We start from the raw sequence: 113,176 nt of genomic DNA, 5'->3' as shown, positions 1-113,176 counted from the left end.
CGCGTTCGCCCTCTGGCGCCGCCCGCTGCGCCTGGCCCGGCGGCTGGAGGAGCTGAGTTTCTTCTGGGTCGTGCCCGTCGCGCTAACCGGCCTCCTCGTCGTGGTCAGCCAGGTGGCGTCCACTCTCGTCTGGGTGACGACGGAGGAGACGCTGGAACTGGCGGCCTATCTCAACCTCCTGTTCTTCGCGATGGCGCTGCTGCGAAGGCCCGATCGCTTCGAGGCGCCCGGCGGGCCTTGAGGCCGGCGGAGGCGTCAGGCCTTCTTCACCCAGCGCCGGTCCTCGGACTGCTGCCAGTAGGTGACGTCGTGGCCGGCGGCCTTCTCCACCTTCCAGCGCCCGCGCGCGCTTTCCAGCTGCGCGGCGTCGTGGCCGTCGAAGAGGTAGACGCCGCGCAGATAGGGCTCCAGCGACTGGGGCACCGCGCCGTCCACCATGAAGCGCACCTGCGGGGCATTCTCAGCCTGCGCGGGATCGACGGTGAGGAGGATCGGCTGCAGCGCGCAGGAGCCTTCCGCGTCGCTCCCATGCGGCAGGAAGGCGTCGTCGCGGAAGGTCCAGAGATGATGGTCGAGTGCGTCGCGGCGCTCCTCGCTCGCGGCCTGGACGACGACGCGCCAGCCGCGGGCGAGGCATTTCTCCAGGAGGTCGGGCAGCGTGTCCTCCAGCCGGCTCTCCGTCATGTGGTAGAACAGGACCTCGGCCACGTCCGCCCCTCCCGGCTCAGCCCGCTTCGTAGCCGTCGGCGACGAGCTGGTCGAGGAGGCGCACGCCGAAGCCCGAGCCCCAGGACTGGTTGTACTCGTTGGCGGGCGATCCCATCGCCGTGCCCGCGACGTCGAGATGGGCCCAGGGCTTGTCGTTGACGAAGCGCTGCAGGAACTGCGCCGCCGTGACGGAGCCCGCCGCGCGCCCGCCGCCGATATTCTTGATGTCGGCGAACTTGCCCTCGATCTGCTTGTCGTATTCGGGCCCGAGCGGCATGCGCCACAGCTTCTCGCCCGAGGCCTTGCCGGCCGCGAGCAGCCTGTCGGCCAGCGTGTCGTCGTTGGAGAAGAGGCCGGCGTGATGGTGGCCGAGCGCCACGATGATCGCGCCGGTGAGCGTGGCGAGATCGATCATGAACTTCGGCTGGAAGCGCTCCTGGCAGTACCAGAGCGCGTCGGCGAGGACGAGCCGGCCTTCGGCGTCGGTGTTGAGCACCTCGATTGTCGTGCCGGACATGGCGGTGACGATGTCGCCGGGGCGCTGCGCGTTGCCGTCAACGGAGTTCTCGACGAGGCCGACGATGCCGACCGCGTTGACCCTGGCCTTGCGGCCGGCGAGCGCGCGCATCAGACCGACGACGGCGGCCGCGCCCCCCATGTCGCCCTTCATCTCGTCCATCGAGCCGGCGGGCTTGATGGAGATGCCGCCCGTGTCGAAGACGACGCCCTTGCCGACGAAGGCGAGCGGCGCCTCGCCCTCGGGCCCGCCGTTCCAGCGCATGATGGCCATGCGCGCCGGGCGGGGCGAGCCCTGCGCGACGCCCAGGAGCGCGGCCATCTTCAGCTCGCCCATCTTGGCCTCGTCGAGGATCTCGATCTCGAGACCATGCGCGGAGAGTTCGGCGATGCGGTCCGCGAACTCGACGGGGCCGAGCACGTTGGCCGGCTCGTTGACGAGATCGCGCGCCAGGATCGTGCCGGAGACGATCGCCTCCTCCCGGGCGAAGGCGGCGCGCGCTGCGGCCGCGTCCCCGACGGCGATGGCGACGGTAAGCGCTGCCTTCGGCTCCTCCTCCTCGCCGGCCTTCTTCTTCTTGGACTTGTAGAGATCGAACTCGTAGCCGCGCAGGACGATGCCGGCGGCAAGACGCGCCAGGTCGCGCGGCGCGATGGCCGCGCCGTCGGCGCCCCTGGCCCAGAGCGTGAGCCTCTCGGTGCCCTTGGCCTTGGCGGCGATGGCGCCGCCGAGCTTCAGCCAGTCCTCGTCCTCCATCACATTCGCGGCATGAGTCCCGACGACGAGAAGCCGGTCGAAGGACAGGTCCGCCGGGGCCAGCATGTCGAGAACGCCGAGACGCTTGCCCTTGAAGGCGCCGACGCGCGCGGCCTTTTCCACCGCCTTGCGCAACGGCTCGGGGAGCGATGCGTCCACCGCCCCGCCTTCGCCAGAAAGAAGGGCCAGGACGCCTCCCTCCGGCAGGGAAGCCTCAACGAACTCGATCGAGGGAAGCACGGCCATGAAGTCTCCTTCCAGATCCGGGACGGGCGTCCCGGACGCTTCTGTGCGGGCCGGTCCGGCCCGAGGCGATGTCGCGGGGGGACGCGGCGGGCCCGAAGGCGGGCCTGCGCCCGGCCCCGGAGCACCCGCCTATGATGGCCGGCGCGGGGGCCTTTGCAAGGGCGAAGCGGAGCGCTACACCCTGTTAACCATTTCGGTTTGCCCTTCCTTAGCCAAGCGGGTCCATGGTCCTCGTTCGAAAGCGTTCGAAGTAGGCAGCGCCGCGCGGCTCGCCGCACACCATTCTCGTTACGGGCAGGCAGGCGACCACCGGACCTCATGAGACTCATCGAACGCTACATCTTCCGGCGAACCTTCGTTTACAGCGCGGGATCGCTGGCGGCCCTCGTGCTGATCGTCTGGATCGTGCAGGCGCTGTCGCGCATCGACATCGTCAAGACGAGCGCGACGGCGGCCGGAAACGTGTTCTGGATCGCCTTCATGCTGATGCCGAGCCTTGCGGCCGGCGTCCTGCCCTTCGCGGTCCTCATCGGCGCGGTGCAGACGCTGAACGCGCTGAACACCGATTCAGAACGCGCGGTCATAGCGGCCGCCGGCGCCTCGCCGCGCGTGGTCGCCAGGCCGATCGTGGCCGTCGGGCTCATCGCGGCCGCGCTCGTCCTGTTCAACTCGCATGTCGTCGGCCCGGCCGCCTCGCGCGCCTTCCAGAACGGCCTGCGCTCCATCAACGCCGACGCCATCACGCTCTTCCTGCAGCCGGGGCGCTTCGAGCGCATCCAGTCGGACGTCGTCGTCTCGATCGGCGAGTCGCAGGGCTCGACGGTGCGCAGCCTCTTCATCTCCGACCAGCGCGATCCGGCCGTGGACCTCAGCTACTTCGCCCGCGAGGCGCGGATCGTGGAGGAGAACGACGAATCCGTCCTCCTTCTCTACGACGGCCAGCTGCACCGGCGGAACAAGGCCGACGGGACGACCTCGGTCATCGAGTTCCAGACCTACGCGTTCGATCTGGCCGAGCTCAGGCCCGCGGCCGGCAACGACTGGATCCGCTCCTCCGAGCGCCGCACGGGCGAGCTCCTCTCGCCGGACCTCAACGATCCGTCCTACCAGCGCCGCCCCCTCGCCTTCTCCGAGGAACTCGCGCAGCGCATGACGGACTGGCTCTACCCGATCGCCTTCGCGCTCTGGTCGCTCGTGGTGGCGGGACACGCGCGCACCAACCGGCAGGGTCCGGGCATCGCCATGGCGCTCGGCCTGACAGGGGCGCTCGTGCTGAAGGCGCTCGGCTTCGTCTCCACCTCGCTGATCGGCGAATCGGCGCGCTATGTGCCGCTCACCTATCTCCTGCCGCTCTCGGCCATCGCGCTGAACTGCGTCCTGATCGCGCGCGACGTGAACCCGGCCGAACTCCCGGGCGTGAAGGCCGCGGCGCGCGCGGCGGCCTCGCTCGGCGCCGTCCTGGCGCGCCTGCCAGTCCTCAAGCTCCTCGCGCCGCAGAGGACCAACGCCTGATGCGGCAGACGCTCAACCTCTACTTCGTCCGCCTCTACCTGAAGAGCTTCTTCTCGACGCTCGTCGCCGTCTTCGCGCTCGTCTACCTGATCGACATGATCGAGGTGAGCCGGCGCGGCCAGATGACGGAGTTCGGCTTCGGGGCGATCGCGCTCTTCTCGGCGCTGCGGGTGCCGGCCTTCATCGAGCAGGCCTTCCCCTTCATCGTCCTGTTCTCCTCCATCTTCACCATGCTGTCGCTGAACCGGAAGCTGGAACTCGTGGTGGCGCGGGCCGCCGGCGTGTCGATCTGGCAGATCGTGGCGCCCTTCGTGGTGGGATCGGTGGTGATCGGCCTGGCGGCCATCCTCCTCTACAATCCGCTCTCGGCCTATGCGAAGGCGCGGGCGGCCGATTTCGAGGCGGAGACGATCGGCGGCGGGCAGATGCGCCGCGACGATCAGGTGCCCTGGCTGCGGCAGAACGGCAACGGTGTCGAGTCGATCATCGGCGCGCAGAGCGTCGGCAGCGGAGGGGCGACGCTAGGCAACGTCACCGTCTTCGTCTTCGATGGCAAAGGTAAGGTCAAGGAACGCGTCGACGCGAGCCGTGCGACACTTGGCGACCAGGAGTGGCTCCTGCGCGAGGCACGAGTGACGCGGATCGGCTACACTCCCGTAACACTTGCCGAATTCCGTCTTCCCACGAGCCTGAAGCCGGAATATGTCGAACAGAGGCTGGCAGATCCGGAGGCGATCCCCATCTGGCAGCTGGGATCCAAGATCGCCATCGCGGCGAGCCTCGGCATGAACGCGCAGGCGTTCTCCATGCAGTACAACACGCTGATCGCGAGGCCGGCGTTGTTCGTGGCGATGACGCTGCTCGCGGCGACGGTGGCCACGAGGTTTGCGAGGACGGGGCAGTCTGGTAGGACGATCGTGTTGGGCGTTCTGGCCGGCTTCGTGCTGTATGTCGTGACGTTCCTCGCGCAGGCTCTCGGCAGTAATTCGGTGGTCCCGCCCGTGATCGCCGCATGGTTTCCAGTCGTGGCGGCAGGATTGTTTGGGGTAACGATCCTGCTCCACCAAGAGGATGGTTAGGATGTCGGAGAGGGGGATCGCGTCGCGTCGGCCTGAGGCCGTGCGGCGTCGGATGAGAGCCTGCCTTCTCGCGGGAACGGCGGCCTGCGCCGTTCTCCTGACGGGCAGCGCGGCCGTCGCGCAGTCGGCGCTGTCCGGCTTCACGCAGGGCGCCTCCGGTACGGCGGGCGCTCCGGCGGCGGACACGCAGCTGTTCCTGGAGGCGGACACCGTCACCTACGACAGCGACAAGTCCGTCGTCACGGCCTCCGGCGGCGTGAAGGTGGACTACGGGCCGTACAAGCTCGTCGCCCGCGACATCGTCTACGACCAGAAGACGCGCCGGCTCGTGGCCCGCGGCGACGTCGAGCTCGCCCAGCCCGACGGCAACCGCGTCTATGCCGACTCGATCGACATCACCGACACGTTCCGCGACGGATTCGTGAAGGCGCTGCGCATCGAAACGCCGGACAACACCCGCTTCGCCGCCGCCGTCGCCACGCGCCGCGAGGGCGCCGTCACGACCTTCGAGCAGGGCGTCTACACCGCCTGCGAGCCCTGCCGCGAGAATCCGGACCGCGCGCCGCTCTGGCAGGTGAAGGCGCGCAAGATCGTCTGGGACCAGAACGCCAAGGAAGTGCGCTACTACGACGCGCAGTTCGAGTTCTTCGGCGCGCCCATCGCGTATCTGCCCTATTTCCAGTCCCCCGATCCCACGGTGAAGCGCAAGTCCGGCTTCCTCGCCCCGAGCTTCCGCTCGTCGAGCGAACTCGGCTACGGCCTGCGCGTGCCCTACTTCTTCGCGCTCGCCGACGACAAGGACGTGACGGTCGCGGGCACCTACTACACCAAGCAGGGCTTCCTGGCGGAGGCCGAGTACCGGCAGGCGACGACCGACGGCTTCTTCACGCTGCAGACCGCCGGCATCTTCCAGCAGGACAAGGACGCCTTCTCCGGCGACAACATCCTCAACGCCGACGGCTCGATCCTGCAGGAATCGCCCGACTTCACCGACGGTCGCGGCATGGTCGGCACGACGGGCCTCTTCGCCCTCTCCGACCGCTGGACCTTCGGCTGGGACGTTCTCCTGCAGAGCGACCAGGACTTCGCCAGGACCTACGGCATCGAGAACTTCGACGAGACGCTGCACACGAGCGAGATCTTCCTGACCGGCCTCGGCGACCGCAGCTATTTCGACCTGCGCGCGCAGAAGTTCGACTTCCAGTCGATCGACAAGCAGCAGCAGGACGAGCAGCCCTACGTGCTGCCTTCGCTCGACTACCAGCGCATCGAGACCGACGGGCCGCTCGGCGGCGAGGTTCAGCTCGACGTCAACGTCGCCAGCATCCGGCGCGACACGGCCGACGTGACGGACGGGGTCTGCATCACCGACTTCACCGACGGGGCGAACTGCGCGGCCCCGGTCGACGGCCGCGCCTTCTCGGACGAGCTCTTCATCAACAAGGGCCTCGAAGGCTCCTACTCGCGCGCCAGCACCAATCTCGAATGGCGCGACCGCTACATCACCGAGGCGGGGCTCGTGCTGAACCCGATGCTCGGGCTGCGCGGCGATCTCTACACGGCCGAAATGAGCTCGGGCGGCTTCGCCAATTACGGCGTCGCCAGCGGCAATGTCGTGGTGCCCGCGGGAATCGCGGCTCTGCCCGCTGCCCAGCAGGGCGCCGCGCTTGCCGACTTCTACACGACCGGCGACGTCTCGATCGACGAGAGCGGCGGGCGCGGCATGGCCACCGCCGCCATGGAGGTGCGCTACCCCTATCTCATCCAGACCGCCACCGGCTCGCACATCGTCGAGCCGATCGCACAGGTCATCGCCCGCCCGAACGAGACGCGGATCGGCCTCCTGCCGAACGAGGACGCGCAGACGATCGTCTTCAACGCCAACAACCTCTTCGCGCTCGACAAGTTCTCCGGCTACGACCGGATCGAGGGCGGCAGCCGCGCCAATCTCGGCCTGCGCTACGCCGGCACGCTGGACAGCGGCTACACGATCAACGCGGTGGCCGGCCAGTCCTACCATCTCGGCGGCACGAACTCCTTCGCCGAACGCGACCTGACGCTGGTCGGCTACGATTCGGGCCTGGAGACGGACCGCTCCGACTATGTCGGCGGCATCTCGCTCACGACGCCCTTCGGCATCTCGGTGGGCGCGCAGGGGCGGCTCGACGAGGAGGACTACGACCTGCGCCGCACGGACGTGTTCACGTCCTATTCGTCCGGCCCCGTCCAGGCGGCACTCTCCTATGCCAGCATCGCCGCGCAGCCCGATCTCGGCTCGCTCGACGATCGCGATCAGGTGACGGCCAGCGCCTCCTACCAGTTCCGCCCGAACTGGACGGCCTTCGGTTCCCTCGGCTACGATATCGGCAACGAGGCCACGATCGAGCGCTCCTTCGGCGTCGGCTACGCGGACGAGTGCTTCAGCCTCCTCGTCTCCTACAAGGAGACGACGGACCGCTACTCGCTGGACACGAGCGAGCAGACGCTGCTCTTCCGGGTCGGCCTGCGCACGATCTCCGACTTCGACCAGTCGGTCGGCCTGAACTAGGGGCGCCGACGGGCGGCGGGAGCGAAAACTTCAGCCGCCATCATGGTTTCGCCAAAGCCGGACGCTACGGGAGAAGCGTCCGGCGCCACGTCGCGCCCGACGCACCGCCCGAGGAGGAACTCGCCGCCATGCCCGTCCGCCGTCTCGCCGCGCGCTCCGCGCTCGCGTTCGTCCTCTCGGCGTCGGCCGTCGCGTCCATCGCGTTCGCCCCGGTGCAGGCTCAAGCCGCGACCGAGATCGTGGCGACGGTGAACCGCGAGCCGGTGACGAGCTATCAGGTCCGCCTGCGCGCCGCCTTCCTGAAGCTGCGCCGCGAGCAGGGCAACCTGAACGCCAAGGCGAAGGAGGAGATGATCAACGAGACGCTGAAGCGTCAGGAGATCAAGCGCCGCGGCATCACCATTCCGGACGCGATGGTGGACGAGGCCTTCGGGCGCTTCGCCAAGGACAACAAGCTGACCGAGGCGCAGCTCGGCCAGGTGCTCGCGGGCGCCGGCTTCTCCACCCAGGGCTTCAAGGACTATATCCGCGTCCAGATGGGCTGGGGTCAGGCCGTGCAGGCCAATATGCGCCGCTCGGAGAAGATGAGCGAGCAGGACGTGGTACAGCGCATGCTCGCCCAGGGCGGCAAGAAGCCGACAACGACCGAGTATCGCCTGCAGCAGGTGATCTTCGTCATCCCCGAGGCCAAGCGCGCCGCCATGGGCTCGGCGCGGATGAAGGAGGCGAACGGGCTGCGCTCGCGCTTCCGCTCCTGCGAGGCGACCTACGACACGGCCAAGAGCCTGCGCGACGTCACCGTGCGCGATCTCGGCCGCGTCGCGCAGCCGCAGCTGCCGCCGCGCTGGAAGGACGCCATCATCGAGACCTCCGTCGGCAAGACCACGCCGCCGCAGGCGACCGAGCGCGGCGTCGAGTTCATCGCCGTCTGCGACAGCCGCAACGTCTCTGACGACGTCGCCGCCGCCATGGTCTTCCAGGCCAACGACATGGCCAAGCTCGGCGCCGAGCCCGACCAGGCGCTTCTGAAGGAGCTGCGCGAGAAGGCGCAGATCGTCAACCGGTGAACGCGACGCGCCCGCTCGCCGTCACGCTGGGCGAGCCCTCCGGCGTCGGGCCGGAACTGGCGCTCATGGCCTATGCCGCACGGGGCGCGCAGACCCCGGTCTTCGCCTGCCTCGCCGATCCCGATCTCCTGCGCGCCCGCGCGCGCCGCATCGGGATGGAGCTCCCCATCCGCGAGATCGCGCGCGTCGAGGACGCGCCGGCGCTGTTCGCCGAGGCGCTGCCCGTCCTCCCTCTCGTCAACCGCCAGCGCGAGACGCCCGCCCGCCTCGACCCGGTGAACGCGGCCGGCACGATCGAGGCGATCGACCGGGCGACGGCCCTGGCGCTCGAGGGGCGCGCGGCCGGGCTCGTCACCGGACCGATCGACAAGAAGGCGCTCTACGACGCGGGCTTCCGCCATCCCGGCCATACCGAATATCTCGCCGACCTCTGCAGCCGGCGGATCGGGCCGAGCTTCCGGCCGGTCATGCTCCTGTTCGGGCCGGACCTTGCCTGCGTGCCCGTCACGATCCACGTGCCCCTCGCCGAGGTCGCCGGGCTCCTGACGGCCGACCTCATCGTCGAGACCTGCCGGATCACCGAGCGCTTCTATCGCGAGCGCCTCGGCCTGAACGCGCCGCGACTCGCGGTCGCCGGCCTCAACCCGCATGCGGGCGAGCGCGGCGCCATCGGGCAGGAGGACGAGCGCGTCGTCCGCCCCGCCGTCGAACGGCTGCGCGCGGACGGGATCGACGCCACCGGCCCCCTGCCCGCCGACACGATGTTCCATCGTCAGGCCCGCGAGACCTTCGACGTCGCCATCTGCATGTATCACGATCAGGCGCTCATCCCGGCCAAGACGCTCGCCTTCGACGAGACGGTGAACGTCACGCTCGGCCTGCCGATCCTGCGCACCTCGCCCGACCACGGTACCGCCGCCGGCATCGCCGGCACGGGCACGGCGCGTCCCGACAGCTTCATCGCCGCGCTGCTCCTGGCCGGGCGGATGGCCGCCGGCGAGGATGCCCATCGGGCGAGCGACCGGCAGGCGGCCCGCGCTTGAGCGAGACGGACGGGCTGCCGCCGCTCCGCGCGGTTCTGGAGGCGCACGGGCTCGACCCGAAACGCGCGCTCGGCCAGAATTTCCTGCTCGACCTGAACCTCACGGGCCGCATCGCCCGCCAGGCCCTGCCGCTTTCGGGCTCCACCGTCGTGGAGATCGGCCCGGGCCCTGGGGGCCTCACGCGGGCGCTGCTCTCGGAAGGGGCGCAGAGACTCGTGGTGGTGGAGAAGGATCCGCGCTGCCTGCCGGCGCTGGAGGCGATCTCCGCCGCCTATCCCGGCCGGCTCGAGATCGTCTCGGCCGACGCGCTGCGCACAGATCTCGCAGAACTTGCCGGCGAGGCCGCCTCGGTCAAGGTCGTGGCGAACCTGCCCTACAATGTCGGAACGCAGCTTCTCCTCAACTGGCTCGCCGTGCCGCATTGGCCGCCCGTGTGGGAGAGCCTGACGCTGATGTTCCAGCGCGAAGTCGCCGAGCGGATCGTCGCGGCGCCCGGCACGGACCCTTACGGCCGTCTCTCCGTGCTCGCCGGCTGGCGCACGCGGGCGCGCATCCTCTTCGACGTGTCGCCGCAGAACTTCACGCCGCCGCCGAAGGTCACGTCCTCCATCGTGCAGCTGACGCCGATCGCCGAACCGCTGCCGGGCCGGCTGGAGACGTTGGAAAAGGTGACGGCCGCAGCCTTCGGCCAGCGCCGCAAGATGCTGCGCCAGAGCCTCAAGCCGCTCGGCGGCGAGGCGCTGCTGGTGCGGGCGGGCATCGATCCGCAGCGGCGCGCGGAGACGCTGAGCGTCTCCGAATTCCTGACGATCGCCAACAGTCTCGATACGTAGGCCCAAGCGCCGCGCGGGGCGCCTCGGTCACGCGACGAGCGGGGCAGCGCCCCTCGCCCGCTGGCGGACGGCGCGCGGCTTGCTTCAGTCGAGCTCTTCGGCGAGGAGCGCCGCCGTGAAGTCGAACAGGCCGGGGCGGCGGTCGCGGCGCAGGCGCTCGGCATTGATGATCGAGCGCACGGCCGAGAAGGCCCGGTCGAGATCGTCGTTGACGACGACATAGTCGTAGTCGCGCCAGCGCTCGATCTCGACGCGGGCATTGAGGAGGCGCATGGCGATGGTCTCGCCCGAATCCTCGGCCCGGCGCAGGAGCCGGTTCTTCAGCTCGCGCATTGAGGGCGGCAGGATGAAGATCGACACGATGTCGGACTTTGCCTGCTGCTGCAGCTGCATGGCGCCCTGGTAGTCGATGTCGAACAGCATGTCGCGGCCGTCCTGCATCGCCTTCTCGGCCGCCGCGCGGGGCGTGCCGTAGAGGTTGCCGTGCACCTCGGCATGTTCGAGCAGCGCGCCGCCGTCGCGCAGGCGCACGAACTCCTCGCGGTCGATGAAGTGGTAGTGCACCCCGTCGATCTCGCTGGCGCGGCGCTTGCGCGTCGTCACCGAGACGGAGAGCGAGAAGCGCTGGTCCGACTCCAGGAGGTTGCGGGCGATCGTCGACTTGCCCGCGCCGGACGGCGAGGACAGGACGAGCATGAGGCCGCGGCGCGCGATGGGCAGCGGCGATTCGGTGTCGAAGATCGACGTCATTCTATATTTTGCACCTGCTCCCGGAACTGGTCCACCACCACCTTCAACTCCAGACCGAGCGCGGTCAGGCTTGCGGCAGCGGACTTGGAACAGATCGTATTCGATTCGCGGTTAAGTTCTTGCGCCAGAAAATCGAGACGTCGCCCCACCGGCCCGCCGCCGGTCAGAAGCGCGTCGGCCTGATCGACATGGGCCTTCAGCCGGTCGATCTCCTCGCGGATGTCGGCGCGCGTGGCCACGAGCGCCACCTCCTGGTGCAGCCGCGCCGGATCGAGCCGGTCGTCCTGGCCGAGGAGATCGCGCAGCTGACCGGACAGGCGCGCGCGCAGGGCCTCGACGGTGCGCGAGGGATCGCGCTCCACGGCCGAGACGAGGCGCGCGATCTCGGCGAGACGCTCCCGAAGGATGGCGAGAAGCGCCGCGCCCTCGGAGCGGCGGGCAGCGACGAGGGCGTCGAGCGCGGCCTGGAAGCCCGCGGTCAGAACGGCATGGCGCGCCTGACGCAGCTCCGCCGCCTCGTCCGGCCCCTCGCCCGCGTCGAGAACGCCGCGCAGGGAGAGGAGACCGTCGACCGTCGGCGCACGCGCATGGCCATCCTTGACGAGCCGGGCGGAGAGTTCGAGGAGCTGCGCAAGCGCGGCTTCGTTGACGCGGATGGTGGGCGCAATCTCCGCGCGCCGCAGTTGCAGCGCGGCCTGGACGTTTCCGCGGGCCAGAGCGGCCGAGGCGCGCTTGCGCAGGTCGATCTCGATCGCTTCGGTGCCCGCCGGCAGGCGCAGGCGCAGGTCGAGCCCCTTGCCGTTCACCGAACGGAGCTCCCAGGTGAATTCGAGCCCGTCCGGCGTCGTGCCGTCCTGACGGGCGAAGCCGGTCATGCTGGCGATGCCGCTCATGGACGCGACTCGGATGCGGGACCCGTCGCCGGCGCCGCCCCGGCGGCGAAGCATGGGCGGCAGTAGGGCGAAGGCGCGCCCCGCCTCACTGCGCGGCCGCGCCCGTCTCGGCCGCTTCCGCGGCCTCGGCGCGCTGCTGGCGCTGGAGGGCGCGGTATTTGCGCACGTTCCTGTTGTGCTCGTCGAGCGTAGCGGCGAAGACGTGGCCGCCCGTGCCGTCGGCGACGAAATAGACGTCCTTCGTCTCCAGCGGGTTGGCGACGGCCTCGAGCGCGGCGCGGCCCGGATTGGCGATCGGGCCGGGCGGCAGGCCGCCGATGCGATAGGTGTTGTAGGGCGTGTCGCTCTCGATATCGGCCTGCGTGACCGGCGCCTCGCTCGGCTTTCCCGCCCCGCCATAGACCCCGTAGAGGAAGGTCGGGTCGGACTGGAGACGCATGCCCTTCTTCAGGCGGTTCACGAAGACGGAGGCGACGTGCGGGCGCTCGGATTCGATGCCCGTCTCGCGCTCGACGATGGAGGCGAGGGTGATGAACTCGCCGATGTCCTTCAGCGGCAGGTCGGGATCGCGCCTGGCCCAGATCTCCTCCACGAGCCGCTCCTGCGCGCTCGCCATCTGCCGGATGAGGTCGGCGCGGCGCATGTTGCGCTCGACGCGATAGGTGTCGGGGCGCAGCGTGCCTTCCGGCACCATCGGCGGCATGTCGCCGACGAGGACGTCCGAGGCCGCGACGCGGTCGAAGACGCGCTGCACCGTCCAGCCCTCGGGGATGGTCACGGACCGGGTGATCGATTCGCCGCTCTGCAGCTTCTCCATCACGCCGCGCATGGAGATGCCGGGCTCGAACTCGTATTCGCCGGCCTTCAGCTGCGCGCCGACGCCGGCGATGCGCACGCCGTATTCGAAGATCTCGGCATTGGAGACGATGCCGTCGCGCTCGAGCCCGGCAGCGATCTCGCCGACGCCGCTGTTGCGCGGCACGACGTGGAAGGCCTCCTGGACGAGCGGTCCCTGCCCGACGAACTGGCCGCGCGCCCAGTAGGCGAGCGCGCCGGCGCCCAGCATGACGAAGACGGCGGCCGTCAGGCACAGGTTGAGGAAGATGACGATCTGGCTGCGGGCGCCGCGCGAGCGGCGGCGCCGGGCGCGGGGCTTCTCCACCGCGGGCACCGTGTCCGCCGGCGGCTCGCGCCGCTCGGCCGATACGCCGGAGAGATCATCGTTCAATGGTTCGCCCTCGCCTGTCGATCCGCCAAGGGGCGCAAGCACCATCGGAATGTGGCAAAAGCCGGGTCGCGGCAGAAAGGCCGGCGGCGCCCGTCCGCCGGGCCGTCCTCACGCGTCGACGCGGCGCAGCACCAGCGACGCGTTGGTGCCGCCGAAGCCGAAGGAGTTCGACAGGGCGACGTCGATCGTCTTCTCGCGCTTCACATGCGGCACGAGGTCGATCTCGGTCTCCACGGACGGATTGTCGAGATTGAGCGTCGGCGGGGCGACGTTGTCGCGGATCGCCAGGGCGGAGAAGATCGCCTCGACGGCGCCCGCCGCCCCCAGGAGATGGCCGATCGCCGACTTCGTGGAGGACATGGTGAGGCCCGAGGCCGCCTCGCCCACGAGCCGCTCCACCGCCTTCAGCTCCAGCTCGTCGCCCATCGGCGTCGAGGTGCCGTGCGCGTTGACGTAGTCGATCTGGTCGGCGGTCACGCCGGCACGCTTCAGGGCGGCCGACATGCAGCGGAACGCCCCGTCGCCGTCCGGCGAGGGCGCCGTGATGTGGTAGGCGTCGCCCGAAAGGCCGTAACCGATGATCTCGGCGTAGATCTTGGCGCCGCGCGCCTTGGCGTGCTCGTATTCCTCGAGGACGACGATGCCCGCGCCCTCGCCCATGACGAAGCCGTCGCGGTCCCGGTCGTAGGGGCGCGAGGCCTTGGTCGGGTCGTCGTTGAAATTCGTGGAAAGCGCGCGGCAGGCCGAAAAGCCCACCAGCGAGAGGCGGCACACGGGCGATTCCGCGCCGCCGGCCACCATCACGTCGGCGTCGCCCAGCGCGATGAGGCGCATGGCGTCGCCGATCGCGTGCGAGCCGGTCGAGCAGGCCGTGACCACCGAGTGGTTCGGCCCCTTCAGCCCGTGCCGGATCGACACGTGGCCGGAGGCGAGATTGATGAGACTGCCCGGGATGAAGAACGGGCTGACGCGGCGCGGCCCCTTCTCGGCCAGGACCAGGGCCGTGCGCTCGATCCCCTGCAGGCCGCCGATCCCCGAGCCGATCAGCACGCCGCTGGCGATCTGATCCTCGTAGGTGGTCGGGTGCCAGCCGGCGTCGTCCAGCGCCTCCGAGGCGGCGGCGCAGGCATAGACGATGAAGTCGTCGACCTTGCGCTGCTCCTTGGGCTCCATGAACTTGTCGGGATCGAAGGCTCCGACCTCGCTTCCGCGCGGAATCTGGAAGGCGATCTGGCAGGGCAGATCGTCGACCTTGAAGTTCTCGACCTTGCGGGCACCGCTCTCGCCGGCGAGAAGGCGCGTCCATGTCGCGTCGGCACCTGCCCCCAGGGGGCTGACCATGCCGACGCCGGTAATGACTACTCGTCTCATCAAATCCCCTTCCGCCGAGGCGGCCGTGCCGCCTGCGACGTCAGGCCTGGTTCTTCTCGATGAACTTCACGGCGTCGCCGACCGTGAGGATGGTCTCGGCCGCGTCGTCCGGGATCTCGACGCCGAACTCTTCCTCGAACGCCATGACGAGCTCGACCGTGTCCAGGCTGTCGGCGCCCAGGTCGTCGATGAAGCTGGCGTTGTCGGTCACCTTCTCCTGCTCGACGCCGAGATGCTCGACAACGATCTTCTTCACCCGTTCAGCGATATCGCTCATGATCAGTCCTCTATCGAGATCAACTTCGCCGCCTCGTTAGACGCGAGGCAACTCTTTAGCAAGCTGTCGGCGCGCGAGGCCCGGGCCGCACACGCGGCCCGGTCACGCAAACGCCAAAAACGTGCGCCGGGCGCGCGCTTAGCATGGACGCCCGGCGGAACCAAGCGCAACGGCTCAGATCATCGCCATGCCGCCATTGACGTGGATCGTCTGGCCGGTGACGTATCCGGCCTCCTCCGATGCCAGGAACAGGGCGGCGGAGGCGATCTCGGCCGCCTCGCCCATGCGACGCATGGGAATGGCGCCCATGATGGCCTCCTTCTGCTTGTCGTTGAGCTTGTCGGTCATCGGGCTCTGGATGAAGCCCGGCGAGATGCAGTTCACCGTGACGTTGCGCGAGGCGATCTCCTGCGCGAGCGACTTGGAGAAGCCGGTCATGCCGGCCTTGGCCGCGCAGTAATTGGCCTGGCCGGGATTGCCGGTCGTGCCGACGACGGAGGTGATGTTGAGGATGCGCCCGTAGCGGCGGCGCATCATCGGATGCGTGAGCGCCCGCGTGAGGCGGAAGGCGGCGGTGAGGTTCACCTCGATCACCTTGTCCCAGTCCTCGTCCGACATGCGCACGAAGAGGCCGTCCTTGGTGATGCCGGCATTGTTGACGAGGATGTCGACGCCGCCGAGCTCGGCCTCGGCCTTTTCGGCCAGCGCCTTCTGGTCGGCCCGGTCGCCGAGGTCGGCCGGGAAGACATGGGCGCGCTCGCCGAGTTCGCTCGCCAGCGCGTCGAGCTTCTCGCGCCGCGTGCCATGCAGGCCGACGGTCGCGCCCGCGCCGTGGAGCACCTTGGCGATCGCTTCGCCGATGCCGCCGCTGGCGCCGGTGACGAGGGCCTTGCGGCCGGTCAGGTCGAACATCGTCACTTCATTCCTTCTCGCGTTGTCTTGGATGCGGGCGCGTCAGCGCGCCGCGAGGAATCGGTCCAGGTCGTCGGGCGTGCCGAGGCTCGTCGCCTCGATGGAGCGCTCGATCCGCTTGGTGAGACCGGCCAGGACCTTGCCGCTGCCGATCTCGACGAGGCGCGTGACGCCGGCGCGACCGAGAAACTCGACGCTCTCGCGCCAGCGCACCTGGCCCGTCACCTGCTCGACGAGGCGGCGGCGGATCTCGTCCGGCTCGTCGACCGGGCCGGCTATGACGTTGGCGACAAGGGGCACGACGGGAGCCGAGATGGCCGCGCCCGCCAGCGCCTCCGCCATGGCGTCGGCCGCCGGCTGCATCAGGCTGCAATGGAAGGGGGCGGAGACGGAGAGCGGGATGGCGCGCTTGGCGCCCTTCCCGGGCGCCAGCGCCACGGCGCGGGCGACGGCCTCGGCCGAGCCGGAGACGACGATCTGCCCGCCGCCATTGTCGTTGGCGGGCTCGCACACGCCGCCTTCGGCCGAGGCCTCGCGGCACAGCGCCTCCACGGCCTCCCGCTCCAGCCCGAGGATCGCGGCCATGGCGCCCTCGCCCGCCGGCACGGCGGCCTGCATGGCCTGTCCGCGGATGCGCAGGAGGCGGGCCGTGTCGGCGATCGTCAGGGCGCCGGCGGCGCAGAGCGCGGAATATTCGCCGAGCGAATGGCCGGCGACGAAGGCGGCCTGCGAGACCGCCACGCCCCGCGCCTCCATGGCGCGCACCATGGCGAGCGAGACCGCCATCAGCGCCGGCTGGGCGTTGGCCGTCAGCGTCAGCTCGTCCTCCGGCCCCTCGAAGATCAGCGCCGAAAGCTTCTGACCGAGCGCGGCGTCGACCTCCTCGAACACGGCCCGGGCTTCCGGATAGGCCTCGTGGAGGGCGCGGCCCATGCCCACGGCCTGGCTGCCCTGGCCGGGAAAGACGAATGCGAGCGACATCGAGACTCCTTGGCGAGCGGCGGCGGACGGGTCCGCGCCTCTTGTCTGCGGGGGAATGGGTGGCGCCGGCGCGTCATGTCAAGGCGAGAGCGGGCCGGAAACGTCGTTGCGGCGCATCAAGATCGGGCGCGGCGCGCGACGGATTCGCCTCGGCCGCCGCCGAAGGTTTCACGCGATCGCGATCCTTGCGCCTTGAAAGATCGGGCGCTTGCGGGTAAGGGACCCCTCGTCAATGCCCGGCCGATCGCTGGGGGCTGAACGGAAGGCAGCCGGTTCGCCGGTTTGATGGACGCCGAAGGGGCGTCGGCTTCCCGTGTCTCCGCTCTCGACCGTACCGCAGCGCCTTTCCAACGACGGGGCCCCTTCGGTCCCTGGGAAGGTCGCAGAGGCTTAGCCGCGTCTGCCGGGCAAAAACGCGAACGACAACGGAAAGGCGATAAGCATATGGCTCTTTACGAGCACGTATTCCTCGCACGCCAGGATATCTCGAGCCAGCAGGTCGACGCTCTCGTCGACCAGTACAAGGGCGTGATCGAGGCCCAGGGCGGCAAGGTCGGCAAGGTCGAGAACTGGGGTCTGAAGACCCTGACCTACCGCATCAAGAAGAACCGCAAGGCGTATTACACGCTCATCAACATCGACGCGCCCGCCGCGGCGGTGCAGGAGATGGAGCGCCAGATGCGCTTCAACGAAGACATCCTGCGCTACATGACGGTGAGCGTCGAGGCGCTGGAGGAGACCCCTTCGGTGATGATGCAGAAGCGTGACGACCGTCCCCGCCGCGGCGACCGCCCGGAGCGTGGCGACCGTCCGGACCGTGGCGATCGCCCGCGTCGCGACCGCGACGACGAGGACCGCCCGCGCCGCAGCCGCAACGCCGATTCGGAGTAATCCCAGATGGTCGACATCGCCCAGCTTCCCACGCGCCGGCCGTTCCACCGCCGCCGCAAGTCCGATCCGTTCTCCGGCACCGATTCGCCGAAGATCGACTACAAGGACGTCCGTCTCCTGCAGCGCTACATTTCCGAGCGCGGCAAGATCGTGCCCTCGCGCATCACGGCCGTCTCCCAGAAGAACCAGCGCGCCCTGGCCAACGCCATCAAGCGCGCCCGCTTCCTGGGCCTCCTGCCCTACGTCCTGAAGTAGGATCGACCGTTCCGGGACGGCGCGCCCTCCGCGCCGTCCCGGCCCTTCTCCGCTTCAGGCGCGCGGACGAGGGAAGCCACAGCCCAGCTGGAGCGCGACGCTCCTAACTGCCGTTCCGCAGGACAGCGACCGTAATGAACCCCAAGACGATCCTGATCGCCGGTGCCGCCGGCGCGGCCGCAGCGCTGCTCTTCGCAGGTCTGGTCCTCCAGTCCGCGTCCGCGCTCAGCCTCGCGCTCGCCGCCCCGATCCCGATCGCCATCGCCAGCCTCGGCTGGGGGTCGCTCGCCGGCTTCATCGCCGCCGCCGTCGCCACGCTCATCGTCGGCGTGCTCGCCGGAACGCCGCTCAGCGCCGCGACCATCCTCCTTTCCATGGCCCTGCCGACCGCGATCGCCGGCCATCTGGCGGGGCTCGCCCGCCCGCGCGAGACGCTCGAGACCGCGCCGACCTTTCCGCGGCCCATCGCCGAACCGCTGCCGCGCGCGCCGCAGCCGGCTGCGCCCGCGCTCGACTGGTATCCGCTGGAGCGCGTCCTCTTCGCGCTGACGCTGTGCGCGGCCTTCGCCTGCCTCATCCTCGGCTGGCTGATCGGCTACGACCCGGCCGAGATCGGGACGGCGGTCGGCGAGGCGCTGACGCAGGGCGATGCCGGCCTCTCGGCGGCGACGAACGCCCAGATCGCCGAGGTCTCCGCCCTCGTCGTGCGGCTCATCCCCTTCGTGCAGCCGGCGGTGCTCGTCCTCACGCTCGTCGTCGGCCTCTATCTCGGCGCCTTCGTCACCCGCCTGTCGGGACGGCTGCCGCGCCCGCGCGACGACATTCCCGCCGCCGCCGCGCTGCCGCGCGTCTCGCTCGGCCTCTTCGCGCTGGCGATCCTCGGCTCCTTCCTTCCGGGCGCGGCGGGCCTTGCGGCCAGCGTCTTCGCCGGCGCCTTCATCTGCGCCTTCGCCCTCGTCGGCCTCGCCACGATGCACCGGCGCACGCGCGGGCGGGCCGGTCGCGGCCTCATCCTCTTCACCGCCTATGCGGCGATCCTCCTCCTCTCGTTCCCGCTCGTCCTCTTCGCCATGCTCGGCGTCTACGAGACCGGGCGAGGCAGACCCGCCGCCGTCGGCGGCCCTCCATCCAACGACCAGTAAGCTTCCCGGAAAGGACATTCCCATGGACGTCATCCTCCTCGAGCGCATCGCCAAGCTCGGCCAGATGGGCGAGACCGTGCGCGTGCGCGATGGCTTCGCCCGCAACTACCTCCTGCCCAAGGGCCGGGCGCTGCGCGCCAACGACGCCAACCGCGCCCGTTTCGAGGCCCAGAAGGCCCAGCTCATCGCCCGCAACGAAGAGCGCAAGGCCGAGGCCCAGTCGATCGCCGACACGCTCGACGGCCAGAGCTTCATCGTCGTGCGCTCGGCCGGCGAGACCGGCCAGCTCTACGGTTCGGTCTCGAGCCGCGACATCGCCGACCTCCTCAAGGAAGGCGGCTACAAGGTCGCCCGCAACGAGGTCGAGCTGCAGCAGCCGATCAAGACGATCGGCGTGCACAAGGTCGTCCTCGCCCTCCATCCCGAGGTCGAGGTGACGATCAGCATCAACATCGCGCGCTCGCGCGACGAGGCCGAGCGTCAGTCGCGCGGCGAGGACCTGACCTCGGCGGCCGCCATCTACGGCGTCGACGAGGACGAATATGCCGACGAGGACGAGGCGGACGAGGCGGATGCCGCCGAGACCACCGAGTCGACGGACGAAGGCGACAGCGACGAGACGCCCGCCGCCTGAGGCCCTGACGCCCGACAGACCGAGGGGCCGCCGCGCGATCGCGGCGCCTCTTCGGCGCAGCACGATTCGGCCCGCGACCCCTTTCGGGATGCGCGGGCCGAAGCCGTTTTGGGGTCCGGATGCCGCCCCGGCGCGGCCACGACGAGGGCGCCGGCGTCAAGCGCGCCGAGCCCGCGTCCCCGATCTTATCCACACCCCTCCCCAGGCCATTCGCGTCTCGCGCAAGGCCCGCGCGATAGGTCTGATTGCGCTTGGCACGGCGGCCCGCGCCTGCGATCAAGGCGGACCCGGCGCGGTGCGCCACAGGGCCCCTGCCTTTTTTCGTGCACGATCCGTGCTTATTATGTTCCTGTGGAGAAGCGGCGCGCGCCTTGGCGCCCGCGCTGCGTCCACGGATGGAGTGATGACCCGGCCATGGCGGATGCGGCGCGAAAGTTCGAGGAAGAATCGGCGATCTACCGGGAGGCCCCGAGCAATATCGAGGCCGAGCAGGCGCTTCTGGGCGCGATCCTCGTCAACAACGACGCCTATTACATCGTCCACGACTTCCTGAAGCCCGACCACTTCTTCGAGCCGATCCATCGCGAGATCTTCTCCCGCACCAGCGAGATGATCCGGATGGGCAAGATCGCCACGCCGGTGACGATGAAGACCTTCCTGCCGGCCAACGACAAGATCGGCGAGCTGACGGTCTTCCAGTATCTCGCGCGCCTCGCGGCCGAAGCGACGACGATCATCAACGCGGCCGACTACGGGCGCGCGATCTACGACCTCGCGCTGCGCCGCTCGCTGATCCGCATCGGCGAGGACATGGTCAACATCGCCTTCGACGCGCCGCTCGACATGGAGCCGAAGGCGCAGATCGAGGACGTGGAACGACGGCTCTTCGAGCTCGCCGAGACCGGGCGCTACGACGGCGGCTTCCAGCCCTTCGGCGAGGCGCTGACGACGGCCGTGCAGATGGCGACGGCCGCCAAGGACCGCGACGGCGGCCTGTCGGGCGTCTCCACCGGCATCATGGCGCTCGACCAGCGCATGGGCGGCCTGCAGTCGTCGGATCTCATCATCCTCGCGGGGCGCCCGGCCATGGGCAAGACTTCGCTCGTCACCAACATCGCCTTCAACATCGCGGCGGCCTACGAGCCGGCCGAGCAGGCGGACGGCTCGTTCAAGGCCAAGAACGGCGGCGTCGTCGCCTTCTACTCGCTGGAAATGAGCGGCGAGCAGCTCGCCACGCGCATCATGTCCGAGCAGACCGAGATCTCCTCCTCCAAGATCCGGCGCGGCAACATCAACGACCAGGACCTCGTCAAGCTCATCGCCTGTTCCGAGCAGATGCAGCGCATGCCGCTCTATATCGACCAGACCGGCGGCATCTCCATCGCCCAGCTCGCCGCGCGCGCAAGACGTCTGAAGCGCCAGCGCGGCCTCGACGTGATGATCATCGACTACGTGCAGCTGATGCAGGGCTCCTCGAAGTCGCAGGGCAACCGCGTGCAGGAGATCACCGAGATCACGACGGGCCTGAAGGCGCTGGCGAAGGAATTGAACGTGCCGATCATCGCGCTCTCCCAGCTGTCGCGCCAGGTGGAGAGCCGCGACGACAAGCGCCCGCAGCTCTCCGACCTTCGCGAATCGGGCTCGATCGAGCAGGACGCGGACGTGGTTCTCTTCGTCTATCGCGATGAGTACTACCTCGCGAACCGGGAACCGAAGGCCGGCACGGACGAATACATGAAGTGGGAACTCGCGCTGAACGAGGCGCGCGGGAAGGCCGAGGTGATCATCGCCAAGCAGCGCCACGGCCCCACGGGCACCGCCCGCCTCGCCTTCCAGGCCGAGTACACCCGGTTCAGCGATCTCGCGGACGAGGGTTACCTGCCCGAGCGCTACGAGTAGGTGATGGAAGCCCCCGCCGCCCTCCTGCCACGCCCCGCCGCCGCCGCGCCCGCCGACCGCCAGCCGATCGTGACGATCGACGCCGCCGCGCTCGCCGCCAACTGGACGCTTCTCTCGACGCTCGCCCCCGCCTCGCGCACGGGCGCTGCCGTGAAGGCCGACGGCTACGGCCTGGGCGCGGCCGAGGTCGCGCGCACGCTGCGCACCGCCGGCTGCCGCGACTTCTTCGTCGCCTGGCCGAGCGAGGGCGCGAACCTGCGCGAATTCCTCGGCCCGCCCGCCGACATCGTGACGGTGCCCGTCGACGGCTCGCACGAGAGCGAGGCGCTGGAGGAGCCGCGCATCTTCGTGCTTCAGGGCATGGAGGCTTCCGCCGTGCCGCTTCTCCTGCGCCACCGGCTGATCCCGGTCCTGTCGACGCCCGACGACGTGGCGGCGTGGCAGACCGGCCTTCGCCTCTACGGCGCGCGGGCGCCCGCGGCGGTGCAGATCGAGACGGGCATGAACCGGCTGGGGCTGGACGAACGGCCGGCGCGGGCCGTGGCCGACGCCATGCGCGCCGGCTCGCTCGATCTCGTTCTGCTGATGAGCCATCTCGCCTCCGCCGACGAGGAGACGGACCAGAGCGAGCAGCAGCGCATGCGCTTCCTGGCGCTCTCGGTGCTCTTTCCGGGTCTGGCGCGCTCGCTCGCCAATTCGGCCGGCGTCTTTCGCGGGGCGCCCTATCATTTCGACCTCACCCGCCCGGGCATCGCCCTCTACGGCGGCGAGGCCGGCGCGCCCTCGCGCGGTCTCCTGCGCCCGGTGGCGACGCTCTCGGCGGCCATCCTGCAGGTGCGCGAGGCCAAGGCCGGCGAGGAGGCCGGCTACGGCGGCGCGGCCAAGCTCATGCGCGACACGCGCATCGCCACCGTCGGCCTCGGCTATGCCGACGGCTACCCGCGCTCGGCCTCGGGGGCCGGCGTGCCGGTGCGCGCGCGCGGCCCCGGCGCCGAAGCCGTGATCGCCGGCCGGCGCGTGCCCGTCCTCGGGCGCGTTTCGATGGACCTGACGCTCCTCGACGTCACCGATGTGCCGGAGGACGCGATCGCCCCCGGCGACCGCGCCGAGTTCTTCGGGCCGGCCATGCCGATGGACGAGGTGGCGCTTGCCGCCGGCACCATTTCCTACGAGCTCCTGACCTCGCTCGGCCCGCGCGTGAAGCGCGTCTGGCTGCGCGACTGAGACCGAATGGCCAAACAGAAGATCAGCTTCATCTGCCAGTCCTGCGGCGCGGTGTACCAGCGCTGGCAGGGCAAGTGCGAGGCCTGCGGCGAGTGGAACACCATCGTCGAGGAGAACGCGGCGGGCGGCATCGCCGGCGGTCCGCAACGCTCGCGGCGCAAGGGCACGCCCTCGGCGCTCCTGCCGCTTTCGGGCGAGAGCGAGGAGGCGCCGCGCATCGTCTCGGGAATCGGCGAACTCGACCGGGCGCTCGGCGGCGGCATCGTGCGCGGCTCGGCGATCCTGATCGGCGGCGATCCCGGCATCGGCAAGTCGACGCTCCTGATGCAGGGCGCGGCCGCGCTCGCCGATCGCGGCCATTCGGTCATCTACGTCTCGGGCGAGGAGGCGATCGCGCAGGTGCGCCTGCGCGCCCATCGGCTCCAGGCCGCGCAGAGCCGGGTGCTCCTGATGGCCGAGACCAATGTCGAGGATATCCTGGCCACCCTCGCCGATGCCGGGCGGCCGGATCTCGTCGTCATCGATTCCATCCAGACCCTGTGGAGCGATCTCGCCGAATCGGCGCCCGGCACCGTCACGCAGGTTCGCGCCGGCGTGCAGGCGCTCATCCGCTTCGCCAAGGCCAGCGGCTCGGCGGTGATCCTCGTCGGCCATGTGACGAAGGAGGGCCAGATCGCCGGTCCCCGCGTCGTCGAGCACATGGTGGACGCGGTCCTCTATTTCGAGGGCGAAGGCGGGCATCACTACCGCATCCTGCGCACCGTGAAGAACCGTTTCGGGCCGACCGACGAGATCGGCGTGTTCGAGATGAGCGACATCGGCCTGCGCGAAGTGTCGAACCCTTCCGAACTCTTCCTCGGCGAGCGCAACGACAAGGCGCCGGGCGCGGCCGTCTTCGCCGGCATGGAGGGCACGCGCCCGGTTCTGGTGGAGATCCAGGCTTTGGTGGCCCCCTCCAGCCTCGGCACGCCGCGCCGCGCGGTGGTCGGCTGGGATTCGGCGCGGCTCGCCATGGTCCTCGCCGTCCTCGACGCCCATTGCGGCGTGCGGCTCGGCAGCCACGACGTCTATCTGAACGTGGCGGGCGGCTTCCGCATCTCCGAGCCGGCGGCCGACCTTGCCGTGGCCGCCGCCCTCGTCTCCTCGCTCTCGGGCGCCGCCCTGCCCTCGGACGGCGTCTATTTCGGCGAGATCAGCCTGTCGGGCGCCGTGCGCCCCGTCGCCCATGCCGGGCAGCGGCTGAAGGAGGCCGAGAAGCTCGGCTTCCGCCGCTCCGTCCTGCCGGCTTCGAGCGCGGAACTGCCGCGCGGGCGGGATATGCGGGTCGACGAGGTCTCCGTCCTGCCCGATCTCGTGGCGAAGGTGGCCGCCGGCCGGGACGCGGCGTGAGCCGAAAGGGCGCGCCGGTCTTTGTCAAACGCGCATCGACGCGCTAGAGCAACGCGGCAGGGCACGCCGCCCTGCCCGCAGCCGATGTGTACCGTCGACAAGGCCGATCTTCCATGAACGTTACCGCCCTCGATGCGATCCTCTTCGCCGTGATGATGATCTCGGCCCTCCTCGCCATGATCCGGGGCTTCTCCCGCGAGGTCCTGTCGGTCGTCTCCTGGGTGGTCGCGGCCGTCGCCGCCTTCATGTTCTACGAGCCGGTGACGCCCTACGTGAAACCCTACATCTCGTCCGACACGGTCGCGATGGTGGCGGCCGCCGGCGCGGTCTTCGTGGTGACGCTGATCGTGGTCTCGCTGATCACGCTGAAGATCGCCGACTTCATCATCGACAGCCGCATCGGCGCGCTCGACCGGGTGCTGGGCTTCGTCTTCGGCGCGGTGCGCGGGCTGCTGCTCGTCGTCGTCGCCATGCTGTTCTTCAACTGGCTTGCGCCCGAGAACCAGCCGACCTGGATCGCCAACGCACGCTCCAAGCCGATGCTCGACGATCTCGGCGCGCAGCTCGTGGCCGCCCTTCCCGACAATCCGGAAGAGGTCATCATGGAACAGCTGAACCGCAACGCCCCGCAGAGCGAGGGCGCGCCCGCCACCGGCGCGCCGGCCGACGCCGCGCCCCCGAGCGACACCGCGCCCGGCGAAGGCGCGCCGAACGAACAGTCGATCGACGGGCTTCTGGGCGGCGGCACGGAAGGCGCGGCACCCGCCAACTAAAGGCTTGACGCCTTGTCTTCCGGACGCGCCGCCGCGTCCGGCGCCGGGGGTCTGCGGCCCGCGCCGCGCCAGCCGCAGTCGCCGCGCATGGCCGCCCGCTGGAGCCATTCCAACTCTTCGCTCGCTTGCGCGGTTGCGAAGGCTTATATGCAGGTCTTGGCGCGGCCCGCCGGCCCCCGGCACCTGACGGATCAATCAGATGGACGAAACGCCCTTCGACAGTCTCGACGGGGACACGCTGCACGAGGAATGCGGCGTCTTCGGTATCTACCAGCGGACCGACGCGGCCGCGGTGGTGACCCTCGGGCTGCACGCGCTGCAGCATCGCGGCCAGGAGGCGGCGGGCATCGTCTCCTTCGACGGAACGCAGTTCCACGTGGAGCGCCATGCCGGCCTGATCGGCGACACGTTCACCAAGCAGGCCGTGCTCGAACGCCTGCCCGGAACGAGCTCGATCGGCCACACCCGCTACGCCACGACCGGCGGCGGCGGCCTTCGCAACGTGCAGCCCTTCTTCGCCGAACTCTCCGCCGGCGGCTTCGCCGTCGCCCATAACGGCAACATCACCAACGCGCTCACCGTCCAGCGCGAGCTGCAGCGGCGCGGCTCGATCTTCTCCTCCACCTCGGACACCGAGACGATCCTGCACCTCATCGCGACCAGCGCGGCGCGCCATTTCAAGGACAAGCTCGTCGACGCGCTGTCGCGGCTCGAGGGCGCCTTCTCGCTCGTCGGCCTCTCGGCCAAGAAGATGGTGGGCGTTCGCGACCCGCTCGGCATCCGCCCGCTGGTGCTCGGCGACCTCGAAGGCTCGCCGATCCTCGCCTCCGAGACCTGCGCGCTCGACATCATCGGCGCCACCTTCGTGCGCGACATCGAGCCGGGCGAGATGGTGCTCATCACCGAGGAGGGGATCGAATCGATCTTCCCCTTCCAGGCACGCCGCCCGCGCTTCTGCATCTTCGAATATGTCTACTTCGCCCGGCCGGACTCCAATGTCGAAGGCCGCAACGTCTACGAGATCCGCAAGAAGATCGGCGCCGAACTCGCCCGCGAGAGCCCCGAGCCGGCCGATGTCGTGGTGCCGGTGCCCGATTCCGGCGTTCCGGCCGCGATCGGCTACGCGCAGGAGGCCGGGCTCCCCTTCGAACTCGGCATCATCCGCAACCACTATGTCGGCCGCACCTTCATCCAGCCGACCGATTCCATCCGGCACATGGGCGTGAAGCTCAAGCACAATGCCAACCGGCACATCCTGGAGGGCAAGCGCGTCGTGCTCGTGGACGATTCCATCGTGCGCGGCACCACCTCGCAGAAGATCGTGCAGATGGTGCGCGAGGCCGGGGCGACCGAGGTGCACATGCGCATCGCCTCGCCGCCGACGCGCGCGAGCTGCTTCTACGGCGTCGACACGCCCGAGAAGGCCAAGCTCCTCGCCTCGCGCATGTCGATCGAGGAGATGGCCGACTTCATCAAGGTGGACAGCCTCGCCTTCCTCTCGATCGACGGTCTCTACCGCGCGACGAACGAGCCGGGCCGCAACGCGCATTCGCCGCAGTTCTGCGACGCCTGCTTCACCGGCGACTACCCGACCGCTTTGACCGACCAGGATTCCTCGGACAATGTCCGCCAGCTCTCGCTGCTGGGCGGCGCGGGCTGATGAAACGGGGCCGGGCGGCACCGCGCCGCCGGCCCGCCCAAGCGAAGAGTGGCATCGCGTGACGAAGAGACTTGAAGGCAGGATCGCGCTGGTCACCGGCGCCTCGCGGGGCATCGGCTACCAGATCGCCAAGGGGCTGGCGGCGGAGGGCGCGCATGTCGTCGCCGTCGCGCGCACCGTCGGCGGGCTGGAGGAACTCGACGACGAGATCCGCCATCACGGCGGCACGGCGACCCTGGTGCCGCTCGACCTCACGGACATGGCCGCGATCGACCGCCTGGGCGGTGCCATCGCCGAGCGCTACGGCAAGCTCGACGTGATGGTGGCCAATGCGGGCCTGCTCGGCGTCCTCTCGCCGATCGGCCATATCGAGGCCAAGGTCTTCGAGCGCACGATGGCGGTGAACGTCACCTCCGTCTGGCGCCTCATCCGCTCGGTGGACCCGCTCCTGCGCAAGTCGGACGCCGGGCGCGGCATCGTCATCTCCTCGGGCGCCGCCCATTCGGCCAAGGCCTACTGGTCGCTCTACGCCGCCTCCAAGGCCGCGGTGGAGGCGATGACGCGCTCCTGGGCCAACGAGACGATGAACACGCCGCTGCGCGTCAACGCCGTCAACCCCGGCGCCACGCGCACGGGCATGCGCAAGGAAGCCATGCCCGGCGAGGACCCCAAGACGCTGCCGACCTCGAAGGATGTCGCCGCCAGGATCGTGCCCCTCGCCTTCCCCGACGTGACGGAGACGGGCCGCCTCTTCGACGTACGCCAGAACCGCTTCCTCACCTATCGCGACCCGGACTGAGGCCGAGGCCGTCCGCGTTCGGAACGCGAGAAGGCGCGACCGCCCGGCGGTCGCGCCTTCTTCATGGTCGGTTTCCGAACAGGATCAGTCCTCGCTCGCGGCCTCCCGGCGGGCGCGGCGGGAGAAGGCGCGGACGGAGAAGGGGATTGCCACGAAATAGGCGAGCGCGGTGAGCGACAGCGTCTCCCAGAAGAAGGAGACGAGCACCGCGACATAGAGGACGACGCCTAGGATGATCGGGATCGCCCAGTCGCGCGCCACGCGAATGCCAGCGCCCTTGCCCGACCAGGTCGGCAGGCGGCTCGCCATGAGGAGGCCGATCACCACGATGTAGAGCGCGGTCATCGAGGCGGTGAATTCGGGCAGGCCCAGATCGACCCCGGAAAAGCTGAGATAGACCGGCAGGAGGGCGAGGCCCGCGCCGGCCGGGGCCGGCACGCCGACGAAGAAGGCGCCGTGCCATTTCGGCCGGTTCGGATCGTCCAGCATCGTGTTGAAGCGGGCAAGGCGCAGGGCGCAGGCGCTGGCATAGAGGAGCGCGGCGATCCAGCCGACAGAGCGCGCCTCGTGCAGCGTGTGCGCGTAGAGGACGAGGCCGGGCGCGACGCCGAAATTGACGATGTCGGCAAGCGAATCCATCTCCGCGCCGAAACGGCTCTGGCCCTTCAGGAGCCGGGCGATGCGCCCGTCGATCCCGTCGAGCAGCGCCGCGCCGAGCACCATCAGCACGGCGAACTCGAAGCGTCCCTCGAAGGCGAGGCGGATGCCCGTCATCCCTGCGCAGATCGACAGGAGCGTGATGACGTTCGGCACGATGTGGCGGAACGGGATGCGCCGCCGCACGGCGACGTCGGGCGTGTCGCGATTGCCGGGATCGAAGGGCGGGAACGGCGATTCGACGGCCATCAGTCGCGCCTCGCGGGCCAGGTCGGGAGTTGGTCGCCGAACTCGGCGATGACGGTCTCGCCGGCGATGGCCGTCTGCCCTTCCGCGACGCGCGGACGCGCGCCGTCCGGCAGGTAGACGTCGAGCCGCGAGCCGAAGCGGATGAGGCCGATGCGCTCGCCCGCCTCGACGCGGTCGCCCGTCTGCGAGAAGGGCACGATGCGGCGCGCCACGAGGCCGGCGATCTGCACGACGCCGAACTCGCCGTGCGGCCCCTCGATCACGAAGGAATTGCGCTCGTTCACCTCGCTCGCCTTGTCGAGCTCGGCATTCTTGAAAGCGCCCTCGCGATAGGCAATGCGCGCGATGCGCCCGCGCATCGGGGCGCGGTTCACGTGGCAGTCGAAGACGTTCATGAAGACCGAGATGCGCAGCATCGGGTCGGCGCCGAGCTCGAGCTCGGCCGGCGGCACGACATGCCCGACGAGGCTCACATGCCCGTCGGCCGGCGAGATGACGAGATGGTCGGCGATGGGCGTCACGCGCTGCGGATCGCGGAAGAAATAGGCGCACCAGGCGGTGAGGATCAGGCCGATCCAGAAGAGCGGCTCCCAGAAGAAGCCGAGCACGACCGAGGCCACGAAGAACCCGGCCACGAACGGATATCCGGCCCGGTGCAGCGGCACGAAGACGTTTCGGATCGATGCGATGATGTCCAAGGGTCTACTTTCGTGACGGCTGAAGGGTCGCGTCTGGCTTAGGGCAAGGGTCCGGGGCGAGGCAAGACGAAGCCGCGCCAGGCATCGGCTTTTAGATGGAGCGCGGCAGCGTTTCGGCCAAGGTCCATGGGAGACAGGCGAAACCTGCCTGCAACCTCTTCTAGAAATTCTCGTGCCCTGTCAGAGTGACGGCACCTTGCAACGGGCTCGAGAGGGGAAAGCGAGGATGGGGGACATCAACGCCTTTGTCGTCATGATCGGCGTGATCTTCCTGCCCGGCATCCTCTGGGCTCGGTTCGACGCCCGATATGCGCGCCAGACGAAACCTTCCGATTTCGCGCTGGTCCTGAACGCGTTCATGTTCGGAATCGCCTCATACGTGCTGACGGCTCTCCTTTACGAGGCGTGGAACCTCGTGACGCGATCCAATGTGAGTTTCGATCTACTCGTCACCTTCGAGGAAGGGGCAGAGAAGTTTCAGGGGCGCATCATCGACGAGATCGCCGTCGCGTCCTGTGTTGCCGTGGTCGGCGGCGTCCTCTGGCTCTATGGGGAACAGTACAAGCTCGTGACACGCGCCTTACAGGCGATCGGCGCCACCCGTCGTTACGGGGACGAGGACGTCTGGGATTTCACCTTCACGTCGACGAGTTCAGCTCTTCGTTATGTCCATGTCAGAGACTTTTCACAAAACGCAGTGTTCGCCGGCTGGGTCGAGTCGTTCTCTGAAACGGGAATGATGCGAGAATTGGTTCTTTCGGGGGTACAGGTCTACAATTCGGACACTGGCGAGTTCATTTACGCGACGCCCCGTGTCTATCTCGCCCGTCAGCCGGATGGAATGACAATCGAATTTCCGGCTCAGCCGGAGCAGATAAGGCAGTCGCCCGATGACCGATCCTAAACTCCAATCCAGTTCTGAACATTTGATGGAAGGGTTCAGCAAGATCCCCCCGATCCAGGAAGGACCGGCCCGAAAAGGTGGTCGAAATCCCAACCCGAGCGAAGGGTTCGTGGCAAGGCCGCCGGCTCCGGCTGCGATGAAGCCTTCCACCGCCCGCGCGCCGAAAGCCGCAGACTGATCGTCGGGCGCTCGCCCTAAACCTCGACGGGCCGGCGACGCTCCACGATGCCGAGGGCGTCGGCTTCGCGGGCGCGGCGCAGGGTCTCCTCGGCTTCGCTCGCCTCGCGCTGCATCGTCCACATCTCGGCATAGAGGCCGCCGGCCTCCAGGAGGTCGCGATGCGAGCCGCGCTCGACGATCTCGCCGGCGCGCAGGACGATGATCTCGTCGGCCCCGACGATGGTCGACAGGCGGTGGGCGATGGTGAGCGTCGTGCGCTCGCGCGAGACGAGATCGAGGGCGGCCTGGATCTCCTGCTCGGTATGCGTGTCGAGCGCCGATGTCGCCTCGTCGAGGACGAGGATGGGCGGAGCCTTCAGGATCGTGCGGGCGATGGCCACGCGCTGCTTCTCGCCGCCGGAGAGCTTGAGCCCGCGCTCGCCGACCATGGTGGAAAAGCCGTCCGGCAGGAGTTCGATGAAGTTGGAGATCTGCGCGAGCTCGGCGGCGCGGCGCACCTCGTCCTCGCCGGCCTCCATGCGGCCGTAGCGGATATTGTAGGCGATCGTGTCGTTGAAGAGGACGGTGTCCTGCGGGACGATGCCGATGGCCGAGCGCACCGAATCCTGACGCACCGCCGCGATGTCCTGCCCGTCGATGGTGATGCGGCCGGACTGCAGGTCGTAGAAGCGGAAGAGGAGGCGCGAGATGGTGGACTTGCCCGCGCCCGACGGTCCGACGATGGCGACCGACTTGCCGGGCGGCACCTCGAAGCTGATGCCCTTGAGGATCTCGCGCTCGGGATCGTAGCCGAAGCGCACATTCTCGAAGCGGATGCGGCCTTCGGGCACGGTCAGGGCCGGCGCGCCCTCGCGGTCCTTCACCTCGGCATCGACGTCGAGAAGACCGAACATGGCTTCGATATCGGTCAGGCCCTGGCGGATCTCGCGGTAGACGAAGCCGATGAAGTTCAGCGGCACGGCGAGCTGGGTCAGCATGGCGTTGATGAAGACGAAGTCGCCGAGCGTCTGCGTGCCCGCGCGCACCTCCATCGCCGACATGACCATGGCGATCGCCGTGCCGATGCCGAAGATGAGCCCCTGGCCGAAGTTCAGCCAGCCGAGCGAGGTCAGCGTGCGCGTCGCCGCGACCTCGTAGCGCGCCATGGAGAGGTCGAAGCGATCGGCCTCCATCGCCTCGTTGCCGAAATACTTGACCGTCTCGAAGTTGAGGAGGCTGTCGATGGCCTTGGTGTTGGCCTCCGTGTCGCTGTCGTTCATCTCGCGGCGGATGCCGATGCGCCAGTCGCTCGCCTTGATGGTGAACCAGGAATAGAGCCAGACCGTCACGGCGACGACGACGAGATAGGAGACGCCGTAGGAGACGCCGAAGATCGCGGCGACGAGGACGAACTCGAAGATCGTCGGGATGGAATTGAGGATCGTGAAGCGCACGATCGTCTCGATGCCCTTGGTGCCGCGCTCGATGATGCGCGACAGGCCGCCGGTGCGCCGCTCCAGATGGAAGCGCAGCGACAGGCGGTGCATGTGCACGAAGGTGCGGAAGGCGAGCCGGCGCACGGCGTACTGGCCGACGCTCGAGAAGATCGCGTCGCGCAGCTGGTTCAGCGCGACCGAGATCAGCTTGACGATGTTGTAGGAGACGACGAGCGTGATCGCGCCGGTCAGCACGATCGGCAGCCATTCGCGCGCGGAATTGGCCCCGTCCAGCGCGTCCGTCGCCCATTTGAAGAAGTAGGGCACGGCGACGGTGAGGAGCTTGGCGAGGACGAGGAAGAGCGTGGCGTAGAGCACGCGCCGCTTCAGGTCCGGCCGCTCGCTCGGCCACATATAGGGCCACAGCGCCTTGATCGTCGAAAGCGTCGCACCGCTGTCGCCGGAGATACGCGGTTTGGCGGAAGCCACGGGTCGGAAGAGCCTTTCGGGAAGCCCGTGCCTTCGCACCGGCGAAGCGCAAGCCTTTAGGCGCTTCTCCCCCGGGGCTCAAGGGTCATGAGGCCGCGCCCGGGGCGCTCTCAGCTCTTGGCGCCGGGCGCCGCCTCGTCCTTCGGAATGCGGAAGATCTGGCCGGGATAGATGCGGTCGGGGTCGCGGATCTGCTGGCCGTTGGCGAGGTAGATCACGGTGTAGCGGCTGCCGCGCCCGTAGGTCTCGCGCGAGATGCGCCAGAGCGTGTCGCCCTTGCGGATGATGACGCGCGGCTCGCTCGCCTGCAGCGCCGCCTGCCGGCGCACGGGAACGCCGGCGTCCGGTTCGGCGGTCGCGGGGGCCGGCGCAGGGGCCGGAGCGGGGGAAAGGGCGGGAGACGCGGCGGGCGCCCGAGCGGCCTCGCCGACGGGTGCCGGACCGCCGGCGAGAGGCGCGTCGGACGGCGTCTGCCGAGCCGGGGCCTGGGCGCCGCCGGGCACGACGTCCTGCGCGGCCGGCGCGCGCGGGGGCTCGCCCCGGGCCGCGGAGGGAGCGGCCGGAACCGTGTCGACCGGCGCCGCGGCCGGCTCCGGCGCCGGCGAGACGGCCGCGACGGCGACGCCCTCGGGGCGCTCGAACGGCACCTCGGCGCGCGCGGAGACGGCGCCCGAAGCGGAGATCTCGTCGGCTCGGACCATATGCGGGCCGACCGCGACGGGCGACTGCGCGGTGACGAGGAAGCGCCCGTCCGGCCCGACGGGCGCGGCGGCGAGAAAGTCGTTGTCGACATAGAGCCGCACGGTCGAGCCCGGCGTGCCGCTGCCGGCCACGTAGACCGAGCGGTCCTCGATCTCGACGGCATCGACGCGCAGGGGGGGCTCGGCAGGATCCTGCGGCTCGGCGGCGGATGGCGGGGTCCCGGCCTGCGGGCGCGGCGATGCGGGCGCGCCTGCCGGGGTCGCCGCGTCTTCGCCGGCTGCGGGCGCGTTGGCGGCCGGCGGCGCGGTCCCGGCCGGCTCGGCCTGCGGCCGCGAGATGATGCGCGAGGGAGCGTCCGGCGTCTCGACCATGGCGAGGACCTGGCCCTGCGCCCCGTCGCCGGGGACGCTGACGACGGCGGCCTCCTTCGAGACGCTCGACCGGCCCGCCTCGTCCTGCGCGCGGATGCGCAGCTCGTGATCGCCCGCCGGCAGCGGGTCGCCGAGGACGACGACGAACTCGCCGGCCGCGTTCGCGGTGTCGCTTCCGAGCACCCGCTCGCCGTCCGACAGGGTGACGGCCGTGCCCGGCGCCGCCTTGCCCGCGACGATGGTCGAGCCGTCGGGTTCCACGCGCAGGATGTCGAAGGTCGGGCTGCCGTCGGCGGCGACAGGTGCCGGTGGCACGACGCCGTTGGCCGACGCCGCGCGACCGGACGCGGGCGCCGGCGCGGCCTCGCCGGCGGCCGGCGCGGACGCGGTTTCGGCCGGCGCGGCGGGGCCTGTGCCCGGCGCCGCCGCTTCTGTCGCGGGCGCGGGGACGGATGCGGCGGGAGCCTGCGCGCTCGGGGTGCCCACCGAGGAAACGGCCGGCGCGTCCTGCGGCGCGGCCTCGTCGCCGGCCAGATCCGGCGTGCGGGAGAGACGCTGGCTCTCGCTGTTCAGCATGTCCCAGTACCCGGCCACGATCGCCGCCAGAAGTACGAGGCAGAACAGGACGATCGCGAGCGCCTTGCGATGCATGGTGTATCTCCGCGGGAGGCCGGCCCGAAGCGCCGCCCTCCTGAAATCTGATGGTCTTTCGGCCTTGACAATTATAGAGAAGACCCAAACCCCACAAGCAAATCACCCGGCCTTCCGCGGGCGTCGTTAATGGCAAGAATGCCTTACGGGTTGCCCGGCGCAGGCGGAGGGACCGCGAATGCGCCGTTGCCGTGCGCCCGCGCGCACGTTGACACTCGCGGGGAAGGCGAACTAACGCCGCGGGACCCAGCCGGAGGAACGACGATGCTGAAATTCGGAACGAGCGGCCTGCGCGGGCCGGTGACCGATCTCCTTTCGGGCGCGAGCGGCGCCTATGCCAAGGCCTTCGGCACCCATCTCCTCCAGAGCGGCTTCGCCAGCCCGGGAGCGATGGTCTTCCTGGGCCAGGACCGGCGCGAGAGCAGCCCCGCCATAGCCCGCGACTGCGCCGCCGGCCTTGCGGCGGTCGGCCTCGTTCCGGTCGATTGCGGCGCGCTGCCGACGCCCGCCCTCGCCTGCCATGCGATGGCCAAGGGCGCGGCCTGCCTGATGGTGACCGGCTCGCACATTCCCGCCGACCAGAACGGGCTGAAGTTCTACCGGCCGGACGGCGAGATCGAGAAGAGCGACGAGGCGGCCATCGCGGCCGCCGTCGCCGACGTGGCACCTCTTTCGGCGACGCAGGCCGACGCGATGGAGAGCGACGGCGGCGCGGCGCTCGACGCCTACCGCGCCCGCTATGCCGGCCTCTTCGCGCCGGGCTTCCTGGAGGGCAAGCGGATCGGCATCTACGAGCATTCCTCCGTCGCGCGCGACCTTCTGGCCGACCTCCTGGCGGATACGGGCGCGAGCGTCCTGCGCCTCGGCCGCGTCGATGGGTTCGTGGCCGTGGACACCGAGGCGATCGCGCCCGAGACGATCGCCCGGTTCGGGCGCTGGTGCGCCGAGCATTCGCTCGACGCGATCCTCTCCACCGACGGCGACGCCGACCGGCCCTTCGTCGCCGACGAGACCGGGCGCCAGGTGCGCGGCGACGTGCTCGGCCTGCTCACGGCGCGCCGCCTCGGCGCGGGCACCGTGGTGACGCCCGTCACCTCCAACACCGGCATCACCGAGGCGCTCGGCTTCGACGTGGTGCGCACGCGGGTCGGCTCGCCCTTCGTCATCGAGGGCATGGCGCGGGCGGCCAGGACCGGGCGCCATCCCGTGGTCGGCTTCGAGGCCAATGGCGGCTTCCTCACGGCGACGCCGGTCGAGATCGGCGGGCGCACGCTCTCTCCCCTGCCGACGCGCGACTGCGTCCTGCCGATGCTCTGCGTCCTCTCGGCCATGGCCGAGGCGGGCACGAGCCTCTCGGCCCTCGTCGCCTCGCTCGCCTTGCCGGTGGCGGCGAGCGGGCGCATCGAGCATTTCGCCCGCGAGGACAGCGCCCGGCTGATGGCCCATCTGACCGCCGCGCCCGCCAATGTCACGGCCTTCGCGGAGGGTCTGGGCACGGTGCAGAAGGTCGCCGACATCGACGGGGTGCAGATCTTCCTCGACGGCGGGTCCGTCCTTCACGTGCGCCCCTCCGGCAACGCGCCGGAGATGCGCTGCTACGGGGAAGCGGCGCGCGCGGAGGCCGCGCAGGCGCTGGTCGATGCCGGTCTGGAGCGCATCCGCGCCTTTGCCGCCGCCACGCCCGCCTGAGGCAGACGTCGACGGCCGCTTCCGGCGCTCACCCCCTGGCGCCGGAAGCGGCCTTGCGGCGAAGGCGGCGGCGCAGGGCGCGCGCCCGCCTGACCCAGTGGCCGGCCCTCGCCCGCAAGAGGCGCCGCCACCGCTCGCGCAGGGCGAGCGCGGAGGCGACGGGCCAGAGCGGCTTGGCCCGCAGATCGACGAGCACGTCCACCATGCCGTGGCGGGCCGGCCAGCGCGTGGCCTGGAACCCGGCATCGCGGTGGTTGCAGCTGTCGACCTCCTCGATCGCGCCATCCGCGAGATAGCGGAGGGTGATGTTCTCGAAGAGGAGAAGGCCCGGCGAGGACTTGCGGAAGCTCTCGTCGAAGGCGATGCGCCAGGTGAAGGCGCGGCGCCCGGCATGGAGCGAGACCGAGACGGCGAGCGGCCGGTCGTCGAGCTTCAAGGCATGGGTCTCCACCAGCCCGGCCAGCGCCATGTCCCGGAGATAGGCGCGGAAGAACAGCGCGACGGCGCGATCGCTGGCGACGGCGCTGCCGCGCGCGCCCTTCCAGCCGGCCGCCTCGAGCGCCAGGAAGTCCTCCACGCTGGCCGCGATCTCGCAGGGCGTGCGGGCCACGACGAAATCCAGACGACCGGAATCGGCGAGCCGGCGGCGCTGGCGCTGCTGCTCGCGCCGGTGCTGGCCGGAGACCGTGGAGCTCCAGAAGGCCGGCCCGTCGGGGGCCGGCAGGAGCCTTGCGCGACAGCGCCGCTCGGTGATGGCGACGCGCCCGTCCTCGGCGTCGGCGGCGCGACGCAGGGGTTCGAGGAGGCAGGCGTTGAGATCGCCGATCTCGACGAGGCCCGGCAGGTCGCCGCGATGCTTCAGCGTGACGAGGAAGGCGCGCAGCACCGGCTCGACGAGGTCGCGATCGATCACCGGACTGCCGAGATTGGCGAGCGGCGAGACGGGGCTGACGAATCCCTCGAACGGCCAGGTGACGCGGCTGCGCTCGAGAATGCCGAAGAAGACGCCGACGAGGCGCGCCTGCCCGTCCCAGGCGAGCAGCGCGGCCGTGCGGGCGGTGGCGGCGATCGGCAGCGCGGCGGCGGGGTGCATGAAGGGATTGGGCGCGGCCGCGCGCGCGCACAGATCGTCGAAGGCCGCGCCGAGCGCGGCGAAGCGCGGCGCGTCGGCGATCTCGACGGTGATGCGCGGCGCCGCCGGATCGGCCTCCGGTTCGAGCCGCTGCGGCTCCGGTCGCAGGAAGAGCCCGCGCCAGAGCCGGCCGGGGCCGGGAAGCGCGAGCGGGACGGACGAAAGCCGCTTCAGGCTTCGCGGGGCGGCGGCCGCGCCCGGCTCGTTCGCCGTCACGGCCGATCCGCCGCTGCGGGCTTTGCGGTCTTCGATCGACGCGTCATCCAGCTGCGGCCCTCCGCGCCGGCGGCGCGCAGCCGGCGGGCGGCCATCCGCGCCTGCCAGCGCAGGCGCTCGGCGGCGGCGAGAACGGCGAAGGACGGACTTCGTCCGGGCCTCGCGTCGAAGATCAGGTCGGCGACGGCGCGCCGGCCGGTCCAGAACTCGGCCATGTAGCCCTCCTCGCCGGCATTGCAGGAATCGACCAGCGCGACGGCGAGCTCGGCAAGCAAGACGTCGGTCGTCTCCTGGAGGAGAACGAGTCCCGGCGCGCAGTGCGAGAGGGTCTCGTCATAGGCCGATTTCCAGGTAAAGGCGCTCTTCCCCGAGCGCAGGACGATGCGCAGCGCGACGGGGCGGCCGTCGACGCGAAGGGCGACGACGCAGGCGCGGGCCCGCTCGGCAAGGCGCAGCACGGCCAGCCGGAAGAAGGCCTCCAGCGCCGGCCGGGTGCGGATGGCGCGCGCCTCGCGCCCCGAGCCGCCCTTCCAGCCGGCCGCCTCCAGCGCCAGGAACTCCTCGAGCGCGCTTTCCACCTCCCCGGGGGAGCGATGGACGTCCACGGTGACCGTCCCGCGCTCGGCCAGACGCCGGCGGCGCTGGCGCAAGGCCCTGACGCGGTTCGGCGAGAGCCTGGCGCGCGTGGTCTCACCGGCAAGGAGCGGGCGCTGGCGCGGGTTGAGCGTGAGATGGGCGCGCCCGCTCCGCTCGAGGACCGTGCGGAAGGCGGCGGCGACCGGCCCCTCGGTGCCGACCGCCACCACCTCCACGAGATGCGGGTGGCCGGGCCGGCGGGCCAGCGCGTCCAGGATGGCGGCGAGCGCCGGCACCGCGTTCTGCGCGTCGAGGAGCGGAATGCCGAACGGGGCGTGGTCGTGGACCGAGGCCTTCAGAACGTCGAGCGGCAGGCGCGAGGACGGGCGGCATCGCAGGAGCGCCCAGGCGCCGTGGAGCCGCCCGGTCAGCGCGCCGTCCCGCATCTCCCAGGCGAGGACGACCTCGACCGGGCCGTTTCCGGCGGCTCGCGCCGCCGCGCCGACAAGCATCGGCTCCATAAAGACGTTGTCCTCGGCGGCCCGCGCGACAAGATCGCCGACGAGGCGGTCCATCGCCTCGAACCGGTCCGGGCCGACGATCTCGGCCAGGATCGTCGGCGCGCCGATCCGGCGTTCGGCGAGGACGCCGGGGCGGGAGGCGCTCTGCCGCAGCGCCGCGACGGGCGGGACGGGCACGGGGCTGGCCGGAAGGGCTTCGATCATGGACGCAGGTTCCGCTCTCGGGGATCGGCCGGAGTCTAGGCCCGGCGATCCGCGTTCCCGCAGGCCGGATCGGAAGTAATTCGTTTCTTCCGGGAACCCCGGCGGCCCCGCGCCGCGCCGTCCCGCGGGTTACCCCGTCCGGCCGCCCGCCCTCCCAGGAATAGCCACGCGCGGGGCCCGCGCGCGGGTCTAGGCTCGGCCCTCTTCAACGGACGGGACGGAGGCGGACCATGGTTGCGAAGCGAGCTGGAGAGCGCCCGGCGGCATCGCCGGGCGGCAGACGGCGCGGCGCCCTCCTCGCCGCCTTCCTCGCGGCGGGCCTCCTGCCCTGTCTCGCTCCGGCGACGGCGCTTGGCGCCGGCACCGCGGCGGGCGTGCCGGACGAGGCCTATCTCCTGGCGCCCGGCGACCGGGTCACCGTCACCATCTTCGACCAGCCGGACGTCTCGGGCACCTATCTCGTCGAGCCGACGGGTACGATCACCATGCCGCTCCTCGGATCGGTGGACGTGCGGGAGATGACGCCGAAGGGCCTGCAGGCCGATCTCGTCACGCGCTTCTCGGAAGGCTACCTGCAGAACCCGGTCGTCAACGTCCGGCTGGCCGAGCTGCGCCCCTTCACCATCGTCGGCGGCGTGCGCGCGCCGGGGCGCTACGCCTATGTCGACGGGCTGACGGTGGAGACGGCGCTCGCGCTGGCGGGCGGCCTCTCGCGGTTGTCGGGCGACGACCTCTCCCAGCGCTCGGACTTCCTGCAGACCGACGAGCGGCTGAAGGCGCTGACGATCGGCTATCTCTCGCAGCTCGCGCGCAAGGCGCGGCTGGAGGCGCAGCTGAAGGGCGAGACCGAGATCACGCTTCCTCGCGTCGGCGCGCCGGAGCGCGAGGCGCTGGAGGGGCTCGTGGAGGGCGAGCGCGAGATCCTCTCCTTCGAGACGGTGTCGCAGAAGCGCCAGATCGACCTTCTCGCCCAGCAGAGCCGCCAGCTCGAGGCCGAGATCCAGTCCTTCGAGGAACAGGCCGATCTGCAGAAGGAGCAGATCGCCTTCATCGACGACCAGATCAAGGACTTCCAGAGCCTGCTCGTGAACGGCCTCACCAAGAAATCGGCGGTGATCGACCTGCAGCGGGAGAAGTCGAAGAGCCGCTCCGACCTGTCGCGCATCCTCTCCGACCTGTCGCGCTCGCGCTCGACGCTCGCCGAGGCACGGCTGAAGCTCGACGAGCTCGACACGAGCTATCGCAGCAAGCTGATGGCGGACCTTCAGGACACGCGCCTGCGGCTGGCCGAGTCCGAGAGCGGACTGCCGCTCGTGGCCGAGACGCGGCAGCTGAAGCTTGAGCGCATGCCGGGCGCCATGGACAGCGCGAACGCGCCGCTCACGATGAAGATCTCGCGCTACCGCGCCGGGGCGATCGACAGTTTCGAGGCGCAGGCGACGACGGTCCTGTGGCCCGGCGACATCCTGCAGGTCGGGGGCGCGTCCGGCGCCCAGCCCGCGAGCGGCGGCAACGATCTACGCCTTCCGGCCGCCGGGACCCCCTCGCCGGCGGAGGAGCCCGCGCCGCGCCGCGAGTCCATGCCGGACCGGCTGAGCCAGCGATGAGCACGCTCCCGCCCCGTCTGGCCCTCGCCATCGCCGCCCTTCTGGCGTCCGGCTCGCCGCTGGCGGCGCAGGCGAGCGCCGCCCCGACCGATCTTCCCGACGCCGGGCGGGCCGCGCGCGACGCCGGGCCGCGACCGGGTCGCTGCCCCGCCGGCGCCGTGCAGCTCGCCCCCGGCGAGGATCTCGGCCGGCGGGCGGCGGGCGCGCCCGAGGGCACGGCCTTCTGCATCGGGAGCGGCCTCCACCGCCTGCAGACCATCGCGCCGCGCAACGGGCAGGCCTTCTTCGGCGAGCCCGGCGCGATCCTCTCGGGCGCGGGCGTCCTCGCGGCCTTCTCGCGCGAGGGCGGACGCTTCGTCTCGGCCGCCGCGATCCCCGTGTCGGAGCGGCGGGGCCTCTGCCTCGACGAGCGGCCGGCCTGCGACCGGCCGGAGACGGTCTTTCTCGACGGCGTGCCGCTGGAACAGGTGACCGAGCCGCAGGCGCTGGAACCGGGGCGCTTCCTCGTCGACGCGCGGGGCCGCGTCGTTCTCGCCGACGATCCCGCCGGGCGCCTCGTGGAAGCGGGCGGCGCGCGCTACGCCTTTCTCTCGAACGGGGCGCGCGGCGTCACCGTCTCGGACCTCACGGTGGAGAAATACGCCAATCCCGCCCAGCGCGGGGCGATCTACGACGACCGCAGCCCCGCGGCCGCCGACTGGCGCATCGAGCACAACGACGTGCGCCTGAATGCCGGGCTCGGCATCCTCGCCGGCCCCGGCGCCGCGATCTCCGGCAATCTCGTCCACCACAACGGCCAGCTCGGCATCAGCTTCTCGGACGCAGGCGTCCTCATCGAGGGCAATGTCGTGGCCTACAACAATCTCGGCGGGTTCGACCCGGCCTGGGAGGGCGGCGGCGTGAAGGGGGCGCTCGCCACGGACACGATCCTGCGCGGCAACGACGTGCACGGCAATGTCGGCCCGGGCCTGTGGTGCGACATCGAATGCCGGGGCACCGTCTACGAGGACAACCGCATCGCCGACAATGACGGCGCGGGCCTCTTCCACGAGATCAGCTACGAGGCGCTCGTGCGGCGCAACCTCCTCCTGCGCAACGGCCGGGGCGATCCCGGCTGGTTCTGGGGCGCGGGCATCCTCGTGGCGGCCTCGCGCGGCGTGAGAGTGGAGGAGAACGTCGTCGAAGTCCTCGACGACCGGGCGGGAATCGCGCTGGTCGATCAGGGGCGGCCCGTCGGCGAGGGTCCCAGCCTCCACCGCACCGAGGCCAACCGCGTCGAGCGCAACACGGTTCGCTTCGAGGGCGCGGTCGGGCGCAATGGCGGGGTCTCGGACGTCGATCCGGGCAGCGAGAACGAGCGGGTGATCGAGACCGGCGGCAACGTCTTCCGCGACAACCGCTACCTTTCCCGCGACGGCGCGCGGCTCATCTTCGTCTGGGGCCGCACGGAGCTCGATCTCGACGGGCTGAAGGAGCTCGGCCAGGAGGCCGGCTCGAGCCTCGACGCCATCCCGTAGCGCCGCCGGGTCGCCCCGCCCGGCCGGATGCGCGGCGGGCGGGACGCGCGCCTCTCGCCCGCCCTCGGCGCTTCAGTCCATGGCGCCGGCCAAGCGCAGGAGACGGCGGCGCAGGGGCAGCGGCAGAGCGGCGTGGAGCCTCTTCAGGCCGCCCTTCAGGCGCCGCAGGGCCGGCAATGCCAAGCGCCCGCGCGAGGTCAGCGGCACGGCGAACTCGCGCACCGGCACGCTGGCGTCGGTCCACTCGATCTTGTGCGGCAGGGAGGGCGGCAGGAAGTCCATCGTCTCGATCCCGAACGGATTCTCCTCGATGAACTGCCAGATCAGGAGCCGGCCGGGCGCATGCGCGGCGAAGGCCTGGTCGTAGCTCTGGATGAGCGAATAGTAATGCCCGGCCTCCACGAGGCCGATCTCGATGGCGGCGGTGGCGGCGCCGACGCGAAGGCGCGTGACGGCGAAGCGCCCGGCTTCGGCCAGATCCTCGATCGCAGGCTCGTTGGCGGGATGGGCGTAGCCGGCGCTCAGCGTGCCGCGCGTCTCGAGCCAGGCGCGCTTCAGCGCCAAGGCCTCGCGCGCCGCCATGCGGTGATCGCAAGGGTCGACGACCTCGAAGGTGACCGGGCCGAGGCGCGCCAGCTGCTTGCGATGGCGCCGCAACGCGTTGCGCGAGCGGCTGGAACGGTCGCGCGGGCCGTCGCCGACCGAGCCCGCCTCGCAGGAGCCGAGGCGCAGATAGGGGGCGGCGTCGGCCGAGCGCTGGAACTTCCGCAGGCAGATGCGGCGCAGGAGATCGAGCCCGGAACCCTCGCGCACGTTGCGAAGATGCACGAGATCGACGTCCGGCATCGCCGCGATCCGGTCCCAGGCGAGGTCGACATAGTCGCCGCCGCAGGCGCCCGGCTCGACGAGAAGGTCGCAATATTGCGTCGCCGGCTCGCCGAGCGCGTGAAGGATGCGGATGGGCCCGAGGCGCGACAGGGCGAGCGGCCAGACCAGAACGAGCCGCCCCTCCTCGCGCACGGTGACGACGCGCACGTCGAGCGGCCGGCCGATCCCCGCGCAGGCCTTCACCCAGGGGTGGCACCAGTCGAAGCTCTGGTAGAGGACAGGCCGGTCCTGCAGCCCGGCCAGGGCCCGCCAGCCGGCCTCGATCGAGGCGAAGCGCTCGAAGCCGACGACGTCGACGCGCCGGCCGGCCTCGGGATGGCGGGGCAATGCCTGCGCGGCCGGCCTGTGCCTGCGCTGCGAGACGGACGCTTCGAACGCCCGCGGGACCTCCGCCCCCTTGCCCTGGCTCCTCATGGCCGTCGAACCCTTTCGGTCAGGTCGGAACGCGCCACTCGCGTTCCCAGGTAGGTCAGCAGCGCCGCGGGCGTTGGCAGCGACGGGCGCAGCCCGCGCCAGCCGAGGCGCCGCAGGCGGCGGTCGAGGGGATGCTCGACGAGACGGTAGAGGCCCGTGCCGACGATCACCGCCAGAAGGCATCCGGCGATGCGCAGGGGCACGTCCGCCCCGGCCGGCAGATCGGCGGCGCCGGCGAGCTTGCCGACGATCGACAGCACGAACCAGTGGCTGAGATAGATGCTGTAGGAGGCCTCGCCGACGGTGGCGAGCCAGCGCCCGCCCCGCCCCGGGGCGGCAAGGCCGGCACCGAGCCGCATGGCGAGCGCCACGAGAAGGCCGGCCAGCGCGATGCGCCAGACGAGATGGCCCGCCTCCGGCCCCGCCAGAAGCGCGGCGGCGGCCAGCATGGCCGACACGACCGGCAGGATCGCCGCGCCCGGCCCCCCCTCGCCCGCCACCTGCAGCGACCAGCCGAGCGCGAAGCCGAAGAAGTAGGGCGTCGCCAGATGGCCGAGCCACGGGCTGACGGTATCGAGACCGGGAAAGAGGACCCCGAGGAGACCGAGGCCCGCAAGAAGCAGCGCGAAGGCCGCGCGTCCCGGTTTCCAGGCGGGGGCGAGGAGGAGGAACCCGGCCACGAGCGCGTAGAACAGGACCTCGTATTCCAGCGTCCAGCCGACCGGCAGGACCGGGAACCCTGTCTGGGGGAGGAAGAGATAGGCGCTGGCGATCGGCGCGAAGGCCGGCTCGAAATCGGCCAGATGCCATCTGGGGTTGATGACGAAGGCCAGGATGACGAGGCTGGTGAAGGCCCAGTAGAGCGGCACGAGACGGCGCACCCGCCCGGCCACGAAGCTTGCCGCGCCTGGGCGCCCGGCGGTGACGAGCGCCATCAGGAAGCCGGAGACGACGAAGAAGACCTCGACGCCGACGCCGCCGAAGGGACGATAGAGACTGTCCTGGATGGAGGCGTCCGAGAACCGCTTGGTGAGAAGGTCGGAATGCCAGACCATCACCTCGAGGGCGGCCAGGGCGCGCAGCCACTGGATGGGGACGTTTCGTGCCGCTTGCATCATGCTCCGTTCCCGACCGGCGCCGGTCCTTGCCATGCGACACGCGAAGGCGGTCTCGGCCGGACGCCGCCGCCGGTCCGAAGGGCGTGAGGCCCGGGACAGGGCCGTCCGCGGATCGGCGCCGGCGGGCTCGGCTCGCACGGTAGTCGCGCCGCCGGGGAAAGACGCCGCGGCAATGGCGCTACCACCGAGGAACGATGCTGCACTGCAACGACAACCCTCCGATACGGTTCGAAACAGGACGAAACGGGCCCGATCGGGCGGCCTGAGGGCTTCCCGCGCGGGAGGGTTCGCCGCGCCGCTCGCCCCTCGCGAGGCCCTGCGCGGTAACCCCTGAGAGCCGTGGAACGCGTGCGGCGGCGGCCCCGGGGAATCGGAGTACTCCCGGAGACGAACTTCAATTGTGGGCTGTGCCGGCCTCTTAATCGGACCCGTCGCCGGCAGTCCCAGAAAGCCGGCGGCGAGCGCTGCGGTTCGCATTGCACCATGCGTCCGCGAAGCCGCCTCCAGCTGACGGATACGCTCCATGAATTCCGCCTCGCACCGAGAGTTCACGCGACTGGCCCGGCCCGTCCAGGACCTGCGCCCTCGCTACGAAGCCGCCTTCGCCGACGTGTTGCGCACGGTGTGGCGCCGCCGCTGGATGATCGCCGCCATCCTGGCGCTCGTCCTGTCGGCGGCCGTCGCCGCGCTCCTCGTCCTGCCGAAGACCTATGTGGGCGAGGCGCTGGTGCAGCTGAAGTTCGAGAACGAAGCGGGCGCGGCCACAGGGTCGGGCGCGTCCGGCGGCAACACGGCGGTGGACGCGGCCTCGCTCGTCGAGGGCGAGGCGGAGATCCTGCGCTCGCGCGCCGTCGCCCGCCGTGTCGTGGCAGCCATCGGCCCCGAGACCGCCCGGCCGGCCGAGCCCTCCGTCCTCTCCACGCTCGTCGCGCGGGTGAAAGGCCTCCTGCCGCAAATGCCCCCCGCCGCGCCCATTCCCGAAGGCGACCGCCAGGTGATGGCCCTCCAGCAGGGGCTGAAGGTGAAGAACGACGGCAAGTCCTATCTCATCCGCGTGGCCTATGCCGACCGCAGCCCGGAGCGCGCGGCCAGGATCGCCAACGCCTTCGCCGACGCCTATCTCCAGAGCCGCGTCGAGGTCTCGGTCAACGCCGCGCTGCGCACGAGCCAGTGGCTGGAGGCGCAGATCCGCTCGGCCCGTACCGAGCTCGCGGCCGCCGACGCCAAGGTCAACGCCTTCCGCAACGAGCGCGTCATCACGGCGGGCGAAGGCGACCTGCAGACGGCCGACCGACAGCTCGGCGACCTTCTCGGCCAGCTCTCCGCCGTCCGTCTCGACCGGCTCAACCTGGAGGCGCGGCTGGCGCGGCTGAAGGAAGCCGCCGGCCTCGGCCGGACGCCGTCGGTGCTCGATCTCGCCGGCTCGACGGACGCGCAGCGCCTGATCGAGGCCGAGGTGGCGGCGCGCCAGAACGCCGCCAAGCTCGCCACCGCCCTCGGCACCCGCCATCCGCTCTACCTGCGCGCCGAGCAGACGCTGGAGGCCGCGCGCGCCCAGCTCTTCGACGCGGTGGCCTCGGCCATCGACATCACGCGCATGGATGTCGGCAGCGCCATCGCCTCGACCGCGAGCCTCGAGCAGCGCGTGGCGGACGCCCAGCGCGCCGCCGCCGAGCGCCAGGGCGCGGCCAAGACGCTGAAGCTTCTCGAGACAGAGGCCGACGGGGCGCGCGCCTCCGTCGAGCGGCTGGAGGAAAGCCATCGCCAAGCCCTGGCGCTGGCGGAGCTGAAGCCCGTGGCCGCCCAGCTCGTCAGCCCGGCCGAGCCGCTGGCGACGCCCGCCTCGCCCAAGCCCAAGCTCGTGCTGATCCTGGCGGGCGGTGCCGGTCTCGGCCTCGCGCTGCTCGCGGTCTTCCTCGTCGAAATGCGCGACACGGGCTTCCGCTCGGCGCGCGAGGTGGAGGCGGACCTCGGCGCCAACTGCGCGGGCCTCGTGCCCGCGGCGGGTCCGGGCGGGGGCGACGGCGAGCTTCGCCAGCAGGCGCTGCGCGCGCTCGCCGTCTCCTGCGGCCTCACCACGCGCGGCGGCGGCCTGATCGTGGCCGTGACCTCGACGGCGCCCGGCGAGGGCAAGACGGAACTCGTGCGAGGCCTTGCGGGCGTCCTCGCCGGCATGAACCGGCGCGTCCTCACCATCGAGAATGCCGGCCGGCGCCATGCGGAGGGCTCGGGCTACGCCTGCACCCGTCACCGCGCCGCCGGGCAGAAGGAGATCACGACGGTCGCCCGCGTCGCGCGCCCGCTCGCCGGCACGGCGCTGGTGCGCGACTACTGGTCGGCGAGCGACGACGAGGGCGTCTTCGACGACAGCGACAGCCTTCATGCCTGGGTCGAGGAACATTCGGGGGCCTTCGACCTGATCCTCGTCGAGGCGCCGGCGGTGCTCGTCGACGCCAAGGCCGTCGTCCTCTCGCGCATGGCCAACCTGACGCTCCTGGTGACGCGCTGGAACGCCACCCCGCGCTCGGCGGTCGCCGCGGCCTGCGCCCAGCTCCAGCGCTCCCAGACGCCGGACCTCGCCGTCGTCCTCAGCGAGGTCGACGTGCGGCGCCACCGCCGGTTCGGGCTGAAGGACAACCTGCACTTCGCCCGCCGCTATCTCGGCCCGCGCTCGGCCCACACAAACTGACATCCAGGGGAGAGACTGTCTTGAAACGGATCATGGTGACAGGCGGCAACGGCTATGTCGGCCGCGAGCTCACGCGCCTCCTCTACGACGCGCACGCCGTCCACGTCGTCGACCGCGGCATCGCCGGAGCCTCGCGCTTCGAGCCGCGCGAGCACGATCGCTTCACCGCCCATGCGATCGACATCGAGGACGCCGAAGCGGTGGGGCGCCTGATGGAGGCGGTGCGGCCGGACATCGTCGTCCATCTCGCCGCGATCCACTACATCCCGCAATGCGAGGACGACCCGCTCGGCGCCATGCGCACCAACGTCCTCGGCACGATGACGCTGCTGAGCGCCGCGCCCGCCGGATGCCGCTTCGTCTTCGCCTCCAGCGGCGCGGTCTACAAGCCGGACGCTGAGCCCCATTCGGAGACGAGCCAGCAGCAGCCCTCCGACATCTACGGGCTGTCCAAGCTGCATGGCGAGCATTTCGTCGCCCACTACGCGGCCAAGCGGCCGCTGGCGGGCGCCATCGTGCGGCTCTTCAACGTCGTGGGTCCCGGCGAGACCAATCCCCACCTCCTGCCCGAACTCGTCGCCCAGCTGAAGGCCGGCCACACGCGCATCCGCCTCGGCAATCTCTGGCCGATGCGCGACTACATCCATGTGAAGGACGCCGCGCGCGGCTTCATGGCGGTGGCGCTCGGCGGCGCCGTCGAACCGGGCGAGACGCTGACGGTCAATCTCGGCACCTCGGCGGCCTATTCGGTCACGGAGGTCGTGGAGAAGCTGCGCCGCGTCAGCCGGGCCGACTTCGTCGTGGAGGAGGACCAGAGCCGCCTGCGCAAGGTCGACCGACCCTTCCTCGCCGCCGACAACAGCCGCATCTCCTCCCTTTTCGACTGGCAGCCGCGCCTGACCATCGACGACGCCGTCGCCGATCTCTGGCGCGATCCCGAACTCGCCCAGTCGCTTTCCGCGCGGTACCACCCATGAAGGTCCTGGCGACGATCGTGGTGCCGCCGCACCTGTCCGTGAGCGGGGCCGCGCGCGCCGCCGAGAGCCTGAGCGACGCGCTCAGCGAGCATTGCGACATGGCCGTCGCCTCGATGACCGGCCCGGCGATGGCGCCGGCGCGGTTCCGACGCCTCGCCGTCGAGACCTCGCTGCCCCTCGTGCTGCGGGGCCAGCATGTCCCCACGCGCCACCGCACGCTCTTCTACCGCTCGGACATGGCTGCGCTTCTGCGGAGCGAGCGCTTCGATCTCGTCCATATCCACAATCCGATGCCCGCGCTCGAGATGCGCCGCATCGCGCGCGCCTGCCGCAAGCTCGGCCTGCCCTACGTCGTCTCCACCCATGGCTTCAACGAGGTGGTGAACGGCCTGAAGGTCTATGCCTTCAATGCCGTCCAGCGCGCGGTCTGGCGCAACGCGGTGGTCGAGCCGGTGCGCCAGGTCGTGGCCCATGCGGCGCGCGTCTTCGCGCTCTCGCCGCACGACGTCGACCTCCTGCGGCTGCTCGGGCAGCGCACCGACAACGTGACGATCGTGGGCAACGGCGTCTCGAACCCGGAGCCGGCCAACGAGCGGCGCGACGGCGACCTCCTCGCCACGCTTGGCGTGACGCCGCGCAGCGAGGGCGGGGCGCCGACCTTCCTGTTTCTGGCCAACCACACGCCGAACAAGGGCCTGCCCGTTCTGCTCGAGGCCTTCGCGCGGCTGACCGAGCCCTACCAGCTGATCCTGGGCGGCGAGCGGCGCGAGGCCGTGGCCTATGCCAAGGCGCTCTCGGCCTGTCGCCCGGGCCAGCGCATCCTCGTGACGGGGCGGCTCAGCGACGCGGAGACGCAGGCCTGCTTCCGCCGCGCCGACGTCTTCGTCTTCCCGACGCTCGCCGACACGTTCCCGCTCGTCGTGCTCGAAGCGATGAGCCATGGCCTTGCCGTCGTCGCCTCGCGCGTCGGCGGCATTCCCCACCAGATCGACGCCGACAGCGGCGTGCTCGTGGAGCCGGGCGACCCCGACGCCCTGGTGCAGGCGCTTCTCTCGCTCGTCCACGACCGCCGCCGCATCGAACGTCTCGGGTCGGCGGCGCGGGCGCGGGCGCGCTCGCAGTTCAACTGGCCGAACGCCGCGCTCGCCGCCTTCGAGGGCTACGAACGCGCGCTGACCGAGGCCGGATCGGCCCGGCCCGCCAGCGTCGCGTCCCGGCGTCTCGTGGAAGACGCCGGCGCCAACGTCATCAGGCTGCGGTGAGTTCGTCTCGCCCCGGACGGGAGGCCCGATCCATGCCCCATGACGGTGCCCCGCAAGCCGAAGAACGACGCTTCGCCGACCGCTATTTCGCCGTCCTCCTGTTCGCGCTGGCGGCCTATGCCTTCACCGGCAAGGGCTTCGCCTATGCGGGCGTGCCGCCGCTGTTTCCGGCCGAGATGATCCTGGCCGCCGGCCTCGTCACGCTGGTCTGGCCCCGTCCGTCCGGCGCCGTCCTCTACAGCGTGCCCCATCTCCTGCTGGCGATGCTCATCGCCCTCGTGGTGGTGCGCACCGTTCCCTATGTCGGCCCCTACGGGATCGACGCGCTGCGCGACAGCGTGATCGTCGTCTACGGCCTCTTCGCCTTCATCGTGGCGAATCTCATCCTGCAGAAGCCGGAGCGCATCGCGCTCGCGCTGCGGCGCGCGGCGCCCTTCTTCACCGTCTACGGCTTTCTCTCGGCCTTCCTCTACACGGTGCCCAAGGCGCTCGACGGCGTGATACCGCAATGGCCGGGCTCGGGCGCGCCGATGATGCAGCTGCGCGGCGGCGAGGTGGCGACGCATCTGGGCGCGGCCATCGTCTTCTCCATCCTCGGCCTGCGGCGCAGCTCGCTCCTGTGGATGGCCTTCGCCTTCGCCGGTTTCGTGGCGATCTCGGCCCAGAGCCGGGGCGGCATGCTGGCGATCCTCGTGCCGGCCGTCCTGTGCATGGCGCTGTCCGGGCGCATCCGCCCGGCCGTCTATGCCTGCCTCTTCGTGCTGCCGGTCGTCTCCGTCCTCTATGCCGTCGACCTGGAGATCCCGCTCGGCTCGGACTACCGGACCGTGCGCGTCGGGCAGCTGATCGACAACTCGCTGAGCATCGTCGGCTCCTCCGGCGACGAGATGCTGGACGGCACCAAGAAATGGCGCCTGCAATGGTGGGACAAGATCATCGCCTACACGGTCTATGGCGAGGGCTACTGGACGGGGCGCGGCTTCGGCATCAACCTCGCCGCGGTGGACGGCTTCGCCGGGACGGGTCGTTTCGACGGTCCGCCGCTGCGCAGCCCGCACAACGCGCACATGACCATCCTGGCGCGCACCGGCGTTCCCGGCCTCGTTCTCTGGCTGACGCTTCTGGCCGCCTGGCTTTCGACGATGCTCGGCGCGATCTGGCGCTCGCGCATGAACGGCGACGTGGAGTGGAACTCGGCCTTCGTCTTCGTGACCTGCTATCTCGTCGGCGCCCTCGTCAATTCCACCTTCGACGTCGCCCTGGAAGGGCCGATGATCGGCGTGATCTTCTGGGTGCTCTTCGGCGCGGGCACGGGCATGGCCATGACCTATGCCGCCCTGTGCCGCGACCGCCTGGCCGAGACGCGGGCGGCGGGGCTCGCGGCGCTGGCCGCGCCCGCGCGCACCGGGCTGGCGGGGCGATGAGCGGCGCCTTCGAGACGGCGCGGCGCCGGATCGAGGCGGCCGGGGCGCGTCTGCCCTCGGCCTCCTGGCCGCTGGTCGACCAGGGCGTCCTCAGCCTGGGCACCTTCGTCTTCAACATCGTGCTCGCCCGCCACATCGCGCTCGAGGCCTACGGCCTCTTCGCCATGGCGCTCGGCATCCTGCTGCTGATGCAGGCGGTGTCCTCCTCGATGGTGTTCTACCCGCTCTCGATCGTGGCCGCCGCCGTCGAGGCGCCCGAGCGGCGGCGCCTGATCCTGACGAGCCTTCTCCTCACGCTCGTCCTGTGCCTGCCGCTGGCGCTCGTCCTGTCGGTGCTCGTCTGGGCGCTGATCTCGCCGGATCTACTCCTGCCCGCTCTCTTCGTGCTGGTGGCGGGCCAGATCCAGGATGCGCTGCGCCGCGCGCTCATCGCCGACTTCCGCCATTTCGCGCCGATCGCCGGCGACGTCCTGCGCTATGGCGGGCAGGTCGCCGCCCTCATGGCGGCCGCGACCCTCGGGACGCTGTCGATCGAGCAGGCCTTCTGGGTGATGGGCTCCTGCGCCCTCGCCGGCGCGCTCGTGCAATGGGGGCAGCTCTCGCCGCTCGGCGCCAAGCTGATGCCGCTGCGCCCGCTCTGCGCCGAATACCTGCATCTGGGCAAATGGTCGCTGCTGAGCAACGTCATGGGCCTCGGGCGCGTGCAGACCCTGCCCTGGCTGCTGGCGCTCCTCTGCGGCACGGCCGCGGCGGGCGCCTTCCAGATCGCGATGAACATCGTCAACCTGTCGACGCCGATCGTGACGGGCATCTGCAACGTGGTGCCGCAGGTGGCGGCGCGCGCCCTCGCCCGCGGCCACCACGCCGCCTGGCGCGCCGTCTGGCCGCTGGCCGCCACGGGCCTGCCGCTCATCGGCGGGCTCTCCATCCTGATGCTGGCCGCGCCGGCGGCGCTGGTGCGCCTCTTCTACGGTCCGCTCGACGCCGAGCCCGTCATCGTCGAGGCGATCCGCATCTTCGCCTGCGGCTCGCTCCTCGGCTATGCCGCCAACGTCGCCTGCGCCTATCTCCACGGGGTGCGCGGCGGGCGCGACGGGCTCGTCGCCGACGTCGTGACGACCGCCGCGATGATCCTGCTCGCGCCCTCGCTGACGCTGGCCGCCGGCCTGCCGGGCGCGGCGATCGCCCTCACGATCGTGCTCGGCCTGCGCGGCATCCTGATGAGCGCGGCCGTCCTGTCGCGCCTCGAGATCCGGCTGATCGCGCCGCGCGGATCCAAGGCCGCCGGCGCAAGGCCCGCCCGTCCCCGCCTGCCCCGTCCCATCGAAGAAGGAGATCGCCCGTGATCGTCACCATCGTCACCCCAACGCTGAACGGCGCCGCCTATCTCAGGCAATGCATCGACTCGGTGAAGCGCAACCACCGCCCCGGCTTCGAGGTGGACCATGTCATCGTCGACGCCGGCAGCACCGACAACACCGTGGCCATCGCCCGCGAGGCGGGCTGCCGCATCATCGAGGGCCGCGACAAGGGCATCTTCGACGCGATCAACAAGGGCTCGTTCAACTCCAAGGGCGACCTCCTCGGCTTCCTCGGCTCGGACGACCTGATGCTCGACGGCGCGCTGGAGAAGATCGTGGCGACGGCCGAGCGCACGCGCGCGGGCTGGATCGTCGGCGGCATCCGCTGGATCGGCGAGCGCGGCGAGGACCTTGGGGCGCTCGCCGCCCCGCCGAGCCTGATGACCGCGCGCGTCCACGCCTGCCTCGGCTGGAACCCGATCATGCATATGTCGACCTATTTCACCCGGCGCCTCTTCACCGAGCTCGGCGGGTTCAACATCGAGTACAAGGATGCCGGCGACTACGAGCTCTTCGCCCGGGCGCTGGAACGCGAGCCCTATGCGCGCATCGCGGCCCCCCTCACCTGCTTCCGCCGCACGCGCCTCAACAACAGCGTCGTCAACGCGGTGCGCGCCAATGCCGAGGCGAGAGCCGTCCTCCTGCGCCACGGACCGCGCTCGACGGTGGAGCAGCTGTTCTGGCGCCAGGCGCTGAAGGTCTGGTTCAACCTGCGCAACCCGCAATGGATGGCGGTGAAGGCCTCGGCCGCGCTGCGCACGCGCATCGACCCGGCCGCGCAGAGCTATTTCTAGGCCTCGCGCCCGGCCGGCCCTCTCGCGGGCCGGCCGGGCCAAGCGCTGCAGACGAAGACGCCGCCCGATGCGAACCGGGCGGCGTCTTCGTCTGGAAAGATGCGGCCCGCGGCGCGGGCCGGCGGGTCATTCGGCGGCGATCGAATGGGCCGGGCGGGCGAGAGAGGCGGCGTCGGCCGGCGTGGTCAGGGTCGTGGCGCCGGGGCGGCCGAGGGCCACGTAGTCGTAGCCGAGTTCCACCAGCGCCGGGCCGTCGAGGATGTTGCGCAGGTCGAAGACCAGCGGGCGCGCCATGTCGGCCTGGAGCCTTCCCCAGTTGAGGGCGGCGAACTGCTTCCATTCCGTCGCGATCACCACCGCATCGGCCTCCTGCACCGCGTCCTCGGCGGACGGGGCAAGTTCGATGTCGGCCGGCAGCTCGCGTGCATGGACCATGGCGACGGGGTCGTAGGCGACGACCCGCGCGCCGGCGGCGATCAGCGCCTCGATGATGGCGAGCGCCGGCGCCTCGCGCAGATCGTCCGTGCCGGCCTTGAAGGACAGGCCGAGCACGGCGAGGCGCAGTTCGCGCACGTCGCCGCCGAGCGTCTCGACGATCGTCGCCACGGCATGGGCCTTCTGCATCTCGTTGGAGAGGATCACCGCCTCGGCGATCGGCATGGGGCAGTGGCGGTCGAGCGCGGTGCGCGTGAGGGCGCGCAGATCCTTGGGGAAGCAGGAGCCGCCGAAGCCGGGCCCGGCCTTGAGGCTGGCCCCGCCGATGCGCCGGTCGAGGCCGATCCCCACGGCGAGGTCGTCGATATCGGCGCCGACCCGGTCGCACAGGCGCGCGAACTCGTTGACGAGGCCGATCTTGGCCGCGAGGAACACGTTCGACGCGTATTTCACCATTTCCGACGTCTCCACCCGGCCGAGCGCCACGAGGCGGAAGCCGCGGTCGGTGAGCGGGGCGTAGAGGCGGCGCATGAGGCCGAGGCCCTCCTCGCTGTCGGAGCCGACGACGATGCGGTCGGGCTCCAGGAAGTCCTTGATCGCGTTGCCCTCGCGCAGGAATTCGGGATTGGAGACGACGGCATAGGCGGCGCGCGGCAGGTGGCGGGCGACGAGGGCGTCGAGCGCGCGGCAGGTGCCGACGGGCACGGTCGACTTCACGACGATGGCGACGAAACCGTCGCGGCGGGCGGCGGCGCGCTGGCGGGCGGCGGTCTCGACCGCGGACAGGAGCGCGGTGAGGTCGGCCGTCGCCCCGTCCGCGCCGGTCGGCGTGCCGATGGCGAAGACGAGGACGAGCGTCTCGGCCTCCATCGCCTCGCCGGCATCCGTCGCGAAGGCGAGGCGCCCGGCCTCGCGGGCCTCGCCGACGAGGGCCTCGAGGCCGGGCTCGTAGATCGGCATGACGCCGGCCTTCAGCATGGCGATCTTGGCCTCCTGCGTGTCGACGCCGAGGACGCTGTGCCCGAGGCTCGCAAGGCAGGTCCCCGTGACGAGACCGACATAGCCGGTTCCCACGACGCATATTCTCATCATCTGTCTTCTCCGAGGAGGATCCGGCGGGCCACGCGGCGCGGCGGGCGGGTGTGTCGCCATCGTGCGGGACATCAGGCGGCGCTGGGGCCCAGGGCCGGCGCCGATCGGCGTTGGCGCAGGCGCGACGCCCGAAATGGCGTCAGCGCGCGCCGCGCGCGAAGAGGACGGCCGGCACGGTGCGAAGGAGGATCGCGAGATCGAGGCGCAGCGACCAGGTCTCGACATAGCGGCTGTCGAGCTCTTCCTGCACGGCAAGGTCGCCGTCGCTGCGGGCCGAGACCTGCCACAACCCGGTGAGGCCGGGCGTGACGCTCTCGCGAAGGGCGCGGAACTCCTCGCCGAAGGCGGCGAGGTGATAGCGCGGGAAGGGCCGCGGGCCGACGAGGCTCATCTCGCCCACGAGCACGTTCCAGAGCTGGGGCAGCTCGTCGAGGCTGGTGCGGCGAATGAACTGGCCGAGGCCGGGCAGGATGCGGGGATCGTTCGTCAGCTTGAAGCAGCGCAGCCATTCGGCGCGCGCGAGCGGGTCCTCGGCGAGATGGCGCTCGAGCCTCACATCGGCGTCGCGATACATGCTGCGCAGCTTCCAGACGCGGATGGTGCGCCCGTTCAGCCCGACCCGGGGCTGGGCATAGAACGGGCCGCGACCATCGATGCAGGCGATGGCCAGGGCGAGAAGAAGGACGAGCGGCAGGACGAGGACGAGAAGCGGCAGCGCGACGGCAAGATCCAGGAGGCGCTTGGCGAAGCGGCCGGGTTCGGCCTTGGCGAGGCTGGCGCGGCGGCGAAGGGCGGGCAGGCCGAGCGCGGCGCCGGCCAGCGCCGAGGCCCCGTCCGGCCCGGTCCCGGCATAGGGGTCTCGGGCGATGGACTCATGGTCATCGAGAAGGATCGACATGGCATGTCTCCGCCGCCTTCCGGACGGGCCCTCGGGCCCGGCCGGACAGTCGTCATGGTTTCCGGGACGAACCGTTCCGCAGCGCCTCAGGCGACGGCGGAACGGGCACTCGCATAGGGTCTGTGCTCGGGCGCGACATGCGCCGGCGTCACGTCCTGCGGCGTGGCGACGCCGAGCTGCTGGCCGATCCACCGGTAGGTGGGCACGATGCCCTCGCGCAGCGTGATGGTCGGCTCCCAGCCCAGGATGCGGCGCAGGCGCGAATTGTCGCTGTTGCGGCCGCGCACGCCCTGGGGCTTGGTCGGGTCGTGGCGCTTCTCGAGCGTCTTGCCCGCCGCGGCCGAGACGATGTCGACGAGCTCGTCGATCGTCACCAGCTCGTCGGTGCCGAGATTGAGCGGCAGCCCGTAATCCGAGCGCATGATGCGGATGATGCCTTCCACGCAATCGTCCACATACATGAAGGTGCGCGTCTGCTGGCCGTCGCCCCAGATGTCGATATGGCCGTCGGTCGCCGCGAGCGCGACCTTGCGGGCGATGGCGGCGGGCGCCTTCTCGCGTCCCCCGTCATAGGTGCCGAGCGGCCCGTAGACATTGTGGAAGCGCACGACGCGGGTGGCCATGCCGTAGTCCTCGGTGAAGTACTGGCACAGCTTCTCGGTGTAGAGCTTCTCCAGCCCGTAGCCCTCTTCCGGCTCGGCGGGGAAGGCATCCTCCTCCTTGAGCGGCACCACGTCGGCATCGTGCTGCAGGTGCTGGGGATAGACGCAGGCCGACGAGGAGTAGAGGAAGCGGCCGACCCCGGCGCGCTGCGCGGCCTCGACCATGCCGACATCCATCAGCGTGTTGTTGAGCGTGATCTCGGCATGGGACTGGCTGATATAGCCGATGCCGCCCATGTCGGCCGCCAGGTGGTAGACCTCGTCCATGCCCGCGCAGGCCGCCGCGCAGTTGGAGCGCTCGCGCAGGTCGATCTGCATGAACTCGTCGGCCTTGGTCGGCTCGTATTCCGGCTGCTTGATATCCGCCGCGCGGACCCAGTAGCCGAGCTCCTTCAGCCTCGTCGTGAGGTGGTGCGCGATGAAGCCCCCCGCACCCGTGACAAGGACCTTCTTACCGCTGCTCGTACCCAGCATCGCATTCTCCTTTCGGGATTTTCGCGTTCCGAGGCTGGGACGTGGCGGGGAGCTTTAACAGAGTGCCAATGGAGCTAGTCCCATTGTGCTCCGCAACATCCGACAGAAGAGATGGCCTCTGCGTCGCCTGACGCAGGGGCGCCCGGACTTTCCGAAGATTACGCCCGATTTCTTCTTCGGACGATATTTCATGGCTTCCGCAACGGACGGCGATTCGCAGACGGCATCGCTCGCAAGAGCCGACGCTTCGCGACGCGCGAGGTCCCGTCTCCCGCGCGGGCCGATCGCGGGCGGGAGACGGCGCCTCGGACGACGGGACCGACCGGCGACGCAGGCGCCGCCCCGTGGAGGGCCGGAAACGCTGCAAGCGGCCGCGAAACAGGCAGCGACGACTTCTCAAAATGCGGCAAAAACGCGGCGGACAATGCGTTCACGCAACCCCGCTCTGAATTTTTACTGTTTCATTATAGGTCAACTACCCAGAGCTATCTGTCCCATTTTCAGTCCGTTTTTCCGTTTATCCCGCAACTTATAGTAAAAATTTTGCGTTAACACATCCCGGCCGCGTTCCAAATCTAATGTTTCGGCGTCAACAAAGGGGATCGACATTATTCCATGACTATTACAACACAGCTTGCCACCGGTCCGACGAGCATCGCCAAGCCTGCCAATGCCATTACCTTGTCCGTGGGGGACGACTACCAGGCCAAGGTCGCCGCCGCGCCGACCGGCGCCACCTTCTGGTTCGAAAGCGGCCTGCACCGGCTCGCCACGCCGATCGACCCGAAGGACGGGCAGACCTTCCTCGGCGCCAAGGGCGCCGTGCTCGACGGATCGGCCGTCCTCACCGACTTCGAGAGAGCGGGTTCGCTCTATGTCGCGAGCGGCCAGACGCAGGAAGGCGACCGCATCGCGACCGACGAGGCCGCGCCCGGCGCCGTGCGCGGCGGATTTCCCGAGACGCTCTTCATCGACGGCCAGCACCTGACGCCGGTGGCCAGCACGGACGCCGTGAAGGCGGGGACGTTCTACTTCGATTACGCCGCGGACAAGATCTATTTCGCCGACAACCCGGCCGGCCATCTCGTGGAGACGGGCAAGGCGGCGGCGGCCTTCGAGTCCGATGCCAAGAACGTCACGATCTCCAACCTCACGATCGAGCAGTTCTCCTCCCCCGTCCAGCACGGCGCCATCCAGGGCGGCGAGAACTGGACGGTGAAGAACAACGAGGTGCGCGATAATTTCGGCGTCGGCATCACGGTCCAGGCCGGCAGCCAGGTCGTCGGCAACTACGTCCACGGCAATGGCGAGATGGGGATCGGCGGCGAAGGCGCCAATATCCTCGTCGAGCGCAACGAGATCGCCTCCAACGGCGAATGGGCCGGGATCGACCCCTATTGGGAAGGCGGGGGTACCAAGTTCGCCCTGACGACCAATCTCGTCGTGCGCGACAACTACACCCATGACAATCACGGCTTCGGCCTGTGGACCGACATCGACAATATCGGCACCCTCTACGAGGGCAACCTCGTCGTGAACAACGAGGGCGGCGGCATCAGCCACGAGATTTCCTACGATGCCGAGATCCGTGACAACACGCTGATCGGCAACGGCGCGAAATCGCAGGGCTGGCTCTGGGGCGGACAGATCCAGATCCAGAACTCGCAGAACGTCAACGTCCACGACAATCTCGTCGACCATTCCGGCGGCCTGAACGGCATCGCCCTCATCCAGCAGGATCGCGGCAGCGGCGCCTACGGGCCCTACACCACGACCAGCAACACCGTGCACGACAACGTGCTCGTGTCGCGCTCGGGCGAAGGCGCCTCGGGCGGGGCGGCCGACTTCAACGAGGCCGGCATGCTCAACGGCGGCAACGTGTTCGCGAACAACGAATACCACATGGCCGACGGCAATCACTGGTGGTGGGGCGACTTCCCCGGCGGCGACGACTGGGCCGCCTACCAGGCCGCCACCAACCAGGACAACGGCTCGGTGCTGACCAACGCGCCGATCGACACGAGCCAGTGGCTCGGCGGATCGGGCGGCGCAACGCCGACGCCGGCTCCGGCCCCAGCTCCGACGCCGGCTCCCGAAACGCCTTCGGAACCGGTGGCGGAAGGCCCGGACCAGCCCGCGCCGACCCCCGAGACGGCACCGACCCCGACGCCGGAACCATCCCCGACGCCCGAACCCGTCGTCGTTCCGGCGCCCGGCACCGCCACCGGCGGAGCCTCGCTCCAGGGCGGCGGGCGGATCGTCGACGGCGACCTCATGGGAAGCGCGAGCGGCGAACGTCTCGTCGGCCAGGGCGGCGCGCTGGAGATCCACGGGCTCGGCGGCGACGACCGGATCGTCTCGAGCCAGGCGAGCGAGCTCCTCTTCGGCGGGGCCGGGCGCGATACGTTCGTCTTCCGCGGGGAGAGCGGGAACGATTCGATCGAGGATTTCGAACTCGGCGGCTCCAACGCCGACCGCATCGCGCTCGACTACGCCGCGTTCGGCTCCTTCGACGACGTCCTGGCCGCCGCCCGAGATGTCGGCTCCGACACGGTGATCGATCTGGGCGAAAGCTCGCTGACGCTCAACGACGTCTCCAAGGGCGAGCTGCAGGCAAACGACTTCCTGCTGATCTGAGGATCGCGGCGCCCGCCTTCCGGCCCGCATCGTCGGGCGGCGGGCACGCCCGGCCTCACGACGAAGGAGGGAGGGACCCTGGCGGCCCCTCCCTTTCTCACGTCTGCCCGTTCGGAACCCATCCGGCCCGCGGCCGCAAGGCGCCGGCCTACATCGGCCGGGCGGTCGCGGGCTCGTGCGTCGGCGCGCGGGGCGGCCCCATCATGCCCGCCTCGGCCCGGCCGGGCAGAGGCCGCACGACACCGTTCGGCCGGGAAGAGGTCCCGTCGTCCTCGGCCTCGCCGCTGGCGGCCGAGGCGTCCGTGTCGCAAGGATGGGACGTGCCGGGGCTGCGCGCCACGAGGTCGGGGTTCCAGTCGCCGGCGACGTTGACGGGCCGGGCCGACATCTCGTCGAGCCGCATCCGGTTCAGCGCCCAGACCGCGGCCTGCGTGCGGTTGGCGACATTGATCTTGCGCAGGATGGCCTTCAGATGAACCTTCACCGTCGCCTCGGTGATGTCGCAGCGGCGCGCGATCACCTTGTTCGAGTGGCCGCTGATGAGGCAGTCGAGGATCTCCAGCTCGCGGTCCGACAGGCCTTCGCGCCGCGTGGAGACGACCTTCAGCTGGACGGGCTCCTGCGCGGCCTCGCCGGCGCCGGCGAAGTCCTTGCCGTCGCGCATGCGCCCCGAGACGATCTCGAACCGGTCGTCGGAGACGAGCTTGGGGGCCTCCAGACGCTGGGCGCCCGGGCTTGCGACCTCGTCGGCGCCATGGTCGAGATCGGCGGTGACGACGAAAACGCGCTCGCCCATGAGCACGAGTTCCAGGCTGCGGAACAGCGCCTCGCTCGAGATCGAGCGCAGAAGCACGCCCTCGATGCCGGCCCGCTCGGCCTGCCAGCGCTTCTCCTCGCTGCAGGAATTGACCAGCATGACGACGTGGCAGCCGGGATAGGTCACCTTCAACCGGGCGATGGTCTCGATCGTATAGGCGCCGCCGGCATGCTCTCCAATGAGGAAGATGCAGTCCGACCCGGCTTCCGTTCCGATTTCCAGAAGTTCCTCGATGTCTGCGACGGACGCCAGGATCTTGAACCGGGCGGCACGGAGAAGGGAGGAGACACCTTCGCGAAAGAGGCGACTGCTGTCGCAGATCGCTATCGAGGCACGTTTTGTCATGGTCACTCCGACTAAGTTCCGCTTTGCGTGTCCGGGTCGGACCGCCAAAAGCCTTTGTCTGGCGCGGCGTAGTTTGCGTTTCCCGTTCTTCAACTTCCAGGAGAGCTATCACAAGCACAGGTAGTGCATCGATGGATGTCTAAAAGACCAGCAATGCAATTCCTCCCAATAAATCGGCCCCTATATGCCCATGTGTCGAAGGAAAAATATAGACGCACCTAACGCCGTCTAATAACTTCCCTTACGATAGACGATACCAACCCAAGACCAAAGACCGGAATAATACGCAGATATCGCCGTCCGAGGCGGCGGGGTTCGCTGCAGGCGCGAAACAGCCATTCGAGGCCGCTGGCCTGCATCCAGCGCGGCGCCTGCTTCTTCTCGCCCGCCAGGAAGTCGAAGGCGGCGCCGACGCCGATCATCACGGGCACGTCCAGAAGCGACCGGTGCGCGTGCATCCAGCGCTCCTGCTTGGGCGTGGAGAGGCCGACGAAGAGGATGTCGGGACGGGCGCGATTGATCGCTTCGACCACGGCGCGATCCTCGGCTTCGGTGAGCGCGCGGAACGGCGGCGTGAGCGTGCCGCAGACGTTCAATCCCGGCGTCTCGCCGGTCAGGCGTGCCTTGAGGCGCGCCGCCAGCCCCTCCCCGCCGCCGTAGTAGAAATGCACGTCGCCGCGCGCCGGCGCCCGTGCGGTGAGCGCCCGCATGAGATCGGGACCGTAGACGCGGCTGACGCCCTTCAACCCGCGCAGCCGCGCGATCCAGACGAGCGGCATGCCGTCCGGGGTGACGAGGCCGGCCTCGTTGTGGATGCGCAGGAGCGCTTCGTCGCCCTGGCATTCGACGACGCCGTGAACGCCGGTGATGCACACGTAGATCGGCGTGCGCGTGTCGATGGCGCGCTCGATGCGCTCGACCGCGCCCTGCAGGTCGATCGCGCCGACCTTGACGCCGAGCACGTCGAAGCGGTCGCCGCCGTCCGGCAGCGTCGCGACCGGCTTGGCGCGTCGCGCGGGCCCTGCGAACTGGAGGTCGACGCTCATCACTCGGCCGCGTCCGCCAGGATCACGGCCGGCCCGAAGGCGGGAGCGACGCGGCCGGCGAAATAGGCGACCGTGCGGCGCAGGCCCTCGCCGAGATCGACCGCGGGCTCCCAGCGAAGATGCGCGCGGGCCAGCGAGATGTCGGGGCAGCGCCGGGACGGATCGTCCATGGGCAGGGGATGGAACTCGATCGAGCGCCCGCGCCCGACAATGTCCACGACCGCGCTCGCGATCTCCAGGATCGTGCGCTCGTGCGGATTGCCGAGATTGACCGGCCCCGGAAGGACGGGCGCGGCCATGACGCGCAGGAAGCCCTCGACGAGATCGTCGACATAGCAGAGCGAACGGGTCTGCGAGCCGTCGCCATAGATCGTCAGCGGCTCGCCCGACAGGGCCTGGACGATGAAGTTGGAGACGACCCGGCCGTCGTCGGGCGCCATGTGCGGGCCGTAGGTGTTGAAGATGCGCACGACGCGTCCGGCCACGCCGTATTTGCGGATGTAGTCGTAGAAGAGCGATTCCGCGCAGCGCTTGCCCTCGTCGTAACAGGCGCGCGGGCCCCAGCTGTTGACGTTGCCGCGATAGGTTTCGGGCTGGGGCGAGACGGCCGGCTCGCCGTAGATCTCGCTGGTCGAGGCCAGAAGCACCTTGGCGCCGGTGCGCCGCGCCATCTCCAGGACGTTGATCGCGCCGAGCACGGAGGTCTCCATGGTGAAGACGGGATCGACCTGGTAGCGCGGCGGCGAGGCGGGACAGGCGAGATGGAAGATCTCGTCGGCATCGACCCGGATCGTGGAGCGCACGTCTCCGACGAGAAGGGTGAAGCCCGGCCGGTCCACGAGATGGAGGATGTTGGCGGGCGTGGAACTGGAGAAGTTGTCGAGGCAGACGACCTGATGCCCCTCGTCGAGGAGACGCCCGCACAGGTTGGCGCCGATGAACCCCGCGCCGCCCGTCACCAGATATCGTGTCATGCGCCCACCTCCTGCCCCTGCGGCACGTCAGCAAGCGTTGCCGATCGCCGGTGGACGAGCGCCGGGCGCTCGCCTTTCCGGCCATTCGACTTGCCGCTTTTCTGACGCCGCTCATGTAACTTTACGGCTGTAGATTTACGATTTCTTCAGGACATTGAGTTGTGCAGGCGGGTCCGGTCAATCTTCGGCCGGCTGTTCAATGGGAGTATCCCATTCGATTGAAGAGCCCGCGAGCCGTTGAGTCCCAGGACTTGCGGCGGCGCAGCATGAACGGATCGAACGTCACCCGGACCCGATGCCCCGAAATCGCCACGCCCCCGCTCCGACCCCGGCGCATCCGCGCCGCAGGCTCCCCCTGCCCGGTCGAGCCTTGCCCCCGCGGACGCCACGGCGCCGAACCATCCCCGCCCCAGCATCGCCCGCGACCGAGCAAGGCCGCTTGCGAAGCGCCGGAAATATGCTATCCCCGCCCTCGTGGAGAGGTGGCCGAGTGGTCGAAGGCGCTCCCCTGCTAAGGGAGTATACCAGAGATGGTATCGAGGGTTCGAATCCCTTCCTCTCCGCCACCCGTGCCTCGGCCGATCCGATAATTTCTTGTTTCTGGCGGAGACGACGGCACGACCTCAGCTGGTGAGGCGCTGGCGGGAGCCTTTCTGCTGCATGCTTTGACACAAACCAGGCGCGAGTGATCCGCCCGGGGCAGATCGGGTTGGATCCGTCTTCGACTCACTCTTCCAGAATCAGAAGCTCGAAGGTGATGCAGACGGGATCGACGTCGTGGGCGATCTCGCCCTGGAAAACGCGTCCCTCCACATCGACGATCGCCAGATCGACGGACGCCCGGCTCTGGCCGGACGCGTCCGTCGTCAGGGTGCCCTCGCGGATCAGGAGCTCCGAGGCCGGCGCGGTCATGACCTCGCCGGAGGCGAACGTGCACCCGATCAGGCTTCCGATCCCATGGAGCGTGGCGTGGCGAATGCCATGCTCGCGCGCCGTCGCCTCGATCGCGCGGTGCAGCAGACCATTGGGCTTCAGACGGCAGAGGACGGCGCGCCGTCCGCGCGAGGCGGCGCTGCGCTCCTCCCGAGGGCGCGGGGCGAAGAGGCGGAAGCGCGTTTCGGGATCCTCGGCCTGATCCATGACGGCGCCCGAGACGAGAAGGGCCTCGGCCTCGACCGGACCGGCGAGCCGGGCCTCCTCCGGCAGGATATGTCCGGCGCTCCGCCGTCCCGACGCTTCGCGCCAGACGCCGTGTCCGTGCAGGAAGGGCTCGCCGTCGCGAAGACCGACGACCATGACGAGATCCTCGATCTCCGCCGGTCCGTCCGGCCTGTGCGGCCCGCTGTACCAGGCGGCGTGGAGGCCGTCGGTGGACAGACTCGGACCCAGATAGGCGAGCCGACCGAGGGTCCCGCCCCGCAGCCGGACGATGGCGCTGTCGGCGCCATGCTCGGAGAGACCTCGGGCGACGGAGGCGAGGATCGTGTCGGCGGCGGGAAGCGTCAGCGTCAGCCGATCGGCCCGGCACGGGATGGCGAGGATGCGCGGCAGGGATGCCGGGCCGGGTTGGCGGTTGCTGCGCATCCTAGCCCGCGACCGCCAGTCCGGCCGTCGAGAAACCGCCGTCGACGGCCAGGACCTGACCGTTGATATAGGCCGCCTCGTCGGAAAGCAGGAAGGCGACCGTCGCGGCGATCTCGCGCGGCGTGCCGTAGCGGCCCTGCGGGATGCGCTTGTGCCACTGCGCACGCACGTCCTCGGTGTGGACGGCCCGCGCCATCGGCGTGTCGATCGCGCCCGGCGCGACGGCATTGACGCGGATGCCGCTGCCGCCGAGCTCCGTGGAGAGGATGTGGGTGAGGGTGTTGACCGCTCCCTTGGACGATCCGTAGGCGGCCCGCCCCCGGCTTCCCACGATGCCCGAGACGGAGGAGATGTTGACGATCGATCCCGTGGTTCCCCCCTTCTGCCAGTGCCGCGCGGCCTCGCGGCACAGAAGGAACGTGCCGGTCAGGTTGACGTCCACGATGCGGCGGAAGTCTTCGAGGCTGGTCTCGACCGCGAGCCGGTCCATGGCGATGCCGGCCGAATTGACGACGCCCAGAAGCGGCGCGCGGCCCTCGGCCTTCGCGATGGCCTCGCGCACCTCGGCCTCGTCCGTGACGCTGCAGGCCGTCGTCTGGTCGGCGTCGAGCCCGAGACGTTGCCGCGCCGTCTCCAGCGCCTCCGCGTTCCGGTCGACGAGATGGAGGTGCCAGCCGCGGCCATGGAGCAGTTCGGCGATGTCGAGGCCGATGCCCGAGGCGCCGCCGGTGACGAGGACGGACCCGTTCGCCGCGCTCATTCCGCAGCGGTCCGAACGGTGCCGGTCGCGCCGGCGAGACGATCCAGCGCGCCGCTTCGCTCGAGCTCGGCGCGGATCGTCTTCTTGGTGATCTTGCCATAGGCGGACTTGGGCATCTCGTCCCAGAACAGCACCGCCTTCGGCATCTTGTACCGGGCGACCTTGCCCTCGAGCCAAGCCTTGACCTCGGCTTCCGAGAGACGAGCGCCGTCGCGCGCGATGCAGACGGCCACGCCGACCTCGCCCCAGACGGGATCGGGCACGCCCACGATCGCCGCCTCGCCGATGTCGGGATGCATCAGAAGCTTCTCCTCGATCTCGCGCGGATAGACGTTCGAGCCGCCCGAAATAAACATGTCGGAGGCACGGCCGGTGATGAAGAGGAAGCCCTGCGCATCGACATGGCCGAGATCGCCCGTCCGGAACCAGCCGTCGCGGAAGGCCTTCGCATTGGCTTCCGGGTTGCGGTAGTAGCCGGCGAAGACGGCCGGGCCGACGACGCAGATCTCGCCCGTCTCGCCTTGCGCCACTTCGCGACCCTCGCCGTCCTGGATCTGGACCTGCATCCCCATGCGCTCGACGCCGCAGGTGCCCACGCGCGCGGCCTCGTCGTCCAGGCTGTGATGGGCGGGCGGCAGGACGGTGATGGCGCCCGTGACCTCGCCGAGCCCGAAATACTGGACGAGCACGGGGCCGAGCTTCTCCAGCGCCCGCTTCTGGTCCGCCCGGTACATCGGGGCGCCGGCATAGATGACGTGGCGCAGCGAGGAATGGTCGTGCGCATCCACCGACGGGTGCTCGACCAGAAGCTTGACGATGGTGGGGACGGTGAAGAGGTTGGTCACCTTCCACGTCTCCACCAGCGCCCAGAACGTGGCCACGTCCAGCTTGTCGGAGGGCATGAGGATCGTCGTCGCCGCGCGCGCCACCTGGCAGAGCTGATGGATGCCTGCGCCATGCGACAAGGGCGCCACCACGATCGAACGATCCCCTTGCGTCGTTCCGGGAAACAGGTCCGCATTGTGGTTGTTCACGACGAAGGCCATCTGGCCGTGCGTCAGCACCGCCGCCTTCGGCCGACCCGTGGTGCCGGACGTGTAGAAGAACCAGCACGGATCGTCCCGATGGATCGCGGGGCCGGCGATCGAGCGTCCGAGATGGCGCGCGACGATCGCGTCGTAGTCCTCGCCGATGGTCGAGGGACCGATGGCGATGACGGAGCGGATGTCGGTGCCGTCGGCGCGGCAGGCTTGTGCATGGGCTTCGAAGGCCGCCTGACAGATCATCAGGCTCGCCCCGCTCGACTGCGCGAGATGGGCGACCTCGTCCGGCGTCTGGCGGTAGTTGGTGGGCACCCAGACCGCGCCGATGCGCAGGACCGCGAAAAGCGACTCGAACATCTGCACGCAGTTGGCCGATTGCACGAGCACCCGGTCGCCCTTCTTCACGCCGAACTCGTTGACGAGCGCATAGGCCATCGCGTTCACGCGGGCCTCGATCTCACCCCAGGTCCACTCCCGCGCCCCGTGGACCAGCGAGACGGCCTCCGGATAGCGGCGGGCCGCCTGGGTGAGGAAATGCGAGAGGTTCATGACGCGCGTGGAGGCCGGCGCGAGGCCGCCCGCCGGATCGCTCGGGCTCATCGGGTGCGCTCCAGGATCGAGACATAGTTGGAGACGGCGGCGCCGCCCATGTTGAAGACGCCGGCGAGCCTGGCATCCGGAATCTGCATGTCCCCCGCCTCGCCCATCAGCTGCATGGCCGCCAGGACATGCATGGAGACGCCGGTCGCGCCGACCGGATGCCCCTTCGCCTTCAACCCCCCGGACGGGTTCACCGGCAGGCGTCCGCCCTTGGTCGTCAGGCCGTCCCGCACGACGCGATGTCCCTGGCCGGGTTCGGCAAGGCCCATGGCCTCGTATTCGATCAACTCGGCGATGGTGAAGCAGTCGTGGGTTTCCACGAAGGACAGGTCGTCCAGCGTCAGCCCGGCCTGGTCCAGCGCGCGAGCCCAGGCGCGGCGCGGGCCGTCGAAGGCGAGCGGGTCGCGGCGGCTGAGCGCGAGCACGTCGTTGGCCTGGGCCCTGGCGCGAAACGCGATCGCGCGCTCCAGCGTCGCGGCGGTCTCGGCATCGGCGAGGACGAGCGCCGCCGCCCCGTCCGACACCATGGAACAGTCCGTCCGGCGCAGGGGACCGGCGACGATCGGGTTCTTGTCCGACACGGTGTTGCAGAAGTCGAAGCCGACGTCGCGGCGCATGTGGGCGAACGGATTGACCGCGCCGTTGGCGTGGTTCTTGGCGGCGATCATCGCCAGTTCCGCCGAGCGGTCGCCGTAGCGCTGGAAATAGTTCTGTGCGATGCGCCCGAAGACCCCGGCGAAGCCGCCTTCGACATCGCCCTCCTCCCTGCGGTAGCTGGCGTTCAGGAGGATGTCGCCGACCGTGGCGGTCGGCACGGCGGTCATCTTCTCGGCGCCCACGACGAGAGCGATGCGCCCGCGCCCCGCCTCGATGAAGTCCATCGCGCAGTAGAGTGCCGCCGATCCGGTGGAACAGGCGTTTTCGGTGCGCACGGCGGGAACGTGCGCGAGCGCCGGATCGACCATGCCGACCAGCGCGGCCTCGAAGCCCTGGCTGGAGAAGCCGGCATTCATCACGCCCACGAACAGCCCGTCCACATCGGCCGCGCCGATGCCGGCATGGGCGAGCGCGGGGCCGACGACGGAGGCCATGAGCGCCTCCGTGTCGGGGCAATCGGACTTGCCGAACACGGAGTGCGACCAGCCTACGATCTCAGCCTTCGTCATTTGAACGATCTCCTTTTGGCGGGGGTGGGCGCGGCGGGGCGCGCCATGCTGCCGGGCCGGTCGAACCGTTCGGCAAGGGCGGCCTCGACCAGGACGGCTTCGGCCATCAGAAGCTGGCCGAGCTCGCCCTGACGCGGCGGCTGCATCCGGCTGTCGATCGCGGCGATGCTGATGGCGCCGGCGACCGAGCCGTCGGGGTGACGGACGGCAACGCCGACGCCCCAGGAATTGGCGAGGATCAGGCCGGGATTGACGGCATAGCCGCGCGTTCGGGCGAGCGCGAGATGCCGGCGCAGCTCCTGCGGCGTGAGCAGGGGGTAGCGTGCTTCCATGACGGGGGCGTTGGTCTTCATGACCGCCTCCATCTCGTCGTCCGGGAGGGCCGCGAGCATGGCGAGCGAGCCGGCCCCGGCGCCGAGCGGATGTTCGTAGCCGACCTGCAGGGCATGGGTGCGGATCGGGAACGTGCCCTCCTCGCGATGCAGGCAGACCGAGATCGCGCCGCGGCGGACCGACAGGAACGTGGAATCGGCGGTCTTGGACGCCAGACGCGTCAGGCTCGGCATGGCGAGGCGCAGGAGGCCGAAGCGGGGCGAGGCGAGCGTGCCGAGGATGTAGGCCTCCTCGCCGAGATAGTAGCGCCGGTCCGTCTCCGCCTGATGCACGAGGCCGGCGCGCATCAGCGCCAGCAGCAGGCGGCGCGCGGTCGGCTTGTTGATGCCGCTCGCCTCCACCGCTTCGGCCAGCCCGAGGCCGCGCTCGCCCTGCCGGCCCACCATTGACAGGAGCTTGAGCGCGCGATCGACGCTCTGGGCTCCCGTCAGGTCCCTGTCCATGAGCGCCTCCATCGCCGCTAGCGCCCCCCGGCGGCGGGCGCGACGACCGCACAGCTCTGGCCGCCATCGACGGGCAGGCACACCCCGGTGATGAAACGCGCCTCGTCGGAGGCCAGGAACAAGGCGGCATGGGCGACGTCCCACGCATCGCCCATCCGCCCGCCGGGCACCGCCGCGTTACGCGCGGCGACCATCTCCTGCGTGGAGGCGTATTGGGAGGAAATCTGCCGGTAGATCAGAGGCGTGTCGACGAGGCCGGGCACCACGCAATTGGCACGGATCCCGCGGGTCGCATATTGCATGGCGATCGCCACCGTCGCCTGATGGACGCCCGCCTTGGTCGCGTAATAGGCGAAATAGGGATATCCGGTCCAGCGCAGGCCGGCGAGCGAGGAGATGTTGACGATCGCGCCGCCGCCCGCCTCCAGCATGGCGGGGATGACCGCCTTGGCCGTGCGGAAGACCGAGCCGAGATTGAGATCGACCGATTGCTGAAACTCGATCTCCGTCAGTTCCACCGGGCCGCCCATATGCGTGACGCCGACATTGTTGTGCAGGATCGAGATCGCGCCGAACGCTGCGAGCGTCTGCGCGACAGCGTCCTCCACCGAGGCGAGGTCGGTCACGTCCGTCGACAGGGCCAGCGCGGTTCCCCCTTCGGACCGGATGATCTCGGCCGTCTCCTCGGCCGCCGCGCGGTCGAGGTCGGCACAGGCGACGCGGGCGCCCTCGCGGGCATAGAGCACGGCCGCCGCCTTTCCGTTGCCCCAGCCGGGGCCGGCCGAGCCCGCGCCGAAGACGATGGCCGACTTGCCCTCGAGACGGGGACGCAGGCGTGGGGATGGGCTGGAACGCGCGTTCAAGGGCGGGATCTCCAGGCAACGATCGGCCGGCCCGGCGCCCGTCGAGAGAAGAGGCGCCGGGGAATGAGGAAACGGCGGCGGAAGGCCCCTCTCGCCTTGGGCGGAAGGGGCTTCCCGTCGATCAGCTGAGCGACGCGCCCACGGCCTTTTCGAGGATCGACCAGGCCTCGTCGCCGAACTTGCCCTTCCATTCGGCGTAGAAGCCGGCCTGGCGCAGCGTTTCGCGGAAGGCGGCCTTGTCGCATTCGGTGAAGGTCATGCCGTCCTTGGTCAGCTGCTCGCGCACCGTGTCGTTGACCTTGGCGGTGTCGGCCCGCTGGGCGAGGCCGGCCTCGTTGAGCTTCTCGGCGACGGTCCCGCGAACGTCCTCGGGCAGGCGCTCCCAGGCGCGCTTGTTGGCCAGGAGCCAGAACCCGTCCCACATATGGTTGGTCATGGCGCAGTTCTTCTGCACCTCGTAGAGCTTGGCGCTCGACACGATGGCCAGCGGATTCTCCTGTCCGTCGACGATGCCGGTGCTGAGCGCCGTATAGACCTCGGCGAAGTTGATCGTGGTCGGCGCCGAGCCGAAAGCGGTGAACATGGACTGCCAGAGCTGGCTCGGCGGCACGCGGATCTTGAAGCCCTTGAGGTCGTCGGGCGTCGTGATGGCGCGGTTGGAGCTGGTGATCTGGCGGAAGCCGTTGTCCCAGATCTTCTCCATGGGCACGAGACCCTTCTTCTCGATCTCGGCGCGGGCATAGGCGCCGAGTTCGCCGTCCATGGCCTTCCAGACCGTGGCGTAGTCGGGGAAGGCGAAGCCGACGCCGTTGATGGCGGCGGCGGGCACGAGCGTCGACAGGATCAGCGGCGACAGCGAGAAGAACTCGGTCGCCCCGTTGCGCACCTGCGACAGCGTCTCGGTGTCGTTGCCGAGCTGGCTGGAGGGGAAGATGTTGATCTTCATGCGCCCGCCCGTCGCCTCGAGGATGCCGTCGGCAGCCTCCTTCAGACGGACGTTCAGGGGATGCGACAGCGGCAGGTTGTTGGCGAACTTGTAGGTGAACTCGGCGGCGCGGGCCTTGGTGTGGAAGGCCGCGCCCAGAGCCAGCGTTCCCGTGCCGAGCAGCATCGTCCTGCGCGTGATCGTCATCGTCATTCTCTCCTCCCGAGATCCGTTAAAAGGTGTTCTGTCGTCGGGGCGGGGCGCAGGGCGCCCGGCCCGTCAGAGAAAGGCCAGCGAGAACCAGGGCACGGCCGCGATGACCAGGAGCCCGGCGAGCATCGCGCCGAGATAGGGCCAGATCGCCGCCATCGCGCCGTCGGGCGAGACGTTGCCGATCTTGCAGGCGATGTAGAAGCCGACGCCGATCGGCGGCGCCATGAGGCCGATGTTCATGGCCGTCACGACGACCATCGAATAGTGGATGTCGTTGATGCCCATGGCGCGCGCGATCGGGAACATGATCGGCGCCAGGAGCACGATGGCCGGCAGGCCCTCGAGCACGCAGCCCAGGAGCATGAACACCGCGATCGACACCAGCATGAAGGTGAACCAGCCCCCCGGCAGCGCGCTGAGGCGATCGGTCAGTTCGAAGGCGAAGCCGGTCTGCGTCAGGGCCCAGGCCATGGCGGCGGCCGTGCCGAGGATGAGGAGGATCGCCCCGCTCATCGCCGCCGTCTCCACCAGCATCCGGTAGCACTTGCGCGGCCCGATGCCGCCGTAGAGGACGGAGCCGATCAGGAAGGCGTAGACGACCGCGATCGTCGAGACCTCGGTCGCCGTGGCCGCGCCGCTGGCCACCGCGCTGCGGATGATGAAGGGCAGGACGAGGGCGGGCGCGGAGATCAGCGCGGCGCGGCCGATGGTCTTGAGCGTCGGCCGACGCACGCCGGTCACATCTTCGCCCCGCGCCTTGAAGCGCGCCAGGACGGCCAGCGCCAGGAGCAGCACCATGGCGATGGCAAAACCGCTCGTGAAGAGGCCGGCGATGGAAACGCCCGCGACCGAGCCGAGGACGATCAGCACGATGGAGGGCGGCACCGTGTCGGCCATGGCCGCACCGGTCGCCAGAAGCGCAATCATCTCCTTGGGCTGGTGCCCCCGGCGCTTCATCTCGGGAAAGAGGGCCGGCGCGACGGTCGCCATGTCGGAGACCTTGGAGCCCGAAATGCCGGAGACGAGGAACAGCGAGCCGAGGAGCACGTAGGACATGCCGGCCTTCACATGGCCGAGCATGGAGGCGAGGAACTCCACGATCGCCTTGCCCATGCCGGTGGCATCGAGAATGCAGCCGAGAAACACGAAGACGGGAACGGACAGGAGGATCAGGCTCGACATGCCCTCGTCCATGCGCCCCACGACCACCTCGGTCGGCATGAACGTTGTGAAGCCGAGGAAGAGCATCGTCGCGATGCCGAAGCAGAAGGCGATGGGCACGCCCATGGCGAGGCACAGGACGCCTCCGAGCACCAGGAACAGGAAGATGTTGGTGTTGCCGAGCGTCTCGAAGATCGGGGACATGAACCAGAGACCGCCGAGGATCGCGCAGACGATGACGAGCGAGGCCGCGGCCTCCATCGGCCGGGCGGTGCGGAGGAGTTCGGCGACCACGAGGACGGCCATCAGCGCCATGCCGGCGGGAAGGGCGAGCGCCCGGTAGCCGGCGGGAATGCTCAGCGCCGAGGTGGTGATGTCCATCTCCCCGGACGCGTAGCTGTAAGCCGCCGGCAGGAGGGCGACGAGAAAGCCGAGCACGGCCACGAGGCCCAGCGTCTCGACGAAGCGGCGCGCCGCGGCGGGCAGGAGGTTGAGGCCGACCGTGAGACGCAAGTGCTCGGAGCGGTCGATGGCGATCGCCGAGCCGAGCATCACGAGCCAGAGAAAGGCGGTCGACGCCGCCTCGTCGATCCAGACGATCGGATGCGACAGGCCGTAGCGGAAGATGACGTTGGCGAGCAGCATTCCCATGATCGCCACGAGGAGGATCGCCGCCACGACCTCGACGGGTCGCATCAGCGGCGAGCCGGGCCGCGCGCTCTCCGTCTCGGCCAGCAGTGCAAAGTCAGGGGCGCTGTCGGTGGCAGTCGTCATCCCGTCCTCCTCCCTCGGATCGATCGACGCGTGTCGAGAGCCCTCCCGCGGGAATGGCCGACCGTGTTCGATGAGATCCAGTCTCCCTCCGGCGACACGTCCGGAACCTCCCAGCTCCCTGACGGACACGTCACCCACCCTCCGCGAGTCTCCGGCTCCGAAGGGTCCATTTTTCTAGGCCGGCTTCGCCGATCCCGCAAACCGAATTTTTATCTCCATGTTCTACAACGTCTTTCTTCGATCTTATCGGTCCATATCATGGACTTTCGGCTTTGCCCTCTCGTCGGCCGTCCTGCCGCCTGTCGACCGCCTCGTCGGTTCGCGCGAGCAGAGCCCAGGGCCGGATGCACCGCTGCAATGCGAAATCGTCAATCCCGGAAAGCCGTCGGTCCGGTTATGAAATGGTCAGCGATCAAGAGGGATGCCGACGATGACGCAATCGAGGAAGAAGACCGAACAGACCTCGGACAAGCGTAGCACGTTCTGGAGCGCCTTCGTTCGCGCCCGTTCGATCGACGCATCGCGCCTCGTCGCCCAGGCGAACCGCCGCTCCGTCTGAAAACGGTCCATAACACCGTTTCAATCTCGCGGGGCCCGACGGCCCCGCCAGCCCGACGCTTCGGGTTCAGGCGGCGTGAAGACGCGAAAGGCATTCCACGGACGCTGGACGGGGAATTCGTCTTCGCCGCATCGACGAGGCCGAACCTCGCCGACGTCCCTTCCGCGCGACGAAAGCCGTCGCCTTTCCACGACCGGCACGCCCCGACCTGCTCCAGACGCCTGCGAGGACTGCAGAACCGCGCCGACGGGCGCATTCCCGCCGTGGCATGTCGGCCTGGTCGCACGCAGCGCCGAAACCTGAAGGCTGGCCTATTCCTGCGCCGCGTAGCGGTCGAGATTGCGCAGGAGGAGGTCGAGCAGGCGGTCGCGGTTGGCGTCTCGCACATCCGCCTGCCAGGCGACGGCGAGCGGCAGGCGGTGGGCTCCGGAGGCGGAGCGGCCGGCCAGGGGGCGGAAGAGGACGCCGGCGACGGCGAGCCGGGCGGACCAGAGGGGCACGATGGCCGCGCCGATCCCGGCCGCGACCATGTTGAGGATCGTCTGCTTCTCCTCGGCGATCTGCGCGATGCGGGGCGTGAGCCCCTCCCCCTCGAAGAGCTTCATCGTCAGGTCGTGGCTGTGCGGACGCGAGCGGCGCTCCGGGATGATCATGGCGATGTCGGCGAGGTCGGCGACATCCACTTCGGCGCCCCGCCCGAGCGGATGGGCGGCGGGAAGCGCGACGACGGCCGTCTCGTGCAGCAGGAAGCGCGTGCGCAGCCGCGGGTCGAGCCGGGCGGGCGGGCGGATGATCGCCAGATCCAGCCGGCCGGAGAGAAGCTTGGGGATCAGGCGGATCGACTTCTCCTCCGTCAGTTCGATCGCAAGGTCCGGGTCCTGCGTGTGGAGATCGTGGATGAGCGCGGGCACGAGGCCGGCCGCGGCGCTGTCGATGGCGCCCAGCCGGATGACGCGGCTCACCGAGCGTCCGCGGTCGCGCAGGCGCTCCACGAGGGCATCGGCGGCGTCCAACAGGGGCCGCGCCTCGCGCACGAAGTCGCGCCCCGCCTCGGTCAGCGCGACGGCGCGGGTCGTGCGCTCGAACAGGGCGACGCCGAGTTCCTCCTCGATCATGCGGATCTGGCGTCCGAAGCCGGCCGGCAGCATGTCGAGCGTGCGGGCCGCCCTCCCGAAATGCATCTCGTCGGCCGCCGCCAGCACGCATCGGATCTGTCTGAGTTCCATGCGCCATCGTATCATGGGAGAATATAATCTTCAGCCCATGGGGCAAAGGTTCACAACGTCTTAAAGCCGACACTCAGCGATGCCGTGGGAGCGGCGCCGCGCGAGGCGGGGCTCGAAGCGCCCGCCCTGCATCCTGGGAGGACGACATGAAGACGTTTCTGACCGCCGCGCTCGCCGGCGTGGCGATGGCCTTCGCCCTGCCCGCTGTCGCGCAGCAGGCCTATCCCGAGAAGCCGGTGACGATCCTCGTGCCGGCTGCGGCCGGCGGCCCGAGCGACACCGTCGCCCGCCTCGTCGCCGAGGCGATGACGAAGGATCTCGGCCAGCAGGTGCTGATCGAGAATGTCGGGGGCGCGGGCGGCTCGCTCGGCGCCGGCCAGGTGGCCAAGGCAGCGCCCGACGGCTACACGCTGCTCCTCTACCATGTGGCGGTCTCCACCTTCGGCGCCCTCTATCCCGATCTCGCCTACGAGCCGGGCGAAGACTTCTCCTCCGTCGGGCTCGTGACCGACGTGCCGATGACGCTCGTCGGGCGCAAGGACCTGCCGCCGGCCGATGTCGGGGCGCTCCTCGCCTGGCTGAAGGGCGAGGGCGCGGGCGCGACCTTCGGCACGGCCGGGGTCGGCGCCGTCTCGGACCTCTGCGGACGGCTCCTCACCGAGGCGACCGGCGCGACGCTGACGGTCGTTCCCTACAAGGGCACGGGGCCTGCCATGACCGATCTCGTCGGCGGCCAGATCGACCTCATGTGCGACCAGACGACCAACACGGCGAACCAGATCGCGGCGGGCGAGATCAAGCCCTATGCCGTCACCACGAAGGAGCCGATCGCCATCCTGCCGCAGGTGCCGCCATTGGCTTCGAGCGGCCTCGACGGCTTCGAGATCACCGCCTGGCACGCGATCTGGGCGCCCAAGGGCACGCCCGAGCCGATCCGCCAGCACCTGTCCGCCTCGCTGCGGAAGGCGCTCGTGGACCCGGTCGTGATCGAGCGTTTCGCGGGTCTGGGCACCGCGCCCGTTCCGGCCGATCTCGCCACGCCCGCCGCGCTCGACGCGCGTCTGCGCTCCGAGCTCGCTCGCTGGAACACGCTTCTCGGCGACGCCGGACAGCGCTAGCCCATGCCAGCTTCGCCGGACGATCTGTCTCGTCCGGCGCCCCATCGACGAGGACCCGAAGGAGACCGCCATGCAGACCTACAGGATCGCCGCCATTCCCGCCGACGGCATCGGCCCCGAGGTGATCGCCGCCGGTCTGCAGGCGCTCGAGGCGCTGGAGCGCCGCGAGGGCACGTTCCGGCTCGACGTGACGGAATTCGACTGGGGCTCGGACTATTACCGCCGGCAGGGCGCGATGATGCCGGCGGACGGGACCGAGCAGCTGAAGGCCTTCGACGCCATCTTCTTCGGCGCGGTCGGCGCTCCCGACGTGCCGGACCACGTCACGCTGTGGGGCCTGCGCCTGCCGATCTGCCAGGGCTTCGACCAGTATGCCAATGTGCGCCCGACCAAGATCCTGCCGGGCATCGTCTCGCCGCTGTCCGGCGTGAAGCCCGGCGATCTCGACTGGGTGATCGTGCGCGAGAATTCAGAAGGCGAATATTCCGGCCATGGCGGGCGCGCCCATCGCGGCCTGCCCGAGGAGGTCGGCACCGAGGTCGCGATCTTCACCCGCGTCGGCGTCACGCGCATCATGCGCTACGCCTTCCGCCTCGCGCAGTCGCGTCCGCGCAAGTTCCTCACCGTCGTCACCAAGTCCAACGCCCAGCGCCACGGCATGGTGATGTGGGACGAGATCGCCGCGGAGGTCGCCCGCGAATTTCCGGACGTGACCTGGGACAAGATGCTGGTGGACGCCATGACCGTGCGCATGACGCTGAAGCCCCGGAGCCTCGACACGATCGTGGCGACGAACCTCCATGCCGACATCCTGTCGGACCTCGCGGGCGCGCTGGCCGGCAGTCTCGGCGTCGCGCCCACGGCCAATATCGACCCGGAACGGCGCTTCCCCTCGATGTTCGAGCCGATTCACGGCTCGGCCTTCGACATTACCGGCAAGGGCATCGCCAATCCCGTCGCCACGTTCTGGACGGCGGCGCAGATGCTGGAGCATCTCGGCGAGCCGAAGGCCGCGCGCCGCCTGATGCACGCGGTGGAGACCGTCACCGGCAGCGGCGTGACGACGCCGGACGTCGGCGGAAAGGCCAGCACGCAGGAGGTGACGGACGCGGTCTGCGAGGCGATCCGGGGCTCCAACATCGTGCTCTGATCCCGGCCCGCCACGCAACCGACCCTCCGGGTGCATTCCTGCAAGTCGGGAAGAGGCTCGGGCGCCGCGCGGACCGATGCCGCGCGGCAGATGCCGAGGACCGTCGTTCCGGACGCGCGGCGGCAAAGGGCGGAGGACGCGGGGAACGGGGCGTCGCGCCGGCGCAAGCCGGCCGCGCCCGGCCCGTCAGCCGGCGGCCGCGACCCGCAAACCTGCCTCGCGCCCGTCGATCAGCGCGCGGGCGGCCGGGGCCACCATCGGCCGGCCGAGGAGATAGCCCTGTCCGGTGCCGCAGCCGAAGCCCATCATGCGGCCGAGCTGCTCCTCGTCCTCGATGCCTTCCGCCGTCGTCTCGATGCCGAGTTCGCGCGCGATCCCGACGACGGCGCGCACCACGGCCGAGGCGTTGGCCTCCTCGCCCTCTCCGCTCACGAAGCTGCGGTCGATCTTGATGCGGTCGATCTTGAACTCCCGGAGATGAGCGAGGGAGGAATAGCCGGTGCCGAAATCGTCCATGGCGACGCGGATGCCGAGGGCCCGGAAGCCGGCCAGCATGGCCGCGATCTGCCCGCCATTCTCGACGAGAGCCGTCTCTGTCAGTTCGAGCTCGATCTGCCGGGGCGACAGGCCGTGGTCGTCGATCGCCCGGTGGATCTGCGTCAGGATCGCCGGCGTCTGGAGCTGCACCGGCGAGACATTGACCGAGACATAGATGTCGTCCGGCCAGGAGGCGGCCTCGCGCAGGGCCTCGTCCAACACCCAGGCGCCGATCCGCTCCATGGAGCCGCTGGTTTCCGCGACGGGGATGAAGACCGCCGGCGAGATCATGCCCCGCTCCGGGTGGCGCCAGCGCACGAGCGCCTCGAAGCCGGCCAGGCGGTGCGGCGACAGCGCGTAGAGCGGCTGGAAATGCAGCTCCAGCTGGCCGCGCTCCACCGCCAGGGCCAGCTCCTCCTCGAAGGCTTGGCGCTCGGCGGCCTCCTCGAACATGCCCTCACGATAGATCTCGACCCGCCCGCGCCCTTCGTTCTTCGCCTTGTAGAGCGCAAGATCCGCGCGGCGCTGCACGGCCGATGCGTCGTCGGTCGACAGGATGGACGCAATGCCGACGCTGCAGCCGATGCGCACCATGTTCGGGCCGATGGCGAAGGGCACGGCGAGCGCCTCGACCATGCGGCCGGCGAGCGCGCCGGCACGGACATGATCGTCCGGGATGAGGACGGCGAACTCGTCGCCCCCGAGGCGAAAGGCCCGGTCGCTCTCGGACAGGACGGCCCGCAGGCGCGCGACGACCTGGACGAGGAGGTCGTCGCCGGCCGCGTGGCCGAACTTGTCGTTCACGGCCTTGAAGCAGTCGAGGTCGACGAGGAGCAGCGTGAGGGCGCTGGCGCCTGCCCTGCCCTCGATCGTGTCGGCGAAGAGCCGGCGGTTGGGCAGGCCGGTCAGCGCATCGTGATAGGCCATGTGGGCGATCCGCCGCTGTCCCTCGCGCGCCTCGGTCACGTCCTCGTAGGTGAGGATCGCGCCGCCCCCGGGCAGCGGACGGCAGACGACGGCGACGTATCGCCCGTCCTCGAAGGCCTGCTCCAGCCGCGTCGTCTCGGTCTTGGCGAACCACAGGGCGTGGTTGCTCACCACGCGCCGGACGCGATCCGCGTCCCAGCCCGACCGGGCGCCGATGGCGGCGAGGAATTCGGCGAGCGGCATGTCCGTGCGCATGACCTTCTCGCCGAGATCGAAGATCTCCGCGACCCGGCCGTTGAAGAGCGTGATGCGCCCGGCCGGCGACACGGCGACGAGCCCGTTCGACATATTCGTGAGCGCGTCGGCGGCCTGTGCGCGGGAGCGATCGTCGATCATGCCGCTCGCGAAGCCCGCCCCGATGATGACGAGCGCGACGCCGGCCACGGCGAGCGCCAGCGCCCGCAGCGCCGCGGGGTTGGAATAGGAACCGGCGATCTCCATCGGTTCGACGCGGAAGGCGGTCATGCCCGTGAAATGCAGGCCGACGATCGCAAGGACCAGGAGAGCGGTGCCCGCATGCGCGTGGCGCGCCTCGTCCGAGGCGCGGACGGCGAAGAGGGCGGCGGCCGAGAAGACGCAGGAGAAGGCGATCGAGGCCGCGAGATAGGACAGGTCCCAGCTCACGATGCCTTCGACGCGGTAGCCCATCATGCCCGTGTAATGCATGACGACGATGGCAAGACCCAGGATGGCGCCGCCCAGAAGCGAGGCGCCCCGCCGGCTGGAGGCCGCCACGACGAAGCCGATGCCCGCGCCCGCCATGGCGACGAGGAGGGAGACGATCGTCAGCACCGGCTCGAAACCCACGAGCGTGCCGGGATCGTAGCCGAGCATGGCGATGAAATGGGTGCACCAGATGGAGGCGCCGGTGATGAGCGCGTTGAGGATGAACCAGGCGCCCCGCTCCGGCCAGCGCGTCTCCGCCGCCCGCTTGAACAGCCGCACCGTCGCCCACGAACCCGCCACGCAGACGAGCGCCGCAACGGCGATCAGCCAGGGATTATGATCCCCTGCGATGCAGGACAGGACAGTCATCATGGAAGGCGGTTCCGCATTCTGGGCCCGTCTTCACCATCGCGCAGGCGGATTGAGATTCGCTGAATTCGGACCGCCGAACCCGTGGTCGGCTCCGCATCCAACGCCCATTCCGCAGGCCGTCGGCCGCGACAAAAGCGCCGCCCCAGCGCCGGTCGCGGCCGCCCGCCGCCCGTCGCAGGACCGCTCGTTCCATCCGGCCGCCGCCTCAGCGCGCGACGCTGCGTTCGGCGCGCTGGCGCTCGATCCAGGCGCGCCGATCGGCCTCGATCTCCTCGGACGCCTTCGCCCAGAACTCGAATTCGCGGCCATAGGGCCGCCCGGCCTGCTCCCAGAGGAAATAGGCCCTGTCCCTGACGATCGGCGTCAGGTCGGTATCGTTGCCGTCTCGCATGTTTCCTCCCTGCGCGGGTCTGTGCCCGCGCTCGTCCCGGCCAAGCGTCCGGATGGCTCCGCAGCTCGGCGGGCTTGGCGTGCCGGTCGTTCTCAGGCCTGCACGAAGACGTAGTATCCCGTCTCGCGCAGCACGGACGCGTAGGTCGCGCGGTCCGCCTCCGGCAGCCGGTCGGCGATGTCGGAGACCTTGCCGATATAGGTCCAACCGTCTCCGCGCAGGAAGCCCGGCAGCGCGCCGCCGTCCGGCACCGCGCAGACGGAGACGGTCTCGCCACCCATCCGGAAGAGATTCAGCATGTCTCGCCCCTTGGCCGACGGCCGGAAAGGGCGCTCCCTTGCGGCCGCCGGCGGATGGCGGTGCCGCCGGCCCCGTGCCGGCGACGCCGCCCGCCTGCCTATTTCAGCGCGTCGCGCAGCTTGTCCTTGGCCTCGCCGGCCTTGTCCTGGACCTTGCCTTCGATCTTCTCGGCCTTGCCCTCGGCCTCGACCCGCTCGTTGCCGGTCACCTTGCCAAGCGCCTCCTTGACGGAGCCCACGACCTGCTTCTTCGTCCCCTCGATGCGGTCCTTATCCATCTCGTTCTCCTTGGGTTCGAATGGTGCGGCGGGTAATCGAAACGAGGTCCCGCCGCTGGATGGTCTTTTAGATGGGGTGCGCAAGCGCGCCCCACAGTTGCAGCTGCATCAGGCGGCATGAGCCGATTTCTTCTTTTTGGCAGCCCCGCGCCGGTTCGACGGCCGGCCGCTCAGGGCGCCTTCTTGTCGTCCGCGCCGATGCCACGGGTCGATTCGCCCGGCGACAGGACATGGCGCCAGAGGAGGGCCCCCACGGCCGCGCCGGCGAGCGGTGCGAGCCAGAAGAGCCAGAGCTGGCCGATCGCCCCGTTCTGCGCGAAGACGGCGGCCGCGAGCGAGCGAGCCGGGTTCACCGACGTGTTCGTCACCGGGATCGAGACGAGATGGATCAGCGTCAGGCCGAGGCCGATGGCGATCGGCGCGAAGGCCGAGGAGGCGGCGGTGGAGGTGGAGCCGAGGATGATGACGAGGAACGCGGCGGTCAGCACGAATTCGGCCACGAAGGCCGCCTGGACACCGTAGCCCCCGGGCGAATTCGCGCCGTAGCCGTTGGAGGCGAAGGCGCCGGCCGAGAAACCGGCCTTGCCGGAGGCGATCGCGTAGAGGACGGCGGCGCCGAGAAGGCCGCCGAGGACCTGCGCGATCCAGTAGGGCACGAGCTCGCGCGGCGAGAAGCGCCCCGAGATCGCAAGGCCCAGCGAGACGGCGGGGTTGAAATGCCCCCCGGAAATGCCGCCGACCGTGTAGGCCATCGTGAGGACGGTCAGGCCGAAGGCGAGCGAGACGCCGGCGAAGCCGATGCCGAGGCCCGGGAAGTCGGCCGCGAGGACGGCGCTGCCGCAGCCCGCGAAGACGAGCCAGAACGTTCCGAAGGCTTCGGCCGCAAGTTTCCTGTTCATGGGAGACATCCTGTTGCGCACGAAGGCCGTCCGGCCTTCACGGCCGGAGCGGGCATGGTGGTGCGATGGGTGGAGGGGCGGGCGAACGGAACGGGCGCGGCCTGCCGCCGCGCGGACATCCCGCCGGCGGACTAGACAGGAGACGCGGCCCGCCCCCAAGACGCGCCTGCATCAGCCCGAATGAAGAGGATCGCTCTTTCGGCGCGCCGAAGGCGCGGCTAGCGCTTGGGTTTGGTCCCCGCGCGCGCGACTTCCGCGCCGACGATGCCGCGCTCGCGCGCCCAGACGATCGCCTCGCTGCGGCGGTGCACGTCGATCTTGGCGTAGATGCGCTGCACGTGGTTGCGCACCGTGTTGCGCGACAGGAAGAGCGTCTCGGCGATCTCCTTGTCGTCGAGCCCCTGCGAGACGAGGCCGAGGACCTGGCGCTCCTTGTCGGTGAGTTCGGCGCCGCCCGCGCGGCGCGCGCCGTCGGGCTGGGGCGAGCGCAGGTTGGCGAGCTTCTCCATCACGCTGCGGCTGAGCCAGGACGTGTCGGCCAGCGCCTCCTCGATGGCCTTCACGAGTTCGAGCTCGGAGGTCTTGCGCACCGTGATGTCCTGGAACACGTCGAGCACGCAGGCCTCGCCGCCGATCGTCACCGTCTCGGCCGACACGAGGCAGTCGGTGATGGACCCGTCCTTCTTCTTCAGCTTGGCCTCGTATCCCCTGAAGCCGCCGGTCTCGATCAGCTCGCGCTCCTGCTTGCGCCGCGTGGCGGCCGTGTCCCAGAGCTCGATCTCGGCGGCGTTGCGGCCGACGACCTCCTCGATCGACCAGCCGGTCTCCTTCAGGAAGGCCTCGTTGACGTCGAGGATGCGGAAGCCGTCCAGCGTGCAGACCTTCATGGGGACGGGCGCGAGGCGGAAGGTCTTGGCGAACTTCTCCTCGCTGTTGCGCAGGGCGCTCTCGGCCTTCCGGCGCGGTTCGAGATCGGCGAAGGTGAAGAGCATGCAGCGCTCGTCGCCGATCTCGATGGGCTGGCCGGCGACGATGACGAGCTTGGTCTCGCCGTCGGGCAGCTGCAGGCAGGCCTCCATCTGCGGCACCGTCGCCCATTCGGAAAGGCGCGCCTTGCCGATCTCGCGCTTCTCGGCGCCGGCCATCACGTCGAGATCGTAGACGGAACGGCCGATCACGGCCTCGCGGGCGTAGCCCGTCATGTCCATGAAACCCTGGTTGACGCGGATGAAGCGCAGATCCGAGATGCGGCAGATGAGGGCGGGCGCGGGATTGGCGTTGAAGGCGCTCTCGAAGCGCTCGACCGCCTGTATCTCGTCCGTCGCGTCGGTGACGATGAGGACGAGGCAGTCCGGATCGCCCGCGCCGTCGGTGAGGACGAGGCTGCGCACGCGGTGGACCCATTCGGGCTCGGCCGCGCCGAAGCGGGCGACCTCGACCACGACGTCCGTGAACAATTCGCCCGCGATGACGCGGTCCGCGGGATAGGACCCTTCGTCGAGCAGGTGATTGTTGCGGTAGCGCAGCTGATAGCGAAGCCGGTACTCGTCGACATTGCGGCCGAGATCCTCGACGGCGCCCGCGCCGTGCATGCGCAGCGCCGCCTCGTTCGCCCAGGCGATCGTCTGGTCGGGATCGATCAGGATCACGCCTTCCGTCAGCCCGGCGATGATCTGCTGCAGCTGCTGGCGCTCGACCTTCTGTCCGTTCAGGGTGTCGACCATCGGTGTTCCATCGCAATGTCGGATGAGATGTCGATCGGCGTCCGCAGGCCGCCTCCTCGCGGATGCCATCTGGAAGTTGCGGCGGGCGCCGCCTTCGGCAAGAGCGACTTGTCGTGTCGAGACGACGGCCCGCGGCGCCGGCGTCTTCGCGCCGCGCTCAGGCCGGGACGAGGGCGCCGTCGGCGAAGGGATCGTAGGGACCGCGCCCCTGCTCCAGCCAGACGGTCTGGTGGTCGAAGCCGGCCATCCAGTTGATCCAGTCCTCGCAGTCGATGGGATGGGGATTCGCGCTGCGGGACACGCCCTGGCGGGCGGCGGCCGCGCCGGCCCGCAGGATCGCGGCGCGTTCGGACGAGATGGTTGCGCTCATGATCGTGTCTTCGGGATCGTCTTCGTCGTTGGAGGGAAAGATGCGCGAGAAAGGGCGGCCCGGTGCGACCCGGGCCGCCGAGAGCGTTCAGAGGCGGCGCGGGGCGGCCGCGACGCGGCCCGAACGGCCGCCGAACCAGCCGGCCAGCGCGCCGAGGACGAGCGCTGCGGCCGCGCCGAGCGCGCCCTTGGAGACGACGGAGGCGGTGGCCTCGGCCGCCTGGCTCGCCTTCTGGCGGGCGTCGTCGAGCGTTGCGCGGTACTGCCGCTCGATCTCGGCGACCTGACGGGTGGCCTCCTCGACGGGAATGCCCTTCGCCTGCGCCAGGGCGTCGGCCGCCTGCCGGCCGGCATCGGCGCCCCCGCCCGTCAGGAGCGAGCGGATGGCGTTCACCGCATTGGCCTGCAGCGCCTCCGGATCGGAGCCGGTGGAGCGGACTTGGTTCTCGATCGCCTCCAGCGGGTTGGCCTCGGCGAGCGCCGGCGCGGCGGTCTCTGCCACCGTGCGGCCGACGCCGCCGACGAGCGAGGACACGCCGCTGAACGCGCCGCCGAGGATCGCGCCGACCGAGGTCGTCAGCAGGTAGAGGACGAGAAGCGTGGTGACGGCCCAGGTCGTGAGGCCGTGCAGGCCCGCCGAGGCCGGCGCCGTGCGGCCCGAGAGACGCGCGGCGACATAAGCGCCGAGGAAGGTGGAGACGAGGACCGAGCCGACCGACCAGACGGCGGCGCCGATGGGAAGCGAGGAAGACGCGCTTTCGGCAGCGCCATTCCCGAGATCGAGCGAGGCGGCGCCGATGCCCGCGCCGACGAGGACCAGCGTCACCTGGCTCGCCAGCGCGATGGTGACGCCCGCCAGGATCGCGCCCCAGGACACCTTGTTGGCCAGGACGGCCTCCTGCGTCCCGATGGGTCCCGTTGCATGCACGACGTCCGTTCGAATGGCCGACACCGCTCGCTCCCTTGGCTCTCGTTCAGCCGAGGCCCGTTCGGCCCGGCACCGGTCCGCCCCATGCGGCACCGACAGCCAGGGAGGTAAGCGACGTCGATGCCGTCACTAGAAGCAACCTCATCAGTCCAACTGATGCGGACGGTTCTTTCTGACGCGATCGGGCATGGCGAGCCCTCGCTTCGGGCGCGCCCGTCCGGCGGCGCGGGACGGCGCGAGAAATCCCCATGAGTCTGCGGGCACCCTCGCCCGGTGGATCCATGTCCGCACGGCGCGATGGAGCGGGCCCGCAAGAGGACGCCCCGCGCGGCAGCGAGCAACGCCAAATGCAGGAGCGGGCACGATCCCGGAGATGTTCTTCGCGCGAGCGTCATCCACCGCGACGGCGGAGACATACAAGATATCGCTATCGAGATCGGCGAATCGGCGTCTGAAACCCGGCGCCCCGCAGGCGGCGATACTGCCTGTGCCGTTCGCAAAGGTAAACGCGACCGGGAAGTCTTCCGTAACGTCTTCGTGGCATCGTTGCGCAAGACTTGCATGAAACAGGATCCATCACTTCAGACATCAAAGGACCTTCGAGCGTGCGGGACGCTTGGTCCGATAGGACGCGACGATGGCCAGCTCTTTCTTTCCCGTCCCGCAAGACGAGGCCCGCCGGCTTCTGGCGCTCGACGAGTATCATGTGCTCGACACCGCGCCCGAACCCGGGTTCGACACGATCGTGCGCCATGCCCGGCGCATCTTCGGCGTGCCCATCGCCCTCGTCTCGCTCGTCGCCGCGGACCGGCAGTTCTTCAAGGCGCGGCTCGGCCTCGACGCCTGCGAACTGACGCGCGAAGGCTCCTTCTGCACCCACACGATCCTGACGCGGGACGTCATGGTCGTGCCGGACGCCACGCTGGACGAGCGCTTCGCAGGATCCGCCCTCGTGACCGGCGAGCCCCGCATCCGCTTCTATGCCGGCGCGCCGCTGGTGACGCCGGACGGGTTCGTGATCGGCGCGCTCTGCATCAAGGACGTGGTGCCGCGCCCGCACGGTCTCTCGGCGGACGAGCGGCAGTCGCTGGCCGACCTTGCCGGCCTCGTGATGGACAAGCTGGAAGTGCAGCGCCTGTCGACCATCGAGGCGGACGGGCGGCGCCGGTTCGACGCCGTGGCCGGCTCGGCGGCGGACGCGGTCGTCTGCGCGGACGGGGAGAGCCGCATCCTCTCCTGGAACAGCGCCGCCGAGCGCATGTTCGGCTACAGCGCGCAGGAGGCCGTCGGGCAGGTCCTCACCATGATCATGCCGGCCCCGATGCGGCCGATGCACGTGGCGGGCGTGGCACGGGTCACCGCCGGCCTGCCGACCACGCTCGTCGGCTCGCTCGTCACCGTGCCGGCGCTGCGCCGCGACGGGACGGAATTCCCCATCGAGCTTTCCCTCTCCCACTGGATGGAGGCGGGCGAGCACCGCTTCGGCGCCATCGCCCGCGACATCACCGAGCGGCTCGCCACGGAGGCGCGGCTGAAGCGCGCGGCCGAATACGACGCGCTGACCGACCTCGCCAACCGCACGGTCCTGCAGACCGCCCTCGCGGCCGCCGCCGCCGCCGGCCGCCCGACCTCGCTGATCCTTCTCGATCTCGACGGCTTCAAGGAGGTCAACGACAGTCTCGGCCACGCCGCCGGCGACGAGGTCCTGAAGGCGGTGGCGCTGCGCCTGCGCGATCTCGTCGGCCAGGACGGTCTCGCCTGCCGCCTCGGCGGGGACGAGTTCGTGGTCGTTCTGGAGAACCGCGCCGACCCACTTTCGGCCGCGGACTTCGCCGATACGCTCATCGCCGCCATCGAGCGGCCGGTGGAGCTCGGCGAGCGCTCGGTCTATGTCGGGGCGAGCGCCGGCATCGCGCTCGACAGCGGCGAGGGGCGGAGCGGCGAGGCGCTGCTGGAGCAGGCCGATCTCGCGCTCTATCGCGCCAAGGCGGACGGCAAGGGCCGCGTGCGGCTGTTCACGCAGGACCTTCGCCCCATCGCGCAGACGCGCGTCTCCGTCAGTTCCGGCATAAGGCAGGCCTGGGAGAAGGGCGAATTCGAGCTCTTCTACCAGCCGCAGATCCGCCTCAGCGACGGCGCCTTCGCCGGGGCCGAGGCGCTCATCCGCTGGAACCACCGCGAGCGCGGACTGCTGTCGCCGGCGGCCTTCCTCTCGACGCTGGAGAACAGCCTTCTGGCCGTGCCCGTCTCAGAATGGATCCTGCGCACGGCCTGCCGGCAGGCGGCCGAGTGGCGCGCCGCCGGCCATGAGGGGTTTCGCGTCGGCGTGAACCTCTTCGCCGCCCAGTTCCGGTCCGGCGACCTGCCGTCGGTGGTCGAATGGGCGCTGCGCGAGGCCGGCCTGCCCGCCTGCGGCCTGGAGCTGGAGATCACGGAGAACACGATCCTGCGCAACGAATTCCGCATCCACGCGACGCTGCGGGAATTGCGGGAGATGGGCGTCGGCATCGCCTTCGACGATTACGGCACGGGCTTCGCCTCGCTCACGATGCTGAAGGACTTTCCCGTCACGCGCCTGAAGATCGACCGCTCCTTCGTCAGCGGCGCCGATGTCGGCGACCGCGACCGGCTGATCGTGGAAGCCATCTCGCGCCTCGCGCAAGGCTTCGATCTAGAGGTCATCGCCGAGGGCATCGAGACGGCGGAGCAGGCCGCGCTCATGGGCGCCTACTGCCAGGAGGGCCAGGGCTATCATTTCGGCCGGCCCATGGGCGCGAGCGCGTTTGCGGCGGCCCTTGGCGCCTCGCCCTCGGACGCGGCACGCCGGGTGGCCTGAACGCGCGGTTCGGGGAAGGCTCCCTCCCCGCCCTTCGCCTCCCCGTCCCCGAGCGCGTCAGGCCCGGTGCAGGACGAGCGTGCGCTCCATGAGGCGGTCCGTATAGGAGCGGTTCTCCGGCTTGCGGCGCGTCAGCGCCAGCACGAAGCCGGCCGAGACGGCGACGGCGAGCATCGAGGAGCCGCCATAGGAGATGAAGGGCAGCGTCATGCCCTTGGCCGGCATCAGCTGCAGGTTCACCGCCATGTTGATGATGGACTGGAGACCGAACAGGAAGACGAGCCCCGAGATGGCGAGGCGCGTGAACACGTCGCGCTGGGCGAGCGCCACGGACAGGCCGCGCACCACGACGAAGGCGAAGAGCGTCGCCAGCACCATGCAGGTGATGATGCCGAACTCCTCGGCGATGACGGAGAAGGCGAAGTCGGTATGGCTGTCGGGCAGCATGCGCTTGACCGTGCCCTCGCCCGGCCCCTGGCCCAGCCAGCCGCCGCGCATGATCGCGTCGCGCGCCGTGTCGGTCTGGAACGTGTCGCCCTCGCCGGTCACGAAGCGGTCGATGCGGCTCGCCACGTGCGGGAAGACCGAATAGGCCATCACGAAGCCGACGCCGCCGACCGCCGCGAGCAGCGAGATCCAGATCCACGGCATGCCCGCCATGAAGAACAGGCCGCCCCAGGCGCCGGAGATGAGGATCGTCTGGCCGAAGTCGGGCTGGGCGATGAGGAGCGCCGCGACGACGAGGAGCAGGATCAGCGCGAAGAGGTTGCCCGGAATCTCCGGACGGCTCGCCTTCTCGGCGAAGAGCCAGGCGCAGAGCACCACGAAAGCCGGCTTCATGAATTCGGACGGCTGGATCTGCAGGGGGCCGAGATCGACCCAGCGCCGCGCGCCCTTGATCTCGGCGCCGAAGAAGAGCGCGAGCACCATGAGGCCGAGCGCGCCGCAGAAGATGAGGAGCGAGGCGCGGCGCACGCCGCGCGGCGTCAGCAGCGAGCAGCCGAACATCACCGCCAGCGAGGGCAGCAGGAAGAAGGCGTGGCGCTTGACGAAGTGGAAGGGCTCCAGCCCGATGCGCTCGGCGACCGGCGGGCTCGCGGCGAAGGAGAGGACGAGCCCCCCCACCAGAAGCGTCAGGAAGGCGGCGAGGAACCAGCGGTCCACCCCCCACCACCAATCGCTGACGACGCTGCGACGTGCCCGGCTTGTCATCGGCTAACCCCTCGAGATCGGCTCGATCCCGGCGAGCCTGCCCACGCTTTCGCGAAAGGCGTCGCCCCGGACCTCGAAATTGCGGAACTGGTCGAAACTCGCACAGGCCGGGGAGAGGAGGACGACCTCCGCCTCTCCGCTCTCTCCGGCGTCCCGTGCCGCGTTTTCGATCGCGACGTCGAGCGTACCGGATATTTCGTAAGGAATTCGTTCACCAAGAGTGGCGGCAAATTGTGGCGCCGCCTCGCCGATCAGATAGGCCTTGGCGATGCGCGGGAAGAACGGTTCGAGCGCGGCGATGCCGCCGGCCTTCGGCAGGCCGCCGGCGATCCAGCGGATGCGCTCGAACGCGGCGAGCGCGGGCGCGGCGGCCTCGGCATTGGTCGCCTTGGAATCGTTGACGAAGAGCACCCGGCCCTGCCGGCCGACCTCCTCCATGCGATGGGCAAGACCGGGAAAGCGCTTCAGGGCGCCGGCGATTTCCGTGTCCGACAGGCCGACCGCGGTGAGAGCGGCCACGGCGGCGCAGGCGTTCTGCCCGTTATGGCGGCCGCGCAGCGAGCCGATCCCTTCGAGCGAGAAACGCGTCTCGGTTCCGCCGGCGTCGCGCCGCACCACCGTGCCGGCGTCGAAGAAGACGCCCGGGCCTTCGAGGGGCTCCTGGGAAATGCGCAGGACGGTGCGCCCCGCCGCCTCCAGCCGGTCGGCGATGGCGCGGCAAAACGGGTCGTCCATCCCGACGACGGCGGTCCGCGAGCGCGCGACCAGCCGTTCCTTGATGGCGGCGTAGTTCTCCATCGTGCCGTGGCGGTCGAGATGGTCGGGCGTCAGGTTGAGGAGGATGCCGACGGACGGCCCGAGCGTCGGCGCGAGGTCGATCTGGTAGGAGGAGCACTCCACCACGTAGAAGCGACCGGGGGCCGGCGGATCGAGCGTCAGGACCGCGACGCCGATATTGCCGCCGAGCTGCGTGTCGCGACCGGCATCGCGCAGGCAATGGGCGATGAGCGCGGTCGTCGTCGACTTGCCGTTGGTGCCGGTGATGGCGACGAAGGGGGCGTCCGGCGCGCAGGCCGCGCGCTCGCGGGCGAAGAGCTCGACGTCGCCGATCACGGGAACGCCGGCGGCCCGTGCCATCTCGACGCTCCAATGCGGGCGCGGATGGGTGAGCGGCACGCCCGGCGAGAGGACGAAGGCGTCGAAGGCGCGCCAGTCGGCGGCGCGCAGATCGCCGGTCGGGATACCTTCCGCGGCCGCCTGCGCGAGGCTTGCCGGGTTGTCGTCATGGGCGAGAACCTCGGCGCCGCCGGCGATGAGGGCGAGCGCGGTGGCCCGGCCCGAGCCGCCGAGGCCGAAGAGCGCGACGCGCCGGCCGGAAAGGGTGCGGACCGGGATCATCGCCTAGCGCAGCTTCAGCGTGGAGAGGCCGACGAAGGCGAGGATGAAGGCGATGATCCAGAAGCGGATCACGACCTGGCTCTCCGTCCAGCCGAGCTTCTCGAAGTGATGGTGGATCGGCGCCATCAGGAACACCCGCTTGCCGGTGAGCTTGAAGGAGACGACCTGGATGATGACCGACATGGCCTCCACCACGAAGAGGCCGCCGATGATTGCGAGCACGAGCTCGTGCTTGGTGGCGACCGCGATCGTGCCGGTCATGCCGCCGAGCGCGAGCGAGCCCGTGTCGCCCATGAAGATGGCCGCCGGGGGCGCGTTGAACCAGAGGAAGCCGAGGCCGGCCCCGATCACCGCGCCGCAGAGCGGGGCGAGTTCGCCCGTGCCGATGACGTAGTGGATCTGCAGGTAGTTGGCGAAGTTCACGTTGCCCGAGAGATAGGCGATGAGGCCGAAGGCGGCCGCCGCGATCATGATGGGCACGATGGCGAGACCGTCGAGCCCGTCCGTGAGGTTCACCGCGTTGCCCGCCCCCACGATCACGAAGGCGGCGAGCGCGACGTAGAAGAGCCCGAGATCGAGGAGCAGCGTCTTCACGAAGGGAAAGGCGAGCGAGGTGGCGAAGCTGCCGGTGCCCGCATGCACGATGAGGGCGCAGGCGAGCCCGGCGATGACGAATTCCAGCGCCAGCCGCAGCTTGCCGGAGAAGCCCTTGTGGCTCTGCTTCGTCACCTTCAGATAGTCGTCGTAGAAGCCGATCGCGCCGAAGCCGACCGTCACCATCAGGACGGTCCAGACATAGATGTTGCTGAGATCGGCCCAGAGCAGCGTCGCCACCAGGAAGCCGGTCAGGATCATCAGCCCGCCCATGGTCGGCGTGCCGGCCTTCTTGAAATGGGTCTGCGGCCCGTCGGCGCGGATCGGCTGGCCCTTGCCCTGGCGCAGGCGCAGCGCCGAGATGACGACCGGGCCGAACAGGAACACCATGATGAAGCCGGTGATCATCGCCGCGCCGGTGCGGAAGGTGATGTAGCGGAAGACGTTGAACAGCGGGAACTGCTCGGAGAACTGGCCGAGAAAGGCGATCATCGGGCGGTCTCCGAAGGTCTGTCGTGCGTGTCGGGGCCGATGGCGAGCGCCTCGATCGCCTCGACCACCTTGCGGAAGCCGATGCTGTTGGAGGCCTTGACCATCACCACGTCGCCGGCCCGAAGGGTCGGCAGGAGGCTGGCGTTCAGCGCCGCGGCGTTCTCGTGCCAGCGGCACGTCTGCGCCGGCAGGACGGACGCGAGCGCCTTCATGTCGGGACCGGCGAGATGGACGAGGTCCACCTTCGCGGCGGCGATCGGCTCGGCGAGCGCGGCGTGAAGGGCGGGCGCGTGGTCGCCGAGTTCGCGCATGTCGCCGAGAACCGCGATCCGCCGCCCGCCCGAGCCCGGCGCCGTGCCGCCGAGAACGGCCAGCGCGGCCTTCATCGAGGCGGGATTGGCGTTGTAGCTCTCGTCGAGCAGCGTCAGGGGACCGCCGGCCAGCGCGACGCGCGTGCTGAGGCCCCGCCCCTTCACGGCGCGCCAGGCGCCGAGCGCCCGCGCGGCCGCGCCGACATCGGCGCCGAGAAGCTGGACCGCGCCGAGGACGGCGAGGAGGTTCTGCGCGATATGGCGCCCGCTCGTCTGCAGCGCGATCTCGTGATGCGCGCCCGCGACGTCGGCGACCATGCGCGAGCCCTCGCCCGTGCTCTCGAAGGACAGAAGCCGCACCTGCGCCGCCTCGCTCTCGCCGAAGGTGAGGACGCGCTCGACGCCGGCGGCTTCCGCGAGATTCTCGAGCTGCACGAAATGCGCGTCGTCGATGTTGAGGACGGCCGTGCCGCCGGGTTCCAGACCCTCGAAGATCTCGGCCTTGGCGGTGGCGATCTCCTCCACGTCGCGGAAGAAGCCGAGATGGACGGGGGCGATCAGCGTGACGATGGCGACCTGCGGGCGCACGAACTTCACGAGCGGGCGGATCTCGCCGGGATGGTTCATGCCGATCTCGAAGACGGCGAAGCGCGCCTCCTGCGGCAGGCGGGCCAGGCTCAGCGGCACGCCCCAGTGATTGTTGAACGAGGCGACGCTCGCATGGACCGTGCCGCAGGCGGCCAGCGCCTGGCGCAGCGCCTCCTTGGTCGTCGTCTTGCCGACGCTGCCCGTCACCGCGACGATGCCGGCCTGCGACCGCGCGCGCGCCGCGACGGCAAGCCGTTCCAGAGCCCGCAGCACGTCGTCGACCACGAGGAGCGGCAGGCCGAGCCCTTCGAACTCGCCGTGCCGCGCCTTCGAGACGACGTGGAGCGCGGCCCCGCCCTTGGCGGCGGCGGCCACGAAGTCGTGCCCGTCGAACTGCTCGCCGAGGATGGCGAGAAAGGCGTCGCCCGGCTGGATCGTGCGGCTGTCGATGGACAGGCCGGTGATGGCGTCGGGCACCGCGCCGTGGAGGCGGCCGTGCATCGCCGCCGCCATTTCCTGCGTGTGCCAGAGGGGCGCGTTCATCGGGCGGCCTCGGCGATGGCGGCGCGCACTTCCTCGTGGTCGCTGAAAGGGTGCGTCACGGTGCCGACGGTCTGGCCGACCTCGTGGCCCTTGCCGGCGACGAGAACGGTGTCGCCGGCCCTCGCCTCGAGGACGGCGAGGCGGATCGCGGCGCGGCGATCGGCGACCTCGCGCGCGCCGGGCGCGGCTTCCATGATCGCGGCACGGATGGCGGCAGGGTCTTCGGAGCGCGGATTGTCGTCGGTGACGATGACGGTGTCGGCGAGGCGATGGGCGATCTCGCCCATCATCGGGCGCTTGGCGCGGTCGCGGTCGCCGCCGCAGCCGATCACGGCGACGACGCGGCCCGTGGTGAAGGGGCGCACGGCCGACAGGACGTTCTCCAGCGCCTCGGGCTTGTGGGCGTAGTCGACGAAGACCGGGGCGCCGCTGCGCGTGGTGCCCGCCAGTTCCAGGCGCCCGGACGCGCCCTTCAGGCCCTCGAGCGCCTCCAGCGCCGTATCGAGCGCGACGCCGGTGGCGATGGAAAGGCCTGCCGCGACCAGCGCGTTCGACATCTGGAACTCGCCGGCCAGCGGCAGCACGATGCGGTGGATGCGCCCGTCCGCCTCGATCTCGGCGATCTGGCGATGGCGCTCGTGCTCGAGGCGCTTCAGCGTGAGGAACCGGCCCTCGCGCCCGACCGTCAGCACCTCGGCGCCCGACAGGACGGCGGTGGCGACGGCGCGGCCGGACCATTTGTCGTCGGCGAAGATCACCGCGGGCGCGCCCTTCGGGAGAAGGGTGTCGAAGAGGCGCATCTTGGCGGCGAAATAGTCCTCGGCATCGGCGTGATAGTCGAGATGGTCGTGGCCGAGATTGCTGAAGCCGGCGGCCGCGAGGCGAACGCCGTCGAGGCGGCGCTGCACGATGCCGTGGCTGGAGGCCTCCATCGCCGCGTGGGTGACGCCCTCGCCGGCGAGCTCTGCCATGAGGCGGGCGAGATCGACGGGATCGGGCGTCGTCAGCGAGCCGTATTCGTCGCGCGTCGGCGAGACGACCCCGGTCGTGCCGATCGAGGCGGCGGCAAGGCCGGCATGGGCCCAGATCTGGCGTGTGAAGGCGGCGATCGAGGTCTTGCCCGCCGTGCCGGTGACGGCGACGACCTTCTCGGGCTGCGCGCCGTGGAAGCGCGCGGCCATCAGGGCGAGCGCGCGACGCGGGTCCTGCGAGCGCAGGACGGGCAGATCGGTCTCGACCGGCGTGCCCTCGCCCGCGAGGATGGCGGCGGCTCCGCCGGCCCTGGCCTCCGCGGCGTAGCGCGCCCCGTCGCTCTTCCAGCCGGCGAGCGCGGCGAAGAGGAAGCCGGGTTTCACGGCGCGCGAATCGGCCGTCAGTCCGGCGATGTCGCGATCCTCGCCTTGCATGCCGTCGGCGAGGCCAACGGCGAGTTCGGAAAGCTTCATCGCCCTCAACATCCGCGTTCGTTTGTCGGCGCCGCACCCGGTCCGCCGTTGGCCGTCTCTTAGAGCATCACGCCCGCGCGTGCACGGTGCTCATTGAGTCTTATCAGCCACGCCGGCCGGCAATCGTCCGCGCTCAATAGGAGACGAGGAGCGACTTGCCGGGCTCCTCGAACTCGGGCTTCACCTTGAGCAGCGTCGCCGAGCGGCGGATGATGGCGGCGACCGTCGGCGCGGCATTCGAGGCGGCGGTGGCGCCGACGCCCTTGCCCTCTTCGGGCTGCGGCTCGTCGACCACGACGAGCACGACGTAGCGCGGCGCCTCGATCGGGAAGGAGGCGAGATAGGCGTTGAAGCGCTTGTTGCCGACATAGCGGCCGTTGATGACCTTCTCGGCCGTGCCCGTCTTGCCGCCGACGCGGTAGCCCGCGACGTTGGCCGAGCGGCCGGAGCCCTCCTCGCCGTTCAGCTGGTAGAGATAGCGCATCTCGCCGCTCGTCTTCTCGCTGACGACGCGCGTCTTGACGGCATCGGCCTCCTGCGCCGTGCGCGGCAGGAAGGTCGGCGGGATGAGGAAGCCGCCGTTCATCAGCGCGACCGCGGCGACCGCCGTCTGCAGCGGGGTCGTGGCGACGCCGTGGCCGTAGGAGATCGTCATCGAGTTGATCTTCTTCCACACGGCGGGCTGCGTGGGCGAGGCGACCTCGGGCAGCTCGGTCTTCAGCCTGCTGAGGAGGCCGAGCCGCGTCAGGAATTCGCGGTGGAAGTCGATGCCGACCGCGTCCGCCTCGTGCGCCGAACCGACGTTGGAGGAATACTTGAAGATCTCCGGCACGCTGAGCGGCCGGTGCTTGGAGTGGAACTCCTTGATGGTGAAGCCGGAGACGCGGAAGGGCGAGGTGTCGAAGGAGTCGGTGATCTTCACCTTGCCCGAGTCGAGCGCCATCGCGGTGGTGAAGCTCTTGAAGGTCGAGCCCATCTCGAACACGCCCGCCGACATGCGGTTCATGTTCTCCTTCTTCAGCGCGTCGCCCGGATTGTTCGGGTCGTAGTCGGGCAGCGAGGCCATGGCGAGGACCTCGCCGGTCGACACGTCGATGATGACGCCGCCGGCCGCGATCGCCTTGTAGCGCACCATCGCGGCCGCCAGCTCGTCGCGCATGATGTGCTGGACGCGCAGGTCGATCGAGAGCTTGACCGGCTCCAGGTCGTTGCCGACGGCCAGGCCCGCGTTCTGGATGTCGCGATAGCCGCTGTCGTCGATGTATTTCTCCATTCCCGCGATGCCCTGGTTGTCGACATTGACGATGCCGACGATGTGGGACGCGGTGGAGCCGCCGGGATAGAAGCGGCGCTTCTCGGTGCGGAAGCCGACGCCGGGAATGCCGAGGTCGAGGATCTGCTGCTGCTGCGCGGGCGTCAGCTCGCGGCGCAGCCAGACGAAGCCGGCCTTGGACGAGAGACGGCGATAGAGGACCTTGGCGTCGAGGTCGGGCAGGACGGAGAGCAGGAGTTCGCTCGCCTCGTCCGCGTCCACGATGTTCTTGGGCTCGGCGAAGAGCGAGGCGGTCTTGATGTCGGTGGCCAGCACCTCGCCGTTGCGGTCCACGATGTCGGGCCGCGCCGCCATGATCTGGTCGCGCGCGCCGAAATAGGAGGCGCGCTCGTTGGGCACGGCGCCCCACATGACGAGCCGCCCGCCGATGACGGCGTAGACGCAGACGAAGAGGCCGATGGCCAGCGTGAAACGCGCCTTGTTGCGCGGCGGAGCGAGATGGCGGCGACGGCCGAACGGGTCGGCGACGGACACCGCCGGTTCCGGCGCCTTCGGAAACAGGCGCTTGAGCATGCTCGACGATTTCAGACGCGCGATGGCTTGGGGAAGACGCATGATCATCTCACCACGTGCGTGGACGCGGTCTCGGCGAAATCGGCGATGACCTTGTCGATGTCGGAAACGGGTTCGACCGGCTTCATCGGCACGGCGGCCGCCGAGACGATCTGATGGGACTCGACGGGCGAGAGCTTCAGGTCGGCCTCGAAGGCGGCGGCCAGGCGCTGCAGCCGGTCGGGCTGGTCGAGGAGGCTCCAGTCGGCCTCAAGAAGCGCGATCGTCTCGCGCTCGAGCGCGATCTTGCGCTCGACCTTGGCGATCTCGTCCTCGATCAGCTCGGCCTCATGCTTGACCGTGTAGGTATAGGCGGCCGCGGAGATCATGACCGCGATGAGCACGATGTCGATCGTCTTCAGCATGGCGGGTCAGGCTCCGGTCTCGGGTCGATCGGCAAGGGCGGGAAGATCGGCGAAGTCGAGGGGGCTCGCCGAGCGTCTCGGCGGCGTCGCGGTGCGGATGCCGACGCGCAGCTTGGCCGAGCGCGCCCGCGGGTTGGCGCTCGCCTCCGCATCGCTGGCCGCGAGCGCCCGGTTGCGCGCCTCGAAGGTCGGCGCCTCCACGGCGACGTCCGGCAGGTGTCGAGACGCGGCGGCCGTGCCCGAGCGGTCGCGGAAGAAGCGCTTGACGATGCGGTCCTCGAGCGAATGGAAGGTGACGACGACGAGGCGCCCGCCGGGCTTCAGCACGCGCTCGGCCGCAAGGAGGCCGCGCGCCAGCTCGCCGAGCTCGTCGTTGACGAAGATGCGCAGGCCCTGGAAGCTGCGCGTGGCCGGATCGATCTTGTCCTTGGGCGAACGCCCCACGGCGCGGCCGATCACCTGCGCGAGGTCGAGCGTCGTCTCGAAGGGGCGCTCGGCGCGCCGGGCCTCGATGGCGCGCGCCACGCGGCCGGCATGGCGCTCCTCGCCGAGGAAGGCGAAGATGCGCGCGAGGTCGCCGACCTTCAGGCGGTTCACCACGTCGGCGGCGGTCGGGCCGCTCGCGGCCATGCGCATGTCGAGCGGGCCGTCCTTCTGGAAGGAGAAGCCGCGCGCGGCCTCGTCGATCTGCATGGAGGAGACGCCGATGTCGAGGACGACGGCGTCGGCGGCCAGCCCCCTGCCCTCGAGGATGGCGTCCAGGTCGCCGAAGCGGCCCTCGACCAGCGACAGGCGCGGCTCGTCGGACGCGAGCATGGCGCCGCCGGCGATGGCGGTCGGGTCGCGGTCGATGGCGACGACGCGCGCGCCGGCCTTGAGGAGCGCGCGGGAATAGCCGCCCGCGCCGAACGTGCCGTCGACCACGAGGTCGCCGGGGGTCACTTCGATCGCGGCGAGAACTTCCGCGAGAAGCACCGGAATGTGGCGGGCTGGTCCGCCAGCGGCGGGTTCCTCGACCCGGCCGCCGCCCATCGTCATTCCGGTGCCCTCGCGGTTGAGGCCTGTCCCTGACGCGCCGATAGGAGACGCGCCCTGGCCTCGTTGCGGTAGGCCTCGAAGTAGTCCGGCTCCCAGAGCTGGAAGTAGTCGCGCGCGCCCACGAAGACGACGCGGTCCTTGATGCCGGTATGCGAGCGGATGAAGTCGGTCATCGCGATCCGCCCCTCCGCATCCGATTTCAGATAGGTGCCGTCGCCATAGGCGAAGATCGACAGGTCCTGGTACGTCTCGCTCAGCGGATCGGCCTCGGCCATCTTCTGCTCGAACCGCTCCAGGAGGTCCGGACCGCCGACATCCATCACGGGATGAGTGAGACTGCGCATCGCGAAGAGCTCCCTGATCCCTCGAGCAACGATCACCTGCCGGAAGGCGGCCGGCACCGAGACACGCCCCTTGGCGTCGATGTTGTGGACGAAGTTGGAGAGAAACCGGTCCATCAATCGAAGGTCGTCCGCCTCGGATTGGCGCCCATTCCATGAAAGCCTCCGTCAGGTTGAACCCGATCCCGTCCATGCGAAGGCCCCGGCGCCCGGCGGAAAGGCCGGATTCCTTCGATCCGGACAGGCCGGAAGCGGGTTTCTCATGAGCTGGAAGAGGTCGCAGACGACCGCTTTCTGATGGGGTTTGGGATAACATGGGCCCCCATGGGCGTCAATGGGAACGCCCGTCCGCACAGGGGCTCGGGCCATCCCGAAGTTCATAAAGCGTCAGCCTTAACGCATTGTTAAAAACGGGCTTTTTCGGAATGTGGCAAAAATGAGCCACTCGTGTGATTACGGTGGTCGCCGTGCAACTTCCGGGAAATTGTGCAGTGCGAAATCCCAAGGCAACCGGGGGCTTCAGCGGGTCGGGCGCAGGCGAAAAAAACTTCGCGTCACCCTTCCGAAAACTTGCGGGCTACTCCGTTCGGGAGCCGTTGCGGGGAATGGATTTCCGAGCGCGCGACCTGCAGCGCGCGCTGCACTTTCGAGTTGCGCGACCGGCGGCGCGATTCGGTCGGGGTCGGAAGGGAGCGTCGCGGCGGCGTTCAGACGGCGCCCGATGGCGGCCGGCGGGGCAGGATCCTGCGGGAAAGCCGGCGGCCCGGCGGTCGAGATCGCCGCGGTGGGGCGTTGTCCCATCCGATCGGCGAAGGTCCCCGCCCCGGGTGGGACGCCTGCCCATGGCGGGCGGCTCCCGCGAAAAGACGCGGTGTCAGCCGGCCTGTAAGCCGGGTTCTGTGAGCGGCATGCGCCGCCCGGCGACCATTCCTCTGGGCCGGCCCTTGCGGACCGGCTCGAGCAACCCACCCGAACGACCGGCCCGGAGATGGGCTGGCCCGGCACCCGGAGGCGCTGGTCCGCGTCGTTCCTATTCGGTCTTGCTCCCGGTGGGGTTTGCCGTGCCGCCGCTGTTGCCAGAAGCGCGGTGGGCTCTTACCCCACCGTTTCACCCTTACCCCGGCCGGGTCCCCGGCTGCGCGAGGCGGCCGGACGACGGTCGAGGCGGTCTGTTCTCTGTGGCACTGTCCCTGGGGTTCCCCCCGCCGGACGTTATCCGGCACCGTATCTCCGTGGAGCCCGGACTTTCCTCCCCCGCCGTCTTTCGACCTATGACGGGAGCGGCCGCCCGGCCGGCTGACCGCGCCTCAGTGGAGGCCCGGGGCACCCAAGTCAAGCGCCGGGGGCGAGCGGCGAGGACGGCAGGGTGACGAGGAGGCGGTGGAGCGTGGCGATGGTGGAGGCGTCCGCCACCCCGTCGACCCGCTCGGGCCGGAAATGGCGCTGGAAGGCGATCGTGGCGAGCCGCGTCGGCTCGTCGAACATGCCGTCGACCGGCCCTTCGTAGCCGTAGGCCGCCAGAAGCCCCTGATAGGCCTCGACGGGCTCGCCGCGATCTCCGCGCGAGAGATATCTCCCGCTGCGTGCGGCGACCGGCTCGCAATGATGGCCGAGCCCGGCGGCGGCGAGCCGGGCCCAGGGAAAGCGCTCGCCCGGATCCTGCTTGCGCGAGGGGGCGATGTCGGAATGGGCGAGGACGAGGTCCGGCGCGATGGCATGGCGCGCGACGATGTCGAGGCCGAGCGCGATCACCGCCTCGATCTGGACGTCCGGATAGTCCGGCAGGCCGCCGTCATGGCCGGCATTGACGATCTCGATGCCGATCGACCGCGAGTTCACGTCGGCGCGCCCGCGCCAGCTGCCGGCCCCGGCATGCCAGGCGCGCTCGGTCTCGGGCACCATCTGCACGATGCGTCCGTCCTCGTGGACGAGATAGTGGCAGGAGACCTCGCTCGACGGGTCGCACAGCCAGCGCAGCGCCGCCTCCCCCGTGCCCATGCCGGTATAGTGCAGGATCAGCATGTCCGGCCCGCCTTCGACGCGCCGGCCGTTGTGGTTGGCGGAAGGGCGGCAGGCGCAGGCGAGCGCGGTGTCGGGCGTCACGCGCCTGCCCGGCGTTCGATCATGGCATAGGCGCTGTTGATCGCCTTCATGCGTTCGGTGGCGATGAAGGTGAACTCGTCGGGCACGCCGCGCGCGACGAGGCTGTCGGGATGGTTCTCGCGCACGAGCGTGAGATAGCGCGCCCGCGCCTCCTTCGGCCCGGCATCGGGGTCGAGGCCGAGGATGATGTAGGGGTTCTCCTCGCCCCGCGTGTGGCGCAGGCGCGTCCGCTCGAACTCGCCCTCCGTCAGGCCGAAGATGGCGGCGATGCGGGCGAGCACGTCGAGCTCGCGCTCGTGCACGACGCCGTCGGCCTTGGCGATGTGGAACAGGCCGTCCAGCACGTCGCCGAGAAACGTGTCGTCGCAGCCGGCGTCCCCGCACAGATGCGTCAGCTTGCGCGCATATTCCTCGAACCCCGCCGTGTCCTGGCGGGCGAGGTCGTAGAGGCGGAAGACGTTGCGCAGTTCCGCGTCCGGGATCTCGAGGATCTGCCGGAAGGCGACGATCTCCGAGGAGGTCACGATGCCGTCGGCCTTGGCCATCTTCGCCGACAGGGCGATCAGCGCGACACTGAACGCGACGTTGCGCCGGATCTCGCGATCGCCCGAGAAGAGCGAGCGCACGGTCTCGAGAAGGCTGTCGAGCGTCGCGCGACCGCCGGAGGTCAGAGCGGACACGAGGTCGCTGAGGCTGGATAGGATTCGCATGGGGGCGGAGCCTAGAGGCAGTTGCGGGCCTTGAACAGGTGGTCGCGCCGGTGGGCCGCTCCCTCGAATCGCAACGACCGCCGCGTGGAACGCGACGGCCGCTGGATCCTGGCGGGTCCGAAGCGAGGACCCGGTCTGACGGCGCGGCGAACCGCGCCGCTTCTTACTGGTTCGCCGTGCCCGTGGTGCCGGTCGTGCCCGTCGTGCCGGTCGCGGGCGGCGTGGCGCTCATCGAGCCGGTCGTGCCCGTGGCGGGCGTCGTCGTCGTGGTCGCCGGGGGCGTCGTGGAAGAGGTCGAGGTGGAGTCGGTGGCCGCCGGCGTCGACGAGGTCGTCGTGGTCTCGTTCGAGTCCGAGCAGGCGCCGAGGGCGAGCATGGCGGAGACACCGAGAACGGTCATGAGCGTCTTCATCGCGAAAAATCCTTGTCCGAGTTTCGTTGCCGCCAAAACGAGCCGACCTCACGAATGGTTCACGGGAGTCGTGATCACAGAAGATGTCACCGTGTTTCATGCAGTGATCGGCGGAGGTCAGGCTGGCGCCAGCCGCCTGCGCTGAAATGTCGACGACCCGCCGCCGCGCCGACCGTTCACGTCGCAATTCGGTCCGAATGCGCCTTCCAGAATGGCGCCCGGCCCGCGCTCCAGCACTGGGCGGACGAGATCGAAGGCCGGGGGACGCCTGCATGACCATTGCCGAGACGACATCGCCGCGCGTGCGGGGCGGCCGCCGCGGGGCGCTCCGCGCGGGCCGGGCGCTCGCGGTCGGCGCCGCGCTTCTGGCCGGGCTCACGCTTTCCGCCTGCCGCTCGGCCAGCCTCGACCCGGTGGAACTCGGCCTCAGCGGCTTCACCGCGACCTCGGCCCACCAATATCCGATCCACGGCATCGACGTCTCGAAATATCAGGGCACGATCGACTGGGCGACGGCGCGGCGCGGCGGCGTCTCCTTCGCCTGGCTGAAGGCGACCGAAGGCGGCGACCGCGTGGATTCGCGCTTTTCCGAGAACTGGCAGGCCGCCGGCCGGGCCGGCATGCCGCGCGGCGCCTACCACTTCTTCTACCATTGCCGGCCGGGCATCGAGCAGGCCGCCTGGTTCATCCGCAACGTGCCGAAGGACCCGCGCGCCCTGCCGCCGGTGATCGACGTGGAATGGACGCCCTTCTCGCCCACCTGCACCCGCCGGCCGCCGCGCGAGGAACTGGTGCGCGAGGTGACCGCGATGTCGGACGCGCTGCAGAAGCATTACGGCAAGAAGCCGATCCTCTACGTGCCGATCGACGTGCATCGCGAGCGTCTCGTGGGCACGTTCCGCGGCCACGATTTCTGGCTGCGCGCGGTCAAGGACCATCCGCACAATGTCTACGAGGACCGCGACTTCCGGTTCTGGCAGTACACGGCGACCGGGAGCGTGCCGGGGGTCAACGGGGAAGTCGACCGCAACGCCTTCGCCGGAACGGTTCAGGACTGGAAAAAGTGGCTGCAAGCCCATAGTGGAGGCTGACCTTCAGACAGCGCGCCCGCACGCGCCGCCCATGACGAGGCGGGGCCTGCGGCGGACCGAACGGACGACCCCGGCATGACGCCTCGCACCCGCCTCCTCGGCTCCCTGGCCTTCCTCCTGTGCGCGGGCGCCGCGCCCGCCATGGCGCAGGACGCAAAGCCCACCTGCGGCGGCGACTTCGCCGCCTTCCTGGACGGCGTGCGCGCCGAGGCGCTCGCCTCCGGCCTCTCGCAAAATGCCGTGGATGCCGCCGTCGCGGACATGCGGATCGACGAGAAGGTTCTGGCGCGCGACCGGGCGCAGGGCGTGTTCGCGCAGAACTGGCAGCAATTCGCCACCCGCATGGTCAGCGCCTACCGCCTGAAGGCGGGCCAGCAGAAGCTCGCGGAGGCGCGCGACGTCTTCGCCCGCGTCGAGGCCGAGACCGGCGTTCCGGCGCCGGTGATCGCCGCCTTCTGGGGCCTCGAGACGGATTACGGCGCGGTGCTCGGCGATTTCGAGACGCTGCCGGCGCTCGCCACCCTCGCCCACGACTGCCGCCGCCCGGATCTCTTCCGCCCGCATCTCATCGCCGCCATCGGCATCGTCGACAAGGGCTACCTCGCCCCGCAGGAGATGCGCGGGGCCTGGGCCGGGGAACTCGGCCAGACGCAGCTCCTGCCGGAGGAATACGTGACCTTCGGCACGGACGGCGACGGCAACGGCCGCGTCGACCTGCGCCAGGACCAGGCCGACGTCCTTTTCACCACCGGCAAATACATCGCCTCGCTCGGCTGGCAGCGCGGCCAGCCCTGGCTGGAGGCGGTGCGCGTGCCGGACGGCTTCCCCTACGACCGCGCCGCGCTCGTCAACAAGGAGCCGCGCTCGGCCTTCGCCGCCCTCGGCGTGACGAAGGCCGACGGCTCGGCGCTGGAGAGCGACGACATGGCGGCCTCCCTCATCCTGCCGCTCGGCCGCGGCGGGCCGGCCTTCCTCGCCTTCCCGAACTTCGACATCTACCTCAAGTGGAACAAGTCGCTCGTCTACTCGCTGACGGCCGCCTATTTCGCCACGCGCCTCGACGGGGCGGAGAAGGTGGACATGGGCACGCCCGCCCCCGGCCTCGACGTCGACCAGACCAAGGCGCTGCAGGAGCGGCTCGCCGCGCGCGGCCACGATGTCGGCAAGGTGGACGGGATCCTCGGCGAGAACACCCGCCGGGCGGTGCGCACCGAGCAATTGCGCCTCGGCCTGCCGGCCGACGGCTGGCCGACGCCCGACTTCCTCGCCTCGCTCTGAGGTCGGTCCCCGGCGCCTGGCGACGCATCGCCGCCATCCGCGCGGCGCTGCGTCGGCATCGATCCCACGCCCTCTTTCAGCGGCGCGCCGCCAGCCCCATATGGCAGGCGAATGCGCCGGCCGGGCCGGCGCTCGAACCCCGAGAGGTAGAACTTCGATGCCGTCGACGACCGCTGACGCCTTCGCCTTCGACATGGGCCGGGAGCGCCGCCTGAAGCGCATCGCCCGCATCGCGCGCCTAATGGACACGGCCGTGCGCGTGCCGGGCACCAATATCCGATTCGGCGCCGACAGCATGATGGGCCTCGTTCCGGGCGTCGGCGACGCCGCGGGCGGCCTGATCGGTCTCTTCCTCGTCAACGAGGCGCGCAAGCTCGGAGTGCCGAACCACAAGATCGCGCGCATGCTCGCCAATATCGGCATCGATGTCGCGGTCGGCGCCGTGCCGCTCCTCGGCGACGTGTTCGACGTCTATTTCAAGGCGCATCGCCGCAACCTCAATCTCATCCTCGAACATTTCGGCGAGCACGGGCTGGCGGAGAAGCCGGACCTCGAACCCGCCGCCATGAAGGACATCACGCCCCGACGCTGATCGCGACGGGGGCGGAACGCGCCGTGGTCGGTAGGCGGCCACGGCCTTTCGCAGGAACGGGCGAGTCCAGGCACCGTTCGGTTGGCAGGTCCAATCGAAAGGGTCCCTTGCAATGTTCATGCGTGTCGACAAGCTCCAGGCCGAACTCCCCGCTCCCAAGCGCCGCGATCCCAACGCCGCGGCAGCCCTCCAGGAACTCCTGGGCGGCAAGTATGGCGAGATGTCCACGCTCGGGAACTATATGTTCCAGAGCTTCAACTTCCGATCCAAGGACAAGCTGAAGCCGTTCTACAGCCTCGTCGCCTCGATCACCGCCGAGGAACTCGGCCATGTCGAACTCGTCTCCAACGGCGTCGCCATGCTGAACAACGGGCCGGACGTGCCAGACGGCGACACCGGCGACGGCGGCGACATTTCAGGGGCGCCCTTCGGCGACATGAAGGACATCCGCCTTGCGGCCGCCTTCCTCTCCAATGCCGGCGGCGCCACCCCCGTCAACGCCAACGGCGCGTCCTGGAACAACGACATGATCACGACGACCGGCAACGTCGTCGTCGATCTCCTGCACAACTTCCATCTCGAATGCGGCGCGCGCCTGCACAAGCTGCGCGTCTACGAGACCCTGACCGACCCGACGGGCCGGGAAGTCTGCGGCTATCTCCTCGTGCGCGGCTCGGTGCATGCCCATGCCTATGCGCTGGCGCTCAAGAAGATCACCGGCGTCGAGTTGGAGAAGTTCCTGCCGACGCCCAACATCCCGCTCGACAAGATTCCCGAATGCCAGAAATATCTGGACGAGGGCTCGCACCGGCGCCTCTACACGTTCAGCCCCAACGACTACAAGGACATGGCCGGCATCTGGGGCCAGGGCGAGATGGCCCTGCCCGGCGATCCCAAGGGCGAGCTGGAAGTCGTCGACGGACATCCCGAGGGCGGAAAGATCCACCAGCTGACCGGCGTGCCCTCGGCCTTCACCCCGGACTACGCGCCGGAGGAAATGTTCGAGATCGCGCAGAAGCTCTACAAGAAGTCGCGCTGACGCCGGGACGCTTCGTTCCGATTGCGACAGGACGGGCCCGGGCGCGATGGCGGCCGGCCCCTTCTCAGTCGCCGTCCGCCTGCAGGAGGCGCAGGAACTCGAACTGGTTGCCGACATCGAGCTTCTGCAGCACGATCTTGAACTGGCCGCGCGCGGTCTCGTAGGTCACGCCCGCCCGCGCCGCCGCGTCCCGGAGCGTCCGGGAGACGAGGCGCAGGCCGGCGATGCGCGTCTCGGCCGCCGTCAGCGCGTGTCTGAGCGCCAGACTCTCAAGCCGCGCCTGCATGCGCGCCCGGTCGGCCTCGATCTCCTTCACGACGACGAAGATCGTCGCCGTGCGTTCGCCGGGGATCGGGATCGCGAGCGCCGGGCAGACGATCGCCTTGGCGAGGAGCGGCTCCATGCCCGAACCGCAGGCGATGGCGATGGGGCCGAGTTCGCTCGCCGCACCCGGATGAAGGTGCCGGGCGCGCGCGAGAAGATCGGCCAGCCGCAGCGCGCTCGCCGGGTCGATGGCCTCCAGCCTTTCGTCGCGCACGCGCAGGCCGCGGCCTTGCGACAGGAGACCGGCCGCCGGTCCGTTGACCTCCTTGACATGGCCGGACGGCGTCAGCGCGATCACGCCGAGTTTGGCCTCCTGCGGCAGGTGGCGCGCCCGCCAGAGGTCGCGATTGAGCTGCGCGAAGCGCTCGGCGAGATCGAGCGAGGCTCGCAGATGGCGCGCGAGCCTCGCCTGCAGCGCCTGTTCCCCCGCGTCGAAGCCGCGTCCCTCGCCCCGCCACTGGTTGAAGATCAGGAGATGGTCGCCACGCTGGCTGAGCGCGCTGCCGATGGCCCGCCGGTAGCCCTGCGGCTTCACCCAGTCGGAGTAGAACAGCGAGTTCTCGAAACGCTCGGCCGAGCGCCTTCCCTCGTCGTGCAATTCGTCCGTCAGGGTCACCCCGAGGCCGAAGCGCGAGGAGGATTGCAGGAAGACGTTGTGGGCAGCGTATTCGGCGGAATAGGCGGCGAGCACTGCCTCCGTCATGCCGGTCTGCGCGCCCATGGCGAAGGAGCCGTCGTCGATCCGCTGCAGCGAGAACCCGGCCGCCGCCGAGCCGAAGATCGCAAGCACAGAGGAGAGGACGCCATCGTAAAGCGAAGGATCGGCCGAAGCACTGTAGATCAGCTCGGTGAGCTCGGCTTCGGATGGCAAGATCGGGTCTCGGTTGAAGGAAGGGACTGTCGCCTCACTCCAACATCCAGACCGAACGCTTTCCATTGGCAAGACCGGTAAACGACGTAGACGCGCCGTTCGCCGCTCCACCTACCATCGTCGCGTGGCGGCGAAGTAGAGGTCCGCTTCCCGCCCGAAGGCCTGCCGCAACGCCACCTCCTCGCCGCGCACGAAGCGTTTCGTCAGGACGAAGGGCAGCGCCAGCGCCGGCAGAAGCCCGGACAGGCCGCCCGACCAGAGCGCGGCCCCGAGGGCGACGAGGATCATGCCGGTATAGATGGGGTTGCGGTTCACCCGGAACGGCCCCTCCACGATCAGCGCGCGCGGCGCCTCGCGGGGCTCGATGGGCGTGCGCTTGCGCCGGAACCAGAGGGCGGCCCAGGCGGCGAGCGCGATGCCGCACAGGACGGACCCGGCGCCGGCGCCATCCATCCATCGCGGCAGCGCGACGATCGGCAGGAAACGGCCGAGCGCGATCGAGGCGAGCGTGGCGCCCGCCGCCCAGACCGGCGGCAGATCGGGAAAGTCGCGTCTGATGGACATCGGATCGTCCTTTCGCTCGGTTCCTCCCGCCGGCCTGCACCGGCGCGTCCTCGTCGGGCCGACCGCCGACCGTCAGTCCGCCATCGTCTCGAGACTGGCATAGCCGTCCGCCGCCGTCCCGTCGTCGAAGGGGGTCGTCACCTCCACGAACGTGTCGGGATAGAAACCGTTGAAGCGAGTGCGCAGAGAGAGCGAATAGGCGCCGATATGGCCGATCTCGATCCAGTCGCCGGTGTCCACGGTCTCGGGCAGCCAGAAGGGGCGCGAGAGGATGTCGACGGAATCGCAGGTGGCGCCGCAGACCTTGAAGGACCCGATCGTCTTCGGGTCGCCGTTGCGCTGGGTGCGGGCGGGATCGGGGATGAAGCGCGCCGGCAGGGTGATCTTGCCGGTCCAGCTGTCGGAGAGCGAGGCCCAGATGCCGTCGTTGATGTAGAGCCGCCGGCCCTTGCGCAGGAGGACGCGCACGATGAGCGAGAAGGCGCGGGCGACGACCACGCGGCCGGGCTCGGCGACGAGCGGCATGTCGGAAAAGCCCCATTCGGCGATGTCGCGGCGAAGGCTCGCCATGATCTCGTCGCTGCCCGGCATGACGGGCTTCTTGCGGCGCGGATCGTGGCCGTAGGAGGCGGGGAAGCCGCCGCCGACATCGAGCCCGGCCAGCGGCACGTCGGCGCGGTTGCGAACCCAGTCGGCGGAGGCGAGCGCCCGCTCGTAGGTCTCGGGATCCTCGATCTGCGAGCCGACATGGAAGCACAGGCCCACCTTGAAGCCGATGCGGTGGCAGCGCTGCAGGAGTTCCACGGCATGGGCGGGCGCGGCGCCGAACTTCTTGGAGAGTTCGTAGGCCGCGTGGCCCTTGGTCTGCAGGCGGATGAAGAGCGTGATCGTGCCGGGATCGAGATCGAGGGCCCGCACGATGCGCAGGATCTTGGCGACCTCGTCCTCGTGGTCGAGCGAGAGGACGCGGATGGCGTAGGTCTCGAGCGCGAGGCGGATGTCGGACTGCGCCTTCACCGGGTGCATGTAGATCATCTCGGCCTTGGGCGCGACGGAGCGCACGGCCGCGAACTCGCCGGGCGAGGCGACGTCGAACAGGGTGACGCCGGCCTCCGAAAGGCTTTTGAGCACCATCGGCTCGCCATTGGTCTTCACGGCATAGGCCGTCTCGCCGGGAAAGGCGTCCATGAACGCGCGCGCGTCCGCCTTCAGGACGTTCGGCCGGTAGCAGTAGACCGGCACGTCCGGGCGCATGGAGAGGGCGGCTTCGGTGGCGTTCTCGTAGACCTTCAAGCGATGCTCCGATGCGTTGGCTGGGGCGGAGCCGGATCTTCGGCGCGCGTTCGCGGCGCTCGCCCGGCCGTTGGACGAAGAGGCCTGCCGAAATGCCGGCTGGCAAGACCCCGGTCGATCTGCGAAATCACTGTCACAATCCAGCCCGCCCGCCGTTGCCGCCCGTTCGGCCTCCGGAAGGCGCCTCCTCTCCCCCGTCTTTGCGGAGTTCCCCTCTCGTGATCGGCCGTCCCCTCTCCGCCCTGAAGCAACGCGCCGCCGTCGAGGCCGGGCAGACGACGCCCGCCCGCCTCCTCGCTAAGGCCGGCGAGGCGATCGCGGCGCTCGACGGCGAGCTGAAGGCCTTCGTCGCGCTCGCCCCGGACGCCTCGGTCGCGGCCGCGGCGCGCGCGGAAGGGCCGCTGGCCGGCATCGCGCTCGGGGTGAAGGACATCTACGACACCGCCGACATGCCGACGCAATACGGCTCGACGCTCTATCGCGGCCACCGTCCGGCGGCGGACGCCTCGCTCGTCGCCATGGCGCGGGCGAAAGGGGCGGCGATCCTCGGCAAGACGGCGACGACGGAATTCGCCTCCATCGACCCCGCCGAGACGGTGAACCCGCACGATGTCGCCCGCACGCCCGGCGGCTCCTCCTCGGGCTCGGCGGCGGCGGTCGCCGCAGGGCTCGTGGCGGGCGCCTTCGGCACGCAGACCGCCGGTTCGATCGTGCGCCCGGCCGCCTTCTGCGGCGTCGCCGGCTATAAGCCCTCCTTCCGGCTTCTTCCGACCATCGGCGTCAAGTGCTTCTCCTGGTCGCTCGACACGGCCGGGCTCTTCGCCGCGAGCGTCGCGGACGTGGCCTTCCTCGCGGCCGCGATCACCGGCCGCGAGCTCGCCGTCGCCCCCCTTGCCGACGCCTCGGGCCTTCGCATCGGGCTCTATCGCAGCGCGCTCGACGCAAGGCTCGAACCGGAGATGGCGGCCGCACGCGAGGAGGCGGGTCGACTGCTGGAATCGGCCGGCGCCAGTCTCGTGGACGTCGAAGAGCCGGAGGCGCTCTCCGCCGCGCTGGCCGCCCAGCCGGACGTGCAGGATTTCGAGGCCGCGCACGCGCTCTTCCACGAGCGCATGGTGGGCGAGGCGCAGCTGAAGCCCGGCGTCGCCGCCATCCTGAGGCGCGGCGCCACGATCACCCCGCAGGCCTACGACGCCGCGCGCTCGCTCGCCCGGCGCGGGCGCAAGGCGGCGACGGCGCTCTTCGGCGATCTCGACGCGCTGCTCCTGCCCTCCGCCTTCGGCGTGGCGCCGCTGGGCCTCGCCTCCACCGGAGACGCCGCGATGAGCCGGGTCTGGACGCTGGCCGGCACGCCGGGGGTCAACGTGCCGGGCTTTGCCGCCTCGAACGGGATGCCGCTCGGCCTTTCCATCGTCACGCGGTTCGGGCGCGACCGCGAGGCGCTTCTCGTCGCCGATCTCCTCGAGCGACTCGCCGCCCGCCGCTGATCGGCGCCGATGCGATCACGCGGCGATACATTCGAAGACGGGGCGTGAGAATTTCGGCGATACGGTTAGCGGCCCGCATGCCCTTCTAATCGTTCGCCCTTCCCGATCGGACGAGGGGCGGCCGCCGCAGCGCAGCGACGAAGGGGCCTTTACGGCTTCTTAAGCTCGGTTAATGTGCGCTTACGTCGTAACCCGGAGGGAGCCGAAGGCATGGCCATCACGCGTCCGCTCGAACTCATCCTCGTCTGCGCCGCATTCGTCTTCATCGGCGCTCTCGTCGCCGGCATCCTGCCATAGGCGCGTCGCGGACGACATCGTCCCGCCGGCGCTGCGTCAGCCGGACCGCAGGAAGCCGGGGCCCGACCCCGGCTTCGTCATGTTCGGGGGCAGACCGCCCGACGTCGACGGGTCGAATGTACCGAGCACGTCAGGCCGCCGCGGCGCTCCGCGTGTCCGAGCGGGCGGCCCGCAGGCCGAGGATGTGGCAGATCGAATAGACGAGATCGGCCCGGTTCATCGTGTAGAAATGGAAGTCCGAGATGCCGCGCGCCTTGAGGTCCAGGACCTGCTCGGCGCAGACGGCGGCCGCCACGTGGGCGCGCGTCTGCTCGTCCTCCTCCAGCCCCTCGAAGCGCTTGGCGAGCCAGTCGGGGATCGAGGCGCCGGTGGCCTTCGAGAAGCGCGCGACCTTGGTGAAGTCGTGGATCGGCACGATGCCGGGGACGATCGGCACGTAGATGCCGGCGCGGCGAACGCGTTCCACGAAGCGCTCGTAGACGTCGTTGTCGAAGAAGAACTGCGTGATGGCGCGCGTCGCGCCATTGTCGACCTTCCGCTTCAGGAGGTCGATGTCGGTGGCGAAGTCCGAGCTCTCGGGATGCTTCTCCGGATAGGCCGACACGGAAATCTCGAAGTCGCGCAGCGCCTTCAGGCCGGCGACGAGTTCGACCGCGTTGCGATAGCCGCCCTCGTGCGCGACATAGGCGCCGCCGACGCCGGCCTGGCTGTCGCCGCGCAGCGCCACGAGATGGCGAACGCCGGTGTTCCAATAGGCCTCGGCCACCTCGGCCACGTCCTCGCGCGTGGCGTCGACGCAGGTGAGATGGGCCGCCGGCACGAGCGCCGTCTCCTCCAGGATGCGCTTCACCGTGTGGTGCGTGCGCTCGCGCGTCGAGCCGCCGGCGCCGTAGGTGACCGACACGAAGCTCGGCGACAGGGGCGCCAGGCGCTCGATCGAGCGCCAGAGATTCTCCTCCATGCGCTCGCTCTTGGGCGGAAAGAACTCGAAGGAGACGGCGATGTCGGGCTTTTCGGCGGTCGTGCTCATGACGGGCTTTCAGGCAACGAGGGAGGGGGTGGCGGCCTTGTCCGCGGCCATCAGGCGGCGCGGATCCTCGGCGATCCAGATGGTGACGGTGAGGCGGTCGGCGCCGGGGCCCGAGGGGGCGAGATGGCGCACGGACAGGAGTTCGAGGCCCGCATCCTCGAGATAGCCGGAGACGGTCTCGTCGGAGAAGCCGAGACGCAGATGCGCGTGCTCGCTGCGCAGGAACTCCAGCGCATGGGGCGCGAAATCGACGATGGCGAGGCGCCCGCCCGGCGAAAGGGCGCGCGCGGCCTCGGCCACGGCGGCGGCCGGATCGTCGAGATAATGCAGCACCTGGTGCAGCGTCACGAGGTCGAAGGCCTCGCGCTGGATCGGCAGGGCGTAGACGTCGCCCTGGCGCACCAGCGCGTTGGCGACGCCCGCCGCGTCGAGATTGGAGCGGGCGACGGCCAGCATCTCGCGCGAGGCGTCGATGCCGACGGCGCGTTCGCAGAGCGGCGCCAGGAGTTCCAGGATGCGCCCCGTTCCCGTGCCGACGTCGAGAAGCGCATTGACGCGCCGCGGGCCGAGCGCCTCGCCGAGCGCCGCCTCGACCTCGGCCTCCGGCGCGTGCAGGCCGCGCAGCCGCCCCCATTGCGCGGCGTTGCGGGCGAAATAGTCGGCCGCGCGCGCGGCGCGCTCCTCGCGCACGCGCTCCAGCCTCTCCCGGTCGCGCTGGATCGCCGGGTCCTGCTCGTCGACATGGGCGCTCAGCGTGCGCACAAGCCCGGCCACGACCGGTTCCTCGCAGAGCCGGAAATAGGCGAAGGCGCCCTCCTGATAGCGCTCCAGGATGCCGCAATCGGTGAGAAGGCGCAGGTGGCGCGAGACGCGCGGCTGCGACTGGCCGAGGATCGTCGTCAGGTCGCTGACCGAAAGGTCGCTGCGGGCGATGAGACGCACGAGGCGCAGACGCGTCGGCTCGCCGACCGCCTTGAGGGCATCGACGAGGCGATCGAAGGGGAGCGTCGGCGTATCGAGCATGGGATGTCCGTTTGAATATAAAGATATGTTTATGTGATGGAGCTTCATGGCGCAAGCGAAATGCGCCGATGCGGTTGCCGAAAGCCTAAGCGCTCTCGCGCCGCCTCCCTGCCATCCGACGCGACGGCCCCTCGACGGCGGCGGCGCGAGGGGCCACTGTCCGGCCATGGAACGCCTTCCCGACAGCGCCGAGGCGATTCGCCCCGGCGAACGCCCCTTCTCCCGCCCCCTCCCCGACCCGGACGATGCCGGCCTCGTCTTCATCGGGCGCGTCCTCTCGCCCTGGAAGGAGCGCAGGGCCTGCCCGAAGAACCTGCGCGAGGCGCGCGAGCGCGGCGAGAAGGCGATCGTGCATGTGGACGCGCCGTTCGCCGAGGCGCTGGTGGGGCTTGCGCCCGGCACGCGCGTCTTCCTTTTGACTTGGCTCGACCGGGCGCGGCGCGATCTCGCCGTGCAGATGCCCCGCCATGCCGAGGCGCCGCGCGGCACGTTCACGCTGCGCTCGCCGGTGCGGCCGAACCCGATCGGGCTGCATCTGGTGGAGATCCTTTCGATCGATGCCAGCCGGGGACGGCTGGAGATCGACGCGGTGGACGTGCTCGACGGGACGCCGCTCCTCGACATCAAGCCCTATTTCCCGTCCGTCGACGCGCCGCCCGAGGGCTGAGGCGACGATGGCGACCGACCGCCAGAAGAAGATCGCCCGCGCCCTCACCGCCACGATCCCGCGCGCGCCCTTCCTCGACGCGGAAGCGATCCGCGAGGCGGCGCGCGCCCGGCACCTGCGCGCCCTGCCGCCGGCGACCGCGCTCTGGCTGGCCGCCGTCGCGCATGTGCGCCACCAGCACACCGACTACGACGCGCTGCTCGACGAGGGCTACGACCGCGATGCCGCGCGGTTCTTCGTCGTCGACGCCATCAACGCCGTCCTCGACCGCTGGGGCTCCACGCGCCATGTCGATGCCGACGCGGAAGAAGACGCCGAAACGGAAGAGACGGAAGAGAGCGAGGACGTCGAAGACGACCTGTGAGATCTGCGGATACCCCTGCCCGGCGCGGCGGGCGCCTCAGCCCAGCGGCAGGATCAGGTTCGGACGGGCGGTGCGCGGGCGCAGGAGGTCGGCGAGTTCTCCCGTCAGCGTGCCGAGGCTCTCGATGGCGAACGGGTAGAAGCGCAAGGTCGTGAACTCCCGGCTCTCGTGGGACCAGTTCCGCTCCCAGTCGGCGGCGCGGCCGAGGAACTCGTGGCGCTCCAGCCCCTCGGCGGCGGCAAGGCACAGGGTCTCTTGGGTGAGAAGCAGGCCCGGCGCGAAACGCCCCCAGGCCTCGTCATAGGCGATCTTGAACTCGTGGAGACGGTTGGCGCCTCTCACCGCGAAACGCGCGGCGATCAGCGCGCCGTCGGCCCGCAGCCCATAGAGACGCAGCGTCCCCTCTGCCGCGGTCCGCGTGGCGTAGTCGCGGAAGAAGGCCTCCTTCCAGCGATCGTGGAGGATCGCGCTTCCCGCCCGCCCCTTCCACCCCGCGGCCTCCAGCCGCAGGAACTCGGCCAACAGATCCGGGACCTCGCGCGCAGACGGCGCCAGGGCCTCGAATCGCACGTCCGCCGCCTTCTGGAGGCGCGACAGGCAGCGGCGCATCTTGGCGCGGCGCTCGGCCGTCATCCCGCGAAGGATCGCCTCCGGTCCCCCGCCGAGCGGCACGCCCAGCGTCGCGCCCCCGTCGCTCCTCACCGTGAAGCCGTAGCGGCTCGACAGTTCGGAGAAGAGCGCGAGTTCCGGCCCGTCGGCCGCGAGCCGGGCGAGCCGCATGGGACGGCCGAGGCCGACGGCCGCCGTCACCAAAGCACCGAGCGCCGCCCGGTCGCGGAAGAGAAAGCCCGCCGGCTCGTGCAGTTCGTGGCCGATCAGTTCGAGCCGGGGCGCCAGCGCGGTCCCCGCCTCGCGCAGCGGCGCGATTCCGACGACCGCCCCGTGCCGCCTCGCCACGAGAATCGCCAGCCGGGCACGACCGCCATGGGCCGCGAGAGCGGCGGCGTTGAAGGCGTGGCGCAGCGTCGGCAAAGCGAAGCCGTCGGCCAGATCCTCCCATTCCCGTTCCAGGCCGAAGAACCCTTCGACCGTCCCGATCCGTTCGGTCATCGCATCGTCACGCATGGTCCGCACCTCCCGGCGTCAGGATTGCCGTGCGTCCGCGAGCGTCAACGAGGGAGACGGGGTACTCTGCGCCGGGCGCCGGCCGAGGCCGGACCGTCCAGCGCTCGCGCGCCGATCCCCGGCTCCGGCGTCGGGCCGGCGGCGGGAGCGGAGTACTTCGTCCGGTCTCAGACCCCGTAGAAGCGGCGATACCAGTCGACGAAACGGGCGATGCCCTCCGTCACGGAGACGCGCGGCCAGGTGCCGACGACGGCTTCCAGCCGCGAGACGTCGGCGAAGGTGTCGGGCACGTCGCCCGGCTGCAGCGGCAGGAGATTGCGCCGGGCCTTGCGGCCGAGCGCCTCCTCCAGCGCGTCGATATAGGCGTTGAGCTCGACGGGCGCGTTGTTGCCGATGTTGAGGATGCGGTAGGGCGCGGCGCTCGTCGCGGGCGTCGGAGCCATGGCGTCAAAGGCCGGGTCCGGCGCCGCCGGCCGGTCGCTGACGCGCAGGACCCCTTCCACGATGTCGTCGACATAGGTGAAGTCGCGCGTGTGGTGGCCGCCGTTGAAGACGTCGATCGGCCGGTCCTCGAGAATCGCGCGGGTGAACTTGAACAGCGCCATGTCGGGCCGTCCCCAGGGCCCGTAGACCGTGAAGAAGCGCAGGCCCGTGACCGGCAGGCCGAAGAGATGGGCGTAGGAATGGGCCATCAGCTCGTTGCCGCGCTTGGTGGCGGCGTAGAACTGGATCGGATGGTCGGCGCCCGCATCCTCGCGGAAGGGCAGGCTGCGGTTGGCGCCGTAGACGCTGCTGGTGGAGGCGAAGGTGAGGTGCTTCACGCCGGCATGCCGGCAGCCCTCGAGAAGCGTGGTGAAGCCGAGGACGTTGCTCTCGACATAGGCGTAGGGGTCGACGAGCGAATGGCGCACACCGGCCTGCGCGGCGAGATTGATGACGCGCTCGAAGCCGCCCGTCT

The 113,176-nt window shown here is 70.0% G+C and carries 99 protein-coding genes, 1 tRNA gene and 1 other RNA gene (2 of these 101 only partly in view); 41 read left to right on the top strand and 60 right to left on the bottom strand.

Translation table 11 applies throughout. The features are described from left to right. Nucleotides 1-241 carry the 3' portion of a hypothetical protein gene (locus ASG48_RS03010; RefSeq protein ID WP_055844922.1) on the top strand. Its footprint begins 425 nt before the window's first position, so the window shows 241 of its 666 coding nt (coding positions 426-666); the start codon falls outside the window, past its left edge; its stop codon occupies nt 239-241. Between the two features lie 14 nt (nt 242-255). Here ASG48_RS03010 and ASG48_RS03005 read toward each other — a convergent pair whose 3' ends face one another. Together ASG48_RS03005 and ASG48_RS03000 are read right to left on the bottom strand one after the other, a co-directional pair. Further along, nucleotides 256-708 carry a DNA polymerase III subunit chi gene (locus ASG48_RS03005; protein ID WP_055844920.1) on the bottom strand — a complete coding sequence of 151 codons (453 nt, stop codon included), beginning with the start codon at nt 706-708 and terminating at the stop codon, nt 256-258. A 16-nt stretch (nt 709-724) separates the two neighbouring features. Next, a complete protein-coding gene (locus ASG48_RS03000) occupies nt 725-2,227 on the bottom strand; it encodes a leucyl aminopeptidase (protein ID WP_055844917.1) in 1,503 nt (500 codons plus the stop codon). A gap of 318 nt (nt 2,228-2,545) precedes the next feature. Between ASG48_RS03000 and ASG48_RS02995 the strand changes: the two genes are divergently transcribed. The 6 genes from ASG48_RS02995 to rsmA all read left to right on the top strand — a co-directional run bounded on the left by ASG48_RS02995 (nt 2,546) and on the right by rsmA (nt 10,309). After that, nucleotides 2,546-3,739, top strand: coding sequence for an LptF/LptG family permease (locus ASG48_RS02995; protein WP_055844912.1), 1,194 nt, complete (start codon nt 2,546-2,548; stop codon nt 3,737-3,739). Beyond that, entirely contained in the window at nt 3,739-4,818 is a 1,080-nt protein-coding gene (lptG, locus tag ASG48_RS02990) for an LPS export ABC transporter permease LptG (protein WP_244486704.1), read from the top strand. Before ASG48_RS02995 ends, lptG begins: the two co-directional genes overlap by 1 nt. Before the next feature lie 52 nt (nt 4,819-4,870). Then, nucleotides 4,871-7,366: an LPS-assembly protein LptD gene (locus ASG48_RS02985; protein WP_055844905.1), complete on the top strand. Its 2,496-nt coding sequence runs from the start codon at nt 4,871-4,873 to the stop codon at nt 7,364-7,366. A gap of 128 nt (nt 7,367-7,494) precedes the next feature. Continuing rightward, a complete protein-coding gene (locus tag ASG48_RS02980) occupies nt 7,495-8,433 on the top strand; it encodes a peptidylprolyl isomerase (protein ID WP_055844902.1) in 939 nt (312 codons plus the stop codon). Then, nucleotides 8,430-9,476, top strand: coding sequence for a 4-hydroxythreonine-4-phosphate dehydrogenase PdxA (pdxA, locus tag ASG48_RS02975; protein ID WP_055844899.1), 1,047 nt, complete (start codon nt 8,430-8,432; stop codon nt 9,474-9,476). The genes ASG48_RS02980 and pdxA overlap by 4 nt, the downstream gene beginning before the upstream one ends. After that, nucleotides 9,473-10,309: a 16S rRNA (adenine(1518)-N(6)/adenine(1519)-N(6))-dimethyltransferase RsmA gene (gene rsmA / locus ASG48_RS02970; protein ID WP_055844896.1), complete on the top strand. Its 837-nt coding sequence runs from the start codon at nt 9,473-9,475 to the stop codon at nt 10,307-10,309. Before pdxA ends, rsmA begins: the two co-directional genes overlap by 4 nt. 84 nt (nt 10,310-10,393) lie before the next feature. On the opposite strand, the gene gmk is transcribed toward rsmA, so the two are convergent. The 7 genes from gmk to fabD form a co-directional block, all read right to left on the bottom strand. Next, nucleotides 10,394-11,059 (bottom strand): guanylate kinase, encoded by a 666-nt coding sequence (gene gmk, locus ASG48_RS02965; RefSeq protein ID WP_055844893.1) that lies wholly within the window; start codon nt 11,057-11,059, stop codon nt 10,394-10,396. Then, a complete protein-coding gene (locus ASG48_RS02960) occupies nt 11,056-11,952 on the bottom strand; it encodes a YicC/YloC family endoribonuclease (RefSeq protein WP_055844890.1) in 897 nt (298 codons plus the stop codon). Before ASG48_RS02960 ends, gmk begins: the two co-directional genes overlap by 4 nt. A gap of 85 nt (nt 11,953-12,037) precedes the next feature. After that, nucleotides 12,038-13,123 (bottom strand): endolytic transglycosylase MltG, encoded by a 1,086-nt coding sequence (gene mltG, locus ASG48_RS02955; RefSeq protein ID WP_055845434.1) that lies wholly within the window; start codon nt 13,121-13,123, stop codon nt 12,038-12,040. Between the two features lie 165 nt (nt 13,124-13,288). After that, entirely contained in the window at nt 13,289-14,551 is a 1,263-nt protein-coding gene (gene fabF / locus ASG48_RS02950; RefSeq protein ID WP_055844887.1) for a beta-ketoacyl-ACP synthase II, read from the bottom strand. 40 nt (nt 14,552-14,591) lie between these two features. Then, nucleotides 14,592-14,828, bottom strand: a complete 237-nt coding sequence (locus ASG48_RS02945; protein WP_055844884.1) for an acyl carrier protein — start codon at nt 14,826-14,828, stop codon at nt 14,592-14,594. A gap of 174 nt (nt 14,829-15,002) precedes the next feature. Next, on the bottom strand, nt 15,003-15,740 hold the full coding sequence (gene fabG, locus ASG48_RS02940) for a 3-oxoacyl-[acyl-carrier-protein] reductase (RefSeq protein ID WP_055844880.1): 738 nt from the start codon (nt 15,738-15,740) through the stop codon (nt 15,003-15,005). A 42-nt stretch (nt 15,741-15,782) separates the two neighbouring features. Beyond that, nucleotides 15,783-16,721: an ACP S-malonyltransferase gene (gene fabD, locus ASG48_RS02935; protein WP_055844877.1), complete on the bottom strand. Its 939-nt coding sequence runs from the start codon at nt 16,719-16,721 to the stop codon at nt 15,783-15,785. Nucleotides 16,722-17,165: 444 nt separating this feature from the next. On the opposite strand from fabD, the gene rpsF reads away from it, so the two are divergent. The 10 genes from rpsF (at nt 17,166) to ASG48_RS02885 (ending at nt 27,387) form a co-directional block, all read left to right on the top strand. Then, the gene (gene rpsF / locus ASG48_RS02930; protein WP_055844873.1) at nt 17,166-17,612 is read left to right on the top strand and encodes a 30S ribosomal protein S6; all 447 of its coding nucleotides are present in this window, start codon (nt 17,166-17,168) and stop codon (nt 17,610-17,612) included. A gap of 6 nt (nt 17,613-17,618) precedes the next feature. After that, nucleotides 17,619-17,867, top strand: a complete 249-nt coding sequence (rpsR, locus tag ASG48_RS02925; protein WP_055844870.1) for a 30S ribosomal protein S18 — start codon at nt 17,619-17,621, stop codon at nt 17,865-17,867. Nucleotides 17,868-18,001: 134 nt separating this feature from the next. After that, entirely contained in the window at nt 18,002-19,009 is a 1,008-nt protein-coding gene (locus tag ASG48_RS02920) for a hypothetical protein (RefSeq protein WP_055844867.1), read from the top strand. 22 nt (nt 19,010-19,031) lie between these two features. Then, nucleotides 19,032-19,643: a 50S ribosomal protein L9 gene (gene rplI, locus ASG48_RS02915; protein WP_055844864.1), complete on the top strand. Its 612-nt coding sequence runs from the start codon at nt 19,032-19,034 to the stop codon at nt 19,641-19,643. A gap of 414 nt (nt 19,644-20,057) precedes the next feature. Then, on the top strand, nt 20,058-21,542 hold the full coding sequence (locus ASG48_RS02910) for a replicative DNA helicase (protein WP_055844861.1): 1,485 nt from the start codon (nt 20,058-20,060) through the stop codon (nt 21,540-21,542). 3 nt (nt 21,543-21,545) lie between these two features. Next, nucleotides 21,546-22,766 carry an alanine racemase gene (alr, locus tag ASG48_RS02905; RefSeq protein WP_055844856.1) on the top strand — a complete coding sequence of 407 codons (1,221 nt, stop codon included), beginning with the start codon at nt 21,546-21,548 and terminating at the stop codon, nt 22,764-22,766. Nucleotides 22,767-22,772: 6 nt separating this feature from the next. After that, on the top strand, nt 22,773-24,155 hold the full coding sequence (gene radA, locus ASG48_RS02900; protein WP_055844854.1) for a DNA repair protein RadA: 1,383 nt from the start codon (nt 22,773-22,775) through the stop codon (nt 24,153-24,155). A gap of 113 nt (nt 24,156-24,268) precedes the next feature. Next, nucleotides 24,269-24,928: a CvpA family protein gene (locus tag ASG48_RS02895; RefSeq protein WP_055844851.1), complete on the top strand. Its 660-nt coding sequence runs from the start codon at nt 24,269-24,271 to the stop codon at nt 24,926-24,928. A gap of 199 nt (nt 24,929-25,127) precedes the next feature. Continuing rightward, nucleotides 25,128-26,588: an amidophosphoribosyltransferase gene (purF, locus tag ASG48_RS02890; RefSeq protein ID WP_055844849.1), complete on the top strand. Its 1,461-nt coding sequence runs from the start codon at nt 25,128-25,130 to the stop codon at nt 26,586-26,588. Between the two features lie 58 nt (nt 26,589-26,646). After that, the gene (locus tag ASG48_RS02885) at nt 26,647-27,387 is read left to right on the top strand and encodes an SDR family NAD(P)-dependent oxidoreductase (protein ID WP_055844846.1); all 741 of its coding nucleotides are present in this window, start codon (nt 26,647-26,649) and stop codon (nt 27,385-27,387) included. Between the two features lie 84 nt (nt 27,388-27,471). Here the strand turns inward: ASG48_RS02885 and ASG48_RS02880 are convergent, their stop codons facing one another. Beyond that, the gene (locus tag ASG48_RS02880) at nt 27,472-28,293 is read right to left on the bottom strand and encodes a phosphatidylcholine/phosphatidylserine synthase (RefSeq protein ID WP_055844845.1); all 822 of its coding nucleotides are present in this window, start codon (nt 28,291-28,293) and stop codon (nt 27,472-27,474) included. Then, the gene (locus tag ASG48_RS02875) at nt 28,293-29,072 is read right to left on the bottom strand and encodes a phosphatidylserine decarboxylase (protein ID WP_082529187.1); all 780 of its coding nucleotides are present in this window, start codon (nt 29,070-29,072) and stop codon (nt 28,293-28,295) included. The genes ASG48_RS02880 and ASG48_RS02875 overlap by 1 nt, the downstream gene beginning before the upstream one ends. A gap of 145 nt (nt 29,073-29,217) precedes the next feature. Here ASG48_RS02875 and ASG48_RS02870 point away from each other — a divergent pair, with 145 nt between their 5' ends. Further along, nucleotides 29,218-29,895: a DUF6338 family protein gene (locus ASG48_RS02870; RefSeq protein ID WP_055844839.1), complete on the top strand. Its 678-nt coding sequence runs from the start codon at nt 29,218-29,220 to the stop codon at nt 29,893-29,895. A 194-nt stretch (nt 29,896-30,089) separates the two neighbouring features. Here the strand turns inward: ASG48_RS02870 and ASG48_RS02865 are convergent, their stop codons facing one another. Both ASG48_RS02865 and ASG48_RS18505 read right to left on the bottom strand, forming a co-directional pair. Further along, complete coding sequence (locus ASG48_RS02865) at nt 30,090-31,979, bottom strand: ABC transporter ATP-binding protein/permease (protein WP_055844836.1); 1,890 nt, start codon at nt 31,977-31,979, stop codon at nt 30,090-30,092. A gap of 110 nt (nt 31,980-32,089) precedes the next feature. Beyond that, complete coding sequence (locus ASG48_RS18505; RefSeq protein WP_055844833.1) at nt 32,090-33,703, bottom strand: Ig-like domain-containing protein; 1,614 nt, start codon at nt 33,701-33,703, stop codon at nt 32,090-32,092. Nucleotides 33,704-33,970: 267 nt separating this feature from the next. On the opposite strand from ASG48_RS18505, the gene ASG48_RS02855 reads away from it, so the two are divergent. After that, nucleotides 33,971-35,392 (top strand): phosphomannomutase, encoded by a 1,422-nt coding sequence (locus tag ASG48_RS02855; RefSeq protein WP_055845431.1) that lies wholly within the window; start codon nt 33,971-33,973, stop codon nt 35,390-35,392. Between the two features lie 28 nt (nt 35,393-35,420). Here the strand turns inward: ASG48_RS02855 and ASG48_RS02850 are convergent, their stop codons facing one another. Further along, entirely contained in the window at nt 35,421-36,740 is a 1,320-nt protein-coding gene (locus ASG48_RS02850) for a GNAT family N-acetyltransferase (RefSeq protein ID WP_055844830.1), read from the bottom strand. Beyond that, nucleotides 36,737-38,041: a GNAT family N-acetyltransferase gene (locus ASG48_RS02845; protein ID WP_055844827.1), complete on the bottom strand. Its 1,305-nt coding sequence runs from the start codon at nt 38,039-38,041 to the stop codon at nt 36,737-36,739. The genes ASG48_RS02850 and ASG48_RS02845 overlap by 4 nt, the downstream gene beginning before the upstream one ends. 230 nt (nt 38,042-38,271) lie before the next feature. Between ASG48_RS02845 and ASG48_RS02840 the strand changes: the two genes are divergently transcribed. Then, nucleotides 38,272-39,648, top strand: coding sequence for a polysaccharide biosynthesis/export family protein (locus tag ASG48_RS02840; RefSeq protein WP_055844824.1), 1,377 nt, complete (start codon nt 38,272-38,274; stop codon nt 39,646-39,648). Continuing rightward, complete coding sequence (locus ASG48_RS02835; protein WP_055844821.1) at nt 39,645-41,165, top strand: right-handed parallel beta-helix repeat-containing protein; 1,521 nt, start codon at nt 39,645-39,647, stop codon at nt 41,163-41,165. The genes ASG48_RS02840 and ASG48_RS02835 overlap by 4 nt, the downstream gene beginning before the upstream one ends. Nucleotides 41,166-41,237: 72 nt before the next feature. Here ASG48_RS02835 and ASG48_RS02830 read toward each other — a convergent pair whose 3' ends face one another. Then, entirely contained in the window at nt 41,238-42,380 is a 1,143-nt protein-coding gene (locus tag ASG48_RS02830; RefSeq protein ID WP_055844818.1) for a GNAT family N-acetyltransferase, read from the bottom strand. 83 nt (nt 42,381-42,463) lie between these two features. After that, a complete protein-coding gene (locus ASG48_RS02825) occupies nt 42,464-43,582 on the bottom strand; it encodes an acyltransferase (protein WP_162243892.1) in 1,119 nt (372 codons plus the stop codon). 526 nt (nt 43,583-44,108) lie between these two features. Between ASG48_RS02825 and ASG48_RS02820 the strand changes: the two genes are divergently transcribed. The 6 genes from ASG48_RS02820 to ASG48_RS02795 are packed head-to-tail and all read left to right on the top strand — an operon-like array spanning nt 44,109 to nt 52,092. After that, entirely contained in the window at nt 44,109-46,274 is a 2,166-nt protein-coding gene (locus tag ASG48_RS02820; protein WP_055844813.1) for an exopolysaccharide transport family protein, read from the top strand. A gap of 20 nt (nt 46,275-46,294) precedes the next feature. Further along, nucleotides 46,295-47,251 carry an NAD-dependent epimerase/dehydratase family protein gene (locus tag ASG48_RS02815; RefSeq protein ID WP_244486703.1) on the top strand — a complete coding sequence of 319 codons (957 nt, stop codon included), beginning with the start codon at nt 46,295-46,297 and terminating at the stop codon, nt 47,249-47,251. Then, on the top strand, nt 47,248-48,513 hold the full coding sequence (locus ASG48_RS02810; RefSeq protein WP_082529185.1) for a glycosyltransferase family 4 protein: 1,266 nt from the start codon (nt 47,248-47,250) through the stop codon (nt 48,511-48,513). The genes ASG48_RS02815 and ASG48_RS02810 overlap by 4 nt, the downstream gene beginning before the upstream one ends. Before the next feature lie 32 nt (nt 48,514-48,545). Then, a complete protein-coding gene (locus ASG48_RS02805; protein ID WP_055844807.1) occupies nt 48,546-49,937 on the top strand; it encodes an O-antigen ligase family protein in 1,392 nt (463 codons plus the stop codon). Beyond that, entirely contained in the window at nt 49,934-51,283 is a 1,350-nt protein-coding gene (locus ASG48_RS02800; protein WP_055844804.1) for a hypothetical protein, read from the top strand. The genes ASG48_RS02805 and ASG48_RS02800 overlap by 4 nt, the downstream gene beginning before the upstream one ends. Then, the gene (locus ASG48_RS02795; protein WP_055844801.1) at nt 51,280-52,092 is read left to right on the top strand and encodes a glycosyltransferase family 2 protein; all 813 of its coding nucleotides are present in this window, start codon (nt 51,280-51,282) and stop codon (nt 52,090-52,092) included. Before ASG48_RS02800 ends, ASG48_RS02795 begins: the two co-directional genes overlap by 4 nt. 126 nt (nt 52,093-52,218) lie before the next feature. On the opposite strand, the gene ASG48_RS02790 is transcribed toward ASG48_RS02795, so the two are convergent. The 3 genes from ASG48_RS02790 to ASG48_RS02780 all read right to left on the bottom strand — a co-directional run bounded on the left by ASG48_RS02790 (nt 52,219) and on the right by ASG48_RS02780 (nt 55,653). After that, on the bottom strand, nt 52,219-53,619 hold the full coding sequence (locus ASG48_RS02790; RefSeq protein WP_055844798.1) for a UDP-glucose/GDP-mannose dehydrogenase family protein: 1,401 nt from the start codon (nt 53,617-53,619) through the stop codon (nt 52,219-52,221). A gap of 139 nt (nt 53,620-53,758) precedes the next feature. Beyond that, the gene (locus tag ASG48_RS02785; protein ID WP_055844795.1) at nt 53,759-54,517 is read right to left on the bottom strand and encodes a sugar transferase; all 759 of its coding nucleotides are present in this window, start codon (nt 54,515-54,517) and stop codon (nt 53,759-53,761) included. Nucleotides 54,518-54,603: 86 nt separating this feature from the next. After that, the gene (locus ASG48_RS02780) at nt 54,604-55,653 is read right to left on the bottom strand and encodes an NAD-dependent epimerase/dehydratase family protein (protein ID WP_082529184.1); all 1,050 of its coding nucleotides are present in this window, start codon (nt 55,651-55,653) and stop codon (nt 54,604-54,606) included. A 615-nt stretch (nt 55,654-56,268) separates the two neighbouring features. On the opposite strand from ASG48_RS02780, the gene ASG48_RS02775 reads away from it, so the two are divergent. Then, nucleotides 56,269-58,290, top strand: a complete 2,022-nt coding sequence (locus ASG48_RS02775; RefSeq protein ID WP_082529183.1) for a right-handed parallel beta-helix repeat-containing protein — start codon at nt 56,269-56,271, stop codon at nt 58,288-58,290. 148 nt (nt 58,291-58,438) lie between these two features. Here ASG48_RS02775 and ASG48_RS18500 read toward each other — a convergent pair whose 3' ends face one another. The 3 genes from ASG48_RS18500 to ASG48_RS02760 all read right to left on the bottom strand — a co-directional run bounded on the left by ASG48_RS18500 (nt 58,439) and on the right by ASG48_RS02760 (nt 61,472). After that, the gene (locus tag ASG48_RS18500) at nt 58,439-59,452 is read right to left on the bottom strand and encodes a response regulator transcription factor (protein ID WP_156381408.1); all 1,014 of its coding nucleotides are present in this window, start codon (nt 59,450-59,452) and stop codon (nt 58,439-58,441) included. A gap of 218 nt (nt 59,453-59,670) precedes the next feature. Further along, nucleotides 59,671-60,498: a WecB/TagA/CpsF family glycosyltransferase gene (locus ASG48_RS02765; protein ID WP_082529182.1), complete on the bottom strand. Its 828-nt coding sequence runs from the start codon at nt 60,496-60,498 to the stop codon at nt 59,671-59,673. Next, the gene (locus ASG48_RS02760; RefSeq protein ID WP_055844787.1) at nt 60,498-61,472 is read right to left on the bottom strand and encodes a UDP-glucuronic acid decarboxylase family protein; all 975 of its coding nucleotides are present in this window, start codon (nt 61,470-61,472) and stop codon (nt 60,498-60,500) included. The genes ASG48_RS02765 and ASG48_RS02760 overlap by 1 nt, the downstream gene beginning before the upstream one ends. Before the next feature lie 476 nt (nt 61,473-61,948). Between ASG48_RS02760 and ASG48_RS02755 the strand changes: the two genes are divergently transcribed. After that, nucleotides 61,949-62,038, top strand: a tRNA-Ser gene (locus tag ASG48_RS02755). 160 nt (nt 62,039-62,198) lie between these two features. Here the strand turns inward: ASG48_RS02755 and ASG48_RS02750 are convergent. From ASG48_RS02750 to ASG48_RS02715, 8 genes are all read right to left on the bottom strand, one after another. Beyond that, on the bottom strand, nt 62,199-63,056 hold the full coding sequence (locus ASG48_RS02750) for a DUF296 domain-containing protein (RefSeq protein ID WP_055844784.1): 858 nt from the start codon (nt 63,054-63,056) through the stop codon (nt 62,199-62,201). A 1-nt stretch (nt 63,057) separates the two neighbouring features. Continuing rightward, complete coding sequence (locus ASG48_RS02745) at nt 63,058-63,816, bottom strand: SDR family NAD(P)-dependent oxidoreductase (protein WP_055844781.1); 759 nt, start codon at nt 63,814-63,816, stop codon at nt 63,058-63,060. Beyond that, entirely contained in the window at nt 63,813-65,459 is a 1,647-nt protein-coding gene (locus tag ASG48_RS02740) for an acyl-CoA synthetase (protein ID WP_055844778.1), read from the bottom strand. Before ASG48_RS02740 ends, ASG48_RS02745 begins: the two co-directional genes overlap by 4 nt. Further along, the gene (locus tag ASG48_RS02735) at nt 65,456-66,625 is read right to left on the bottom strand and encodes an acetyl-CoA acetyltransferase (protein WP_055844775.1); all 1,170 of its coding nucleotides are present in this window, start codon (nt 66,623-66,625) and stop codon (nt 65,456-65,458) included. Before ASG48_RS02735 ends, ASG48_RS02740 begins: the two co-directional genes overlap by 4 nt. Then, nucleotides 66,622-67,473: an IclR family transcriptional regulator gene (locus ASG48_RS02730; RefSeq protein ID WP_055844772.1), complete on the bottom strand. Its 852-nt coding sequence runs from the start codon at nt 67,471-67,473 to the stop codon at nt 66,622-66,624. Before ASG48_RS02730 ends, ASG48_RS02735 begins: the two co-directional genes overlap by 4 nt. Before the next feature lie 5 nt (nt 67,474-67,478). After that, on the bottom strand, nt 67,479-68,294 hold the full coding sequence (locus ASG48_RS02725) for an SDR family NAD(P)-dependent oxidoreductase (protein WP_055845422.1): 816 nt from the start codon (nt 68,292-68,294) through the stop codon (nt 67,479-67,481). A 151-nt stretch (nt 68,295-68,445) separates the two neighbouring features. After that, on the bottom strand, nt 68,446-69,456 hold the full coding sequence (locus tag ASG48_RS02720; RefSeq protein WP_055845417.1) for a TRAP transporter substrate-binding protein: 1,011 nt from the start codon (nt 69,454-69,456) through the stop codon (nt 68,446-68,448). Nucleotides 69,457-69,528: 72 nt separating this feature from the next. Next, on the bottom strand, nt 69,529-71,397 hold the full coding sequence (locus ASG48_RS02715) for a TRAP transporter large permease subunit (protein ID WP_055844769.1): 1,869 nt from the start codon (nt 71,395-71,397) through the stop codon (nt 69,529-69,531). A gap of 430 nt (nt 71,398-71,827) precedes the next feature. On the opposite strand from ASG48_RS02715, the gene ASG48_RS18905 reads away from it, so the two are divergent. Continuing rightward, nucleotides 71,828-71,956, top strand: a complete 129-nt coding sequence (locus ASG48_RS18905; RefSeq protein WP_280137991.1) for a hypothetical protein — start codon at nt 71,828-71,830, stop codon at nt 71,954-71,956. A gap of 311 nt (nt 71,957-72,267) precedes the next feature. Here the strand turns inward: ASG48_RS18905 and ASG48_RS02710 are convergent, their stop codons facing one another. Then, complete coding sequence (locus tag ASG48_RS02710; RefSeq protein WP_055844766.1) at nt 72,268-73,182, bottom strand: LysR substrate-binding domain-containing protein; 915 nt, start codon at nt 73,180-73,182, stop codon at nt 72,268-72,270. Nucleotides 73,183-73,328: 146 nt separating this feature from the next. Between ASG48_RS02710 and ASG48_RS02705 the strand changes: the two genes are divergently transcribed. Then, nucleotides 73,329-74,300 (top strand): tripartite tricarboxylate transporter substrate-binding protein, encoded by a 972-nt coding sequence (locus ASG48_RS02705; RefSeq protein ID WP_055844763.1) that lies wholly within the window; start codon nt 73,329-73,331, stop codon nt 74,298-74,300. A 70-nt stretch (nt 74,301-74,370) separates the two neighbouring features. Then, on the top strand, nt 74,371-75,450 hold the full coding sequence (locus ASG48_RS02700) for a tartrate dehydrogenase (RefSeq protein WP_055844760.1): 1,080 nt from the start codon (nt 74,371-74,373) through the stop codon (nt 75,448-75,450). A gap of 186 nt (nt 75,451-75,636) precedes the next feature. On the opposite strand, the gene ASG48_RS02695 is transcribed toward ASG48_RS02700, so the two are convergent. The 8 genes from ASG48_RS02695 to ASG48_RS02660 all read right to left on the bottom strand — a co-directional run bounded on the left by ASG48_RS02695 (nt 75,637) and on the right by ASG48_RS02660 (nt 82,924). Continuing rightward, nucleotides 75,637-78,012 carry an EAL domain-containing protein gene (locus ASG48_RS02695; protein WP_055844757.1) on the bottom strand — a complete coding sequence of 792 codons (2,376 nt, stop codon included), beginning with the start codon at nt 78,010-78,012 and terminating at the stop codon, nt 75,637-75,639. A gap of 205 nt (nt 78,013-78,217) precedes the next feature. Continuing rightward, nucleotides 78,218-78,403 (bottom strand): DUF2934 domain-containing protein, encoded by a 186-nt coding sequence (locus ASG48_RS02690; RefSeq protein WP_055844754.1) that lies wholly within the window; start codon nt 78,401-78,403, stop codon nt 78,218-78,220. 92 nt (nt 78,404-78,495) lie between these two features. After that, nucleotides 78,496-78,702, bottom strand: a complete 207-nt coding sequence (locus tag ASG48_RS02685; RefSeq protein WP_055844751.1) for a hypothetical protein — start codon at nt 78,700-78,702, stop codon at nt 78,496-78,498. Nucleotides 78,703-78,800: 98 nt separating this feature from the next. Continuing rightward, nucleotides 78,801-78,980: a CsbD family protein gene (locus ASG48_RS02680; protein ID WP_055844748.1), complete on the bottom strand. Its 180-nt coding sequence runs from the start codon at nt 78,978-78,980 to the stop codon at nt 78,801-78,803. A 170-nt stretch (nt 78,981-79,150) separates the two neighbouring features. Beyond that, entirely contained in the window at nt 79,151-79,879 is a 729-nt protein-coding gene (gene aqpZ / locus ASG48_RS02675) for an aquaporin Z (RefSeq protein WP_055844745.1), read from the bottom strand. 218 nt (nt 79,880-80,097) lie between these two features. Next, nucleotides 80,098-81,603 (bottom strand): PAS domain S-box protein, encoded by a 1,506-nt coding sequence (locus ASG48_RS02670; protein ID WP_055844742.1) that lies wholly within the window; start codon nt 81,601-81,603, stop codon nt 80,098-80,100. Between the two features lie 157 nt (nt 81,604-81,760). Then, nucleotides 81,761-81,973, bottom strand: coding sequence for a hypothetical protein (locus ASG48_RS02665; RefSeq protein ID WP_055844739.1), 213 nt, complete (start codon nt 81,971-81,973; stop codon nt 81,761-81,763). An 87-nt stretch (nt 81,974-82,060) separates the two neighbouring features. Continuing rightward, on the bottom strand, nt 82,061-82,924 hold the full coding sequence (locus ASG48_RS02660; RefSeq protein ID WP_055844736.1) for a hypothetical protein: 864 nt from the start codon (nt 82,922-82,924) through the stop codon (nt 82,061-82,063). A gap of 613 nt (nt 82,925-83,537) precedes the next feature. Here ASG48_RS02660 and ASG48_RS02655 point away from each other — a divergent pair. Further along, nucleotides 83,538-85,736: an EAL domain-containing protein gene (locus ASG48_RS02655; RefSeq protein WP_055844733.1), complete on the top strand. Its 2,199-nt coding sequence runs from the start codon at nt 83,538-83,540 to the stop codon at nt 85,734-85,736. A 57-nt stretch (nt 85,737-85,793) separates the two neighbouring features. Here ASG48_RS02655 and ftsW read toward each other — a convergent pair whose 3' ends face one another. The 13 genes from ftsW to ASG48_RS02595 all read right to left on the bottom strand — a co-directional run bounded on the left by ftsW (nt 85,794) and on the right by ASG48_RS02595 (nt 99,161). Further along, nucleotides 85,794-86,948, bottom strand: coding sequence for a putative lipid II flippase FtsW (gene ftsW / locus ASG48_RS02650; RefSeq protein ID WP_055844730.1), 1,155 nt, complete (start codon nt 86,946-86,948; stop codon nt 85,794-85,796). 3 nt (nt 86,949-86,951) lie between these two features. Beyond that, nucleotides 86,952-88,346, bottom strand: coding sequence for a UDP-N-acetylmuramoyl-L-alanine--D-glutamate ligase (gene murD / locus ASG48_RS02645; protein WP_055844727.1), 1,395 nt, complete (start codon nt 88,344-88,346; stop codon nt 86,952-86,954). A gap of 3 nt (nt 88,347-88,349) precedes the next feature. Continuing rightward, nucleotides 88,350-89,432, bottom strand: a complete 1,083-nt coding sequence (gene mraY / locus ASG48_RS02640; protein WP_055844724.1) for a phospho-N-acetylmuramoyl-pentapeptide-transferase — start codon at nt 89,430-89,432, stop codon at nt 88,350-88,352. After that, complete coding sequence (locus tag ASG48_RS02635) at nt 89,429-90,874, bottom strand: UDP-N-acetylmuramoylalanyl-D-glutamyl-2,6-diaminopimelate--D-alanyl-D-alanine ligase (protein ID WP_055844721.1); 1,446 nt, start codon at nt 90,872-90,874, stop codon at nt 89,429-89,431. The genes mraY and ASG48_RS02635 overlap by 4 nt, the downstream gene beginning before the upstream one ends. Then, nucleotides 90,871-92,319 carry a UDP-N-acetylmuramoyl-L-alanyl-D-glutamate--2,6-diaminopimelate ligase gene (locus ASG48_RS02630; RefSeq protein WP_055844718.1) on the bottom strand — a complete coding sequence of 483 codons (1,449 nt, stop codon included), beginning with the start codon at nt 92,317-92,319 and terminating at the stop codon, nt 90,871-90,873. The genes ASG48_RS02635 and ASG48_RS02630 overlap by 4 nt, the downstream gene beginning before the upstream one ends. Nucleotides 92,320-92,452: 133 nt before the next feature. Then, nucleotides 92,453-94,213, bottom strand: a complete 1,761-nt coding sequence (locus ASG48_RS02625; RefSeq protein ID WP_055844715.1) for a penicillin-binding protein 2 — start codon at nt 94,211-94,213, stop codon at nt 92,453-92,455. Then, complete coding sequence (locus ASG48_RS02620; protein WP_055844712.1) at nt 94,210-94,569, bottom strand: hypothetical protein; 360 nt, start codon at nt 94,567-94,569, stop codon at nt 94,210-94,212. Before ASG48_RS02620 ends, ASG48_RS02625 begins: the two co-directional genes overlap by 4 nt. 6 nt (nt 94,570-94,575) lie before the next feature. Beyond that, nucleotides 94,576-95,607, bottom strand: coding sequence for a 16S rRNA (cytosine(1402)-N(4))-methyltransferase RsmH (rsmH, locus tag ASG48_RS02615; RefSeq protein WP_055844709.1), 1,032 nt, complete (start codon nt 95,605-95,607; stop codon nt 94,576-94,578). Further along, nucleotides 95,604-96,065, bottom strand: coding sequence for a division/cell wall cluster transcriptional repressor MraZ (gene mraZ, locus ASG48_RS02610; RefSeq protein WP_055844705.1), 462 nt, complete (start codon nt 96,063-96,065; stop codon nt 95,604-95,606). Before mraZ ends, rsmH begins: the two co-directional genes overlap by 4 nt. A gap of 753 nt (nt 96,066-96,818) precedes the next feature. Then, an RNA gene (rnpB, locus tag ASG48_RS03605) (RNase P RNA component class A) lies at nt 96,819-97,248 on the bottom strand. A 32-nt stretch (nt 97,249-97,280) separates the two neighbouring features. Then, nucleotides 97,281-98,051, bottom strand: a complete 771-nt coding sequence (locus ASG48_RS02605; RefSeq protein ID WP_055844702.1) for an N-acetylmuramoyl-L-alanine amidase — start codon at nt 98,049-98,051, stop codon at nt 97,281-97,283. Then, nucleotides 98,048-98,731: a DnaJ family molecular chaperone gene (locus ASG48_RS02600; RefSeq protein WP_348271110.1), complete on the bottom strand. Its 684-nt coding sequence runs from the start codon at nt 98,729-98,731 to the stop codon at nt 98,048-98,050. Before ASG48_RS02600 ends, ASG48_RS02605 begins: the two co-directional genes overlap by 4 nt. A 193-nt stretch (nt 98,732-98,924) precedes the next feature. Next, on the bottom strand, nt 98,925-99,161 hold the full coding sequence (locus ASG48_RS02595; protein WP_200939554.1) for a hypothetical protein: 237 nt from the start codon (nt 99,159-99,161) through the stop codon (nt 98,925-98,927). Here ASG48_RS02595 and ASG48_RS18120 point away from each other — a divergent pair. The 5 genes from ASG48_RS18120 (at nt 99,160) to ASG48_RS02575 (ending at nt 103,173) form a co-directional block, all read left to right on the top strand. After that, entirely contained in the window at nt 99,160-99,318 is a 159-nt protein-coding gene (locus ASG48_RS18120; RefSeq protein WP_156381407.1) for a hypothetical protein, read from the top strand. The genes ASG48_RS02595 and ASG48_RS18120 overlap by 2 nt on opposite strands. 127 nt (nt 99,319-99,445) lie before the next feature. Beyond that, nucleotides 99,446-100,264, top strand: coding sequence for a GH25 family lysozyme (locus ASG48_RS02590; RefSeq protein WP_055844693.1), 819 nt, complete (start codon nt 99,446-99,448; stop codon nt 100,262-100,264). A 75-nt stretch (nt 100,265-100,339) separates the two neighbouring features. After that, complete coding sequence (locus tag ASG48_RS02585; RefSeq protein WP_055844690.1) at nt 100,340-101,542, top strand: lytic murein transglycosylase; 1,203 nt, start codon at nt 100,340-100,342, stop codon at nt 101,540-101,542. A 157-nt stretch (nt 101,543-101,699) separates the two neighbouring features. After that, entirely contained in the window at nt 101,700-102,134 is a 435-nt protein-coding gene (locus ASG48_RS02580; protein WP_055844687.1) for a DUF4112 domain-containing protein, read from the top strand. Between the two features lie 112 nt (nt 102,135-102,246). Continuing rightward, nucleotides 102,247-103,173: a manganese catalase family protein gene (locus tag ASG48_RS02575; RefSeq protein ID WP_055844684.1), complete on the top strand. Its 927-nt coding sequence runs from the start codon at nt 102,247-102,249 to the stop codon at nt 103,171-103,173. Nucleotides 103,174-103,237: 64 nt separating this feature from the next. On the opposite strand, the gene ASG48_RS02570 is transcribed toward ASG48_RS02575, so the two are convergent. The 3 genes from ASG48_RS02570 to ASG48_RS02560 all read right to left on the bottom strand — a co-directional run bounded on the left by ASG48_RS02570 (nt 103,238) and on the right by ASG48_RS02560 (nt 106,225). Then, complete coding sequence (locus ASG48_RS02570; protein ID WP_055844680.1) at nt 103,238-104,368, bottom strand: hypothetical protein; 1,131 nt, start codon at nt 104,366-104,368, stop codon at nt 103,238-103,240. Nucleotides 104,369-104,479: 111 nt separating this feature from the next. Continuing rightward, entirely contained in the window at nt 104,480-104,932 is a 453-nt protein-coding gene (locus ASG48_RS02565; RefSeq protein ID WP_055844677.1) for an isoprenylcysteine carboxylmethyltransferase family protein, read from the bottom strand. 72 nt (nt 104,933-105,004) lie between these two features. After that, nucleotides 105,005-106,225, bottom strand: coding sequence for an ornithine decarboxylase (locus ASG48_RS02560; RefSeq protein WP_055844675.1), 1,221 nt, complete (start codon nt 106,223-106,225; stop codon nt 105,005-105,007). A gap of 218 nt (nt 106,226-106,443) precedes the next feature. On the opposite strand from ASG48_RS02560, the gene ASG48_RS02555 reads away from it, so the two are divergent. After that, nucleotides 106,444-107,712, top strand: coding sequence for an amidase (locus ASG48_RS02555; protein ID WP_348271109.1), 1,269 nt, complete (start codon nt 106,444-106,446; stop codon nt 107,710-107,712). Between the two features lie 427 nt (nt 107,713-108,139). Here the strand turns inward: ASG48_RS02555 and metF are convergent, their stop codons facing one another. Further along, nucleotides 108,140-109,039 (bottom strand): methylenetetrahydrofolate reductase [NAD(P)H], encoded by a 900-nt coding sequence (metF, locus tag ASG48_RS02550; RefSeq protein ID WP_055844672.1) that lies wholly within the window; start codon nt 109,037-109,039, stop codon nt 108,140-108,142. Nucleotides 109,040-109,048: 9 nt separating this feature from the next. Further along, nucleotides 109,049-110,062, bottom strand: a complete 1,014-nt coding sequence (locus tag ASG48_RS02545; RefSeq protein WP_055844669.1) for a metalloregulator ArsR/SmtB family transcription factor — start codon at nt 110,060-110,062, stop codon at nt 109,049-109,051. 166 nt (nt 110,063-110,228) lie between these two features. Here ASG48_RS02545 and tsaA point away from each other — a divergent pair, with 166 nt between their 5' ends. Next, nucleotides 110,229-110,729 (top strand): tRNA (N6-threonylcarbamoyladenosine(37)-N6)-methyltransferase TrmO, encoded by a 501-nt coding sequence (tsaA, locus tag ASG48_RS02540; RefSeq protein WP_055844666.1) that lies wholly within the window; start codon nt 110,229-110,231, stop codon nt 110,727-110,729. A 7-nt stretch (nt 110,730-110,736) separates the two neighbouring features. Then, on the top strand, nt 110,737-111,093 hold the full coding sequence (locus ASG48_RS02535) for a DUF2293 domain-containing protein (RefSeq protein WP_055844663.1): 357 nt from the start codon (nt 110,737-110,739) through the stop codon (nt 111,091-111,093). Nucleotides 111,094-111,129: 36 nt separating this feature from the next. On the opposite strand, the gene ASG48_RS02530 is transcribed toward ASG48_RS02535, so the two are convergent. Continuing rightward, nucleotides 111,130-112,218, bottom strand: coding sequence for a GNAT family N-acetyltransferase (locus ASG48_RS02530; RefSeq protein ID WP_082529180.1), 1,089 nt, complete (start codon nt 112,216-112,218; stop codon nt 111,130-111,132). A gap of 167 nt (nt 112,219-112,385) precedes the next feature. After that, a protein-coding gene (locus ASG48_RS02525) for an NAD-dependent epimerase (protein ID WP_055844658.1) crosses the window boundary here: on the bottom strand, nt 112,386-113,176 show its 3' portion. Its footprint extends 232 nt past the window's final position; 791 of the gene's 1,023 nt are visible here — the last part of the coding sequence; its start codon lies off the right edge, out of view; the stop codon is at nt 112,386-112,388.

Source organism: Aurantimonas sp. Leaf443, from assembly GCF_001425575.1.
In the GTDB taxonomy this organism is placed as follows: domain Bacteria; phylum Pseudomonadota; class Alphaproteobacteria; order Rhizobiales; family Rhizobiaceae; genus Leaf443.
This window is presented reverse-complemented; position numbering and strand designations above follow the sequence as displayed.

Excerpts from the sequence above, each read along its gene's own strand:
- ASG48_RS03000 (WP_055844917.1), bottom strand. The coding sequence starts at position 2,227 with ATGGCCGTGCTTCCCTCGATCGAGTTCGTTGAGGCTTCCCTGCCGGAG.
- ASG48_RS02995 (WP_055844912.1), top strand. The coding sequence starts at position 2,546 with ATGAGACTCATCGAACGCTACATCTTCCGGCGAACCTTCGTTTACAGC.
- lptG (WP_244486704.1), top strand. The coding sequence starts at position 3,739 with ATGCGGCAGACGCTCAACCTCTACTTCGTCCGCCTCTACCTGAAGAGC.
- ASG48_RS02985 (WP_055844905.1), top strand. The coding sequence starts at position 4,871 with ATGAGAGCCTGCCTTCTCGCGGGAACGGCGGCCTGCGCCGTTCTCCTG.
- ASG48_RS02980 (WP_055844902.1), top strand. The coding sequence starts at position 7,495 with ATGCCCGTCCGCCGTCTCGCCGCGCGCTCCGCGCTCGCGTTCGTCCTC.
- gmk (WP_055844893.1), bottom strand. The coding sequence starts at position 11,059 with ATGACGTCGATCTTCGACACCGAATCGCCGCTGCCCATCGCGCGCCGC.
- ASG48_RS02960 (WP_055844890.1), bottom strand. The coding sequence starts at position 11,952 with ATGAGCGGCATCGCCAGCATGACCGGCTTCGCCCGTCAGGACGGCACG.
- fabF (WP_055844887.1), bottom strand. The coding sequence starts at position 14,551 with ATGAGACGAGTAGTCATTACCGGCGTCGGCATGGTCAGCCCCCTGGGG.
- ASG48_RS02945 (WP_055844884.1), bottom strand. The coding sequence starts at position 14,828 with ATGAGCGATATCGCTGAACGGGTGAAGAAGATCGTTGTCGAGCATCTC.
- fabG (WP_055844880.1), bottom strand. The coding sequence starts at position 15,740 with ATGTTCGACCTGACCGGCCGCAAGGCCCTCGTCACCGGCGCCAGCGGC.
- fabD (WP_055844877.1), bottom strand. The coding sequence starts at position 16,721 with ATGTCGCTCGCATTCGTCTTTCCCGGCCAGGGCAGCCAGGCCGTGGGC.
- rpsF (WP_055844873.1), top strand. The coding sequence starts at position 17,166 with ATGGCTCTTTACGAGCACGTATTCCTCGCACGCCAGGATATCTCGAGC.
- rpsR (WP_055844870.1), top strand. The coding sequence starts at position 17,619 with ATGGTCGACATCGCCCAGCTTCCCACGCGCCGGCCGTTCCACCGCCGC.
- ASG48_RS02920 (WP_055844867.1), top strand. The coding sequence starts at position 18,002 with ATGAACCCCAAGACGATCCTGATCGCCGGTGCCGCCGGCGCGGCCGCA.
- rplI (WP_055844864.1), top strand. The coding sequence starts at position 19,032 with ATGGACGTCATCCTCCTCGAGCGCATCGCCAAGCTCGGCCAGATGGGC.
- ASG48_RS02910 (WP_055844861.1), top strand. The coding sequence starts at position 20,058 with ATGGCGGATGCGGCGCGAAAGTTCGAGGAAGAATCGGCGATCTACCGG.
- alr (WP_055844856.1), top strand. The coding sequence starts at position 21,546 with ATGGAAGCCCCCGCCGCCCTCCTGCCACGCCCCGCCGCCGCCGCGCCC.
- radA (WP_055844854.1), top strand. The coding sequence starts at position 22,773 with ATGGCCAAACAGAAGATCAGCTTCATCTGCCAGTCCTGCGGCGCGGTG.
- ASG48_RS02895 (WP_055844851.1), top strand. The coding sequence starts at position 24,269 with ATGAACGTTACCGCCCTCGATGCGATCCTCTTCGCCGTGATGATGATC.
- purF (WP_055844849.1), top strand. The coding sequence starts at position 25,128 with ATGGACGAAACGCCCTTCGACAGTCTCGACGGGGACACGCTGCACGAG.
- ASG48_RS02880 (WP_055844845.1), bottom strand. The coding sequence starts at position 28,293 with ATGGCCGTCGAATCGCCGTTCCCGCCCTTCGATCCCGGCAATCGCGAC.
- ASG48_RS02870 (WP_055844839.1), top strand. The coding sequence starts at position 29,218 with ATGGGGGACATCAACGCCTTTGTCGTCATGATCGGCGTGATCTTCCTG.
- ASG48_RS18505 (WP_055844833.1), bottom strand. The coding sequence starts at position 33,703 with ATGCATCGCAAGGCGCTCGCGATCGTCCTGTTCTGCCTCGTACTTCTG.
- ASG48_RS02845 (WP_055844827.1), bottom strand. The coding sequence starts at position 38,041 with ATGATCGAAGCCCTTCCGGCCAGCCCCGTGCCCGTCCCGCCCGTCGCG.
- ASG48_RS02840 (WP_055844824.1), top strand. The coding sequence starts at position 38,272 with ATGGTTGCGAAGCGAGCTGGAGAGCGCCCGGCGGCATCGCCGGGCGGC.
- ASG48_RS02835 (WP_055844821.1), top strand. The coding sequence starts at position 39,645 with ATGAGCACGCTCCCGCCCCGTCTGGCCCTCGCCATCGCCGCCCTTCTG.
- ASG48_RS02825 (WP_162243892.1), bottom strand. The coding sequence starts at position 43,582 with ATGCAAGCGGCACGAAACGTCCCCATCCAGTGGCTGCGCGCCCTGGCC.
- ASG48_RS02820 (WP_055844813.1), top strand. The coding sequence starts at position 44,109 with ATGAATTCCGCCTCGCACCGAGAGTTCACGCGACTGGCCCGGCCCGTC.
- ASG48_RS02810 (WP_082529185.1), top strand. The coding sequence starts at position 47,248 with ATGAAGGTCCTGGCGACGATCGTGGTGCCGCCGCACCTGTCCGTGAGC.
- ASG48_RS02805 (WP_055844807.1), top strand. The coding sequence starts at position 48,546 with ATGCCCCATGACGGTGCCCCGCAAGCCGAAGAACGACGCTTCGCCGAC.
- ASG48_RS02800 (WP_055844804.1), top strand. The coding sequence starts at position 49,934 with ATGAGCGGCGCCTTCGAGACGGCGCGGCGCCGGATCGAGGCGGCCGGG.
- ASG48_RS02790 (WP_055844798.1), bottom strand. The coding sequence starts at position 53,619 with ATGATGAGAATATGCGTCGTGGGAACCGGCTATGTCGGTCTCGTCACG.
- ASG48_RS02785 (WP_055844795.1), bottom strand. The coding sequence starts at position 54,517 with ATGTCGATCCTTCTCGATGACCATGAGTCCATCGCCCGAGACCCCTAT.
- ASG48_RS02780 (WP_082529184.1), bottom strand. The coding sequence starts at position 55,653 with ATGCTGGGTACGAGCAGCGGTAAGAAGGTCCTTGTCACGGGTGCGGGG.
- ASG48_RS02775 (WP_082529183.1), top strand. The coding sequence starts at position 56,269 with ATGACTATTACAACACAGCTTGCCACCGGTCCGACGAGCATCGCCAAG.
- ASG48_RS18500 (WP_156381408.1), bottom strand. The coding sequence starts at position 59,452 with ATGACAAAACGTGCCTCGATAGCGATCTGCGACAGCAGTCGCCTCTTT.
- ASG48_RS02765 (WP_082529182.1), bottom strand. The coding sequence starts at position 60,498 with ATGAGCGTCGACCTCCAGTTCGCAGGGCCCGCGCGACGCGCCAAGCCG.
- ASG48_RS02760 (WP_055844787.1), bottom strand. The coding sequence starts at position 61,472 with ATGACACGATATCTGGTGACGGGCGGCGCGGGGTTCATCGGCGCCAAC.
- ASG48_RS02750 (WP_055844784.1), bottom strand. The coding sequence starts at position 63,056 with ATGCGCAGCAACCGCCAACCCGGCCCGGCATCCCTGCCGCGCATCCTC.
- ASG48_RS02745 (WP_055844781.1), bottom strand. The coding sequence starts at position 63,816 with ATGAGCGCGGCGAACGGGTCCGTCCTCGTCACCGGCGGCGCCTCGGGC.
- ASG48_RS02740 (WP_055844778.1), bottom strand. The coding sequence starts at position 65,459 with ATGAGCCCGAGCGATCCGGCGGGCGGCCTCGCGCCGGCCTCCACGCGC.
- ASG48_RS02735 (WP_055844775.1), bottom strand. The coding sequence starts at position 66,625 with ATGACGAAGGCTGAGATCGTAGGCTGGTCGCACTCCGTGTTCGGCAAG.
- ASG48_RS02730 (WP_055844772.1), bottom strand. The coding sequence starts at position 67,473 with ATGGAGGCGCTCATGGACAGGGACCTGACGGGAGCCCAGAGCGTCGAT.
- ASG48_RS02720 (WP_055845417.1), bottom strand. The coding sequence starts at position 69,456 with ATGACGATCACGCGCAGGACGATGCTGCTCGGCACGGGAACGCTGGCT.
- ASG48_RS02715 (WP_055844769.1), bottom strand. The coding sequence starts at position 71,397 with ATGACGACTGCCACCGACAGCGCCCCTGACTTTGCACTGCTGGCCGAG.
- ASG48_RS18905 (WP_280137991.1), top strand. The coding sequence starts at position 71,828 with ATGACGCAATCGAGGAAGAAGACCGAACAGACCTCGGACAAGCGTAGC.
- ASG48_RS02710 (WP_055844766.1), bottom strand. The coding sequence starts at position 73,182 with ATGGAACTCAGACAGATCCGATGCGTGCTGGCGGCGGCCGACGAGATG.
- ASG48_RS02705 (WP_055844763.1), top strand. The coding sequence starts at position 73,329 with ATGAAGACGTTTCTGACCGCCGCGCTCGCCGGCGTGGCGATGGCCTTC.
- ASG48_RS02700 (WP_055844760.1), top strand. The coding sequence starts at position 74,371 with ATGCAGACCTACAGGATCGCCGCCATTCCCGCCGACGGCATCGGCCCC.
- ASG48_RS02695 (WP_055844757.1), bottom strand. The coding sequence starts at position 78,012 with ATGATGACTGTCCTGTCCTGCATCGCAGGGGATCATAATCCCTGGCTG.
- ASG48_RS02690 (WP_055844754.1), bottom strand. The coding sequence starts at position 78,403 with ATGCGAGACGGCAACGATACCGACCTGACGCCGATCGTCAGGGACAGG.
- ASG48_RS02685 (WP_055844751.1), bottom strand. The coding sequence starts at position 78,702 with ATGCTGAATCTCTTCCGGATGGGTGGCGAGACCGTCTCCGTCTGCGCG.
- ASG48_RS02680 (WP_055844748.1), bottom strand. The coding sequence starts at position 78,980 with ATGGATAAGGACCGCATCGAGGGGACGAAGAAGCAGGTCGTGGGCTCC.
- aqpZ (WP_055844745.1), bottom strand. The coding sequence starts at position 79,879 with ATGAACAGGAAACTTGCGGCCGAAGCCTTCGGAACGTTCTGGCTCGTC.
- ASG48_RS02670 (WP_055844742.1), bottom strand. The coding sequence starts at position 81,603 with ATGGTCGACACCCTGAACGGACAGAAGGTCGAGCGCCAGCAGCTGCAG.
- ASG48_RS02665 (WP_055844739.1), bottom strand. The coding sequence starts at position 81,973 with ATGAGCGCAACCATCTCGTCCGAACGCGCCGCGATCCTGCGGGCCGGC.
- ASG48_RS02655 (WP_055844733.1), top strand. The coding sequence starts at position 83,538 with ATGGCCAGCTCTTTCTTTCCCGTCCCGCAAGACGAGGCCCGCCGGCTT.
- ftsW (WP_055844730.1), bottom strand. The coding sequence starts at position 86,948 with ATGACAAGCCGGGCACGTCGCAGCGTCGTCAGCGATTGGTGGTGGGGG.
- murD (WP_055844727.1), bottom strand. The coding sequence starts at position 88,346 with ATGATCCCGGTCCGCACCCTTTCCGGCCGGCGCGTCGCGCTCTTCGGC.
- mraY (WP_055844724.1), bottom strand. The coding sequence starts at position 89,432 with ATGATCGCCTTTCTCGGCCAGTTCTCCGAGCAGTTCCCGCTGTTCAAC.
- ASG48_RS02635 (WP_055844721.1), bottom strand. The coding sequence starts at position 90,874 with ATGAACGCGCCCCTCTGGCACACGCAGGAAATGGCGGCGGCGATGCAC.
- ASG48_RS02630 (WP_055844718.1), bottom strand. The coding sequence starts at position 92,319 with ATGAAGCTTTCCGAACTCGCCGTTGGCCTCGCCGACGGCATGCAAGGC.
- ASG48_RS02625 (WP_055844715.1), bottom strand. The coding sequence starts at position 94,213 with ATGATCATGCGTCTTCCCCAAGCCATCGCGCGTCTGAAATCGTCGAGC.
- ASG48_RS02620 (WP_055844712.1), bottom strand. The coding sequence starts at position 94,569 with ATGCTGAAGACGATCGACATCGTGCTCATCGCGGTCATGATCTCCGCG.
- rsmH (WP_055844709.1), bottom strand. The coding sequence starts at position 95,607 with ATGACGATGGGCGGCGGCCGGGTCGAGGAACCCGCCGCTGGCGGACCA.
- mraZ (WP_055844705.1), bottom strand. The coding sequence starts at position 96,065 with ATGGACCGGTTTCTCTCCAACTTCGTCCACAACATCGACGCCAAGGGG.
- ASG48_RS18120 (WP_156381407.1), top strand. The coding sequence starts at position 99,160 with ATGAGCGTCTTCATCGCGAAAAATCCTTGTCCGAGTTTCGTTGCCGCC.
- ASG48_RS02595 (WP_200939554.1), bottom strand. The coding sequence starts at position 99,161 with ATGACCGTTCTCGGTGTCTCCGCCATGCTCGCCCTCGGCGCCTGCTCG.
- ASG48_RS02590 (WP_055844693.1), top strand. The coding sequence starts at position 99,446 with ATGACCATTGCCGAGACGACATCGCCGCGCGTGCGGGGCGGCCGCCGC.
- ASG48_RS02585 (WP_055844690.1), top strand. The coding sequence starts at position 100,340 with ATGACGCCTCGCACCCGCCTCCTCGGCTCCCTGGCCTTCCTCCTGTGC.
- ASG48_RS02580 (WP_055844687.1), top strand. The coding sequence starts at position 101,700 with ATGCCGTCGACGACCGCTGACGCCTTCGCCTTCGACATGGGCCGGGAG.
- ASG48_RS02575 (WP_055844684.1), top strand. The coding sequence starts at position 102,247 with ATGTTCATGCGTGTCGACAAGCTCCAGGCCGAACTCCCCGCTCCCAAG.
- ASG48_RS02565 (WP_055844677.1), bottom strand. The coding sequence starts at position 104,932 with ATGTCCATCAGACGCGACTTTCCCGATCTGCCGCCGGTCTGGGCGGCG.
- metF (WP_055844672.1), bottom strand. The coding sequence starts at position 109,039 with ATGAGCACGACCGCCGAAAAGCCCGACATCGCCGTCTCCTTCGAGTTC.
- ASG48_RS02545 (WP_055844669.1), bottom strand. The coding sequence starts at position 110,062 with ATGCTCGATACGCCGACGCTCCCCTTCGATCGCCTCGTCGATGCCCTC.
- tsaA (WP_055844666.1), top strand. The coding sequence starts at position 110,229 with ATGGAACGCCTTCCCGACAGCGCCGAGGCGATTCGCCCCGGCGAACGC.
- ASG48_RS02535 (WP_055844663.1), top strand. The coding sequence starts at position 110,737 with ATGGCGACCGACCGCCAGAAGAAGATCGCCCGCGCCCTCACCGCCACG.
- ASG48_RS02530 (WP_082529180.1), bottom strand. The coding sequence starts at position 112,218 with ATGCGTGACGATGCGATGACCGAACGGATCGGGACGGTCGAAGGGTTC.